We start from the raw sequence: 115343 nt of genomic DNA, 5'->3' as shown, positions 1-115343 counted from the left end.
CGGGCGAGCGCCATGGTCTCGCCGAGGGTGACGACGCGGGTCATGAGCCGTGCCCCGCCCCGCGGCCCGACCCCGCAGCCGCGCCGCAACGGCCGACCACGGAGGTCGCGGCGAAGGCCGGGCCGGCATCCCGACGCGCCGGGGACGCCCCGCTCACGCCGAGACCCCCGCGCACACCGCGACGAACCGCTCGGCCCGTGCGCGTAGCGCGCCCAGGTCGCCCCCGCGGAACGCGTCGCCGAGCAACGGCCCTCCGACGCTGACCGCCACGGCGCCGGCGGCGAGCCATGCGGCCGCGCTGTCGGCATCCACCCCTCCCGAGGGGACGACGGCGATGTCGGGGAAGGGGCCGCGCAGATCCTTGAGGTATCCGGGGCCGACCTGGCCGGCCGGGAACACCTTCACCGCCGAGGCGCCCGCCGACCACGACGCGAACAGCTCGGTGGGGGTGAGCCCGCCCGGGACGATCGGCATGCCCTCGGCGACCGCGCGCTCGACGAGGACGGCCGAGGTGATCGGCGTGACGACGTAGTCGGCGCCGACGGCGATCGCGCGCTCGAGCTGGTCGAGGTTCGTGACCGTGCCGATGCCGAGATCGCCGTCGAACGACGCGCGCAGTTCGGCGAAGGCGTCGAACGTGCCCGGCGTCGTGAGGGTCAGCTCGACGCTCTGCACGCCGGCGTCGGCGAGGGCAGCGAGCACCGGCGCGTAGTCCGAAGCCGCGGACGCACGGGCGACCACGACGAGCTTCGACAAGACGGTGCGGGACGGAAGCTCACCAGTCATGGACGGTCCCATCGAGCAGGCGGTTCACGGGCAGATAGGCCTTGGTGTAGTCGAACGCGCCGGCGGCCTCCTCGTCGAGCTCCACGCCGAGACCGGGCTGGTCGCCGGGGTGGAGGAAGCCCCTGTCGAAGGTGAAGGAGGTCTGGAACACCTCGAGCGTCTGCTCGTTGTGCGGCATGTACTCCTGGATGCCGAAGTTGTGGATCGCGAGGTCGAGGTGGAGAGCTGCGGCCATGCCGACGGGCGAGATGTCGGTGGGCCCGTGGATGCCGGAGCGGATACCGTAGATCGCGGCGAAGTCGAGCAGCTTCTTCATCGCGGTGATTCCACCGGTGTGGGTGACGGCCGATCGCACGTAGTCGATCAGGCGCTCGGTGATGAGCGTCTGATAGTCGTAGACGGTGTTGAACACCTCGCCGATCGCGAGCGGCGTCGTCGAGTGCTGACGGATGAGGCGCAGCGCCGTCTGGTCCTCGCCGGGGGTGGCGTCCTCGAGCCAGAACAGGTCGTAGGGCTCGACGTCCTTCGCGAAGCGCGCCGCCTCGATCGGCGACATGCGGTGGTGACCGTCGTGGAGGATGCGGAGGTCGGTACCGAACTCCTCGCGGATCTTCGAGAAGACCCCGGGCATGTGGTTGAGGTACTGGCGGGTGTCCCAGGTCTCCTCGGCCGGACGGTCGCCGGAGCGCTTCGCGGGCTCGTAGTCGTAGCGCACGCCCGGCCCGGCGGCCGAGACGCCGTAGATCTGGCCGAGGCCGGGCACACCGGTCTGCACGCGCACGGCGGTGAAGCCGAGCTCGCGGTAGCCCGTGATGGCGTTCGCCAGGGCCTCGAAGTCGGTACCCGAGGCGTGGGCGTACACGCGGACGCCGTCGCGGCTCGCGCCTCCGAGCAACTGGTACAGCGGCATCCCGGCCTTCTTGGCCTTGATGTCCCACAGCGCCATGTCGACCGCGGCGATCGCGGCCATGGTCACCGGTCCGCGGCGCCAGTACGCCCCGCGGTAGAGGTACTGCCAGGTGTCCTCGATGCGGTCCTCGTCGCGGCCGATCAGCATCGAGGCGAGGTGGTCGGAGAGGTAGGACGCCACCGACAGCTCGCGGCCGTTGAGGGTGGCATCCCCCCATCCGACGACGCCGTCGCTCGTGGTGATCTTGAGGGTGACGAAGTTGCGTCCGGGGCTGGTGACGATGACGTCGACGGAGGCGATGCTCATGGGGGACTTCCTGGTCGAGAGGTGAAAGGGGCGGCGAACGGGCTCGTGGCCCGGAGTGGGCGGCATCCGGGACCGGGGTCTTCCGACGCGGAGGAGGGATGCCGGGTGAGCCCGCCGCAACGAGCCCACCCGGGTCGCGGGTCGCGCGGTCCGCCGGGTGACGGGGCTCCCCGGAGGAAGCCCCGCCGGATCACATCGCGGGGCGGGGATCCCGCAGGTCGCGACCGGTCCACTCGGGTGCGACGATCGCGGCGACCAGTGCGGACGCCGTGAAGATCCCCATGAGCACCATGATCGGGACGATGCTGCCGGTCGCGGCGGCCACCCACGCGGCGGCGACGACCGGGCCGATGCCCGTGGCGACGATGGCGGCGACCTCGCGGACGACGGCGGTGAGGGTGTAGCGGTTGCGTGCACCGAAGATCTCGGGGATCGAGATGTTCTCCATGGATGCCAGGCCCAGCACCGAGATGTTGTGGATCAGCGCGTAGCCGACGAAGATCCAGCCCACCTCGCGGGAGTTGATCAGCAGCAGGGTCGGGACGATCAGCACCAGCGACAGCGCCGACATCACGATGTACATCCGGCGGCGACCGACCTTGTCGCCGAGGAACCCGACGAGGGGGATCGTGATGAAGCCGATCAGCGACGACACGATGACGATCTCGGGGCCGACCTCTTTCGAGATCGCGAGGGTGATCGTGATGAACGAGATGAGGTAGGTCTGCACGATGCCGGAGTTGCCGGCCTGGCCGAAACGCAGGAAGAACGACACGAGGACGGCCTTGAGCGGCTTCTTCTGCAGCGACTCCAGCGTGCGGACGTCGTTGGTCTCGGTCGCCACGCGCTCCAGCTCGGCGCGGGAGAGCGCCTTGCCGTCGACGACGTCGGTGCGCTCCTCGAAGACCGGGCTCTCTTTGAGGTTGAAGCGCACCCAGAGGGCGAAGAGCATGATCACGGCGCTGCCGATGAAGGGGATGCGCCAGCCCCACGCGATGACGTCGCTCTCCATCATCACGGCGAGCAGGATCGCCCAGATGCCCGAGGCGAAGAGGGTTCCGCAGTTGGTGCCGAGGGCGACCAGCGAGGCGACGACGCCACGACGGTTGTCGGGGGCGTACTCGGCGAGCATGACGCCCGCGCCCGAGATCTCGGCCCCGGCGCCGAAGCCCTGCGCCAGTCGCAGGATCACCAGCAGGATGGGAGCGAGGATGCCGACCTGCTCGTACGTGGGCAGCACGCCGATCAGCGTGGTCGCCGCTCCCATGAGCAGGATCGTGTAGAAGAGCACCTGCTTGCGGCCGATCTTGTCGCCGATGCGGGCGAAGAAGAACGCTCCGACCGGGCGGGCCACATAGCCCACGCCGTAGGTCGCCATGGCGAGGACGACCGCCATGGCGGCATCCCCTCCGGCGAAGAAGATCTGGCTGAAGACGAGGGCGGCGGCCAGCGAGTAGAGCTGGAAGTCCATGAACTCCAGCGCGGTGCCGAGCCAGCCCGAGACGGCGGCGCGGGCGAGGTCGCCGGTCGACCTCTTGGCGACGGGCGGTGACGTCGACGCGTCGACGCCGGGGGCGGAAGAGCTGCTCATCGGATTACTCCTTCGTAGTGATGACGGGTCTGTGACAGCGGGTGTCGGTGGGTTACAGGGAGAGGAGGACCTTCGCGGAGGCCGAGGAGTCGCGCGCGGTGGCGAATGCGCTGACCGCGTCGGTCGCGGGGACGACGTGCGAGACGACCGCGTCGAGGGTGTCGGTGGACGCCAGCATCGCGATGGCGTCGTCGATCTCGGTCGAGAACCGGAACGCCCCGCGCAGTGTGAGCTCTTTCGCGAGCATGGGGGCGAGGTTCACGCCGAGCTCGGCATCGGGGAGCATGCCGACCTGCACGACGGTGCCCGCGCGGCGGGCCGCGCGCACGGCCTGCGTGAGCGCGACGCCCACGCCCGAACACTCGAACACGACGTCGAACGATTCGTTCCCGATCGTGTCGGTGCCGACGAGGAAGGTCTCGGTCGCGCCGAGGGTCCGTGCCCGGTCGAGGGGCTCGGGGCGCACATCGCTCGCGCCCACGGCCGCGGCGCCCGCGTGGACGGCCGCGGCGGCGACGAGCAGGCCGATCGGACCCGCGCCGATGACGAGGGCGCGCCTGCCCGTGAGGTCACCGGCCAGGCTCACCGCGTGGATGGCCACGGCGAGCGGCTCGGCGAGGGCGGCGCGCTCGAGGGGGAGCCCCTCGGGCAGCACGCGCACCATGTGCTCCTCCACGATGAGCAGCTCGGCGGCGCCGCCCTGACGGTGGGGGAATCCGGCGGCGCTGCCGAGGTAGTCCCCGCCCGCGCGCAGGTGCGGGCGGTCTTCGAGACCGGCGACCGAGGGGCCGAATCGTGCCGGGTGCACGGTGACGGGGGTCCCCGGCGCGAGGCGTCCCGAGGGGTCGAGGTCGACCTCGGCGGAGAGCTCGTGCCCGGGGGTGAGGGGCTCGCGCACGGCGTACTCGCCGTTCTTGCCGTGGAAGTAGTAGTGCAGGTCGGACCCGCAGATTCCGACGTAGCGCACGCGCAGGCGCACCTCGCCGTCACCGGGCTCCGGGGTGGGACGGTCTTCCCAGCGGATGTCCTCCGCGCCGTGGATCGCGAGAAGCTTCATCGCGTCTCCTTCGTCTCGTGTGCGCCAGGCAGCGCCGGGTGGTCAGGGGGTGGTGGTCGCCAGGGCTCGGGATGCCGAGAGGGCGTCGGCGACCGCGCTGTCGACGCCGCGCTGCACGATGATGTCGAGCAGGTCGCCGACCCGGTCGACGAAGGCGGTGCGGTGGGCGAGATCCTCACCGAACAGGTGCAGGTCGACGATGGCGCGCGCCGCGAGGTCGCGGCCGCCGCGCACGGCACCCGCGGTGAGGCGTTCGCGCGCGTTGTCGGTCATCGCCGCGGCGTGCGGACCGGGGTCGAATCCGGCGGGCGGCGCGACGCAGGCGAGGTAGGCCGCGACGGTGAGGGCGATGAGGTGCGGGAACTCCCCGCGATCCAGCGCCTGCAGGACGGGGCCGGGGATGCGTTGGCCGAGCTTCACCGACCCGTCGGAGCCGACCTGGTCGGTGCGGTGTCCCAGCGCGCTGTTGCTCCAGCGGGCGAACAGCTCGCGCTCGTATTGCGTGATGTCGACGCCCGCGGGCGCGGTGACCGACGGCTCGTACTCGTGACGCAGGACGGCGGCGGCGGATTGCTCGATCTCGGGGAGGGCGATGGCAGCCGGAATCGTCGCCGCGCCCTTCAGAGCGCCGAGGTAGGCGATGAGCGAGTGCGTGCCGTTGAGCAGACGCACCTTGAGCAGCTCGTAGGCGCCGACCTCGTCGGTGAACACGGCGCCGCCGGCCTCCCACCTCGGTCGTCCCGCCGCGAAGCGGTCTTCGATCGCCCACATCGTGAACGGCTCGGCGGGAACCGGCGCGTCGTCGCGCACGCCGAGCAGGGCGGCGACGCGATCGGCGAACTCCGGCGTCGTCGACGGGACGATGCGGTCGACCATGCTCGAGGGGAAGGTCACGGCGCGGTCGATGTAGGCGAGGACGTCGGCGCCTTCGGCATCCGGAAGTTCGTGCAGGAACGCGCGCACGAGCTTCTCGGTGTGCGAGCCGTTCGACAGCAGGTTGTCGCAGCTGAGGATCGACATCGGCTCGCCGCCGGCCTGGGCGCGACGCTGGAGGCCGCGGGCGAGCTGCCCGATGGTGGAGCGGGGAGCGCCCCCGCGGATGTCGGCGGCGACGATCGGGTCGGCGACGTCGAGCCGCTGACTCGAGGGCGAGTAGTTGTAGCCGTTCTCGGTCACGGTGAGCGTGGCGATGCGGATCCGCGGGTCGGCGAGGTCGGCGACCACGCGCGCCGGGTCGTCGGCGGCGACGTAGGAGTCGGTGTGGACACCGGGGATCTCGAGCGAGGTGCCCTCCGGCGAGATGGTCGCGACGGCGTAGAGGTGGTCCTGCGCGTGCAGGGAGTCGACGATGCGGCGCGACCGCGAGGCGACACCGACGATCCCCCAGTCCCCGCCGTCGGCGCGCAGGGCGGCGGCGGTGTAGACGGCCTGGTGCGCACGGTGGAAGCTGCCCAGGCCCAGGTGCAGGATCCCGGCGCCGGCGGGCGGCGCGGGGACGGTCGCCGTGCCGGACGCGGCGCGGGTCAGGCGGGCGGTCGCAGCGGCTCCGTCGGATGCGGCACGGCTCGCCTCGAGGGGATCGTCGATGATCGGCATGGAAATAGTGTGCGGTTGTTTGTACAAACTTGTCAAGTGTTTACATCACGCGATGAAGGATGATGGACACACGACGACGGGAGGTGGAGATGGCGGCGAACCTCACAGAGGTGGCGCGGCACGCGGGAGTGTCGATCGCCACCGCGTCACGTGCCTTCGGTGAACCCGATCGGTTGGCGCCCGCGACGCTCGAGCGCGTGCGCCGATCCGCCGTCGAACTGGGGTACGCCACGCCCCAGGTGGCTGCGGGAACGCGCACGATCGCGGTGGTGGTCCCGGATGCCGCCAACCCCGTCTACGCGACCCTGCTCAAGGCGATCCAGGGCCAGGCGTGGCACGGTCGCCACCGCATCGTGCTGTTCGACGCCGACGAGGACCTCCGTCGCGAACGCGAATCCATCGAACTCGGATGCCGCACCGACGGTCTGGTGCTCTGCTCTCCGCGTCTTCCCGAAGACGAGGTGCGCGCCCTCGTGCGCGACACCCCGCACGTCGTGATCAACCGCGTCCTCCCCGGTGCGGTGTGCGTGGTGATGGATGCCGAGCGGGGACCGACTCAGGCGGTGGAGCACCTCTCGGCCCTCGGCCACGACCACGTCGCCTACGCGTCCGGGCCGCACGGCTCCTGGGCCGACGAGCAGCGCGCGGGTGCCGTGGCCCGCGCGTGCGAGCGCTTCGGCATACGCCTGACGCGATTGAGCCACTACGCGGCATCCATTCAAGGGGGTCGGGCGGGGGCGGCGGCCGCCGTCGCCAGCGGCGCCACCGCGGTGATCGCCTACAACGACCTCGTCGCGCTGGGGCTCGAGGCGGGCATGGCGGAGCTCGGCCGCGTGTGCCCCGACGACATCAGCATCGTCGGCATCGACGACATCGACCTCGCCGGCGCCGTCACCCCGAGTCTCACGACGGTCCGCATGCCCATCGCGCGCTCCGGCACCCTGGCCGTCGAGCTGCTGCTGCAGGCGATGGTCGGCGGTACGCCGATGGACGCGACCGTGCTGCCCTCCCAGCTCATCGTGCGCAGCTCCACCGCGCCGCCCCGCGCACCCCGCCGCTGACTCGATACCGAAAGGTCACGACCCACGGAGACCGCGACGGTGGGAGAATGAGCACATGGCCGAGCAGCCCGCCCCCGAACGACCGGTGTACGTCCGCGACGATATCGAGACCGCGACCGTGCGCCGCGCGCCGAAGTACGGGGTCTTCCTAGCGGCCGGGGCGTTCCTGGGCATCCTGTTCGCCTTGATCCTGACGGTCGCGATCGACGGATCCGACATCAGCCCCTACACGCAGGTCGTCTACTCCGAACTGCAGGTGTTCGGCTTCACCGCGCTCATCTGCGTCGTGGCGGGCGTCGCGCTCGCCGCCATCGTCGCGCTGATCTTCGAGCGGGTCCTCAGCGGCCGCACTCGCCGCGTCACCGTCGACCACGAGCAGTACGAGGTCTGATCCTCAGGCCAGCTCCGCGATGATCGGGTGGATCGCGGTGTCGAAGGCCACGACGTCGCTGCGCAGACCATCGGTCACCGCCACCGTCAACGAGCCGATCCACCACACGCCCCGCTGCGTCAACGGCAGCACCTGCACGTTCAATTCGAAAGAATGCGCACGCCTGCCCACGCTCCGCTCGTGCGCCGCGATCGCACTGGCATAGGCGCGGTACGACACCCCCGGACGCGCCGCCGACTCCCGCGCGTAGCGATCGTGGGCCAGGCGGGCGAAGTCGAGCGCGTCGTCCGCGTGAGCGGTCACGGCCCGGCGCAACGTGTCGGCGCCGTCGACGGGCAGGGCGATCAGACCGCCGAACCCGTCCACCAGTTCCAGCGGCACGGGTGACGGGTGCGCCTGCGGCTCGACGGTCATCGCCCAGAAGCCCCGCCACTCGCGTTCGAGCTGTGCGTGCGCGGCATCCGTGTCGCTCGTGATCATCGGGGGCGGTACACGGCGCAGAGCCGGGAGCTCCTCGGGGGAGCGGATGCCGAGCACCTGGCGCAGATACAGCGCGACGAGCACCGATTGCGCCGCATCCTCGCGGATCACCCACTCCGGTTGACCGCCCGTCATGGCGACATTTTAGGGACGCTGCGTGTCCGGGGGGTGGGCCTTGCGCCCGGTCGAGGGTGTGGCGGGGGAGAGCGGAGGAGCCGGGGCGGCAGGATGCCGTGAGGGTGTGGGTCCTCCGCTGGTCCCAGGTCCTCCGCCGGTCGCCGCGTCCGTCGGGGCGGGTAGGAGCGACCCGCGCGGAACGCGCGCGCGTCCACCCCGGGTAGTCTGTTGCGGTGGCTTCCGCTCCCCACGAAAACCCCTATTCCGCCGCCGGCGTCGACACTGCCGCCGGAGACCTCGCCGTCGAACTGATGAAGTCGGCCGTGCGTCGTACCCACGGCCCCGAAGTGCTCGGCGGTGTCGGTGGCTTCGCCGGCCTCTTCGACGCCTCGGCGCTGCGCGATTACGCCAAGCCGCTTCTCGCGACCAGCACCGACGGTGTCGGCACGAAGGTCGCCATCGCGCAGGCCATCGACAAGCACGACACCATCGGCGAAGACCTCGTCGGGATGGTCGTCGACGACATCGTCGTCGTCGGTGCCCGCCCGCTCTTCATGACCGACTACATCGCGTGCGGCAAGGTCGTGCCGCAGCGCATCGCCGACATCGTCGCGGGTATCGCGCGCGGCTGCTCGATGACCGGCACCGCGCTCGTCGGTGGCGAGACCGCCGAACACCCCGGGCTGCTCGGCGTCGACGACTACGACGTCGCGGGAGCGGCGACCGGCGTCGTCGAGGCCGATCGCATCCTCGGCGCCGACCGCGTGCGCGGCGACGACGTCGTGCTCGCCCTCGCCTCCAGCGGCTTGCACTCCAACGGCTACTCGCTCGTACGCCACATCATCACCGGCGCGGGCATCGCCTACGGTGCCGCCTCGGCCGACCTCGGGGGCACCTGGGGCGAGGCGCTCCTCGAGCCCACGCGCCTGTACACCTCGCCGCTGCTGCGCCTGCTCGACGACGGTGCGGTGGGCTCCGGCATCCACTCGCTCAGTCATGTCACCGGGGGCGGCATCGCGGCCAACCTCGCGCGTGTGCTGCCGCAGGACACGTGGGTCGACGTGGACCGGTCGACGTGGAGCCCGTCGCCGGTGTTCCGCGTGCTCGCCGACATCGGCGGGCTCGAGCTGACCGCGACCGAGGGCACCTGGAACCTCGGCATCGGCTTCCTCGCCGTCGTCGCACCCGAGATCGCCGATGCCGCGATCGCGGCGCTCACGGCCGAGGGCATCGCCACGTGGCAGGTCGGTGTCGTCCGTGACGACGCGCGTGGCGAAGGCGAGTACGAACAGGGCGCGAAGGGCGTCGACGGGGGCGCCGTGCGCCTGGTCGGCTCCTACGCGGATGCCGGTCACCCGGCGAACGGAGCGGACTGACACCCCATGTGCGGCATCGTCGGCATGGCCGGGCAGGGCCCGGTCAACCAGGAGATCTACGACGCGCTCCTCCTCCTCCAGCACCGCGGACAGGACTCCACGGGCATGGCCACCGCCGAGGCGAGCGGGGTCTTCCACATCCACAAGGCCCGGGGCCAGGTGCGCGAGGCGTTCCGCACCCGCGATATGCGCGCCCTCCTCGGCGACATCGGTCTCGGTCATGTGCGCTACGCCACGAAGGGCACCGCGTCGAACGAAGAAGAGGCGCAGCCCTTCTACGTCAACGCCCCCTACGGCATCGTGCTGGTGCACAACGGCAACCTGACGAACACGCGCGAGCTCACTCGCGAGCTGTTCAGCAAGGACCGCCGTCACCTCAACACCAGCAGCGACACCGAGCTGCTCGTGAACATCCTGGGTTCCGAGCTCCAGTCCGAGATCACCGGACCCGACCTCGACCCCGCGCAGGTCTTCCGCGCGGTCGCCCGCGTGCACGAGCGCGTCGAAGGCTCCTACGCCTCCATCGCCCTCATCGCCGGCTACGGACTGCTCGCCTTCCGCGACCCGTTCGGCATCCGTCCGCTCATCCTCGGCAAGCGCCCTGCCGCAGAGGTGCCGGGCGGCGAGCCGCGCGACGAGTTCATCGTGGCATCCGAGTCGCTCGTGCTCGAGAACGCCGGCTTCGAGGTCGTCCGCGACGTCGAGCCCGGCGAGGCGGTGTTCATCGCCCTCGACGGCACGCTCCACGCCCAGCAGTGCGCGTCGAACGCGACCCTGGCGCCGTGCTCGTTCGAATACGTCTACCTGGCTCGCCCCGACTCCGTGATGAACGGCGTCTCGGTCTACGAGACGCGCCTGCGCATGGGCGAGCGTCTCGCCGACACGGTCGCGAAGTACACCCCCGCGGGGTCCATCGACGTGGTCATGCCGATCCCCGACTCCGCTCGCCCGGCGGCGATGCAGGTGGCCCGCAAGCTCGGTATCGAGTACCGCGAGGGTTTCTACAAGAACCGCTACGTCGGCCGGACCTTCATCATGCCCGGGCAGGCGGTGCGCAAGAAGAGCGTGCGCCAGAAGCTCAACGCCATGTCGACCGAATTCCAGGGCAAGAACGTGCTGCTGGTCGACGACTCGATCGTCCGCGGCACCACCAGCCGCGAGATCATCCAGATGGCACGGGATGCCGGGGCGCTCAGCGTGACGTTCGCGTCGGCCGCGCCGCCCGTGCGATACCCGCACGTGTACGGCATCAACATGCCCTCGCGCCACGAGCTCGTCGCGCACGACCGCACGATCCCCGAGATCGCCGCGGAGCTCGGGTGCGACTACCTGGTGTACCAGGAGGTCGACGACCTGAAGGCCGCGATCATGGAGGGCACCGACCTGGTCGACCTCGACATGAGCTGCTTCGACGGCCGCTACGTCACGGGAACCGTGTCGGAGGAGTACCTCGCCTGGGTCGAGGGCAGCCAGGAGTCTTGACCCGCCGCGCGGCGGGACATGTCGCGCTCGCCGCGGCGGCCGTCGTGCTGCTCGCGTTGACGCTGCGCATCGCGGTGGCGTCGCTCTCGCCCCTGCTGACGGTCATCGGCCGCGACTTCGAGGTGCCCGCCGCGGTCGTCGGGCTGATCGGTATGGCGCCGCCCGTGGCGTTCGCCCTGTCGGGCATGGTCACGCCGGCGATCGAGCGACGTCTCGGGCTGGAGCGCACGGTGCTCGTCGCCGCAGTCGTCGGCGCCGTGATGCTGGCGCTGCGTGCCGCTGCCGTCGACGCGTGGACGCTGCTGGCGGCGACGGCCGGTGTCTTCGCCGCCGTCGGGGTGGCGAACGTGCTGTTGCCCACCGTGGTGAAGAAGTACTTCCCCGAGCGCATCGGGCTCATGACGACGGTGTATTCGACCACGATGGCCGTGGCGACGTTCACGCCCCCGCTCGTGGCCGTGCCCCTCGCCGAGGCGGTCGGCTGGCGGGGGTCGTTCGTGACGTGGGCGGTCGTGGCGGTGGTCGCGGTGGTTCCGTGGGTCGCGATGAGTCTGCGCGCCCGTGCCTCGCGCTCCGACGTGGTCGCCGAGCCCCGGGCGTCGGTGCTGTCGCGGATCGTGCGGGTGCCGCAGACCTGGGCGCTGGTGATCACATTCGGGGTGAACTCCGCCGTCGCGTACGGGATGTTCGCGTGGTTGCCGTTGATCCTCATCGACGACGCCGGGGTGGATGCCGCCGAGGCCGGCGGTCTGCTCGCCCTCTTCGCGTTCATGGGGCTCCCGGTGTCGCTGCTGGTGCCCGTGCTCGTGGCGCGTCTCGGGCGGACGACCCCGTTCTACGCGGTGGCCATCCTCGGCGGACTGACGGGGATCGCCGGTCTTCTCGTGGCGCCCGCGGCGGCGACCCCGCTGTGGGTGGTGCTCATCGGCATCCCGCCCCTGATGTTCCCGCTCGCCCTCGTGCTCTTCGGGCTGCGCACCCGTTCGCACGAGACGGCCGTCGCCGTCAGCGCCTTCGTGCAGAGCGCGGGGTACGGGTTCGCGGCCCTCATGCCCCTCGCGATCGGGGTGACGCACGAGGTGACCGGCGGTTGGACGGCGGGGCTGCTCGTGCTCGGTGCCGCGCTGCTGCTCGTCGTTCCGGCCGCGATCATCATGGCCCGACGGGAATCGGTCGAAGAGGCGTGGGAGAGGCGCACCGGCTCGTCGTGGTGACGACCGTGCGAACTCTCGCGCCGACCACCCCAGGGCGAACGGGCGGAACCGCCCGCGATCCGGCGTCGCACCGGCGTCGGCCCCTGAAGGGATTGCTCGCCGCCGACCGCGCGCCGAAGCGAACCGCCCGCTGACGAACCGCCCGAAAACGGCGGTGACGATGACGGAGCGGCCTCTTCGCGCGTCGACGGATGACGGTGGCGTCCGCCGACGCGGAAGGCGTCAGGCCTTCTCGCCTTCGTACTCGTCGCTGTACTGGTCGGCCCACTTGTCGACGTACGCGTCTTCACCCGGAGCGGGTGCACCCAGTTCGCGCTCGAGAGCGGAGTAGTTCACCGAATAGGTGTCGTACTTCAGCTCACGGGCGATCTTGGTGTTCTTCGCCTTCTGACGGCCACGCCCCATGCGAGACCCCCTCACGATCGACGTCGAGGGCCGCGTTGAGGCCCTGCGTATTGCGGTTCCGGACCGAGCCGGTAAGAGTAACACCCAGGATATCACGGCGCATTCCGGCTGAGCCGTCGGGCGGCGTCTGCCCGGTCCGGCCGGCGAGAGGAAACACTCATGACTGACCAGCCCCACCACGCTCCCACGGGACCGGTGATCGCCGGCGTCGTTCCCGGGCAGTCGGCCCGGGTCGTGCGGGAAGCCGCGCGACAGGCGGCGCTCGCACACGTCGAGCTCGTCGTCGTGCACGTCGACACCACGCGATTCGTCGCTTTCGAAGACCCCGACGGCTACGTGCACTCCTCGACCGGCGACGTCGCTGGAGCGGCGTCCGAGGCGGCGCTGGGCGACGTGCGACGAGCCACCGCCGAGGCCCTCGAGGGTGACGCGGTCGCGTGGAGCGTCCGACAGGAGATCGGTGACCCGGCGCTCGCGCTGATCCGGCTCGCTGAGGAGATCCACGCGTCGGTGCTGGTGGTGGGCACGCGCAAGCGCGGCCTCGGCGAGTCTCTGCGGGAGTTCCTCACCGGATCCGTCGCGGCCCGGCTGAGCCACCGCCAGCGCCGACCGGTGCTCGTCGTCCCGCAGGACGACCCGGTCGGCGCCGACGATCAGCTCCCGTGGGAGTGACGAGTCAGCCGCGCATCGCGCGGGTCACCGCCTCGGACGCCTGACGCAGCGCCGCCTCGATCTCGTCGACTCCGGATGCCGCGAGCTCGCCGCCGCGCGCGACGTGCGATCGAAGTTCCGAGCGCATGCGGCCACGGAACTCGGTGATCGCGGCGTCGGCGCGCGAGAGTTGCTCGCGGCTGCGCGCGCGGGGGTCGTCGGCGGGAGCCGCCTTCGCCTGCTCGCGCTCCTCGCGGGAAGCGGCGGCCAGGTCGGCACGCAGACTCCGCATGGCATCCCGCACGCTTCCGCGCACCTCGTCGGCGATCAGGCGGACGCTGTCGGCCAGGCCCGCCTGGATGCCCTCCAGATCGCCGGTGCGATTCGCCACTTCGGCGCGTCCGGCATCCGTGATCTCGTACACGGTCTTGCGACCGTCGACGGTCTTGGTGACCAGGCCCTCTTCTTCGAGCTTGGAGAGCCGGGGATAGATCGTGCCGGCCGAGGGCGAGTACGTGCCGCCGGTGCGTTCGGTGAGTGCCTGCATCAGGTCGTAACCGTGGCGCGGCGCCTCATCGAGCAGGCTCAGGATGTACAGGCGCAGGTCGCCGTGCGAGAAGACGGGGCTCATCACCACTCCTCCTCTCCGGCGAGTTCCTCGGGGCGCAGGCCCGAGATGCCGCGTCGGAGGACCGTGATCTCGCCAGAGACGGTGTTGGCGCGCACGTCGACGAACGATCCCGCGAGGGCGCCGGTGGAGCCGGTGTAGTTGGTGGGACCCTTGCCCGAGCGCACCTGACCGTCGATCTGCACGCGGCCGCTGACCGAGCGCGAGACGTAGTTGGCCGGGAGCGATCGGTCGAGTCGCACGGTGGCCGTGCCGCTGACGGAGTTGAGGCTGATCGACTGGGTGGTCCCGCTGGAGTCGACGAGCATCGCGCCCGACACCGTGTCGATCGACGCCTTGGTGATGCGGCCCGTGGCCGCGACGTCGCCCGAGACGCTGTTGGCGCTCAGGGCACCGTCGAGCTCGCGCACCTGCACGTCGCCCGACACGGCGTTGAGGTCGACGTCGCCGACGAGGCCGTCGACCATGATGTCGCCCGAGACGGTGTTCAGGCGCACGTCGGTGCGAAGACCCGCGACGAGCGCGCTCGCGCTGACGACGCCGAGGGTCAGGGCGACGGTGCGCGGGACGGCGACGCTGACCTCGGCCTTGGGGCCGCCGGCGCCGAAGTTGCGGAACACCTCGAGGAAGTTGTCCCAGCGCAGCTGCGGGTGGTCGATCTCGAGGCGGCCGTCGACGACCTCGATACGGAGGTCTTTGACGGTGACGCCGTGCACTTCGATGCGTGTGTCGGGCTCATCGTGGGCGATGACGTCGACCTGTCCGCCGACGAGGCCGATCTTGAGCTCACGCACGGCATCGAGGTCGATGACGCGCGTCTCTCCGGGGTGGATGATCCATTTCTCCATGGCTGGGGCTCCTCACTCGCGATATATCGCGTTACGGACAGTTTCGCGATATATCGCGTCTGCGTCAACCCGTCGGAGGTGTGAGGTGGCTGTGTCTGCGAGCGTCGCCTCTGCGCGTTGTCAACCCCGCGCGGGCGTGGTCGTTCCCGCCCGTAGCGTCAGGATTCCCACGGAAGGAGACGGTCATGCCCCAGGGACGTGGATCCGGCAGTTTGAAGGACCCCGCACTCTACGAGGAGCTGCGCGACCAGGGCGACTCGAAAGAGAAGGCGGCTCGCATCTCGAACGCCGCTGCAGCCGAGGGCCGCGACGCGATCGGCGAGAAGGGCGGCCACGCCGAGAACTACGAGGATCGCACCGTCGACGAGCTGAAGATCCGCGCGAAAGAACTCGGTATCACCGGATACTCGGGCAAGAAGAAGGCGGAGCTGATCGACCTGCTCCGACACCACTGACGCGATGCCCCGCCTCATCCGCGTCCGGCCCTATGAAGACCCGGGCTACCGCCGGGTACGGTCGGGCTCGGGTTTCCGCTACGTCGACCACACCGGCGCGGCCGTGCCCGAGCGCGACGCCGAGCGTGCGCGCGGGCTGGTCATCCCGCCGGCGTGGCGCGAGGTGTGGATCGCCACGACGGCCAACGCGCACATCCAGGCGGTCGGCACCGACGAGGCGGGCCGGCGCCAGTACACGTACCACGCCGACTGGTCGAAGCGGCAGGACAAGGGCAAGTTCGCCCGTGCGCTGCAGCTGGCCGAAGCGCTGCCCCGGGCCCGCGCGCGTGTGACGCAGTCGCTGCGTCGCGCCGAGGCCGACCGCGAGCGCGTGCTGGCGGTGTCGTTCCGCTTCCTCGACCTCGTGGCCCCGCGCGTGGGCAACGCGCGCTACTTCGTCACGAACGGCAGCCGCGGGCTCACGACGCTGCAGAGGCGCGACGCGATCGTGGAAGGCGACCTCGTGCGCCTGTCGTTCCCGGCCAAGAGCGGCAAGCGCGCCGAGCTGTCCCTGCACGATGCGGAGTTGGCATCCATCGTCGGGGAGCTCGCCCTCGGGCGCTCGCGTGCCGCGCTGCTGAGTTACAAGCGGGGTCGCCGCCGTGTGCCGCTGACGCCGGGCGACGTCAACGCGTACGTGCGCTCGCTCACGGGCGGGCCGTTCAGCGCGAAGGACTTCCGGACGCTGCGGGGGACGATCCTCGCCGCCGAATCGCTCGCCCGGGTCGGCGCGACCGGGGGCAAGAACGAGCGCAAGAAGGCGGAGGTCGCCGCCGTGCGCGCCACCGCCGAGGCGCTCGGCAACACCCCCGCCGTCGCCCGCGCGAGTTACATCGACCCGCGCGTGTTCGCGCTGTACTGCAAGGGCCGCACGATGGACCTCGGCGGATCCAAGGATGCCGCGATCCGGCGCCTGATCCTGGGGGAGTGACCGGGCGCGGCGTAGGGTGGCGCGGTGAAGATGTTGCGCGACGTCGTGCTCGTCGCCGTGGGAGGCGCGATCGGCACCGCCCTGCGTGCGGGCATCACCCTCGCGCTCGGTGACGATGTGGGGTCCGCTCTCGTGCCGCTCATCAACGTCGTGGGGGCGTTCGCGATCGGCATCCTGTTCGGGTGGAGATCGCGAATGTCGGCGTCGTCGCGCGCGCAGCATGTGCAGCTGTTCGTCGGCACGGGCGTGCTCGGCGGCTTCACGACGTACAGTGCGCTGGCCGTGGAGGCGGCCGAGCCGGGCCTGCTGTGGTGGGGCATCGGTTCGGTGGTGCTCGGCACGGGGGCGGCGTGGGGCGGCCTGGTACTCGGACGCGGCGGGCGGCGGCAGCGATGACCCCCCTCGTCTTCGTCGGCGTGGCCATCGCCGGAGGTGTCGGCGCCGCGTTGCGGTTCCTGCTCGACACCGCGGTGCGGCGCGCGACCGGTGACCGGTTTCCGTGGGGCATCCTCGTCGTCAACATCTCGGGCGCCTTCGTGCTCGGCATCCTGAGCATGCTCCCCGCCGAAGAGGCCTGGCGATGGATCGTCGGCACCGGCCTGCTCGGCGGATACACGACCTTCAGCGCCGTCGCCGTGACCACGGTACTGCTCGCCGAGGAGGGGCGTACGGCGGTGGCGACGACCTACGCGGCGGTGTCGTTCGCGGGGTCGCTGTTCGCGGCCGCGGCGGGATTGGCTCTCGGGTCGATGCTCTGACGGGTTCCGGTTCCTGCGACGGGCTCGGGGGCCGGGGGCGGCGGACCGGTGCCGGGTCCTTCGACGGGCTCGGGGGTCTGCGCGACGACCTCGGCACAGTGCGCCGGGCGGCGCTCGCGCGCCGGTTCGCGCCGCCGGGGGACTGATCCACAGCGACCGTTCTTCCCCGGCCCGCTCGCCGTGGCGCATGGGATACTTGTCCCGATACATCTCTGTATCCAATGCCGACCCCCGAAGGGTGCTCCGTGTCGTATCTGGCCGTGCTGAGCCTGAAGAACCGCGCCCTCATCGCCCTGGTCACGATCGTGGCGGCGATCTTCGGCGGCCTGGCCCTGACGAGTCTCAAGCAAGAGCTCATCCCCTCGATCGAGTTCCCCCAGCTCGCCGTCGTCACCACCTACCCCGGCGCCTCGCCCGAGGTCGTCGAAGCCGACGTGTCCACGCCCATCGAGAACGCCATCCGGGGTGTCGAGGGACTCGAGTCCACGACGGCGACCAGCACGACGAACTCCTCGATCGTGTCGGCCTCCTTCACCTACGGCACCGACCTCGCGGGCGCCCAGCAGAAGATCCTCGCCGCCATCGCGCGCATCGACGACCAGCTTCCCGAGTCGGCCGACACCACCGTCGCCTCCGCCAGCATCGACGACTTCCCCGTCATCCAGCTCGCCGTCACCGGCTTCTCCGACGCGCAGGCCACGCAGTCGGTGTTGCAGACGAGCGTCATCCCCGACCTCGAAGACGTCGCGGGCGTCAACGGCGCCCAGATCGTCGGCGGCACCGGTCAGCGCGTGACCATCACCCCCGACTCCTCGCAGCTCGGCGAGCGGGGCTTCACGCAGCAGGCCATCACCGATGCCCTGGATGCCAACGGCATCCTGTTCCCGGGAGGCTCTCTGACCGAGGGCGACCAGACGCTCACGGTCCAGACCGGCGCCAAGCTCACGAGCGTCGAAGAGATTGCCGCGCTCCCGCTCGTGCCCACCGATCAGGCGCAGTTCCAGGCGGGGCAGACCACGATCGGCGACGTCGCCGCCGTCGCCCTGCAGTCCGACCCCGTCACGACCCTCTCGCGCGTCGACGGGCAGCCGGCGCTGACCATCGCCGTCACCAAGCTTCCCGCCGCCAACACCGTCGACGTCTCGCGCGGCGTGCTCGCGGCGCTGCCCACGCTCGAGTCCGCGCTCGGTGAGGGCGCGACCTTCACCGTCGTGTTCGACCAGGCGCCGTTCGTGCAGCAGTCGATCGACGCCCTCGCGCAAGAGGGTCTGCTCGGTCTCGTCTTCGCGGTCGTGGTGATCCTGGTGTTCCTGATGTCGGTGCGATCGACGCTGGTCACCGCCATCTCGATCCCGACCAGCGTGCTCATCACCTTCGTCGGGCTCCAAGCCTTCGGCTACTCGCTCAACATCCTCACCCTCGGCGCCCTCACCATCGCGATCGGCCGTGTCGTCGACGACTCCATCGTCGTCATCGAGAACATCAAGCGGCACTACGTCGGCGACGCCGAGAAGATCCCCACCATCATCCGCGCGGTGCGCGAAGTGGCGGCCGCCATCACGGCATCCACGATCACCTCGGTCGCGGTGTTCCTGCCGATCGCCTTCGTCGGCGACGTCACCGGCGAGCTGTTCCGCCCCTTCTCGCTGACGGTGACGATCGCGATGGCGGCGTCGCTGCTGGTGTCGCTGACCATCGTGCCCGTGCTCGCGTCGTGGTTCCTGAAACCCGGCAAGGTGATCCGGGATGCCGACGGCAACCCGGCCGACCCCGAAGCCGCCGATGCTCCGCCCACGCGTCTGCAGAAGGCCTACGTCCCGGTGCTGAGCTGGACGCTGAAGCACTCGTGGGTCACCCTGACCCTGGCGGTGCTCGTGCTCGGCGGCACGCTCGCGGCGGTTCCGCTGCTGAAGACCGACTTCCTCGGGGACTCCGGCCAGAACACCTTCACCGTCACGCAGAAGATCGGCGCCGCTCCCAGCCTCGATGCCGAGGATGCGGCCGCCCAGCAGGTCGAGGCCGTGCTGCTCGACACCCCGGGCGTGCAGACGGTGCAGACATCGATCGGATCGAGCGGCTCGGCGCTGCGCGACGCCTTCTCGGGCGGCGGCACGGGCATCACCTACTCGATCACCTCGGAGTCCGGCGCCGACCAGGTGGAGCTGCGCGAACGCGTGCGCACCGAACTCGAGGGCCTCACCGACGCCGGTGAGATCGAGGTGCGCGCGGCCGGCGGCGGGTTCGGCTCGACCGACATCACCGTCGACGTCACCGCGCCCGACTCGCAGTCGTTGCAGCAGGCGAGCGATGCGGTCGTGGCGGGCCTCGAGGGGCAGGACGGCATCGGACAGGTCACCAGCAGCCTGTCGGCATCCCTCCCCTTCGTCTCGGTGCGCGTGGACCGCGACGCCGCCGCCGAGCGCGGCCTGTCGGAACGGGCCGTGGGCGCACTGGTGTCGGGGGCGCAGCAGCCCCGGCAGGCGGGCACGGTCGAGCTCGACGGTCGCGGTGTGACGGTCTACCTCGCCACGGCCAACCCTCCTCAGACGATCGACGACCTCCGTGCGCTGGAGATCCCCAGCGCGCAGGGCACTGTCCGTCTCGACGAGATCGCCACGGTCGACGAGAGTCAGACCCCGCCCTCGATCACGACTGCGCGCGGGCTGCGCACGGCATCCATCACCGTGACACCCACCTCCGACGACCTCGGCAGTTCGTCGGGCACCGTCACCGAGGCGCTCGCGGGATTGTCGCTGCCCGACGGGGCGACGGCGGAGGTCGGGGGTGTGGTCACCGACCAGCAGGACGCGTTCGCGCAGCTCGGGTTGGCGCTGTTGGCGGCCATCCTCATCGTCTACGTGGTGATGGTGGCCACCTTCAAATCGCTGCGTCAGCCGCTCGAACTGCTCGTCTCGGTGCCGTTCGCCGCAACCGGTGCCATCGTGATGCTGCTCATCACGGGGGTTCCACTGGGTGTCGCCGGCATGATCGGCGCGCTGATGCTCGTCGGCATCGTCGTGACCAACGCCATCGTGCTCATCGACCTCGTCAATCAGTACCGCGCCCGCGGGCTGAGCGTGCACGACGCGACGATCGTGGGTGGGGCCCGACGTCTGCGGCCCATCCTGATGACCGCGCTCGCGGCGATCTTCGCGCTGGTGCCGATGGCGCTGGGGATCACCGGGCACGGAGGGTTCATCTCGCAGCCGCTCGCGGTGGTGGTGATCGGCGGGCTGGTCTCGTCGACGTTCCTGACCCTCCTGGTGCTGCCGACCCTCTACAACCTCATCGAAGGGGCGAGCGAGCGGCGTCGGGAGCGCCGGGCCGCGCGCGACGGAGGCGAGGGGCCGCCATCAGGCGCGGGCGACCATCCGGTGACCCGTCGCGCGCTCCGCGGGCAGCACTGACCGGTCCTCGTCGGAGGCCGCGGCGCTGCCGAGGCGCAGACACCCGTGGGGGGACCTCGCCGAGCGGGGATCGGTGACGCGATGCGGGGATGACGGTATGCGGATCCGTCGCTCGGCTGGGCGCGGTGGCGCGAATGCCCGCCCCGCCCGGGACCGTACGCCGGGGGGTGCGCTCGCCGGAGAGGGGCGGTAGACGACGGGCGGCCGGGGCGAGCGGGGTGGGCGAGACCCGCGTCACGCGGGAGGGGCGACGGTGGCCATGGCGCCGAATACCGATCGCCGCGCGGGAGGGCGCGGGGGAGGAGGCGAGCCGACGGCGGCGGGCGATCGACCTCGTGAGGCTCCCGACGGCGAGCCGGACACGCCGACCGGCGGATGGCAGGCGGCGGCGGTGCGGGCCGCACGCGGTGCCGCGACCGGTGGCACCCGGTCGACCCTCGGCGCGGAGCGCGACGGCGCCGAGCGTGTGGGTGAGCATGCCCGACCAGGCGAACATCGCCCCGCACGAGATCGTCTCGAAGAGGGCGAGGTTGATCATGGCGGTGACGAACAGAGTGATCGAGAGGGCGAGCCACACCAGGGCGACGCCGGTGCTGACCGCCATACGCGATCCGAGTCGGCGCAGCATGACCGGAGCGCTCACGAGCAGCACGAGGAAGCCCAGCACCATCATGGCCGCCACCCGGTCGTGGAGGTCCTTGTCGGTGTTCAGGGGCACGCATCCCACCAGGGCGAGGCTGATGCCGACCACGTTCAGGCAGATGCACGCGAGGGTAGCCGATCCGCGGCGGACGGTTCCTCGACCGAGGCGGCGGATATCCCGTCGGACGAAGAGGGCGAACACGACGACCATCAATCCGCTGATCTTGAGTGTCGTATTGAACAATGCACTCGAGAAATCACCGAAGATTCCGAGTTGGCTGAAATGCAGTTGCCACCACAGCGGGTCGCTCGTGGTGGCCATGGAGAGCAGGAGTCCGCCCAGCAGGACGGACAGGACTGCGGCGCCGACGTGCAGCGAGGGCACGGCTGCGAAGCGGCGGGAGAGGCCGCCGAGACGCGGCAGCAGGAGGGTTTCGGGGTCGACGGACGGGAGCGCGGTGCTCATGTGGGGGAGTCTTTCCTCGGGACGGAACGGGACCCCCAGCACGTGGGATCCTCGGCCCCCGTCGGCTTCAAACGGACTTTTGCCGAGAGAGCCGTGGTTCTCGGCCGCCCCGGCCTCGACGAATACCGTCACCGCAAATGGTAGCTTTCGCCCGCGCGAATTGGATCCGCTCGTTCATTCTTTTCCCCCAGGTCAACAAAAGAATCGTTTGTCCCCCAAATGGGGGACAAGCGATTCTTTTCAGGAGAAGCGGACGCCCCACTCCCGCGAGAGGACGGACCCCGGTCGAAGGGTGTCGAGATCGGTCCCCGTGGCGAAGGCGTTCGCCGGTGCCGTCATGGGTTCGATCGCCACGGCGAGCGGGTGCCCCGGGTAGCGGTCGGTCGTGAAGACCTGGACCCACCGGAAGCCCTCGTCCTGCCAGAGCTCCAGACGGCGCCCGTCGGGGGCGGTCAGCGTGTGTCGCGCGCGGCCCTCGGCATCCCTTTCGAGGCCGCGATAGCCGTTGTCGAGCGCGGCGTCGCCCAGCCGCCGGCCCCCGCGCAGGTCGGTCGCGTCGTCGACGGGCACCTCGCCGACGGGGATGTTCCGCTCATCGACCACGAGCGTCGTCGTGCCGGTGGAGTGCACCACGAGATCCTCCGTCGCGACGCCGCCGATCTGGAAGTAGGGGTGCACGCCCAGCGCGACGGGGGCCGGTCTCGCCCCGACGTTCTCGATGTCGTGCATGATGCGCAGCCCGTCGGGCTCGAGCGTGTAGGTGACGCGCGTGCGCAGATGGAAGGGATACCCCGTCTGCGGCACGACGTCGGCGCCGAGCACCAGCCGTTCGTCGGTGTGCTCGATGGGCTGATACGTACCGAATCGCAGCAGACCGTGGCTGGCGTTGCCGAACTTCGGCTCGCTGATCGCGAGCTGCTGATCGTCACCGTCGAAGGTGTACCGGCCGTCGCGGATGCGGTTCGGCCATGGCACGAGAACGACCCCGGATGCCGCGGGCGCGGGCAGGTCGTCGGGATAGCGCGGCACGAGATCGACGCCGTCGACGGTGAGGGCGCGAAGCGCCGCACCCACCTGGGTGACCTCTGCGGACGAGTGGGGTCCGCGCAGGTGGAAACGCTGGCCGGTGGGATCGGCGGTCATGACGAGGCCTTTCTGGAGCGGGGTGGCCGCTGCAGCCACGGCCGCAGCAAACGGGTGACCCACGGGAGCACCGCGTAGGTCATGACGGGGGTGAGCAGGAGGGTCGTCGCCAGCACGCGCAGCACGAGCGGGACCTCGGCGAAACCGGGGATGAAGCCCAGCAACCAGGACGCCGAGAGGTTGGTGGGGAAGAACCCGACCCAGATGGTGACGGCCTGCTTCCACCGAGGGGGCGCGGCCGGCACCGGCTGCTGCACGGGTGAGGTGGTGGCATCCGCCGCGGCGAGCACCGAACCGAACGAGGCGTCGAACCATCCCTCGATGCCGGTGCGCCGCTCGACGCGTTCCTCGCGCGCGAAGGGGCGGCCGGAGTCGAGCCACCACTGCCGTTGCGAGGAGGTCTCCCACCCCTCGAGCGTGGCGATGTCGCGGAACCGGTACAGCATGTACCAGAGGTCGCTGTCTTCCCCGGCGCGCACCCATCCCGAGCCGAGGAAGCCGGGGAAGGCGGTCGCGAGGTCGGTGCCGGCCTGCATCCAGGAGGTCGCTTCGGCGGTGCGCGTCGGATCGATGCGCCGCTCGATCGCCACCGTGATGGGGTGGGCGTCGGTGTCTGCCATGCGTCCATCTTCGTGCAGGTGCGCGGGCGCGCGTCGCGGCGTCCTGCCCCCTCGTCCCACTTCACGCGGAGCGTGGCCCCGTGTGGATCCTCCGGGCGGTCGGGAGTCGCCACACGCGGGACCTCCGTCGCCGGACGGTGCATGGATGCCGTTCCCAGGCGTGGCCTGTAACGTGGTGAGGTCGGCTCTGGACACCGTGCGTGATGCGCGGATGGGTTTGTAGTCCAAGGGGCCGATGGACAGGACGCGATCGCGGCCTCGACCATCACTAGTGAATTGGCCCCCGGCCGACGAGAGTCCGGGTTTCACGCCGCCATGAGCGGCGTCGCTGTTTCGCGCGAACAGAACCCAGGAAGTTTCCTCATGCCCAAGAACAAGAAGCCCGCCGGCGGCCGTCCCGCCAAGAACTTCGAGCCGCGCTACGCCGCTCAGACCTCGTTCCAGGACCGCAAGCGTCGCCCCGGTACGGAAGGCCCCGCCAAGCCCGGCAGCAAGAGCCCGAGCCACCGCGGCTACCGTCCCGAGGCGGAGTCGACCGGTGACAAGGGTCGCTGGAACGCCTCGGATCGCGCCGGCCGCACCGAGGCCCGCAACATCCGCACCTCGGCGCGCGATGACCGCCCTGCCCGTTCGTTCGAGGACCGTCCCGCGCGGTCGTTCGACCGGACCGAGCGTCCGGCGCGTTCGTTCGACCGGACCGATCGCCCCGCGCGTTCTTTCGACCGGACCGACCGTCCGGCTCGTTCGTTCGATCGTGACGAGCGTCCCCGCCGTGATGCCGGTGAGCGTCCGGCGCGTTCGTTCGATCGCACCGATCGCCCCGCGCGTTCGTTCGACCGGACCGACCGCCCCGCGCGTTCTTTCGACCGGACCGACCGTCCGGCTCGTTCGTTCGATCGTGACGAGCGTCCTCGTCGCGATGCCGGTGAGCGTCCGGCGCGTTCGTTCGATCGCACCGATCGCCCCGCGCGCTCTTTCGACCGGACCGACCGTCCGGCTCGTTCGTTCGACGAGCGTCCCGCCCGTTCGTTCGAGCGTCGCGACGACCGTCCCGCTCGCAACGACGACCGTCCGGCTCGTTCGTTCGACCGGACCGACCGCCCGGCGCGTTCATTCGATCGCACCGATCGCCCCGCGCGTTCGTTTGATCGCACCGACCGCCCCGCGCGTTCGTTCGACCGCGATGACCGTCCGGCCCGCTCGTTCGACGACCGCCCCCGGCGCGACGACCGCCCGCGTCGCACCGAGACGCCCAACCGCAGCGATTGGAACGCGACCCCGAAGCGCTCCGCCGAGCACGATCAGCGCGTCGACGTCGTGCACGAGCGCCTGCAGGCGCAGGCGGTGGACGCCGCGACCGAGACCGGTGCCGGCTTCGCCGAGCTCGGCCTCGGCGACAACCTGGTGCGCGCCCTCGCGAGCCTCGGAGCGGCGAGCCCCTTCCCCATCCAGGCCGCCACGGTCAAGCCCATCCTCGACGGCCGCGACGTCCTCGCCCGCGGCCGCACCGGCTCGGGCAAGACGATCGCCTTCGGTGCCCCGCTTGTCGAGCGGATCCTCCGCGCCCAGGCCGGTCAGCGTCGCGAGTTCGGACGCTCGCCCAAGGCGCTCATCCTCGCGCCCACTCGTGAGCTCGCCCTGCAGATCGATGGCACCGTCCAGGTGCTCGCGCGCAGCGTCGGCCTCTTCACCACCCAGATCTACGGTGGCGTGCCCCAGGCGCGTCAGGTCGGCGCGCTGAAGAAGGGCGTCGACATCGTCATCGGCACCCCCGGTCGCATCGAGGACCTCCTCAACCAGGGCAAGCTCGACCTCTCGCAGGTGCAGGTGACCGTGCTCGACGAGGGCGATCACATGTGCGAGCTCGGATTCCTCGAGCCCGTGCAGCGCATTCTGCGCGCGACCGCCGACGGCAGCCAGAAGCTGCTGTTCTCGGCCACGCTCGACCGCGAGGTCGCGGCGCTCGTCGACGAGTTCCTCGTGGAACCCGCCGTTTACGAGGTCGCCGGCGAAGACCAGGACTCGGGCACGATCGAGCACCGCGTGCTCGTGATCGATCACCGCGACAAGGCCGAGATCCTCGGCTCGCTCGTCGACCGCGCGGGGAAGACGCTCGTCTTCGCCCGCACCCGCGCGTACGCCGAGATGCTCGCTGAGCAGTTCGACGATGCCGGTGTCGCCGCCGTCGCCCTGCACGGCGACCTCAACCAGCAGAAGCGCACGCGCAATCTCGAGAAGCTCACCTCGGGACGCGTCAACGTGCTCGTGGCCACGGACGTCGCCGCCCGCGGCATCCACGTCGACGACATCGACCTGGTCATCCAGGCCGACGCGCCCGACGAGTACAAGACGTACCTGCACCGCTCCGGTCGCACCGGTCGTGCCGGTCGCACCGGCACCGTGGTGACCCTCATCACCCGTCAGCGTCAGCGTCGCATGACCGAACTGCTGGACCGAGCCGAGATCCAGGCGCCGTTCGAGCCGGCGCAGCTCGGCGACGACCTGATCGAGGAGATCTCGGGTCGTCAGCTGGCGAACGTCACCGCATAAGCGTGTGTCTCGAAACCCCCGTCGTATTCGCGGCGGGGGTTTCGAGCATCCGGGACCGGATTGCTCGGGGTGTTCAGAACAGCGTGGGCTCGCTCGCGGGCACGACCAGCGGTCGGGAGGATGTCGTCGTGACCCTCGTGCTGCGGATCGGTCCCAGGTCGCTGCTCGCTGTCGGGCGGGCGGCGAGTCCCGGCTGCGGACGACCACGCGGGTGCTCGTCTTCGTCCCAGCCGTCGAGCCGATGCATCCGCAGGAGCGGGCGCATGCGCTTGCCGAGCCACGTGCGGTAGGCCTTCGGCGCGGTCGTGGAGACGCCGGGGTACAGCCCGCGGTATGACGAGACGAGGTGCGGGTGCTCTCGTTCCAGCCACTGCAGGAACCACTGCTTCGCTCCCGGGCGGAGGTGCAAGGCTCCGTAGACGACGCGGGCCGCGCCCGCGGCGCGGATCCGCGCGAGGGCGTCGTCGAGCGCGGCGATGGAGTCGGTGAGGTGCGGCAGGATGGGCATGAGGAAGACCGTCACGCGGAAGCCCGCGGCCGTCGCCGCACGCACCGTGTCGAGGCGTGCCTCTGCGCTGGGCGTGCCGGGCTCGAACGAGTTCTGCAGGGCGTCGTCGAAGACGGCGATCGACATCGCGAGGGTGACTTTCACCTCGCGCGAGGCGTCGGTCAGCAGCGGCAGGTCGCGACGCAGCAGGGTGCCCTTCGTGAGGATCGAGAACGGCGTGCCGTTCTCGGTCAGCGCCCCGACGATGTCGGGCATGAGGCGGTACCGCCCCTCGGCGCGCTGGTAGGGGTCGGTGTTCGTGCCGAGCATGACGGGTTCGCGTGCCCACGACCCGCGACGGAGTTCGGTGCGCAGCACATCGGCGACATTGATCTTCACCACGATCTGCGAATCGAAATCTGCGCCGTAGTCGAGGTCGAGGTATTCGTGCGTCTTCCGAGCGAAGCAATACGTGCACTGATGACCGCAGCCCCGATAGGGGTTCACCGTCCAGTCGAACGGCATCGCCGAGGCGCCGGGCACGCGATTGAGAGCGCTCTTGGCCATCACCTCGTGGAAGGTCATCCCCGCGAACTCGGGTGTGGTCACCGACCGCACCAGACCGTCCATACGCTCCATGCCGGGAAGCGCGGCCGCGTCGTCGACGCCCAATTGCTGACCTTGCCACCTCATCGGCCCAGTCGAACACATGTTCTAATGAAGCGCAAGCGCAACCACTCCTGAGGGGAACAGTGCGCGGGGTTCGGGGCGGGGTCACGCCGCTTTCAGGATCCGGCGAGAGAATGGGTCGAGTGATACCCCCCGATCCCGAGCGTTCTCCCCGCCGCGCCGCGCGCGCGGAGGCCGAGCGACTCGCGACGGCGGCACACGCGATCACGCTCCCGGTCGAGCCGGCGACGCGCCGTCGGCTCCGCGCGGAGAGCGAAGCCCGTCCCGCCCGCACGCAGGTCGGCATCCGGGGCCTCCTCGCCGTTCGAGGCGGCACACTCGCCATGCGCCGCCGTCGCGCGGGTGTTCTCGCGGTCGCGTTGCTGGTCGTGGCGACGGGAGCCGTCGCGATCGGCGCCGCAGCCTCCGCGGGCGGGGGCGAAGAGGCGGCTCGAACCGCGACCGTCGACACGGCGCCGGCGTTCCAGGGCCCGCCGGCCGTCCCCGCAGAGGGCCTCCCGGTCCCGCAGCTCGCGGCCGTCCCGGCGACCGCCACCCCGTGCGACGATCCCGCCTTCACCGCGGCCCTCGCCTCGGGAGACGACGAGGCCGCCATCTCCGCCGCCGGCGGGGGAGACGCCTTCCGCGCCGCGGTGGCATCCGGAATCGCTCCGTGCGTCTCGCTGTCGGATCCGAACCGCGAGTGGGTCGTCGTCAACAAGCAGCGCCCCCTCGACCCGCTCGACTACCGCGCCGGCGATCTCGTCATGCCGCAGAACGTCCGAGCCCTCGAGGAGTCGGCGCTGCGCTCCGCTCCCGCGAGCGCCCTGACCGAGTTGGTGCGGGCCGCATCCGACGCGGGGGCGGGCGAGATCGGATTCCTCAGCGCGTTCCGCTCGTACTCGACGCAGCAGTCGACCTACGCCGGCCGCGTGGATGTGGGCGGGGTCGAGGAGGCCGATCGCGAGAGCGCCCGCGCGGGCTACAGCGAGCATCAGACGGGGCTGGCCGTCGACATCGTTCCGTGCGACGGCTCCTGCGGGACCCTCGACGACATCGCCTCGTCACCGCAGGGGGCGTGGGTGCGGGATCACGCGTGGGAGTACGGCTTCATCACGCGCTACGCCGAGGGCCGTGAGAGCGTCAGCGGATACTTGCCCGAGGCATGGCACCAGCGCTACATCGGTCGCGAGCTCGCCCGCGCCTACCACGAGGGCGGGTACACCACTCTGGAGGAGTTCTTCGGCCTGCCGGCGGCGCCGACGTATTGATCGGGTGGATGCCGGGAGCCCCGGCATCCGCCCGCCCGCATCTGCGGGGGACGCTGAGCCGGCCGCAGCCTCCGTGCGTGCGGATCCGCCGGGGTCAGTTGACGACGCCGGCGCTGCAGGTCTGCTGCGCCGCGCTGGATCCGCTGATCGAGGGCGGCAGGGCGACCGCCCCGGTCGAGGGATCGACGGTGCCCGGCTCGACCTCCTCGGCGGGCGGGGTCTCGCCCGTCGCCGATTCCTCGGGCGACGGTGTCGGATCGGCGACGACGGTGCCGCCGTTGACGGCGACGTCGCCGGTGATCTCGATCGCCTGATTGGCCGCGAGCGCATCCCAGAGCACCTCCGCGGCATCCCAATCGGGCGCGACGCGGTTGGCATCCGAACTGGCCGTCACCGTGGGGTACTGCACGAAGACGATGTCTTCGAAGGGCACGTCCTTGACCGCCTGGGCGACCTGCACGAGCGTCAGGGGATTGGTGAGGCTCTGCGTGGGGGTGACATTGCGCAAGCCCGTGGATGCCAGGCGGAACAGCGTCGCCGGATTCGACAGCACCTCCTCGCTGACGAGCTTGCGGGCGAGCCGCGACATGTACTGCTGCTGGTTGCTCACGCGGGCGAGGTCGCTGCCGCCCACGCCGTAGCGGGTGCGGAGGAACTGCAGAGCTTCCACGCCCTGGATGGTGCGGGGCCCCGCGGCCCAGTCGATGCCCGTGTTCTCGTCGCGCATGTCGCTGGCGAGGCAGATCTCGACGCCGCCGATCGCGTTGGTGATCTCGATCACCCCGCCGAAGGTGACCATCGCGCCGAATTGGATCTGCTGGCCGCTCATATCGGAGATCGCCGTGATCACGCACGACAAGCCGCCGTAGGTGTAAAGCTCGTTGATCTGCAGATACCCGCCGTCGAAGCGGCCGCCGTCCGAGGTGTCGCACGCGGGCGCCTCGAACATCAGGTCGCGCGGGAACGACACCACCGTGACCTTTCGCGGGGCGTCCGAGATGTGCACGAGGATGTTGACGTCGTTGAGGCGCCCCTCGGAGTCGGGCCCCTCGCAGCGCTCGCCGAAGAGGGCGATGAGGTTCTCTTCGCATGCGTCGATGCCCACGACCATCATGTTGACGCCGCCCTCGAGTCGGCCGAGGTCGGGCGGCACCGGAGGCTGGTTCTCGACGGCGACGGCCTCGTCGACGAACTCCGACGTGAGGTCGTACGCGGTGTACGAGGCGACGCCGATCGCCGATACGACGGCGACGACCGCCGCCACGGCGATGAGGGTGGCGAGTTGGCCGAGTGGATGAGGGGAACGCAGGCGGGCGTGCTGCGCGACGGTGCGACGACGCCGGGGCATGGCGGCTCCTCCTCGGGTTTCGTCGCAGTCTAGGGCCGCGGGTCGCCGTCGACGGAGCGACGCGGCCCCGCCTCGGTACCGCGGAGGGCGCGCGATCCCGACGGTTTTCAGACGCCGTCCAAACTGAGCGTTGGTGATCAATCCCCTCTGCGTTATGTTTGTGCAACGCGCGCCAATGATGCCGCGCAATTCGCTCATTCATCCCCCCGTTTGGAGCGCACTATGGGTCGAACCCTGCGTTCGGTCGCGGCCATCACCCTGGCCGGACTGTTCACCGCCACCGGAGCCACAGCCGTACAGGCCGCTGACGTGGGCGCGGGGGTGACACCCCCCACCCCCATCGAGTCGGCCACGGGCCGCTACATCGTCGTGCTCGACGAAGCCCCCGTCGCCACGTACGGCGGCGGAGAAGCCGGCCTGGAAGCCACCAAGTCCGAGGATGCGAAGCTCGACCCGGACTCCCCGGCGGCGCGCGAGTACTCGGCCTTCCTCGAGCAGCGCCAGCAGGACGTCGCCGACGAGGCCGGAGTCCGCCCTGACAACACGTACACGGTCGCGGTCAACGGCTTCAGCGCCTCGATGGATCCCAACCAGGCGGCGAAGCTCGCCGCGACCGAGGGCGTGCAGAAGGTCGTCCCCGACGAGATCCGCCACCCGCACGCCGTTCCCTCCACCGAGTTCCTCGGTCTCGAGGGTGACGACGGCGTCTGGCAGCGCGTCGGCGGCGTCGACGCCGCGGGCGCGGGCACCGTCGTCGGCGTGATCGACACCGGCATCGCCCCGGAGAACCCCGCGTTCGCGGGCGAACCGCTGGGAACCACCGCGGGCGCCGAGCCCTACCTCGACGGCAACGACGTCGTATACCGCAAGGCCGATGGCTCCGACTTCCGTTCGCCCCGAGTCGCTGAGGGCAACGGCTGGTCGCTCTCCGACTACTCCACGAAGCTCGTCGGCGCACGGTACTTCGACCAGGGCGCGGCCGCCACCGGCTTCACGTTCGAGGCCGATTACGTCTCGCCCCGCGACGGCGACACCCACGGCTCGCACACGGCCAGCACCGCGGCCGGCAACACGGGCGTGGACGCGAACGTGGAGGGCGTCGACTTCGGCGCCATCTCCGGCGTCGCCCCCGCGGCCAAGGTCGCCGCCTACAAAGCGTGCTGGGCCGGCCCCGACCCGCTCGTGACGACGGATGACGTCTGCGCCCTGAGCGACCTGCTCGGCGCGATCAACGCCGCCGTCGACGACAACGTCGACGTCATCAACTACTCGATCGGCGGAGGAGCTGCCAGCTCCACCTTCGCCCTCGAGGACCAGGCGTTCTTCAACGCCGCAGCCGCCGGCGTCTTCGTCGCCGTCTCGGCGGGCAACTCCGGCCCCGACGCCTCGACGGCCGACCACGCGTCGCCCTGGTACACCACGGTCGCGGCATCCACGATCCCGACCTACGAGGGCACGGTGACCCTGGGGAACGGCTTCGAGGCCGCCGGTGCCTCCATCTCGGTTCCCGCAGGTCAGACCGTCACGGCTCCCGTGGTCTATGCCGGCGACATCGCGGCATCCGGAATCGATCCGGCGAACGCTACCCTGTGCCTGCTCGGTTCGCTCGACCCCGCGCAAGCCGCGGGAAAGATCGTCGTGTGCGACCGCGGGCAGAACGCGCGTGTCGAGAAGTCGCAGGCCGTCGAGGACGCCGGGGGCGTGGGCATGATCCTCGTCAACGTCACCCCCGCCTCGGTCGACAACGACTTCCACGCCGTGCCGACCGTGCATCTCGACGCCCGGTACCGTGACGCGCTGCTGGCCTACGTGCGGGAGACCCCGGATGCCACGGCCACGCTCATCGGCGAGAACATCACCGACGAGGTGACCCCCACCCCGCAGGTCGCGGGCTTCTCGAGCCGCGGCCCGATGCTGGCCGACGGCAGCGACATCCTCAAGCCCGACATCTCGGCGCCCGGCGTCGCGATCCTCGCGGCGGCCGCCAACGCCCCCGGCGCCGACCCCGCGTTCGAGTTCCTCTCGGGAACCTCGATGTCGTCGCCGCACGTCGCCGGTCTCGCCGCGCTGTACCTCGGGGAGCGACCGCTGGCCACCCCCGCCGAGGTCAAGTCGGCGATGATGACCACCGCGTACGACACCGTCGACGCCGAGGGTGCCCCCGCTGAGGATCCGTTCGCCCAGGGCGCCGGACACGTCGATCCCACGAAGTACTTCGACCCGGGCCTGTTGTACCTGAACGGCTCCGCCGACTGGGCGGCCTTCCTCCAGGGCAAGGGCCTGTACGACTTCGGCGTCGCGCCGATCGACGGCAGCGACCTCAACCTCGCGTCGATCTCGATCGGTTCGCTGGCGAAGCCCCAGACGATCACCCGCACGGTGACCTCGACGCAGGCCGGCTCCTTCTCGGCATCCATCGACGTTCCCGGAGTGGATGCCGTCGTCGAGCCGTCGACGCTGGAGTTCGCCGCGGCGGGCGAGGAGAAGTCGTTCACGGTGACCTTCACCCGCACGACCGCCGCCGCCGAGCAGTGGTCGACGGGCTTCCTCACCTGGACGAGCGGTGACACGCAGGTGCGCTCGCCGATCACGATCCGACCGACGACCGCCGAGGCGCCCGCCGAGGTGTCGGGCACGGGCCTGTCGGGCACCACGAACGTCGAGATCCTGCCCGGTATCAGCGGTGAACTGCCGCTCACCCTGGCGGGCCTGACGGCCGAGACGCTGCTGACCGACCCGGACAACCCCGTCGAGGGACACTCCGGCGACCAGGACTCCGGTGACGCCGACGGTTACGTCCGGTGGGTCGTGGAGGTGCCCGAGGGCACGACGCTCTCGCGCTTCGACCTCGACTCCTCCGACGACGCCGGTAGCGACCTCGACCTCTTCGTCTCGCGTGTCGTCAGCCCCGACGACCTGCGGTACTACGAGCGGTTCACCTCGGCGACGGCCTCGGCCGACGAGCGGGTGTCTCTGTCGAACCCCACGCCGGGTACGTACCTCGTCGAGGCGAACGTGTACTCGTTCACCGCGCCGTTCACGTGGGACATGACGTACGCGAACGTCGCCCCCGGCGGCGAGGGCCAGCTCACGGCGACGCCGAACCCGCTCACCGTGCAGCAGGGCGTCGAGACGACGTACGACCTGTCGTGGCAGGGCCTGGCTCCCCAGACCCGTTACCTCGGCGTGGTGACCTACGGCGAGTCCGCGGTGCAGACCGTCCTCACGGTGGACTCGGGTGAGGCGGCGCCTGTCGTCGTCGAGGCCCCCACCGTGTCGGGCACGGTCGCGATCAACCGGACCCTGCGCGCCACCCCCGGCACGTGGGATCCCGCCGACGTGACCACGACGTACCAGTGGCTCCGTGACGGCGAGCCCATCTCGGGCGCGACGGCGCAGACCTACCGCGTGCAGCGCGCCGATCTCGGTCGTGTGCTGAGCGTGCGGGTGACCGCGACGTCGCCGACCACCGGGCTCTCGGGCACGGCCGACAGCGCGGGTGTGGCATCCGTCGTCAGCTCGCGCACGGAGGTGACGGTGAGCCCCTGGGTCGGGCGCACCACCGACACGTACAAGGTCAACGTGAAGATCCGGCCCGCGGGCGGCCCCGCGGCGACGGGCGACGTGGTCGTGACGGTGGCGGGCAAGGACTATCCCGCCACGCTGCAGAACGGCAGCGCGACGGTCACCCTCGATCCGCAGACGCGCGGCGCCAAGGTGGTCAAGGTCACCTACGGCGGCAGCACCACCGTCCAGCCCTCGAGCGCGAGCAGCGCGTTCATCGTGCTGCGGTAGTCACCGTCGGATCACTGCGGCGCCCGGGCTTCGGCTCGGGCGCCGCAGTGCTGTGCGGGGGAGACGGTGCACGGCACCCGGACGACCTTCGTCCGCGTCGGCTCCTCGTGTTCCGCCGGACCCGCGACCGGTGCCGCGGACATCGACGCGACGACCCGCCGGGCGCTAGATTCGTCTCACTTCTCCGCCCGAACGGATGATCACGTGACCGGTCTGTCCCGCCGCCAGTTCTTGCACGCCGCCGTCGCCGCCGCCGCCTCGACGGGGCTGAGCCTCGACGTGCTCGCGCCCGAGCTGGCCCGCGCCGCAACGCCGGCGCAGGACGCCCCCACGACACTGCTCCAGACGATTCGCCAGGGATCGATCCTCTCGGGGAGGTATCGTGCCCTGACCACCGGTCCGGGCGAGCCGTACGTGCCGCGCCTCGACGTGCTGAGGCGGTCACCGGCGGCCGGGCGCACCGCCTCGCGCCGGTCGCTGCTGTACCTCGGGCACCTCTCCGACCTCCACGTCATCGAGGCGCAGTCTCCCGGCCGCATCGAACCGATGATCGTGCAGGACCACTCCGCGTGGGGTTCGGCCTTCCACCCCCAGGATCCGCTCAGCCCGCACGCGACCGCAGCGATGGTGCAGGCCTTCTCCGACGCTCGCTACAGTCCGCTCACGGGAGCGCCGATGAGCGCGGCGATCGTCACGGGCGACAGCGCCGACATGCATTCGCACCTCGAGCTGCGCTGGTACATCGACCTCATGGACGGCCTTCCGGTCGATCCCGCCACCGGCGGCGCCGAGTGGCAGGGCGTGCAGGCGTGGAGCGAAGCGACGTGGGCGTACCGCCCCGGCGACCCCCGCGGCGGAGCCTTCGGCGACTACGGCTTCCCGCGGCTGCCCGACTTGCTCGCGCAGGCGATCGACGCGAAGGTCGAGTCGGTCGGTCTCCCCGCGCCCTGGTATGCGGTGTACGGCAACCACGACACGCTGTTGCTCGGAACGTTCGACATCAGCCCGCAGCTGCGCTCCCTCGCGGTCGGCGCGCGGAAGTCGTACACCCTGGATGCCACGGCGAGCACGGCGCTGGAGGGGTGGGCTGCGAGCACGAGCGTCCTCTCGCAGGCGCTGGCGGCCCTGGGGCTGGCATCCGGGGGGCCGGGCTTCCGGGACGTCGCCGCCAATCCCGACCGGTATCTGTTCGCGCAGCGCGAGTTCATGGCGGAGCATTTCCGCACCGAGTCGACCCCCGGCCCGGTCGGTCACGGGTTCACCGCTCACAACCTCGCCTCGGGCGAGACGTGGTGGCAGGCCGACCTCAGCCCGCGGGTGCGCGCGTTCGGGCTCGACACGTGCAATGCCGTGGCCGGACCCGACGGTGCGGTGCCCGAGTCGCAGATGCGGTGGCTGCGCGCCCAGCTCGAGATCGCGCAGCGCGACCAGGTGCTGGCACTGATCTTCAGCCACCACAACAGCCTCACGCTCGAGAACCGCGCGAGCCGGCCCGGTGCCGACGAGAAGCTCTACGGCGCCGAGGAGTTCGTGGCGATGCTGCTGGAGTTCCCGGTGGTCGTCGGGTGGCTCAACGGCCATACGCACCTCAATCAGATCCTCGCCCACACCCGCGCCACAGGCGGCTTCTGGGAGATCACGACGGCATCGTGCATCGACTTCCCGCAGCAGCAGCAAGTCGTCGAACTCGTCGACAACCGCGACGGCACGCTCTCGCTGTTCACCACCGTGCTCGACCACGCTTCACCCGCCGTCCCCGGCTCCTCGGGTTCGGTCGCCGACCTCGCGAGCCGCAGCCGTGAGCTCGCCGCCAACGACTGGGCCGAGACCCCGCTCATGCGACGCGGCTCTCCGCTCGATCGCAACACCGAGTTGCTGCTGCCCGCGCCGTTCGATCTCGGGGTCATCACCGACCTGCAGCTCGAGGCCCAGCACGTCGCCGAGCGCGCGCGGATCCTCGCCTACGAGAAGGAGCGGGGGCTGTGAGGCGCCCCCTCGCCGTGCTCCCCCTCGTGGCCGTGCTCGCCGCGGCCGGGTGCTCGCAGGTGGCCGCGATCGCCCCGGTCGGCGGCAATCACCTCGCCGAGGTGCGCTTCGCCACGATCGACGTGCTCCACCAGAAGGGCGTCGACCTCGAGCAGGCGCCCACGTGCACACGCGCGCCCGACGGGGCGATCTCGTGCGCCGGGACGACGACCGCCGGTGACGCCATCGCCGCCACGTCGCCGTCTTCCGACCCCGACAGCTTCACGATCACTGTCGGCTCCGACACGGCGTTCACCGGCAGTGTCAGCGCCGTGATCGATCAGGCCGCGGGGGTCACGCCGTGAAGCGCGCAGCCCTGGTCGGAGCGGTCGTCCTGGCGAACGCGATGGTGCAGGCGCTGTGCGTCGCGCCCGGCGTGACACCCGCGGCATCCCCCGCGTTCCTCGGTCTGCTCGCGGCGTCGGTGGTGGCGCTCGTGGCCGCGGCCACCGCGCTGATCGCGCTCGTCGGCACCATCGGTGGGCGCCGCCCGCGCGTGCTCCGCGCGCTCGCCGCGGTCGTCGTCTCGATCGTCGTGGTGGGTGCTCTGGCGATCGTGTCGCCCGCCACCCTCGTCCCCGCACTGCTCGTCGCGCTCGTGTCGGCCTCGCCGGCGGGGAACGCGCAGGCCACGCCCCTCAGCGGACCGCGCGCGTTCACGCGGCATCCGACGCGTGCCGTACTGCTCGCGGTGCTGACAGTGCTCGCTCTGGTCGTGCTGTCGACCGCCGCCGTTCTCTTCGGCTTCTTCGTCACGGGCTGGACCGGCGCGCTCGCGACGTGGGCATTCGGGGGAGCGATCGCGGCCGTGCTCGTGCACGCGTGGGCACGACTCGCGGCGCGCCCACGCGGGTCGCGCCGCGGCACATCTCAGGACGAGCGGATCAGGCCCGTCGCCGTCGCGCGGTGAGCCGCACCGCCGGCAGCGGCGGCGCCGGGATGCGCTCGGGACCGTGATCGACGACGGAGCCGAAGCGGGCGCTGCGCGCCTCCCACGCCTCTCGGGCCTCGACGATCTCGTCGTGCGAGCGACCGACGAAGTTCCACCACATCACGATGTCGGCTTCGAACGGCTCGCCGCCCAGCAGGAACACGCGTGCGCCCTCGTCGCTGCGAAGTTCGAGGTGGTCTCGGCCCTTGCCGAGGTAGAGCAGACGCGTGTGGTCGACGGATGCCGTCGTGCCCGGCTCCTTCGCCGGTGAGGGGCGGCGCGCGGCGTCGGCGTCCGTGACATCCATTCCGGTCACGGTCTCGGCGGTGCCGACCATGCCGTAGACGGCATACTCCCACTCGGGACGGAGCGGCACACGGGCGACGACGCCGGCCGGCAGACGCACCTCCGCGCCGACGATCGGCGTGTGGACCGTCGCGGGAGATTCCACCGCGCCCAGGGAACCCAGGACGACGACCGCGTCGGCGCCCTCGCCCAGATCGAGTACCGGCAGATCCTCGTGCCGCTCGAAGTCCGCGTCGCCGTGGCGCCGGGCTTCGGGCAGCGCGACCCACAGCTGCAGGGCGTCGAGCGGGATCGGCTGTTCGCCCACCGAGTACTCCGAGTGGGCGATCCCCGCACCGCTCGTCATGAGGTTGAGGGCGCCGGGGCGCACCACGACGTCGCTGCCCACGGCATCCCGATGCCGTACCTCGCCGACGATCGGCCAGGTCACCGTCTGCAGGCCGATGTGCGGGTGCGGTTCGACGCGCATGAGGGTGTCCTGCGGACCGAAGCGGTCGAGGAAGCACCAGGCGCCCACCATGGGCAGCGCCCGGTGCGGGAGGGTGCGGTGCACCTCCATGCCGCGCACGCCGCCGAGCGGCACCTCGCGCGCCTCCACCACGAGCGCCCGCGGCCCGTCGCAGTCGACCGGACCCTCGGATGCCGGGGGCGCGACGTCGAGTCGGGTCACGACGGTTCGCCGGGCCCCGCCGAATCGGCCGCGTCGGCGTCGTTCGGCCACTCGACGACCAGACCGGGCACGTCGTGCTCACGCAGGTAGTGCGCCACGAAGGGGCAGGAGGGGATGACGGTGCCGCCGCGACGCGCGAGGTCGCTCAGCGCTTCGCTCGCCAACGCCGTTCCGAGGCCGCGGCCCTTGAACGCCGGGTCGATCTCCGTGTGGGGGAGGTTGAGGCGGTCCTCGCCCGCGGGGCGGAACGCGAGGAACCCGCCGAGTTCGTCACCCACGTGGATCTCGTAGCGGCGCTCGTCCTCGTTGCGGGTCACGGTCAGTTCATCGGCCATCGGCGTCTCCTGTCGTCGGTGTCCACAGCAACGTACGTCGGGCGTGCGGTGTTCCGCACCCCCTCGACACCGCGGCATCCGTCGTTCTCCCACGAGGGTCGATTCCCGGGCAGGGCGGAACCCGCGGCGGAGGAGATCCCGCGGACGGAGGAGATCCCGCGGACGGAGGACCGATCGCGGCCCCGCAGTCCTCCCGCCCCGGCATCACCTCCCTGGACCACCCCGCCGGCGCCGCCTTGCCTCCGACCGGCGCCGCCCCGCACCCGCCGCTCGTCGCACCGTTCGCGCCGCTCACCGCACGAGGAGCGGATGCCGCTGGCCCGCCGCCGCGGCATCCGCCTAGCCTGCCCGAGTCCGCAGTGCCGCGAGCAGGAGACCCCATGAGCGCTTCCGTCGACGACGACATCGTCACAGATCCGAACCTTCCCCCCGTCGCCGTGGAGCCTGAGAAGCTCCGCAGCAGATGGACCCCCGCGAAGATCGCCCTCTGGATCGGCATCGCCCTGCTGGGCGGTCTCGGCTGGACGATGCTGGCGATCGTGCGCGGCGAGACGGTGAACGCGATCTGGTTCGTGTTCGCCGCCGTCTGCACCTACCTGATCGGCTATCGCTTCTACTCGAAGGTCATCGAGCGCTTCATCGCGCGACCCGACGACCGCCGTGCGACGCCGGCCGAGCGCAAGCAGGACGGCAAGGACTACGTCCCCACCGACCGCCGCGTCCTCTACGGCCACCACTTCGCCGCCATCGCTGGCGCCGGCCCCCTCGTCGGCCCCGTGCTCGCCGCGCAGATGGGCTACCTTCCGGGCACGATCTGGATCATCGTCGGCGTCATCCTCGCGGGTGCCGTGCAGGACTACCTCGTGCTGTTCTTCTCGATGCGCCGAGGCGGCCGCACGATCGGGCAGATGGCGCGCGACGAACTGGGCAGGATCGGTGGCACGGCGGCGATCCTCGCGAGCCTGCTCATCATGCTGATCATCGTCGCGATCCTCGCGCTCGTGGTGGTCAACGCCCTCGGCGAGAGCCCGTGGGGCGTGTTCAGCGTCTCGATGACGATCCCGATCGCGCTGTTCATGGGTCTGTACCTGCGCTTCATCCGCCCGGGCCGCATCACCGAGATCTCGATCATCGGGTTCGTGCTGCTGATCGCGGCGATCGTCGCCGGCGGGTGGGTCGCCTCGACCGAGTGGGGCTACGCAGCCTTCCACCTCGATCGCACCGTCATCGCGTGGGGCATCATCGTCTACGGCTTCGTCGCCGCGGTGCTGCCGGTCTGGCTGCTCCTCGCCCCGCGCGACTACCTCTCCACCTTCATGAAGGTCGGCGTGATCGTCATGCTCGCCGGAGCGATCGTGCTGGTGCGCCCCGAGATCTCGGTGCCCGCGTTCAGCGAGTTCGCCGGCGGCCAGACGGGCCCGGTGTTCAGCGGCCCGATCTTCCCCTTCCTGTTCGTCACGATCGCGTGCGGAGCGCTGAGCGGCTTCCATGCCCTCATCGCCTCGGGCACCACCCCGAAGCTGCTCGAGAAGGAGCGCCAGACGCGCTTCATCGGCTACGGCGGCATGCTCATGGAGTCGTTCGTGGCGATCATGGCGCTGGTCGCCGCGTTGTCGATCGACCGGGGCATCTACTTCGCGATGAACTCGTCGCCCGCGGCCACCCTCGGCACCGTCGAGGGCGCGGTGGCGTTCGTCAACGGACTGGGACTCGCGGGTGTGAACTTGACCCCCGACATGCTGACCTCCACCGCTGCGGCGGTCGGCGAGGAATCGATCGTCTCGCGCACCGGCGGCGCCCCGACCCTGGCGCTCGGTCTCGCGCACATCATGCAGCAAGCCCTCGGAGGGCAGGCCATGATGGCGTTCTGGTACCACTTCGCCATCATGTTCGAGGCCCTCTTCATCCTCACGGCGGTGGATGCCGGAACCCGCGTGGCCCGCTTCATGCTCCAGGACTCGATCGGCACCGTCATCCCGAAGTTCAAGGACCTCTCGTGGCGCCCCGGCGCCTGGATCTGCACGGCGGTCATGGTCGCCGGCTGGGGCTCGATCCTCATCCTGGGTGTGACCGATCCGCTGGGCGGCATCAACACGTTCTTCCCGCTGTTCGGCATCGCCAACCAGCTGCTCGCCGCGATCGCGCTCGCCGTGGTGCTGGCCATCGTCGCCAAGCGGGGCCGCTCGTACTTCCGGTGGTTGTGGATCGTTGCCGTGCCGTTGGCCTTCGCCGCGGTCGTGACCATCACGGCATCCATGTACAAGATCTTCTCGCCGGTGCCGGCGGTGGGGTACTGGGCGAACCACTTCGCATTCCGCGGGGCGCTGGCCGAGGGGAAGACCGAGTTCGGCACCGCCCGGAGCGTCGCGGCGATGGAAGCCGTCGTCCGCAACACGTTCGTGCAGGGCGTGCTGTCGGTGATCTTCGTGACGCTGGCGATCATCGTCATCGTGATGGCCGTGATCGTGACGGTGAAGGCGCTGCGCAACGGCGGCGGTGAGAACCTCGAAGACGCCGTCGTGCCCTCGCGTCGCTTCGCCGCCGCGGGCTTCCTCGCCACCAAGGAGGAGCGCGAGATCGAGAAGCAGTGGGACGCCCTCCCGGCCGACCACCCCGACCGTCCGTCCGTCTCGTCCCACTGATCGCGACCACGATGACCGACATGGATGCCACGGCCCCCGGCCCCCTGCAACGCTTCGGCGCGCAAGTGGTGCGGGCGGGTCGTGGCATCCGCTGGTACGTCACGACCCTCATGGGCGACCGGGCGTACGACGTGTACGTCACGCACCTGCGCGCCCAGCATCCGGATGCGACCCCGCTGACCGAGCGGCAGTTCTGGCGGCAGCGCACGGCCGAGCAGGATCGCAATCCGGGCGCCCGCTGCTGCTGAGTAGGCTTCGACAATGCTCGATGCCCCGCTGCTCGCCGGTGCCGCGGGCGTCGTCGTGGGCGTGGCGATCACCCTCGTGCTGGTCTTCGCCCGTCGGTTCGCGCTCGCCCCGCGCGACCTCGGCAGCGACGCCGAACGGGCGACGCACCGCACCTTGCATGTGGCGGCGGCCGCGGCGGCGGCCCTTCGCGGAGGTCGAGACGAACCGGATGCCGCGCGCGCGGCGAAGCACCTTCGCGTCCTCCTCGCCGCCGACGCGGTGGCGATCGTCGAGTCGGCGGCCGACCGGGTCGCGGTCGACGGTCCCGGGTCGCTCGCCGGTCCCGCGCGACGCGTCGCTGCGCGGGTGTACGAGTCGGGGCGCCGTCAGGTGTTCACCGAGGCCGGCGAGGCCGCCGTGGGAGCGCCGATCGTCGTCGACGGTCGGGTGTGGGGCGCCGTCGTCGCCTTCGCCGCCGACGTCCGCGCGCCGCTCGTGCGGGCCACGGGCGATGTCGCCGACTGGTGTGCCGCGCAGATCGAGCTCGCGGGCCTTGACGCCTCCCGCGCGGCTCTCGCCGAGGCCGAGCTGAGGGCCCTCCGGGCGCAGATCAGCCCGCACTTCATCTACAACGCCCTCACCGCGATCGCGTCGTTCATCTCGACCGACCCGCCCCGCGCGCGCGACCTCGTTCTGGAGTTCGCGGATTTCACGCGCTACTCGTTCCGGCGGCAGGGGGAGTTCACCACGCTGTCGGAGGAGTTGCGCAGCATCCACTCCTACCTCGAACTGGAGCGGGCCCGCTTCGGTGACCGTCTGACCGTGCGGCTCCGCATCGCGCCCGAGACGCTCGCGACCGTCATCCCGTTCCTGTCGGTGCAGCCGCTCGTCGAGAACGCCGTCCGTCACGGGCTGGAGCGCCGCGAACACGGCGGCGTGCTCACGGTGACCTCGATCGACGACGGCACGCACACCGAGGTGATCGTCGACGATGACGGCGTGGGGATGGATCCCGACGAGCTCGCGACCCTGCTCGACCTGGATGCGCCGTCGTCGCACGTGGGCCTGCGCAACGTCGACGCGCGGCTCCGGCAGCTGTACGGGCCGGGGGGCGGGCTCGTCGTCGAGACGAACGTCGGCTCGGGCACCTCGGTGCACCTTCGCGTGCCCAAGTCCCAACCCCGGCACGAGACGGCCCGCACATGAGCGTCGCGGTGCTCGTGGCCGATGACGAAGCGCCCGCGCGTCACGAACTCGCGGCGCTGCTCGCGGCCGATCCCCGGGTGTCGATCGTGCACACCGCGAGCGGCGGTGCCGAGGCGCTGCGGGTGCTGGAGCGGGGCGAGGTGGCGGTGGCGTTCCTCGACATCCACATGCCCGGGATCACGGGGTTCGACCTCGCGCGGGCGCTCGCGGGCCTGCGCACGCGTCCGCCCGTCGTGTTCGTGACCGCCGACGACTCGGGCGCCGTACACGCCTTCGATCTGGAGGCCGTCGACTACGTGCTCAAGCCGGTGCGGGCCGAACGTCTGTACCGAGCGCTCGGCCGGGCTCTCGCCGCCGAGGCGGGTGTCGACGCGGTCGACGACGAGACGATCCCGGTCACGGTCGGTACGTCCACGCGTCTCGTGCGCCGCGCGGACGTGCGCTGGGTGCAGGCGAACGGCGATTACTCGCGGCTGTACACCGCGGCATCCGATCACCTCGTGCGTGTTCCGTTGTCGGAACTGGCCGAGCGATGGGCGGGCGCCGGTTTCGTGCGCGTCCACCGTTCGTACCTCGTGAACCGCGATGCGGTCACCGAGGTGCGCCTGACCGGGTCGGCGCCCACGGTCGCGCTCGCCGAGATCGAGCTGCCGGTCAGCCGTCGCCTCGTACCGACCGTGCGGGACGCTCTGCTGCGCTGACGCCCCATCGACCGCCGGGGCGGTGGATGCCACGATGGGATGCCATGACTCCCGAGCCGCGCCCCCTCCCGCGCGTGCGGGTCACGGCATCCACCGCGGGTCGGGTGTCGCGGCCCGTGACGCGTGGCGTCGCGCTGCCCGGCCGGGTGGCGGACGAAGCCGAGGAGGTGTTCTCGCGCGGGCTGGTGCGCGCGCAGCTGCGTCTCGCGCTCGGCTGCGTCGCGGCCTTCGTCGTCGTGGCCGCAGCCCTCGCCGGCGTGATCGCGGCGCTGCCGACCCTCGGCGATCCGGTGGTGTGGTCGGTGCCGCTGTCGTGGCTGCTGCACGCCTACGGGTTCTACCCGCTGATCCTCGTGTTCGCCCTCATCTACGCCCGGGCCGCCGCCCGCAACGAGCGCCGGTATCGGCAGCTCGCCGAGCCCGAGGATCCCGCGTGAACCCGGTGTTCGACCTTGCCGCGGTGGGGCTGCTCGTGGTGACGACCGCGGTGCTCGGGTTCGCCGGCATCCGTTCGTCTCGGACGCGAAGCGACTTCTTCGTGGCATCCCGGAGCGTCGGAAGCGTCTGGAACGCCTCGGCAATCAGCGGGGAGTACCTGTCGGCCGGTACCTTCCTGGGGCTCGCGGGGCTCGTGCTGCTGTCGGGGGCGGAGGGCTTCTGGTTCCCCATCGGCTACGCCGCGGGCTACCTGCTGGTGCTGCTGTTCGTGGCCGCCCCCCTCCGCCGGAGCGGGGCGTACACGATCCCCGACTTCGTCGAGGCGCGGTTGGAGTCGCGCGCGGTGCGTCGGGTGACCAGCGTGGTCGTTCTCGTGATCGGGTGGTTGTACATCGTGCCCCAGCTGCACGGGGCCTCGCTCGCCCTCGGTGTGGTCGCCGACGTGCCGCGCTGGGCGGGTGGCGTGCTCGTGGCGGTGCTCGTCGCGGGCATCGTCGCGGCGGGCGGCATGCGTGCCATCACGGCGGTGCAGGCGTTCCAGTACTGGCTGAAGCTCACCGCGCTGCTCGTACCGGCGGTGTTCCTGCTCGTGGCGCTGTCGGGCGGTGGCTCCGACATCGACGCCGCGCGCGTGTTCCCCGCCGAGAGCGGGCCGGGCGCGCTCGACGCCTACGCCACCGTCTCGCTGCTGCTGGCCCTGCTGCTGGGCACCATCGGCCTTCCGCACGTGCTCGTGCGGTTCTACACGAGCCCGAACGGGGCGTCAGCGCGGCGGACCACGGTGGTGGTCATCGTGCTCATCGGCGCGTTCTACGCGGTGTCGTCGACGATGGGACTGATCGCGCGCGTCGTCGCCCCCGACCTCGCGGTCTCCGGTGTCGCCGACACGGTCGTTCTCGCCCTCCCGTCGCGGGTGTTCCCGGGCCTGGTGGGGGAGCTGCTCACCTCGCTGCTGGTGGCGGGGGCCTTCGCCGCGTTCCTCGCGACGTCGTCGGGGATCGTCGTCTCGCTCGCCGGGGTCGTGAGTCAGGACCTCTTCGGCGGTGGGGTGCGCTCGTTCCGCCTCTCGGCCGTGTTGTGCACGGCGGTGCCCCTCGCCGTCGCGCTCCTGACCGAACCGGCGGGTCTCGTCGCGAGCGTCGGTCTGGTGTTCGTCTTCGCGGCGTCCACCCTGTCGCCGGTGCTGCTGTTGGGCGTGTGGTGGCCGCGGCTCACCGCGCGCGGCGCGGTCGCGGGCATGGTCGTGGGGGCGGTGTCGTGCGGCGCCGCGCTGCTGGCCGGTGGTGCGCTGCGCGGCATGGGCGGGTGGGCCGTGATCGTCACGCAGCCGGCGGCGTGGAGCATCCCGTTGACGACCGTCGTGATCGTCGGGGTGTCCCTGCTCGACCGCGGTGGAGCGCCCGCGCGCGTGGAGCGGTATCTGGCCCGGCTGCACACGCCGGACGCGTGAGGCGTGCGGGGTGGGCCCGGTCGCGAGAAACGCTGTTCGCGGGGAGAAACGCCTCGGCAACGCGTTTCTTCGGGCGGATGGCGTTTCTCGGCGTGCCGGGACGCCCGACCCGGCCCGTCAGCTGCGCGCGCGGTGCCGCCGGACGGCGGCGCGGTTCGCGCACCGCACCGAGCAGTACCGCTGCCGACCGTTGCGCGTGACGTCGACCACCACGTTCGCGCACGGTTCGGCGGCGCAGCGGCCGAGGCGGTCCATCCCGCGGGTGACCAGGTGCAGAGACGTGCCGACCGAGATGACGGCGGCGAGGACGCGCGGAAGGGCCTCGTCGCTGTCCCGGTAGTGCAGGTGCCATCCCTCGCCATCGTGATCGGTGAGGCGGGGATACGCCGTCACCCCGGCCATCTGCGCGTTCAGCAGGGCAGCGCGCTCGTCGGCGTCCGTCGCATCCACGACTCTCAGCCACTCGTCGATGACGCGCCTCGTCTGTGCGTGATCGTCGGATGCCACGGGGAACCGCATCGTCATCCCCCGCTCGATCGTGCGCGCTTCGATACCCGCGCGATCGGCGGGCCACTCGTTGGCGAGCGAGGCCGCGAGGAGGACGGCGTACTCGCCGTAAGGGTTGAGATGCACAACGGCATTACATCACGCTGGGGTCATGACCACCTCTCGACTGCTTTCCGCCGCCGCTCCCCCCTTCGTTCACGAACATGCGTGGGTCACCGAATCCGTGCACGCGACGAGCGAGGGACGCGTTCGCTACGTCCGCTGCACGGGGTGCGTCGCGCGGCGGGTCGATCTGGACCCGGTGAACCTCGCACCGGCATCCGCGCTCTCGCGGGAGATCGGCGAGCTCCGGCCGCGGCTCGGCGACCGTGATGACACCTCCTCCCCAGCCGGCTGATCAGCGCGATGGATGCCACGTCGAGGTCGGTGTCGGCGGCCGGGGTTACCGTGGAGGGGTGACTCATCCCGGCGCTGCACCCGAGCCGTACGCCGACGCGCCGCCCGAGCCGTACGACGTCCTCGACGATCCGTACGCCGGCGCCGACTGGGACCCCGACCAGTTCGCCCCGCCCGAAGACTTCGACGCCCCGCCGCCCCCCGTCGACCCGTCGTCGCCGTTCGCGCGCGCGGTCGTGGCCACCGGCACGGCGCGTGAACTCCCGGCGGTGCGCGACTTCACCGGCCGCGACCCCCGCGAGGTGCTCCACGAGGTCTACGGCTACGACGTGTTCCGCGGCGATCAGGCCGACATCGTCCAGCACGTCGTCGACGGCGGCGACGCGGTCGTGCTCATGCCCACCGGTGGCGGCAAGAGCGTCACCTATCAGGTGCCCGCGCTCGTGCGCCCGGGCACCGGCCTGGTCGTGAGCCCCCTGATCGCGCTCATGCACGACCAGGTCGAGGCGCTCATCGCCAACGGCGTTCGAGCGGGCTACCTGAACTCCACGCAGTCGCCTGCCGAGCGTCAGGCCGTCGAGCAGGCCTACCTCGCGGGCGAGCTCGACCTGCTCTACGTCGCGCCCGAGCGGCTGAACGGCGCCCAGACCCTCGCCTTCCTGGCGCGGGGGCGGCTCAGCGTCATCGCGATCGACGAGGCGCACTGCGTATCGCAGTGGGGCCACGACTTCCGCCCCGACTACCTGGCCCTCGGCGACCTCGCCGACCGTTTCCCCGGTGTTCCGCGCATGGCGCTCACGGCGACGGCCACCCCCGCGACCGCGCAAGAGATCGTAGAGCGTCTGCGCCTGCGCGACGCACGCGGCTTCGTCGCGAGCTTCGACCGCCCGAACATCCAGTACCGCATCGACGCGAAGGTCGACCCGCGGCGTCAGCTCGTGCAGTTCATCAAGAGTCAGCCCGAGGGATCCGCGGGCATCGTCTACGCGCTCAGCCGCAAGAGCGTCGAGCAGACGGCGGCGTATCTGTGCACGCAGGGCCTGGACGCCCTGCCGTACCACGCGGGCCTCGACGCCTCCGTGCGCGCGGCGAACCAGTCACGTTTCCTTCGCGACGACGGGGTGATCATGGTCGCCACCATCGCGTTCGGCATGGGTATCGACAAGCCCGACGTGCGCTTCGTCGCCCACATCGACCTGCCCAAGTCGGTCGAGGGCTACTACCAAGAGACCGGGCGCGCCGGCCGCGACGGCGACCCCTCGGTGGTGTGGATGGCGTACGGCCTCGGCGACGTCGTGCAGCAGCGCCGCATGATCGACCAGTCGCCCGGCGACCGCTCGTACAAGCTGCGCCTCGGTCAGCACCTCGACGCCATGCTCGCCCTGTGCGAGACGGTCGGATGCCGTCGACAGAACCTCCTCGACTACTTCGGGCAGCGTTCCGAGCCGTGCGGCAACTGCGACACCTGCCTCACCCCTCCTGACACATGGGACGGCCTCGTCGCCGCCCAGAAGCTGCTGTCGACGATCGTGCGGTTGCAGCGCGAGCGCGGGCAGGCCTTCGGCGCTGGCCACCTCATCGACATCCTCCGCGGAGCCAAGACCGAGCGCATCGCGCAGCAGGGTCACGACCGCCTCAGCACGTACGGGCTCGGGGCCGACCTGTCCGATCAGGACTGGCGCAGCGTCATCCGCCAGCTGCTCGCCCGGGGCATCGTCGTCGCGCAGGGCGACTACGGCACGCTCGCGCTCAGCGAGGCGTCGGCGCCGGTCCTCCGTGGTGAGGCTCCGGTGCCGCTCCGCCGTGACGTGCTCGGCCGCACGGGTTCGGGCGGCGGAGGGAGCCGTCAACGCAAATCCAGCGCCGACGACGTGGCCCCCGCCGACCGCGATCTGTTCGAGGCCCTTCGCGCCTGGCGCGCAGAGAAGGCCCGCGAGCAGGGCGTGCCGGCGTACATCGTCTTCGGCGACGCCACCCTGCGTGCCATCGCCGCGGCCCGTCCCGCGTCGGTCGGTGATCTCGACGGCATCACCGGCATCGGCGCGAAGAAGCGCGAGGCCTATGGCGACGGCATCTTGACGGTGGTCGCGGCGAGCTGACGTCTGCACGCGTCGCGGTCCCTTCGACGCGTCCCGCGACCCCGTCCGGCGGTGGCGGAGTCTGTCGAAGCCACCGGTGGCGGCTCTCTTCAGCGCACTCTCGGGAATGTTGACCATCCACAACGACCCCGCCGCTCGCCACCCGGCGTGCTTGTGGTGCATCCACACAATGATTGCCCGGTCGTTGTGGGACACCTACCGTGAATGGCATCCCTGAGCCCCGTCGAGAGGTGCCGACAATGACCGACGCCGCCGTCCGTCCCACCACGCCCGCCACGAGCACGCGTACGCCCGTCGGAGGTGCGCCCACCGCGGCGCACACCGCCGCCGAGGCCGCGGAAGCCCGCATCGATACCGAGCGGGTCACCGATCTGCTGCTCGGAACGTGGGCCGATACGCGCCGCGCGGCGCGCGAGATGATCAAGGACCCCGCGCTGTGGCGCGACGACAGCCTCGGCATGGACGCGCACCGCGAGCGCACCCTCAGCCAGCTGCACCTGCTCGTGCAGAACAAGGCCGTGCACCGGGCGTTCCCGAAGCGCTTCGGCGGCGAGGACGACAACGGTGCCAACATCGCCGGCTTCGAGGAGCTCGTCGCCGCCGACCCCAGCCTGCAGATCAAGTCGGGCGTCCAGTGGGGCCTCTTCGGCTCGGCGGTGCTGCAGCTGGGCACGGCCGAGCACCACGAGAAGTGGCTTCCCGGCATCATGAGCCTCGACATCCCCGGCGCGTTCGCCATGACCGAGACCGGTCACGGCTCCGACGTCTCGGCCATCGGCACGACCGCGACCTACGACCCCGCGACCGAGGAGTTCGTCATCCACACGCCCTTCCGCGGCGCGTGGAAGGACTACCTCGGCAACGCCGCCCTGCACGGCAAGGCGGCGACGGTGTTCGCCCAGCTGATCACCGACGGTGTCAACCACGGCGTGCACTGCTTCTACGTGCCGCTGCGCGACGACGACGGCCACTTCCTCCCCGGCATCGGTGGCGAAGACGACGGTCTCAAGGGCGGCCTGAACGGCATCGACAACGGCCGCCTCCACTTCGATCACGTGCGCGTCCCCCGAACCAACCTGCTGAACCGCTACGGCGACGTCGCCGCCGACGGCACGTACTCCAGCGACATCGCCAGCCCGGGACGCCGGTTCTTCACGATGCTCGGCACCCTCGTGCAGGGTCGGGTCTCGCTCGACGGCGCGGCCGCGTGGGCCTCGGCGATCGGCCTGATCATCGCCATCACCTACGGCAACCAGCGCCGCCAGTTCGACTCCGGCAGCGGCACCCCCGAGGTGACGCTGCTCGACTACGGCAAGCACCAGCGCCGCCTGCTGCCGCGCCTCGCGACGACCTACGCCGAGATCTTCGCCCACGACGAGTTCCTGCAGAAGTTCGACGGCGTCTTCAGCGGCGCCCTCGACACCGATGCCGACCGCGAAGACCTCGAGACCCTCGCCGCCGCCCTGAAGCCCCTGTCGACGTGGCACGCGCTCGACACGCTGCAGGAGGCGCGCGAGGCGTGCGGCGGACAGGGCTTCCTGTTCGAGAACCGCCTCGTCGGGCTCCGCGCCGACCTCGACATCTTCGTGACCTTCGAGGGCGACAACAACATCCTGCTCCAGCTCGTGGGCAAGCGCCTGCTGGCCGATTACGCCCGCCAGTTCAAGGGCAAGGATGCCAAGCAGCTCGCCGCCTTCGCCGTCGGCCAGACCGCGGGCAAGCTCTTCCACGGTGCCGGACTGCGTCAGCTCGGGCAGGCCGTCAGCGACTTCGGGTCCACCGCCCGTTCGGTCGAGAAGGGGCTGCGCGCCGAGCAGCAGCACGACCTGCTGGCCGGTCGCGTGCAGCAGATGATCGCCGACATCGCGGGGCGCCTGCGTCCGGCATCCCGGCTCTCGCGCGACGACGCCGCGGCCCTGTTCAACGAGAACCAGTCGGAGCTCATCGAAGCTGCTCGGGCCCACGGCGAACTGCTGCAGTGGGAGGCGTTCACCGATGCCATCAACCGCATCGACGACCCCGACACGCTCCGCGTGCTCACGTGGCTGCGTGACCTCTTCGGACTGCAGGTGATCGAGAAGCACCTCGCGTGGCATCTCATCAACGGGCGACTGTCGATGCAGCGCGGTTCCGCCGTCTCGAGCTACATCGACCGCCTCTGCGCGCGGCTCCGCCCGCACGCCCAGGACCTCGTGGATGCCTTCGGCTACGGCCCCGAGCACGTCCGGGCGTCCATCGCCTCGGGGGTGGAGGACGACCGCCAGAACGAGGCCGCCGCGTACTACGCCGAGCTCGCGGCATCCGGGAACGCGCCCGTGCCGGAGAAGAAGCCCGCGCGCTGATCCGCCGCCGCACGAAGCCCGCCCCGCGTCCTCTCGACGCGGGGCGGGCTTCGTGCGGGCCCGCGAGGACGGGGGATCGTTCGCGGACGGGTCCGCAGGGGATGAATCGGCCCCGGCCTCGCGGGATCGCCTGTGGCGAAGTGCTCTTCGCGGGGTGTCGGACGTCCGCCCTACCCTGGGGCCATGAGCGATGTGCTGACCGGGGCCGACGGTGTCATCCGCTGCGCGTGGGCGGGCGGCGACGTCGAGTACCAGCGCTACCACGACGAGGAGTGGGGCACGACGCTGCGCGGCGACCGCCCCCTCTTCGAGAAGCTCAGCCTCGAGGGCTTCCAGGCGGGCTTGGCCTGGATCACGATCCTGCGCAAGCGTCCGCGCTTCCGTGAGGTCTTCCACGGCTTCGAGCCGTCGGTCGTGGCGGCTTTCGGCCCCGATGACATCGACAGGTTGCTTCAGGATGCCGGAATCATCCGCCACCGCGGCAAGATCGAGGCCGCGATCGGCAATGCGGGGATCGTCGCAGGCATGGCCGAGGGTGAATTCGACGAGCTGATGTGGTCCTTCGCTCCCGTCCGGCATGCGCCGCCGACGACGTTCGCGGAGGTGCCGGCGGTGACGCCCGAGTCGACCGCGATGAGCAAGGAACTGCGTCGCCGCGGCTTCCGTTTCGTCGGTCCGACCACGATGTACGCCCTGATGCAGTCCTCGGGCATGGTCGACGATCACGTCGCGGGATGCTGGCGCGCGGTTGCCTGACTCGGCCGCGCCGTCGTCCGCGGGTCGACGGTGTGCGCGAGCGCCCGGCCGCGCTCGGCGCCGTGCGGGCGCGAGGGCGCCCGATCAGTCCGACGTCGCGTCCGGGGCGGCGTTCCGCGCGTCGATCGCGCGCAGTCGGCGCAGCTGCGCCCAGGGGTAGAAGGCGATCCAGGCGATGGAGGCGATCGACGCGCCCATGATCATCGATGAGATGTCCATGGTGTCGAGGCTACGAGAGGCTGACATGGCGGCGGATCCTCCGCGCGACGGAGATGCGCCGCTCACCCGGTAGACTGGTGCGTGGAGCTCTCGCTCCCAGCGTCGTCGAACGCACCGGCCCCCTCTTTTGGGGCCTTTGACCTTCACGGCGAACGGATGCGCCACTTGGCGCCTTCGCCCATTGCAGCCGCAGCATCGCGGCATCCCGAACCGCCGTGCGCGCGTGCGCCGCGGCAGGAGTATTCATGACGTCTCAGACTTTCGCCGACCTCGGCGTTCCCACACCCCTCATCGACATTCTCGCCGCACAGGGCAAGAACGAGCCCTTCCCGATCCAGACCGACACGCTGCCCGACACCCTCGCCGGACGCGACGTGCTCGGCCGCGGGAAGACCGGCTCGGGCAAGACCCTCGCCTTCGCGATCCCGCTGGTCGCGCGGCTCGCAGCGAAGACCGACCGCCGTCGCGGACGCAAGCCCCGCGCCCTCGTGCTCGCCCCCACCCGTGAGCTGGCGAACCAGATCGACGAGGTCATCAAGCCCCTCGCCGCGGCCTTCCAGCTCACCACGACCACCGTTTACGGCGGGATCAACCAGAAGCGTCAGGTCGACGCGCTCGCCACCGGCGTCGACATCCTCGTCGCGTGCCCCGGCCGCCTCGAAGACCTCATCAGCCAGGGGTTCGCGAACCTCGGCGACATCGAGATCACCGTGCTCGACGAGGCCGACCACATGGCCGACCTCGGCTTCCTCCCCGGCGTCACGCGACTGCTCGCCCGCACGCCCGCCGACGGTCAGCGTCTGCTGTTCTCGGCCACGCTCGACAACGGCGTGGACAAGCTCGTCAAGCGGTTCCTCCGCAACGAGGTCCTGCACTCCGTCGATGAGGCGCACTCGCACGTCGCCGCGATGACCCACCACGTCTTCGCTCCCGCCGACGCCGACGCCAAGAAGGATCTCGTCCAGACCCTCGCGTCCGGCACCGCACGCCGCATCCTGTTCATGCGCACGAAGCACCAGGCCAAGAAGCTCGCGAAGGCGTTGACCGCCGCCGGCATCCCCTCGGTCGACCTGCACGGCAACCTGTCGCAGCCGCAGCGCGACCGCAACCTCGCCGCCTTCGGCGACGGTCGCGCCAAGGTGCTCGTCGCCACCGACGTCGCCGCGCGCGGTGTGCACGTCGACGGCGTCGAGCTGGTCGTGCACGTCGACCCGCCCGTCGAGCACAAGGCGTACCTGCACCGTTCGGGCCGCACCGCCCGCGCGGGTACCGCCGGTGACGTCGTGACGATCATGCTGCCCGAGCAGCGTCGCGACACCCTCGACATCCTGCGCAAGGCGAAGATCTCGGCCGCGCCGCAGCCGGTGACCCCCACCTCGCCCGAGGTCGTGGCTCTCGTCGGCGAGGTCGCCCCCTACGTCAAGCCCGAGCCGATCGTCGCGCAGCCCCAGGGCGGCGGACGCTCGCAGGGCGCCAACGCCCAGCGCAAGCGCGCCGAGCGCGCACAGGGACAGGATGCCGCATCGGCCGGCGGCGGACGCCGTCGTCGCGGACGCGGTGGCAGCGGCCAGTCGGCCGAGGCTCCCGCCGCAGCCGGTCACGCGCCGCAGGGCGGCCGTGGCCAGGGCCAGCGCTCCGGTGCCGGTCGCGGTCAGGGTGCCGGCGGCACGCAGCGTGCCGGTGCGGGCGCCGGTCGGGCGCAGGGCGCGGGTCGCTCGGCATCCGGCTCTCCGACGACCGGCATGGTCGTGGGCGCGCGCAGCCCCCGCACGAACCGTCGCGCTCAGGGCTGATCATTCCTCCGATGCCCCCGTGGATTCGTCCGCGGGGGCATCGTCATGTCCGGCCGGTTCCCTCGCGCGTGTACGTCGGCGTGAGGGCACGGGCCAGTCGATGCACGCCTGCGTCGCGGATGTCGGTGGTGTCCGCCACACTGGGTGACGATCCCGAGGAGGCACCCGTGACCGACCCCGATGCCCACGACGTCATCCGCGTCCGCGGTGCGCGTGAGAACAACCTGAAGAACGTCGATCTCGACGTGCCCAAGCGCCGCCTGACGGTCTTCACCGGCGTGAGCGGCTCGGGCAAGTCGTCCCTCGTGTTCGGAACGATCGCCGCCGAGTCGCAGCGGCTCATCAACGAGACCTATCCCACGTTCGTGCAGCAGTTCATGGGCGAGCTCTCACGCCCCGACGTCGACGCGCTCGAGAACCTCAGCGCGACGATCCGCGTCGATCAGGAGCGCATGGCGGCGAACGCGCGCTCCACGGTGGGCACCGCCACCGACGTGCACGCCATGCTGCGCGTACTGTTCAGTCGTCTCGGTCAGCCGCACGTGGGCTCCTCGCAGGCGTTCTCGTTCAATGTGCCCTCCATCTCGGGTGCCGGTGCCGTCACTATCGCGACGGGGGCGAAGAAGGGGCAGAAGGAGCGCCGTTCGTTCGAGATCACCGGCGGCATGTGTCCCGAGTGCGAGGGGCTCGGACAGGTGAGCGACATCGACCTCGACCGGCTCGTCGACAAGTCACTCTCGGTGAACGCCGGGGCGATCCTGGTGCCGGGCTACACCCCAGACGGGTGGATGGTGCGCATCTACGCCGAGTCCGGCTTCCTCGACCCCGACAAGCCGGTGCAGGACTTCACCGAGCAGGAGCGCCACGACTTCCTCTACAAAGAGCAGACGAAGGTGCGCATCGCGAACACCAACATGACCTACGAGGGCCTCGTGCCCAAGGTCACCAAGAGCATGCTGCAGAAAGACCGCGACGCGCTGCAGCCGCACGTCCGCGCCTTCGTCGACCGTGCGGTCACCTTCATCGCCTGCCCGGCCTCCGAGGGCACGCGGCTCAATGCGGGGGCGCGATCGTCGCGCATCGGCGATGTCAACATCGCGGATGCCGCGGGCATGCAGATCACCGACCTCGCCGCCTGGGTGCGCACCATCGACGACCCCACGGTCGCGCCGCTCATCCAGGGCCTGCGCGACACCCTCGACGCCTTCGTGCACATAGGCCTCGGCTACCTCTCCCTCGACCGCGCCAGCGGCACGCTGTCGGGCGGTGAGGCGCAGCGCACGAAGATGATCCGGCACCTCGGCTCGAGCCTGAGCGACATCACCTACGTGTTCGACGAGCCCACCGCGGGTCTGCATCCCCACGACATCCAGCGCATGAACGAGACGCTCCTGCAGCTGCGCGACAAGGGCAACACGGTCCTCGTCGTCGAGCACAAGCCCGAGGTGATCGAGATCGCCGATCACGTGGTCGACCTCGGCCCCCGCGCCGGGCGCGACGGCGGCACCGTGCAGTACGAGGGCGACGTCCCCGGGCTCCGCAGCTCCGACACCTTGACCGGCCGCTTCCTCGATCACCGGGCCGAGCTGAAGAGCGCCGTGCGCACCGCGGCGGGGGCCATGCCGATTCGGGGCGCGTCGCAGCACAATCTCCGCGACGTCGATGTCGACGTCCCGCGCGGCGTGCTGACCGTGGTGACGGGCGTCGCCGGCTCCGGCAAGTCGTCGCTCATCCACGGCAACCTGCCCGCGTTCGACGACGTGGTGGTCGTCGACCAGACCGCCATCAAGGGGTCGCGGCGCAGCAGTCCCGCCACGTACACCGGCATCCTCGACGCGGTGCGCGCAGCCTTCGCCAAGGCCAACGGGGTCAAGCCCGCGCTCTTCAGCGCGAACAGCGAGGGCGCCTGCCCCGCGTGCAAGGGCCTCGGGGCCATCGTCACCCAGCTGGGCTTCCAGTCCACGGTCGAAACGGTGTGCGAGCTCTGCGAGGGCACGGGCTTCTCCGACGACGTGCTGGAGTACACCCTCGACGGTAAGAACATCGCCGAGGTGCTGGCCATGTCGGTCGCCGAAGCGGGGGAGTTCCTCGTCAAAGGACCGGCCGTGGCGGTGCTCGGCCGGTTGCGCGACGTCGGACTCGGCTATCTGACGCTCGGGCAGTCGCTCAACACCCTCTCGGGCGGCGAGCGTCAGCGCCTCAAGCTCGCGATATCGATGGCCAAGTCGGGCGCGGTCTACGTGCTCGATGAGCCGACGACGGGTCTGCACCTCGCCGACGTCGACACGCTGCTGCGTCTGCTCGATCAGCTGGTGGATGCCGGCAACACCGTCGTCGTCATCGAGCACCATCAGGCCGTGATGGCGCACGCCGACTGGATCATCGATCTGGGACCCGGTGCAGGACACGACGGCGGCGTCGTCGTGTTCGAGGGCACGCCGGCCGATCTGGTCGCGGCGCGGTCCACCCTCACCGCCGAGCACCTCGCTCGTTACGTTCACCGCGATGACTCCGACGGGCGCGCGAGATGATCCCGTCGATCTTGGATGAGCGTCACCTCGCTGCTTTCGAGAGCAGCGAGGTGGCGGGTGTCCTTGTGCTCTTCAGCCCGTCGGTGAGTCGCAGCACAGCGTCTCCGACACCGCTGAGGTGAGACAGGCGTTCGACGCGCAGAGTACGGCGACCGCCGAGAACTGAGGTCGGGGGCGCTCCGAGGAGGCGCGGGGTCAGCCGTGGGTGCTGAGCGTTGCGTCGTGGAGGTGCCGATCGCCGTGCGGAAGGACCTTCACCATCACTCCGCGCCGACGCAGGTCGGCGATCGCGCGGGTCTCGTCTTCGCGCGTCGCGCCGAGTGCGTGCACGCTCGCGACGACGAGCACGTCACCGCGGGTGAGGGTTCCGAAGAAGCGATCGAGGCGGTTCGCCCAGCCCTCCATCGTCTCGGGTGCGGGGTGACGGAAGCCTTCGATCGGCACCCCGAACCGGGTGAGGTCGTCGCGCTGCTGCACCACGGTCGGCATATCCGGCCGTGAGACGACGAGGCCGACGAGTCGCGAACCCGCGGGACGCGCCCGCCACCAGTCGCGGTCGCTCTGCAGCTCGGTGAAGCACTTCGGACACTCGGCGGCGGCGTGCGCGTGGGGCACGGTGCCGGTCCCGGCGGCATCCACGGATGACGGCATCGTCGGGATCGAATCGCTCATGGAGACCTCCGCCTCCATTGTGCCTCACGCCCCTGCGAACAGGCCTCCGCGTTCGCCGGCCGGCGCCCGCGGCCTCGTGCCGGGGCGCGTGATGTGCACCGGGGCGGACGCCCGACGCCCTGCTGCACATTCCACGCCCCGTCAGGCTCGCGGCCCGCCCTCGAGCGCGTGCCGCCACACGGGCCGGAGGGTGCGCCACGAGGTGTGGCGCGCACCGCTCCACCCGCCCGGGCCACCGCGATGAGCGCCGGGCGTGCGCTCGCCCTACTCGTCTTCGCCGTCGTCGATGCGCAGTTCCAGGCTCAGCTGGTCGGCGTCGAGCTCCGCGAGGGCGTGACGGAGGGCGGCGGTGCTGTAGCGGCCGTCGCGTCCCGCGTCGTGCAGGCGTCGGCGCATCGCCTCGATCGAGGCGAGCCGCAGCTCGAGGAAGTCTCGGACGCGGGTCGAGGCGTCCTCATCGGGCGGTTGCACGATCCGCGCACCGGCGCGCTCCAGGAGCTCAGGGGGAAATGCCGCGCCGTCGCGCCGCCGCAGCGTCCCCGCGCCGAGAGCGTCGCTGGCGGCTTGGCGGAGTTCTGCGTCGAGGGCGCGCTGCTCCTCCCGCGTCGGTCCTTCGCCGCCGGTGCCGGCGAGACCGACCGACCGCACGACGGCCGCGAGCGTGAGCCCCTGCAGCACGAGGCTGAACAGCGCCACCAGGAAGGCGACGAAGATGAGCAGCGGACGCTGGGGGGTGTTCGCCGGCAGAGTCTGTGCAGCCGCGAGCGTGACGACCCCGCGCATGCCCGCCCACACGATGACGGTGCCGTGGCGCGCGCCGAGCGGGGTGTCGCGGTAGTAGTCGAGGTCGGCCATCGTGCGGGCGATGCGGGTCCGCATCCACCCGATCCGTCGCTCCGTGCGAACCGGATCCGCCCCGCGAACCCCGAAGTGCGCCGGCGTCTCGCGGTAGACCGCCTCGAATCGGTCCAGGCGGTCCTGTGCCCCCTCGATCCGGTCCTGGCTGCGCTGGTGGTGACGGCTGCGGCGCCCCTGCACCCAGATCAACCCGGCCACCCACAGGCCGCGCACGATGAGCACGATCCCGAGGGCGCTCAGCGCCAACCACGTGCCGTGCCACAGCCCCTCGTGCTCGCGGAGGTTCGCACCCACGATGTCCTTCAGCTCGAGACCGAAGACGAGGAACACCCCGCCCTCGAGCACGAGCTCGACCGTGCGCCAGTTGAGACGGTCGCTGATGCGCTGTTCGGGGGTGAAGCGGCGCGCGGCCCCCTGGCCGGTCACGATCCCCGCGACCACCGCGGCGACCAGCCCCGATCCGCCCAGGTGCTCGGTGGGGAGGTAGGCGATGAAGGGGATCGTGAAGCTGAGCGCCGTGTTGGCGGCGGGGTTCGCCAGGCGCTCGCGCACGCGCAGGTTCACCCAACCGATCACGGCACCGAGGACCAGCGCGACGGCGACCGCCCACGCGAAGTCGGCCACGGCGTCGCCGAACGCGAATCCGGATGCCACGGCGGCCACCGCCGTGCGCAACAGCACGAGCGCGGTGGCGTCGTTGAGCAGACTCTCGCCCTCCAGCATCGTCACCACGCGCGGCGAGATGCCCAAGCGCTTGGCGATGGAGGTGGCCACGGCATCCGTGGGGCTCAGGATCGCCCCCAGCGCGATCGCGAGAGCGAGGCCGAGACCGGGGATGACGGCCCAGAAGAACAGGCCCAGCAGCACGGAGCTGATGACGACCAGCACGACGGAGAGTCCCGCGATCGGCGCGAAGTCGCGCCGGAACTCGATGGCGGGCAGCTGCACGGCCGCGGAGTACAGCAGCGGCGGCAGCACGCCGACGAGGATGATCTCGGGGTCGACGGCGAATGGCGGTACGAACGGCAGCAGGCTCACCCCCGCGCCGACGGCGAGCAGCACGAGGGGTCCCGCGACGTTGAAGCGCGGCCCGATGGCCGTGGCGAGGGCGACCACCACGACGCCGGCGAGGACGACGAGGAGGGGATCGATCATGCTCCGAGGCTAGTGCGGCATCGGGGCGCTCCGCGCTGCGCCTCGGGCGATCGGCGTCTCGTCGACGCGCCGACCGCCTCAGCTCTCCGCGCGCACCGCGTCGGCGACGGCGTGCAAGCCCGCGAGCGTCTCGGCGAAGCTCGTCGACAGCGGCGACAGACCGATGCGCAGGCCGTGCGGGTCGCGGTAGTCGGGGATGACGTCGCCCTGCCACAGGCGTGCGGTCACGGCTCGCATCGCGGGGTGCGAGAGCGTCACGTGGCCGCCTCGTTCCGCGGCGTCGCGCGGCGAGGCGAGTCGCACGCCCAGCGGGCTCAGGATGCCGTCGGCCACCCGCACCGCGAACTCGGTCAGCGCGACGGACTTCGCCCGTACCGCGTCGATCCCGGCCTCCTCGAGCAGGTCGAGGGAGTCCTGCATCGCGATCATCGCCAGCACCGGCGGGGTGCCGGAGAGGAAGCGGCGCATCCCGTCGGCGGGGCGGTAGACGGGCCCCATCGAAAAGACGTCGGCGGCCCCCATCCACCCCTGCACGGGCTGCGTCAGGGTGTGCTGGTGGCGTGCGGCGACATAGGCGAACGCGGGCGAGCCCGGACCGCCGTTGAGGTACTTGTAGGTGCAGCCGACGGCCAGGTCGGCGCCCCACGCGTCGAGCTCGATCGGCACGGATCCGGCCGAGTGGCAGAGGTCCCACAGCACGAGCGCCCCGGCATCGTGCGCGATCCGTGTGAGACCGGCGCCGTCGGCGAGATACCCCGAGCGGTACGACACGTGGCTCAGCAGCACCACCGCGGTGCGCTCGCCGACCGCGGCGCGGAGGAGTTCGGCATCCACCCCGCGGGAAGTGTCGACGTCGACCCACACGACGCGGGCGCCGCGCTCGGCCGCGATGCCCTCGACGAGGTAGCGGTCGGTGGGGAAGTCGTCGCGGCCCACGACGATCTCCACCCGCTGGGGATCGCGACTCGTCTGCGCGTCGAGGGCCGCCCGCAGCAGCTTGTACAGCAGCACGGTGGTCGAGTCGCCGATGACGGTCTGACCGGATGCCGCGCCGAGCGCGAGCGCCGCGATCCGGTCGCCGATCGCGAAGGGGAGCTGCATCCACTGCTCGTCCCACCCGCGGATGAGGCGGCCGCCCCACTCGTCGGTGACGAAGCGGGCGAGCCGATCGGCCGTCGCACGCGGAGGTCGCCCGAGCGAATTGCCGTCGAAGTAGACCAGCGGTGTGTCGGCACCGACGAACGCCGCGCGGTGGTGCGCCAGCGGGTCGTCGGCGTCGAGGGCCGACGCCTCGGCCTCGAGAGAGGCGCGCGGCACCTGCAGCGCGTCGACGGATCCGAAATCGGGGGTGGGGTCAGTCGACACGCGTCAGCTCCTCGGTGGTGACGACGGTGCCGCGGCTGAGCCAGGTGGGCAGGTCGTCGGGATCGGTGGGCGCCGGACCCGGCACGAAGGTCGAGACCGCGCTCGTGGGCTCGACGTGCGGCCACGCATCGGTCAGCGCGGCCACGAGCGCGTCGCCGCGCACGCCGGCGTCGTGCAGGGCCAGCAGCTCGCGGCGATTCAGCCCGACCGGCAGGCTGCCGTTGCCGAGGTCGGTTCCGTAGAGCACCCGCCCGCCGCGGGCGGCGAAGGCGCGGAGGTTGGTGATCGCCTGCTCGCGGGCGGCTCCGCGGTGGATGTCGAGCGTCGAGATCCACGCCTGGCCCGCCGCGACCGCGCGCGAGAGCGCGCGGCGGGAGAGGGGCGCGTCGAAGGGTGTGTGTGCCAACGCGGCGACCCCCGCCTCGATCGCGCGCTCCACTTGTCCCGCGCCCTGGGCGTGGGCGACGACGGGTAGACCACGTTCGCCGGCGGCCGCCACGATCGCAACGAGGACGTCGTCGGACACCACGGGCCCGGCATCGGCGTGCAGGGCCACCTTGATGACCGACGCCCCGGCGTCCGCCTGCGCGTCGACGGCGGTTCGCGCGCCACCCGTGACCCCCGGATGCCGGGACGCATCGGTGACGGGGCGCACCGTGGCATCCGGAGCCCACGACCGCCCCTGCGGGTACCCGCCGGGTGCGGTCAGGAACGCCCCCGCGTACGACACGCGGGGGAGCCCACGCGCACGCCGGGCGAGGGCCACGGGATCGCCGCCCAGATCGACGACCGCCGCGATGCCGCGAGCGGACAACGTGGAGGCGTCGATCAGGTGCAGGTGCACGTGATGATCGACGAACGCCGGCAGAGCGGTGCCGTACTCGGCGGTGAGTGCACGCCGGACGGGCCAGGCGGCGGAGACGGTCACGCCGACCCGATCAGATCAGCGACAGCTCGCGGAGCTTGGCTTCGACGTCGGCGTTGGAGGGCTCGACGTGGTGGCTGGAGTCGGGGTAGACGACCACGGGGATGCTGGTGCGACCCGAGATCTCTTTCGCCACGTCGGCCGCGGCGGGGTCGGCGACGAGATCGACGTACTCGTAGTCGATACCCAGCTCGTCGAGCTGCTTCTTCGTGCGGATGCAATCGCGGCACCAGTCGGCGCCGAACATACGGATGGATGCGTCGGAGGACATGACTCCAGCGTACGCCGGTGCACCGACACCGGTCGCGGTCGGGCGCACAGGCCGGGAGAGGCAGTCACGCTACGCCGCCGGCCGCCGGCCGCCGGCCGCCGGACGCCGGACGCCGGACGCCGGACGCCGGACGCCGGACGAGGCCGGGACCGCGGGCAGGCACAGCCGGGGACACGCCCCGGGAAGGGCAGGCGCGTCACGGCGCTGCCCGCCGCGTGCGCGTCAGGCGGTGACTTCGTCTTCGAGGGGCTCGATGGCGCGCGCGGCCTTGCCGATGCGACTCTTCTTGGGTGCGTACACGACGAGGGCGTGGAACACGAAGCGCACGACGAAGGCGGCGATGAGGGTGAGCCCCGCGGCGACGACGCTCTGGATGTGCGCCTGACTGACCAGCACCCAGATGACCGGGATGCGCACGATCGCCTCGACGCCGTTGAAGGTGAACGACTTGATGAACCGGTGGCGCATGAGACCGGACTCCGCGCGCATGTCGGCGAAGACCAGGTACTCGAGCGCGAGGAAGTTGGCGACGATGGTGACCACGCTCGCGATCACCGCGGCGATGATGTACTGCACACCGACGGTCTGCAGCCCCCACATGATCGCCAGGTTGGCGACGGCCCCGAGGCCACCGACGAGCGCGAAGGCCGACATGCGGCCGAAACGCAGCATCGTCAACTGCAGCAGGAACCGCATGCCCTGGCTGAACGAGGCCTTCGACTCGCCCGCGAAGCGGGGCGCGAACGAGAACGGCACCTCGGCGATGCGCATCTGCTTGCGCGCGAGGATCTCGAGCAGGATCTTGAACCCCCGCGGCTGCAGCGTCTCGACCTCGAGCGCGCTGCGGTCGACGAGGAAGAAGCCGGTCATCGGGTCGGAGCAGTTGTGGAGCTTCTTGGGGAACATCGACTTGGTGAGAAGGGTCGATGCGCGCGACACCATGGTGCGCACCGCGTTGGCGAGGCCGTCGGAGGTGCCGCCGGCGACATAGCGGGATGCCACGACGACATCGACGTCGCCGAGCTCGGCGCGCGCGAGCAGGTCGGCGATGACCTCGGGCGGGTGCTGCAGGTCGCCGTCCATGACGACACATCGATCGGATGCCGCCGCCTTGATGCCCTCGACCACGGCGCCACCGAGACCGCCCACGGGATCGTCGCGGTGGATCAGGCGCACCGGGATGCTCGCGGCCGCCGCGACCGCCCGGATGATGTCAGGGGTGTCGTCGGTGGAATCGTCGACGAAGATCACCTCGACCGCGCGATCCGCCAGGGCATCCGTCGTGCGGCGCACGAGTTCGGCGACGTTCGGACCCTCGTTGAAGGTCGGAACGATGACGGAAAGATCCATGGGTACTCGCGATTCGTGAAACGTCAGGGGGAGCACAGCGTAATGCGCACGACATGTGCCTCCACAGGATTGTGGCGGACGTACCTGTGAGCTAGCGGATGCTCGCCCGGCGTCGGCGCGCGACGGCGGCGCGGGTGCCGATGGGGCGGGATCAACCGATCTTGGCCTGGAGGTCTTCGACGGTCATGCCGTAGTCGATGCGGACGACGGGCAGGGCCAGCTTATCGGTCCCGATGCGCACGTACCCGGGTTCGATGGTGCGACCGAGTTCGAAACCCGCGCGCCGCACGCCTTCCTTGGTCGAGTCGTTGTAGTGGCCGAAGGGATACGCCACGACCTCTTTGGCACCGAGGATCTTGGCCGACGTCTCGAGGTCGGCGGCGATCGTGTCGGCGTCGTCGTTGACCATGCGGCCCTTGCCGTCGGCGCCGGCGCGGTGCATGTCGTGGGTGTGGGAGCGCTGCATCACGAAGCGGTTCGGGGTGGGTTCGGTGCGCGCGGAGGTGATGACGAACGAGGTGGTGAGCAGGTTGCGCCGGTCGACGATCGGAGCGGCCATCTCGAGCCAGGTGCTGTCGGCGTCGTCGTCGGTGATGACCACCGAGCGCTTCGGCAGGTAGAGCGCGCCGTCGATGAACGCGCTGACCTCGTCCCAGGTGGGCAGGTAGAACTTCCCGTCCTGAATGTGGGCCATCTGCGCGTCGAAGTCGCCGATGTAGGCGTAGTTGCCTCGGAGCCAGTTGTCCTCGCCCTCGGGCTTCTGCGTGAACTGGTGGTACATCAGGATCGGGAGCTCGGTGTCTTCCGACGTGTTCGCCTCGGGTGTCGTCCACCCGGCGTACAGGGTGCGTTGACGCTCCGTGCAGGCGACGAGATCGGCGCCGTTGACGCGCTCGGCGGTGCTCAGGGCACTCGCGTCGGCAGCGGTGGCGTACCACCCGGCGAACACGCGACCGTCGGCCCGGGGAAGGGGGAGTGCGTCGTACCGCACGTCCTCGGACTGCAGCTGCGGGCCGAGCGCGATGCCGTCGCCGGTGAACGACACCGCACACGCCTTCGGATCGGTCGCGCTCGCCAGCAATGCCTCCGCCGGGCTCAGCGGAGTGGGCGTCGGCGTGGGAGTCGGCTCGCTCGACGGCGCCGTCTCGGCGACGGGGGCGGTGGACGGCCCGCGCGTCAGGGCGAACACGGTGACGCCGCCGGCGATCAGGGCGACGGCGGAGGCGGCGACGAGAGTGCGGCGCAGGCGCACGCGTCGCGAGGTGCGGCGTCGGTGCTCGGCTCGGGTGACGGTCATGATGCCTCGGGTCGGCGGGTGGGTCCGCCGAGATCCTATCGGGACGGTTAACGCACTGCGGGGACGCGCCACGCCCCGCCGAGACGACAGGGCAGGATGAGGGGATGATCCGCATCGGCATCGTCGGCACCAGCTCCATCTCCGAACGCTTCGCGGAAGCGGTCGCCGTCGTCGAGGGTGCGAGCGTGTCGCGCGTCGCCTCGCGCGACGCGGAGCGCGCCCGGTCGTTCGCCGATCGCGTGGGAGCCCCCGGGGTCGCCGTCGGGCTCGACGAGCTGCTCGCCGCACCCGATGTCGACGCCGTCTACCTCGCCAGTCCGAACGCGGTGCACGCCACCCAGATCGCGTCGGCGGTGGATGCCGGCATCCCGGTGCTCGTGGAGAAGCCCGCGGTGCTGACGGCGGGCGAGTGGGATGCCGCTGTCGCTCACGCCCGCCGGCGCGGTGTCGTGCTGCTCGAGGCCATGCGCACGGCTTACGACCCCGGGCTTGCCGCCGTCCGCGCGGCTCTCCCCGAACTCGGGACCGTCCGGCGCGTCTCCCTGCGCTACGAGAAGCGGTCGGCGCGCTACGACGAGGTGCTCGCCGGGCGGCAGACGAACATCTTCGACCCCGAGCTGGGCGGGAGCGCGCTCCGTGATCTCGGCGTGTATCCGCTGCATGCGCTCGTGCGTCTCTTCGGCGAGCCCCGTGCCGTGCACGGCGTGCGAGTGGGGATCGCGTCGGGAACGGACGGCGTGGGCAGTGCTCTGGGTGCGTACGACGGCTTCGTGGCCGACGTCGCCTGGTCGAAGATCACCGACACGAGCCTGCCGAGCGAGATCCAGGGCGAAGACGCGTCGCTGCTCATCGATGCGATCGACGCGCCGCGACGGCTCGTTCTCACCCCGCGCGGCGGCATCCCACGCGTGATCAGAGTGTCGGCCGACGACAACCCGATGGCCGGAGAGGTGCGGCGCTTCGTCGACGCCATCGCGGGGGCCGACATCACGAACGATCAGGACTGCACGGCGACCACGCTGCGGCTCGTCGACGCCCTGCTCGACCGCCCCCTCGTCTGAGGGTTCACCCGTTGTTTCCCCCGCGGAGGGAGGATGCCCGGATGCAGACAGCGGCCCGCGCGGGGGAAGTGTTCCTCGCGTTCCTCCGGCTCGGGCTGACCTCATTCGGCGGGCCCATCGCGCATCTGGGGTACTTCCGCGACGACCTCGTCGTACGGCGGAAGTGGATGGACGACCGCGCGTACGCCGACCTCGTCGCGCTGTGCCAGTTCCTGCCGGGACCCGCGTCCAGCCAGGTGGGCTTCGCGATGGGACTCCAGCGTGCGGGGGTGCTCGGTGCGCTCGCCGCCTTCGCGGCCTTCACCCTGCCGTCCGCGGTCGTGCTCGTGGCGTTCGCGAGCGGCGCGGCCGCGATCGGCGGCCCCGTGGGCGAGGGGGTGCTCGACGGACTCAAGGTCGTCGCCGTCGCGATCGTCGCGCACGCCGTGTGGGGCATGGCGAAGACGCTCACCCCCGATGCGCCACGCGCGGGCATCGGGGTCGCGGCCCTCGCCCTCGCACTCCTTCTCCCCGCGGCTCCGGGCCAGCTCGCCGCCCTGGCGGTCGGGGTGGTGGCAGGGCTCGTCCTCCTGCGGGGTAGCGACCCTGCCGCCGCGGCGACGCTGCCGTCGTTCGGCGTGCGCCGGGGTGTCGCCGTCACCTGCCTCGTGGTGTTCGTGGGGGGACTGATCGCTCTGCCGGTGCTCGCGACGCTCGCGGGTCCGGGTGCCGTCTCTCTGGTCGACGCCTTCTACCGCGCGGGGGCGCTGGTGTTCGGCGGCGGGCACGTCGCCCTTCCTCTGCTGCAGGCCGGTGTGGTGGAGACCGGGTGGGTCTCACCCGAGTCGTTCCTGGCGGGCTACGGCGCCGCGCAAGCCGTCCCGGGACCGCTGTTCACCTTCGCGGCGTACCTCGGGGCCGTTTCCACCGTCGGGCCGGGCGGCATCCCGGGTGCGGCCCTCGCCCTCGGGGCGATCTTCCTCCCCGGCTTCCTCATCCTCGTCGGCGTGCTGCCGTTCTGGGATGCCGTGCGCACACGTCCGCGCGTGCGGGCGGCGATGCGCGGCGCGAACGCCGCCGTCGTCGGCATCCTGGGCGCGGCGCTGTACACGCCCGTCTTCACCACGGCGACCACCGGCCCGGGTCCCCTCGTGCTCGCGGCGGTGGGCTTCGTGCTGCTCACCGCGTTCAAGGTTCCCGCGTGGGCGGTCGTGCTCGTGGGCGCCGCGGGTGGGGTCGTACTGGCGTTCGTGTGAGCGGTCGCGTCTTCGCGGTGTGCACGCGCATTCCGTCGGGGTCGCGGCGCGGACGACGCAGAAGACGCAGCGTGCACAACGCAGGAGATCCGGGCGCCACATTCGAGCCGTCCGCGGAATGTCGGAGGCCGCGACAGGCGGCGCCGACGTTCTTCCTGCGTTGTGCACCGCCGCTCCGCGCGACCTGGGCACCCGCGGCATCCTGAGACTCATCCCCACGAAGCGTGACACCGGGTACCGGCGGTGCCAGGATGAGCGCACGGCGACGACGCCGGTGTTTTCGAGGGAGAGAACCGTGTTCCACAGCCCCCACCCGTCCGTCGAGGTGCCCGACCAGAGCATCTACGACTACCTCTTCGACTCCCTCGGCGAGAGCGATCTCGACCGCGTGGCCCTGGTGGATCCGGCCAGCGGCGCGGAGACCACCTACCGGGCCCTCCGAGCGCAGGTCGACGCCTTCGCGGGTGCTCTCGCCGCTCGCGGCGTCGACACCGTCACCGTGATCGCGATGCTCTGCCCGAACGTCCCCGCCTTCGCGACGGTGTTCCACGGCATCCTGAGGCTCGGGGCGGCCATCACCACGATCAACTCCCTCTACACCGCGCACGAGATCGAGAACCAGTTGCGGGATGCCGAGGCCACCTGGCTCGTGACCGTGTCGCCGCTGCTGCCACCGGCGCGGGAGGCCGCGCGGGCGGTCGGCATCCCCGATGAGCGGGTCATCGTGCTCGACGGCGCCGAGGGTCACCCCGACCTGCGCGCTCTGCTGAGCGAGGGGCGGACGCCGCCCGAGGTCGTCATCGATCCGGCCACGCACGTCGCCGTGCTGCCGTACTCGTCGGGCACCACGGGGGTGCCCAAGGGCGTGATGCTCTCGCACCGCAACCTCGTCGCCAACGTCCACCAGTGTCGTCCGGTGATCGAGATCGGCCCCGACGACCGTGTGCTCGCCGTACTGCCGTTCTTCCACATCTACGGCATGACGGTGCTGCTCAACCTCGCACTGCGCCAGCGCGCGACGCTCGTCACGATGCCGCGGTTCGACCTGATGGAGTTCCTGCGTGTCATCCAGGATCACCGGTGCACGTTCCTCTTCATCGCCCCGCCCATCGCGGTCGCGCTCGCCAAGCACCCCGCCGTGGAGCAGTTCGACCTCTCGAGCGTGCACAGCGTGTTCTCGGGCGCGGCTCCCCTCGACGGAGAGACCGCCGAGACCGCGGGCCGGCGCATCGGCGCGCGCTTCTTCCAGGGCTACGGCATGAGCGAGCTGAGCCCGGTGTCGCACGCCATCCCCGCCGAGGGAGGGATGCCGGTGAGCTCGGTCGGCGTGCTCATTCCGAACTGCGACGCGAAGCTCGTCGACCCCGAGACCGGCGCAGAGCTCGAGGAGCACGGCGACGACGGACTGACCGCGCCGGGAGAGATCTGGGTGCGCGGACCGAACGTCATGCTCGGCTACCTCAATCGGCCCGACGCCACGGCCGAGACCCTCGACGCCGACGGATTCCTGCACACCGGCGACATCGGCGTGCACCACGTCGACGGATACTTCACGATCGTCGACCGGCTGAAGGAGCTCATCAAGTACCACGGGTACCAGATCGCCCCGGCCGAGCTCGAGGCCCTGTTGCTCTCGCATCCGAAGATCCAGGATGCCGCGGTCATCGGCGTCCGCGGCGACGACGGCGAGGAGATCCCCAAGGCCTTCGTCGTGGCCGCTGCGGATGCCGGCCTCTCGGCCGACGACGTGATGACGTTCGTGGCCGAGAACGTCGCCCCGCACAAGAAGGTGCGCCGCGTGGAGTTCATCGACGTGGTGCCCAAGTCGACGTCGGGGAAGATCCTGCGCAAGGACCTGCGGGCTCGCGAGGCGGTCTGAGAACGACGAGGGGCGGGGGCGTTCCGACGCCCCCGCCCCTCGGTCGTGTCACGGTGTCCGTGTCACGGTGTCCGTGTCACGGTGTCCGTGTCACGGTGTCCGTGTCACGGGGTGAGCAGAGCGCCCGTCTGAGCGGCGGCCTCTTCGGCGCGCTTCTCTTCATCGTCTTTGCCGCGGCGCTCGTCGGCGGCTTCCTGCAGTGCCGACTTCGCCCGCAGCGGCGGGGTGCGGAAGAACAGCGACAGCACGAAGGCGAGCAGCACGACGCCCATCGCCACCCAGTACACGCTCGTCGCGGAGGAGTTGAATCCGACGAGGAACGGCTTGGTCAGCCGCGCGTCGGCGCCCACGAGGAACGACGTGTCGTCGAGCGTCGACCCTCCGATGGAGGTGTCCTGGTCGCCCGAGGCGAACTGGTCCGTCAGGGTGGTCGCGACGCTGTCGACGAAAGCGGTGCGATCGGCGGCGTTCGAGAAGTCGAGGCTGACCGATCCGTCGGCGCCGATGCGCGCAACGGGCACCTGCTGCTGGATCTGGGCCGTGGCGGCCGAGATCGCCTGAGCGACGGCGGCCTGCGTGACCTGCGCTTGAGCTGCGGCGGGGATCTGTCCCGAGGCCACCTGCTGCGCCACGGCCTGGGTTGCGGCATCCGTCGCCTGCTGCACGCCCTGCTGCACCTGCTGGGTCACGGCATCCGTGGTCTGGGTCACGATCGGGGTGTAGATCGACGACATGATCTTCTCGTTGGCCGGAGCCGACGCCGTCGCCGGGTCGAAGGCGGCGTCCAGCGCGTCGGTGAGGGTCGCGCGGTCGCCGAACGAGCCGATGATGTTCGAGGGCATCAGCGTGAACAGCAGCGACAGCAGCACGGCGGTGCCCAGGGTTCCACCGATCTGGCGGAAGAACGTCGAACCACTGGTGGCCACGCCCATGTCGCGCACGCCCACGGAGTTCTGGCTGGCGATCGTGAGCGTCTGCATGAGCTGGCCCAGGCCGAGGCCGATGACGAGCATCGCGATGGCGACGTGCCAGTAGGGGCTGTCGTACTTCAGGAACGTCAGCAGGAAGAAGCCGACCGACATCAGCAGCGTGCCGAGGATGGGGAACATGCGGTAGCGGCCCGTGCGCGCGATGAGCTGACCGCTCGCGATGGAGGCGATCATGAGTCCGAGGATCATCGGGAGCATCTCGAACCCGCTCTGCGTGGGAGACGAACCCAGCACGAGCTGCAGGTACAGCGGCAGGGTGAGCATCGCGCCGAACATGCCGAAGCCGACGAGCACACCGATGACGGTCGCCATCGAGAAGGTGGGCGAGCGGAAGAGTTTGAGCGGGATGAGCGCGTCATCCTTCATCTTCATCTCGGCGATGACGAAGGCCAGGATGCCGAGGGCTCCCACGACGTAGCAGGCGAGGGCGATCGGCGAGCCCCAGCCCCACTCGCGGCCCTGCTCGGCCACGAGGAGCAGCGGGACGAGCGCGACGATCACGGTCGTGGCGCCCCACCAGTCGATGCGCACCGAGTGGCGGGGCTGCTTCGGGATGTGGAGGAACCGCCACACGATCGCCAGCGCCAGGATGCCGATCGGGACGTTGATGAGGAAGACCCAGCGCCAGCCGGTGATGAACAGGATCTCGTTGGCTCCGGCGAAAAGCCCGCCCACGAGCGGGCCGATGACGCTGGAGATGCCGAACACGGCGAGGAAGTAACCCTGGTACTTCGCACGTTCGCGCGGGGCGAGGATGTCGCCCATGATCGCGAGCGGCATCGACATGAGGCCACCGGCGCCGAGACCCTGAACGGCGCGGAAGGCGGCGAGCTCGACCATGGAGGTCGAGAAGCTGGCGAGCACCGACCCGATGATGAAGATGAGGATGGCGATGAGGAACAGCGGGCGCCGACCGAAGATGTCGGAGAGCTTGCCGTAGATCGGCGTCGAGATGGTCGACACGATCAGGTAGGCCGTGGTGACCCACGCCTGCAGGCTCAAGCCCTGCAGGTCGTCGCCGATCGTGCGGATCGAGGTGCCGACCACGGTCTGGTCGAGGGCGGACAGGAACATGCCGGCCATGAGGCCGAAGATCACGAACATGATCATGCGGTGCGTCATGACCGTGTCGGTGCCGGCCGTATGCGCGCGCCGGTTCTGGGTGATGTCTGACATCGGGTCCTCTTCAGGAGAAGACCTGGCGGACGGCAGGAAGGGCTCGGTCGGGCGCCAGGTGTTTGCTAAAAGTCAAACAAATAGTAGCGCGTCCTCCCGCCCTCGGAAACCGTCTCCCGTGCGCCCGCCGGCAACCCTGCTGCGGGGCGTCCGCTCGCGCGTCGCAGGCGGTCGACGGCACGGCCGGGGAACGCAACGGCCGTGCGGTTCGGCGGGGCCGTGCTCGGCTCGCGAACGAAGCAGGTGCCGCGCGTCGATTCCAGTCCCGCGAAGCGCGGGTGATCTCCCCTGTGTGGACGGCCTGAGGGGGGATTTCACACCCGCGGGTGAATGTGCGGCGGTCTCGAGTCCAATGCGGCTGAGCCGGAGCGCGCTCAGTCCGATACGGCTGACGAGTGCGCGATCATCTCGACGGGGCAGGCGCGTCAGGTTGAATTGCGGGCGGCATGGCGCCGGATGAGTCCGAAGATGATCGTGCCCACGAACAGCACGATTCCGATGATCCCGAGCCACAGAAGGCCCTGGAACGCGAAGCCCACGACGGTCAGGATCGCCCACGCGACGAGGAGGATGATGAGTACGGTCCACATGGTCGTGACTGTACGCCTACGATAAATACGACGGTCGTGTTTTCACATTTCGCTGGCAGCTTTTCTGGCGCCCGATTTTTCCGACCTGGCATTCGCGCAGATTCGCGCGGACCGGCGATACGGAACAGCGAGAATAGTGGCGCGCTTTTGGGAACATTTCTCTCACGTGATGTGGGGCCGCTCGAGCGACCACGAGACTCTGCCGGATGTACGCGATCTGCCGACGCGGAGCGTCGCGGTCCGCGGCACGCAGTATCTGGTGCATGACCGAGAGCGCCACGGATCGGGGACGCGGCTGTACGTTCTGCGGCTGCGCCGACGAGACCACGGGCGCGTCCGCGTCTACTCCGACGGCCGGCTGCTGGGCCGCCTGTCGGAGGAAGTGTCCGACGCGCTGAAGCCCTCGCTCGAACGGGTGGGCGGTGCGGCCGTCGTCAACGGGTCGGGGACGAAGGCGGGCGGCATCCGTCTGTGGGTCGACGTGCCCACGTCGCGCGCGTTCGAGGCGTACGCCGCCACACGGGGCGAAGCGACGCCCGCCGCACCCCTCGGCCGGTAGTCCGCTCGTACCCGGTCTGCGTCAGCGCGAGCGCCCTACACGGATCGGGGACCGTGGCAACCGGGGTGCCGAATCGCGGTCGGCGGGTGTGTGGTCGGAGTCCACAACCGAAGGGCGGCGCCATGTCGGCACGCAACACCATCGTCCGCAGCATGCACGATCTCGGCCTTGCCGCGTGGTTCGGCGGTGCCCTGATGGGAGCCGTCGGCCTCAACGGCGCCGCAGCCCTCGCCCAGGACCCGGCCGAGCGCCTGAGCCTGTCGTCGACGGGGTGGGCGCGGTGGGCCCCGGTGCAGATCGCGGCGATCCTCACGCACGGCATCGGGGGCGTGGGGCTCATCCTGGGCAACAAGACCCGCTTGGCGGGACAGCCCGAGGCGCGGCGCAACACGATCGTGAAGCTGGCCGTCACCGCTCTCGCCGGCGGAGCCAGCGTCTACGCTGGTGCGCTCGGCGCCACGATCTGGGCGCACGCCGACGAGGGCGGCGACGGTGTCACCGAACCCGCCGAGACCGCGTCTCACGTTCTCGCGTCCGCCCAGAAGCAACAGCGCATCGTGCAATGGGTGATCCCGGCACTCACCGGCATCCTGATCGTGCTCGGCGCCCAGCAAGGCGAACAGCAGCGGCCCGCGGCCGGTTTGCTGCGCTCGCTCGGGATTCGCTGAGGTCGGCGGCTGCCCAGCGGCGCCTTTTCGTCGGAGAGGCGCCTGGACGCGAGGACGACCGCTCCGCGGTCGACTCCGCTTACGTGCGCCGCGCATTCCGTCTCGCGGTGATCGTCGAACGACCGGGGCGGTTGCGGACCAGGGGAGCGGTTCGTCGTCTGTCTCTCACCAGGGAAAAGCAAAACCCCCGCCATGTAGAAGCTAGGCGAGGGTTTCTGGGATGACTGTAATGATCATCCGTGTGGCTCCGACGGGCGTCGATCCCGTGACCTCACGATTTTCAGTCGTGCGCTCTACCAACTGAGCTACAGAGCCGAGCGACATGTCTGCCGCTTCCTAGACGAAGGGCCTTCCCGAAAGAAGGCCCGTCGCTATGGAGCGACCCTGACGGGACTTGAACCCGCGACCTCCGCCGTGACAGGGCGGCACGCTAACCAACTGCGCTACAGGGCCATGCGTATTTAGTTGTTCCACCGGAAAGTGACCCCAACGGGATTCGAACCCGTGCTGCCGCCGTGAAAGGGCGGTGTCCTAGGCCGCTAAACGATGGGGCCGGATGAAGCTGAAACCTTGCGTTTTCAACCTCGCTTGCCGACGACCGAGCCTACTTCACATCTTTCGAGATTGCCAATCGGGGGCGTGGCGTCCGCGGCTCGCGCGTGTCGTGGGCACAGAATCGAGAGTCGACTGGGGAACTCGCCCTGTTGTGCCTGTGACTCGTGTTGCTACTGTTGGCCGAGTTGCGACCGGTGAGATGAGGTATTCCCGTGACGCTCGAGCGCCCCGAAACCCCCCAAGACTGCGGCTGCGCGCCTACGGCGAGTGAGCAGCGGCGCCTGTGGCCCGCGTTCGATCGCCGCAGCGCCCTGAAGATCGGAGCCTTCGGTGCCGTCGCACTCGGAGCGTTCGGCTCCGTGGCATCCGGATTCGGCTCACCCGCGATGGCTGCGGACTACCCCTCGTGGGCCGATGTCGAAGCCGCGCGGGCCAACGAGTCGGCGAAAGCGGCCGAGATCACCCGCATCCAGGGGCTCATTCAGGGGTTGCAGTCAGAGGTCGAGCGCACGCAGGCCGAGGTACGCGCCCGCTCCGACGAGTACTTCGCCGCGCAGCAGGCCTATCAAGACGCCGACTACCGCGCCCAGCTGCTGCGTCAGCAGGCCGATGCCGAGGCGAACCGCGCGACCGATGCCGCCAACAAGGCCGGCAAGGTCGCGGCCCAGCTCTACCGTTCCGGCGGCGACGACACCTCGCTCGACCTGTTCTTCTCGGGGTCAGCGGCGTCGGCCGACGACCTGCTGGCCAAGCTCGGCACGATGGACAAGCTCCTCGAGCGCAACCGTTCGGTGTACGCCGCGGCGGTGGCCGCGCGTGACAACGCGAAGAACCTCAGCGCCCAGGCCGACGACGCCACGGCCGAGCGCGAACGCCTGAGGGTGATCGCCGAAGAGAAGATGGCGGCGGCGCAGCAGGCCGCTCAGGCGGCCCAGGAGGCCCTCGCGGCCCAGCAGGCCAACCAGTCCATCCTCGAGGCGCAGCTCGCCGCCCTGCAGGACACCACGGCCAAGACGGTCGCCGACTACCAGGCCGGTGTCGAAGCCGAGCGCAAGGCCCGTGAGGAGCGCGAGCGCCGCGCTCGCGAAGAAGCCGCTGCCCGCGACGCGGAAGAGCGCGCGCGCCGCGAGCGCGAGGCCGCTGAGCGACAGAACAGCGGCGGCGGCGGAAGCAGTGGCGGCGGGGGAAGCAGCAGCGGCGGCGGGGGAGGCGGCGGCGGTGGCGGTGGCGGCGGTGGCGGGAACGTCAGCGGCGGAGGCTGGGCACGACCGTCGTCGGCATACACCTCGTCGGGCTACGGTCCCCGGTCCAGCCAGTGCAACGGCAGCTACTGCGCCAGCTCGTGGCACCTCGGTCTCGACTTCGGAGCCAGCTGCTGGTCGCCCATCTACGCCGCATCCGCTGGTCGCGTGACCTACGCCGGCTACAACGGCGGTTTCGGTAACTACATCCGCATCGCCCACGACGACGGCTCGGGCACCGGCTACGGCCACATCGTCGACGGCGGCATCTACGTCTCGTACGGCCAGCGCGTCGAGGCCGGTCAGCAGATCGCCGCGACCGGGCAGACGGGCAACTCCTTCGGCTGCCACCTGCACTTCGAGGTCTACCCGCCCTGGGGCGGCACCACCGATCCCGCGCCTTGGCTGCGCGATCGCGGCGTCAACGTCTGAGTCGGTACACGAGAGAACCCCCGGTCGATCGACCGGGGGTTCTCTCGTACGGGCCGCGTCAGAGCGTGTTGGGCGCCTCGCCGGAACCCTGCGTCTTCGTCTGGGCGTCGTGCTCGTCGAAGCGCGTGAAGGCCTCGCTCACGAGACGCTCGGCCTCGGTGGCATCCGCCCAGTCGTCGACCTTGACCCACTTGTTGGGCTCGAGATCCTTGTAGTGCTCGAAGAAGTGCGTGATCTCCTTCTTGGTCCACTCGTCGATGTCGGCGACGTCCTGGATGTGGTCCCAGCGCGGGTCCTTCGCCAGCACGGCAACGACCTTGTCGTCGCCGCCGGCCTCGTCGCTCATCTTCAGCACGCCGACGGGGCGCACCTTGGCGAGGATGCCGGGGTGCAGCTCGCGGTCGAGCAGCACGAGCACGTCGAGCGGGTCGCCGTCTTCGCCGAGGGTGTTCTCGAAGAATCCGTAGTTGGCGGGATATCCGAACACGGTGTACAGGATGCGGTCGAGGTAGACACGGCCGGTGCCGTGGTCGACCTCGTACTTCACGCGGCTGCCGCGGGGGATCTCGATGACGGCGTCGTATGCGCCCATACTCGTGCTCCTTCAAGTCTGTGGATTTCCGCGCCCAGCCTATCCGGGAGCCCGCCGCGCCCACGCACGTGCCAAGCGTCGTGACACAACGCAGGAGATCCGGTGGATGTCACCGTGCCCGCGGGTGCGGCAGTGGGGCGGGTGTGCGGATCTCCTGCGTTGTGTCCGGGCCGGGCGGGGCCGGGCTGGGCGGCGCCGGGTGGGGCCGGGCCGAGCGCGGCGGGGCCGGCGGGGACGCCGAGGCCATACGGGCCGGGCCCGGGCGGGAGGGGACGCCGAGACCGTCCGAAGGCACTCGGGCGGGTCCGGGCAGCGGAGGCCGGGGCGGCGCGGTGGTGGCGGGGCGAATACCGTGGAGGCATGGATCACCGCCCCGGACTCGACCCGTCCGTCGCCGAGGTACGCCGCGCCGTGCGGGCCACGCTCGACACCACCGACGGATCCGTCGTCGTCGCCCTCTCGGGCGGCGCTGATTCACTCGCTCTCGCGGCGGCGACCGCCTTCGAGGCCACGAGGCGCGGCATCCACGCCGAGGCCGTCGTCATCGACCACGGACTGCAGGAGGGATCGGATGCCATCGCCGCGGACGCCGCGGCGAAGGCGGTGTCGTTCGGGCTCGCCGCCCGGGTCGTACGGGTCGAGGTCGGCGCGGTCGACGGCCCCGAGGCGGCGGCACGCACGGCTCGCTACGACGGACTCGCCCGCGGAGCGGCCGACGTCGGCGCCGACACGGTCCTGCTCGGACACACGCTCGACGACCAGGCCGAAACGGTGCTGCTGGGCCTCGCCCGCGGATCCGGCGGGCTGAGCCTGGCCGGCATGCCCGCGGAGCGACGGGATGCTACGGGGCCGCGGTGGGTGCGCCCGCTGCTCGGCATCCGCCGACGGACGACCGTGGCGGCGTGCCGTGCGGAGGGGCTCGATCCGTGGTCCGATCCGCACAACGTCGACCCCGCCTACGCCCGCGTGCGCGTGCGCGAGCGGGTGATGCCGGTGCTCGAGAGCGAGCTCGGCCCGGGCGTCGCCGAGGCGCTCGCACGCACGGCGGAGCAACTGCGCGAGGACGCCGAGGCGTTCCAGGACATGATCGACGAGACCATCGAAGACATCGTCGAGCACGCCGAGGCCGGCATCTCGATATCGGTCGCCGCCCTCGCGGCCAACCCGGCGGCGCTGCGCAACCGCATCGTGCGCTACGTGGTCGAGAGCGAGTTCGGCGTCGCCCTGACCCGATCTCAGACGCTCGAGGTCGCGCGGCTCGCCGTCGACTGGCGCGGGCAGGGGCCTATCGACCTGCCGTCGTGCGTGGCCCGTCGCGTGGGCGCTCGGGTGGAGGTCGTCGCGCGCGCGGGCGACTGACCCACCGGGGCTGAGGCGCCGGAGGGATCCGGCGCGAGGCCGCCCCGACGGAGGTGGCCGGCGGCAGCGGACCCTCGTAGGAGATCCGCCCGCGGGACGTCTGGTGCGCCCGGGGCCCGGTTCCACGGCGCGCCCGCTCGCAGCCCGCGCGCGGAGCCGTCGCCGGGATGACACGGCGCCGATGCCCGGTCCGGCACGTTCTGCCGCCGTGCCTTGACGCGTCCGTCGGCCGCTCTTAGACTCCTCGGCATTGCAGTATTCAACTACCGAATGAATATGCAAACGTCCGATTCAGAGTCGAAGGCAGGACACATGGGCGCGTTCTCCGCCATCTCAGACCCCACCGATCTCGACGCCGTGCGTGCGGCGATCGCGGATGCCGAGCGGCCCGGCGCCCTGGTCGCGCTCGGGCTGCGCACCCTCGTCATCGAGCCGGGAGCCGCGTCGCAGGCCCCCGCTCGCGTGCGCGAGCTGCTGGCGCCACGGGGCGACCGCGCGACCGTGGCGCTCCTCGTGGACCGCACCGTCATCCGCTCCGGCGCCGAAGACCTCAAGGCCGACGTGCGTGCGCTTCTGGAGCGCGAGTTCGACGTCGTCGAGACCGCCCTCGGCGAGCCCGGCCACCTGCACGTCGACGACGAGGCCCTGGATGCCGCAACCGCGGCGACCGACGGCGTCGACGCCGTGGTGTCGGTGGGTTCGGGCACGATCTCCGACATCGCGAAGGTCGCCTCCGCGCGTGCGGGCGGGGTCCCCCTCGTGATCGTGCAGACCGCGGCATCCGTCGACGGGTTCACCGACAACGTCTCGGTCGTCCTGCGCGCCGGAGCCAAGCGCACGATCGACTCCCGGTGGCCCGATGTCGTGCTCGCCGACACGACCGTGATCGCCACCGCGCCGGTCGAACTGAACGCGTCGGGTTTCGGTGAACTGCAGTCGCTGTTCACGGCCCCCGCCGACTGGTGGCTCGCGTCGCAGATCGGCACCGACGCCACCTTCCACACCACGCCCCGCGACCTTCTGCTCGAATTCGCCGGCGACCCGTCGGAGTGGGGCGTCGGCCTGGGCCGCGGTGACGCCCGCCCCGTCGAGCAGCTCACCCGCGTGCTCGCGATCCGCGGCATCGGCACCGGCATCTCGGGCTCGACGGCCTGCCTCTCGGGCGTCGAGCACCTCGTGAGCCACATGCTCGACATGTACGCCGTCGCCCGCGGCCACGAGGTGGGTCTGCACGGCGCGCAGGTGGGCGTGGCATCCGTCATCGCCGCGTCCGCGTGGGACCACCTGTTCGAGCTGGCCCGCAGCGGGCGCGCGATCGAACCGTCGAGCGAAGACGACGAGCGGCGCGTGCGTGACGCCTTCGCGGTGTGCGACCCGTCGGGCGCGCTGGGTGGTGAATGCTGGCGCGACTACTCCGCCAAGCGCGATGCCTGGGCCGCCGTCGACGACCCGCTCGCCCTGCTCGCCGACCCCGACACCCTGGAGGCGGGTCTGGGGGCGATGCGACCCGACAGCGAGAAGATCGCTCGGGCGCTCGCCGTCGCCGGGGCGCCTCTCACCCGTGACGACCTCGGCGCCTGGATCACGGCCGACATCTGGCGGTGGGCCGTGGCGAACTGCCTGTTCATGCGCAACCGCGTCACCGTGATCGACCTGCTCCACGCCGCCGGATGGTGGACGGATGCCGACGTCGACGCCGTCCTGGACCGCGCCGCCGCGGCGGTGCGCGCGGCGCGCGAGGCGGCGGGGGTGACCGCGTGAGCGGCCTGGTGCTCGGCATCGACTGCTCGACCACGGGCGCGAAGTGCATCGCCTGGGACCTGCACGGCCGCGCCGTCGCGCAGGGCCGCAGCGACGTCGTCCTGTCGATCCCGCAACCCGGGTGGGGTGAGCAGGACCCGGAGCACTGGTGGGCCGCTGTCGTGCACGCCGTGCGGGACTGCATGCGCACCGTCGACCCGGCGAGCGTGAAGGCGCTGTCGATCACGCACCAGCGCGAGAGCTTCGCCCTGCTCGACGCGCACGACGTCCCCGTGCGCCCGGCGATGCTCTGGCTCGACGCGCGCGCCGGCGATCAGGTCGACCGCGTCGGCACGTCGCGCATCCATGAGCTCACCGGCAAACCCCCCAACCCGACGCCGGCGCTGTACAAGCTCCACTGGCTCGCCGAGCACGAGCCCGAGTCGCTGGCGCTCACCGCCCACATCGTCGATGTGCACGCCTACCTCGTGCACCGTATGACGGGGGAGTGGGTGACCTCGATCGCCAGCGCCGACCCCCTTGGCATCCTGGATCTGTCGGCATCCGACTACTCCGACGAGATCCTCGCGGGCATCGGACTCGACCGCTCGGTGCTGCCACGACTGGTGGAGCCCGGAACACCCATCGCCACTCTGAGCCCCGCCGCCGCGGGTGAGCTGACGCTGCCCGCCGACGTGCTCGTGGTCGCCGGCGCCGGCGACGGGCAGTCGGCCGGACTGGGGGCCGGGGTGTGCGCGGAAGGCGATGCGTACCTCAACCTCGGGACGGGGCTCGTCTCGGGCTGTTTCGGATCGAGCTTCCGTCCGCACCCGTCGTACCGCGCGATGTCGGGCGCGATCCCCGGGACGGTCAGCAACGAGCTGTTCGTGGGGGCGGGGACCTTCATGGTGACGTGGTTCCTGCAGGAGATCGCCGCGGGAGAGCCCGCGGGCGTCGTGCGCGAGGACTGGTGGGAGCGCCAGGCGTCGACCGTGCCGGAGGGCGCCGAGGGCCTGTTCGTCGTGCCCTACTGGAACGGTCAGCTCACGCCCTTCTGGGACCACCGGGCACGCGGGGCCATGGTCGGCTTCGGGGGCGTGCACACCCGCGCGCACATCTACCGGGCGGTGCTGGAGGGGATCGCGTTCGAGCTGCGCTGGTGCCTCGACCAGGCCGAGGCGAACTTCCCCGCCCCGGTCGCCGACTTCGTGGCGATGGGCGGCGGGGCGCGGAGCGACCTGTGGTGTCACATCTTCGCCGACGTGCTGCGGCGACCCGTCGTCCTCGCGGGCCACGACGAGGCGACGGCGCTGGGTGTCGGCATTCTCGCCGCCGTGGGGGCGGGGCTTCATCCCGGCATCCCGGAAGCGGTCGCCGCCATGACCCGGCGCGGTCGGCGTTACGAGCCCGACCCGGCACGCGCGGCGCGCTACGACGAGCTCTTCGGCGCCTACCGGGAGATCTACCCGGCGCTGCGCCCCGTCTACCCCACCATCGCGGAGGTGGCACATGTCTGACGCATCCCCCGACACGTGGTTCGACGCCTACCTCTTCGATCTCGACGGCACCGTGTATCTCGGCGACGAGCTGCTGCCCGGCGCGCGCGAGATGCTCGCCGATCTGCGGGCGCGCGGCGCGCGCACGGTGTTCCTCTCGAACAACCCGACGCGCGATCCCGACATGTACGTCACGAAGCTCGAACGCCTCGGCATCCCGGTCGATCGCAGCGAGATCGTCAACACCGTGGTCAGTACCGTGGCGTGGCTGCGGGCCGAGCATCCCGGGGCGACGGTCTTCCCGATCGCGGAGCCGCCGCTCGTGCGCGCGCTGGAGGAAGCGGGGGTGCGTATCAGCGACGATCCGGCGGAGATCGACATCGTCATCGCCAGCTACGACCGCGGTTTCGACTACCGCAAGCTCCAGATCGCGTTCGACGCCCTGTGGCAGCACCGGCGGGCGATGCTCGTCACGACCAACCCGGATCGGTACTGCCCGTTCCCGGGCGGCCGCGGCGAGCCGGATGCCGCGGGCATCGTCGCCGCTCTCGAGGCGACGACGGGGGTGCGCTGCGCCGCGAACATGGGCAAGCCAGACCGCATCATGATCGACGCCGTCATGTCGATGCTCGGGCCGGATGTGCGCAGCGCCGTCATGGTGGGGGACCGCCTCGAAACCGACGTGCGCATGGCCGTCAACGCCGGCATCTCCTCCGCGCTCGTGCTGACCGGGGATGCGACGCGCGCCGACGTCGAGCGCTGCGAACCGCACCTGCGGCCGAGCTTCGTGATCGAGGGCATCGGCGATCTTCGTCCGCGGCAGACGCTTGCGTCCCCGGCACGCACTGTTTAGAATAGTCACGCGTACACAGAATAGATATTCCCAACGGGACAGAGAGGTCATCGATGGACGAGGAATTCCTCCTGGAGATGCAGCGGCGAATGCTGCGCATCCGGGCCTTCGACGAGCGGGCATCGAAGATGGTCAAGCGCGGCCACATCCCCGGCACCGTGCACACCTCGATCGGGCAGGAAGCGCAGGTCGTCGGAGCGACGATGGCGCTGCGCGACGGCGACTTCATGACGGGCAACCACCGCAGCCACGGTCACCCGATCGGCAAGGGGAGCCCCCTCGGGCCGCTCATGGCCGAGCTGCAGGGCAAGTCCGGCGGCGTGTGCAAGGGCAAGGGCGGGTCGCTCCACCTCGCCGACTTCGCCGTGGGCAGCCTCGGTGAATCGGGCATCGTGGGCTCCTCGATCCCCATCGCGATGGGCGCCGCCCTGTCGTCGCAGGTGCTCGGGCGCGACAGCGTGGCGCTCGCCTTCTTCGGCGACGGCGCGGCCAACCAGGGCGTGCTGTACGAATCGATGAACATGTCGGGCGTCTGGAACCTGCCCGTGATCTTCCTCTGCGAGAACAACCAGTACGCGCTGTCGACCCCGGCTCACACCGTCACGAGCGGCGTCATCGCCGAGCGTGCCGCGGGCTTCGGCATCCCGGGCGTGCGCGTGGAGGAGGGGCAGGACGTGCTCGCGGTGCACGACGCGGTGAGCGCCGCCGTCGACCGCGCCCGCGCCGGCGAGGGCCCGACCCTCATCGAGGTGGTGACCTACCGCTACAACGAGCACTCCGAGGGTCTGCGCCTGGGCACCGACTACCGCCCCGTCGACGAGCGCGAGGCCTGGCTGAAGAAGGACCCGCTCGTGCTCTTCCGCGAGCGCCTGATCGCCGAGCACGGCCTCACCGCCGAGCGCATGGACGCCCTCGAGCAGGAGATCGTCGACGAGGTCGACGCCGCCGTCGCCTACGCCGAGAACAGCCCCTTCCCCGACCCCTCGGTCGCCTTCGACGACCTCTACACCGACTCGGAGTACGCAGCATGAGCGTCATGAGCTTCCTCGGCGCGATCGGCGCCGCCCAGCGCGAGGCGATGGACGCCGACGAGCGCGTCATCATCATCGGCGAAGACGTCGAGGCCAACGTCTACGGCACCACCGGCGGTGGCAAGACCCGCGCCCAGACCGGCGACTTCGTGCAGATGTACGGCCGGAACCGCATCCGCAACACCCCCATCTCCGAGGAGGGCATCGTCGGCGCCGCCGCGGGGGCGGCGATGACCGGACTCCGCCCGCTCGTGGATCTGTCGTACTCGAGCTTCCTCTACATGGCGATGGACCAGCTGGTGAACCAGGTGGCCAAGAACCGCTACATGTTCGGCGGTCAGGCCTCGATGCCGGTCGTGTTCCGTTCCGCGATGTTCTACGGGCTCAACACCGGCGCCCACCACTCGGACCGTCCGTACCCGATGTTCATGAACGTGCCGGGACTGAAGATCATGGTGCCGTCCAGCCCCTCGGATGCCAAGGGGCTCCTTCGCACCGCGATCGACATGGACGACCCGGTGCTCACCTTCGAGGCCTGCCTGTTGTGGGGTTCGAAGGGCGAGGTCCAGGACGAGCCCTTCTGGGTGCCGTTCGGCGTCGCGCGTACCGTGCGCGAGGGCACGGACGTCACGATCGTCGCCGTGTCGAGTTCGGTGCCCGAGGCGGTGGCCGCGGCCGCCGAGCTCGAGGTCGAGGGCGTCTCGGTCGAGGTGATCGATCCGCGCACGCTCGTGCCGCTCGACCGTGATGCCATCTTCCGCTCCGTGGCCAAGACCGGACGCCTGGTGATCGCCGAGCCCGCGCACCGCACGTGCGGGGCGGCGGCCGAGATCAGCGCGCTCGTGAGCGAGGAAGTCTTCGACGCCCTCAAGGCCCCCATCGTGCGCCTCACCGCGCCCGACATGCAGATCCCCTTCAGCCCCTCGCTGGAGAAGCAGATGTACCCGAACAAGGACGGAATCGCCGCCGCCGTGCGGCGCGTGACCGGACTGACCGCCCCCGCGCTGGCATCCGTCGGCGCCGAGTGATCGACCAGACAAGGAGAACGACGTGGCACGTGTAGAGGTTCTGCTCCCGCAGTGGGGCATGGGGATGAGCGAGGGCGCGATCGTCCAGTGGCACAAGAAGGTGGGCGACCAGGTCGCCGAAGACGAGCCCCTGGCCGACGTCGAGGCCGAGAAGGTCGAAGAGACGCTCGAATCCCCCGCGACGGGCACGCTCGTCGAACTGCTCGTCGACGAAGGTGACGCCGTCGAGGTGCGCACCGTCGTCGCCATCATCGAGACGGACTAGCGCCCGCCGCACCGCGTCCGGGCAACGGAGCCCGGAAGAAAGAAAGGCAGATCATGACCGGAGTCGACCCGCTGGGTCTCGTCACCGCCGCACGTGCGGGCGGCTACGCCGTCGGTGCGTTCAACATGCACAATCCCGAGACCACTCAGGCGCTCATCCAGGCCGCGCAACGCGCCGACGCCCCCGTGTTCCTCCAGGTGGGGCGAGCCATCGTCCCGCACATGGGACTGCGCGCCGCCTACGAGATGACGCGCCGCGAGCTCGACGAGTCGGGGCTGGCCGCGCCCATCCACCTCGACCACGGCACGTACGACGAAGTGTTCGACGCCATCAAGCTCGGCTTCGACTCGATCATGTTCGACGGCGCGCACCTCGACTTCGAGGAGAACATCCGCGTCACGGCCGAGGTCGTCAAGGTCGCGCACGCGTTCGGCATCCCCGTCGAGGCGGAGCTGGGGCGCATCCCGGACGCCTCCGAGAGCATCCCGTGGGAGGAGTACTACACCAAGGTCGACGAGGCCGAGCGCTTCGTCGCCGAGACGGGCGTGGACCTGCTGGCGATCTCGGCCGGTGTCATGCACGGCGTCACCGGCATCGAGCCGCAACCGCTGGACATCGAGCGGATCCGGCAGATTCGGGATGCCGTCGGCATTCCGCTCGTACTGCACGGGGCGTCGGGCGTTCCGGCCGATCAGCTGCACGCGGCGATCGAGGCGGGCGTGCACAAGCTCAATGCCGACACCGACCTGCGCCACGCGTTCCGCCGGGGCATCGAAGACGTCTGGTCGCGGGGCGACCGGCAGTTCGAGGAGGCGATGGCGGAAGGGCGCGAGCGGATGATCGAGGCGACCGTTCAGAAGATGCGCGAGTACGGCTGCGCCGGGCGCGCCGGACGCGCGGCCCCCGCGCCCGACGAGGCGGTACTCGTATGAGCACGCCGGTTATCGAAGACGGTGTCGTCGAGCCGCTGACGGGGCTCCGGCGCACCGCCGCTCGGCGGATGGTGCAGGCGTGGGCCGCGCCGGTGTTCCATGTCACGGTCGAGGTCGACATGACGGCGGCCCTTCGGACGAAGCAGATCGAGTCGACGGCGACCGTGACGGATGCCATCCTGCGCGCGAGCGCCCGCGCCCTGGTCGAGGTGCCGCAGGTGAACGCGCACGTCGGGGACGAGAGCGTGACGCGTTTCGAGAGGGCGAACGTCGGGGTGGCCGTCGACAGCCCGAAAGGCCTGGTCGTGCCCGTCGTGCACGACATCGGCGCGGCCGGTCTCGCGGAGATCTCGCGGGCGAGGGCCGACGTCGTCGGCCGGGCCCGTGCGGGAGCTCTGACCCGCGACGACGTCACCGGCGGTACTTTCACCGTCTCCAACCTCGGGATGATGGGTGTGACGCGCTTCGACGCGATCCTCAACGTGCCCCAGGCGGCGATCCTCGCCGTCGGCGCGACCGTGCAGCGCTTCGTGCACCGCGAGGATGCGGGCCTGTGGGCTCCGATCGCCGAGTTCACGCTGACGGCCGACCACCGCGCCCTCGACGGGGCCACCGCGGCGCGCTTCGTCGGGGTGCTCCGGCGCGAGCTCGAGAGCCCGTCCCCGTGAACGACGGCGCCCGCACGGCCCGCTCGACGGCGGATCGTGCGGGCGCCGCACCGCGATCCGACGTGCCGATCGAGGCAGGGCCCGGCTCCTCCGCGTTTCCCGCGGCGGTGTCGGGCCCTTCCGGGGTTCGAGAGGTTCCGCCCGGCGGCAGGGTCCTCATCGAGGCGGTCCGCGCACCGGGTGCCCCCCGCACGCCCGTCGACGAGGTGCTGTCGAGTCTGGTGCTGCTGCAGCGGGTCGCGGCGGGCGAGGCGACCGATGCCGTGCGCCTCTTCTCCCCGGCGCCCACCGTGGCCTTCAGTCGCCGAGAGAGCCTGCATCCCCGTTTCGCCCGGGCTGCCGACGCGGCGCGCGCGGCGGGCTATCTCCCGGTCGTCCGTCCCGCCGGCGGGCGCGCGGTCGTGCTCGACGAGGACTGGCTCGTCATCGACCTCGTCTCCTCCGAAACGGCGCGCCGCGACGACGGCGAGGTCTTCCGCGAGCGCGGACGCGACTTCGCCGATCTCGCCCGCGGGTGGGGCGTCGACGCGCGCCTGGGGGGTGTGGCGGGGGAGTACTGCCCCGGCGAATGGTCGGTCAACGCGCGCGGCGCGGTCAAGCTCGTCGGCACGGCGCAGCGCGTCGTGCGCGGAGCGCGCCTGTTCACCGCGAGCATCCCGCTGCGCCTGAGCGAACGCGCGCACGGCCTGCTGGTCGAGGTCAACGGCATCCTGGATCTGGCGTGGGATCCCGCGACCGTGGGGTCGCTCGCCGAGGAGGCCACCGTGGTCGACGACGTGGTGCGCCGCGACGTCGCTGAGCTGTTCGCCGGGCCCGACGCCCCGCGCCGCCGGCTTCCCGAGCTCGTTCCCGACCTTGCGACGGCCCTGTCGCAGCTCGCCGGCGACCGCGTGGTCTCCTCGCCGGAATCGACCGTTGACACGGGGCCGGAGGGGGCTTAGCGTATAGCCAATCGCACGGTGAATAGTTACCACTCCACCGCCACAGACCGAGAACGAGGAGGTTCACGGTGGCTCACGACCACGACGTCCGGCCCTTCCGGATCGAGATCCCGCAGGCCGATCTCGACGACATGATGGACCGCCTGAAGCGCACCCGCTTCGCCGAGGACTTCGCCAACGACGACTGGCGCTACGGCTATAACACCGCCTACCACCGCACGCTCGTCGACTACTGGATCAACGAGTACGACTGGCGCGATGTCGAGCGTCGCATGAACGAGCTGCCGCACTACAAGGTCGACCTCATGGGCGTTCCGCTGCACTTCATCCACGTGAAGGGCAAGGGGCCGAACCCCATGCCCTTGCTGCTGCACCACGGCTGGCCCTGGACCTTCTGGGACGTGCGCAAGGTCATCGAGCCGCTCACCGACCCGGCCAAGTTCGGCGGCGACCCCGCCGACAGCTTCGACGTCGTGCTGATCTCCCTCCCCGGCTACGGCTTCTCGTCGCCGTTGCGCGAGACCGGCTGGAACTTCTGGCGAACCGCCGATCTCGAGAACACCCTGATGAAGGACGTGCTCGGCTACGAGCGCTACGCCACCGCCGGCGGGGACTGGGGTGCACTGATCGCCCAGCAGCACGGCCACAAGTACGAGGACGACGTCATCGGCGTCTACACCCACTTCCCCGCGCAGTTGTCGCACTACCTCCCCGAGCACCCCGACCAGCCCGCTCACATCGAGTACGACCCCGCTCTGGGCCTTCCCGCCGAGAGCGAGTACGGCCAGGGCGAAGAGGGGTGGTTCGAACGCGGCAAGCTGTTCGTCGAGAGCGAGAGCGGATACGGCGAGATCCAGCTCACCAAGCCCCAGACCCTCGCCGCCCTCGTCGTGGACTCCCCGGCGGCCCAACTGGCCTGGATCACCGAGAAGCGCTATTTCTGGGGCCTCGCCGAGCGCGGCGAGGGCACCGAGGCCTTCGAGCGCGTGTGGCCCAAGGAAGACCTGGTCACCACCGCCGCGGTGTACTTCCTCACCGGTACCGGCGGTACGTCGTCGCGGTACTACTGGGAATGCCGGGGCAACCCGTGGACCCCGTCGCACGACCGCACCCCGGTTGTGGGGGTCCCCACCGCCGTTTCCATCTTCCCGGGGGAGATCTACAAGCCCCCGCGCACCTGGACCGACGCCTACTTCAACCTCCAGCAGTACCGCGTCCACGACGACGGCGGTCACTTCGCCCCCCTCGAGGTCCCCGACGTGTACGTCGACGACGTGCGCACGTTCTTCCGGACGCTGCGTCCCGCGGGCTGATCCCCGCACGACCCGGCCGGCCTCGTGGCATCCCTCTCCCCGGGGATGCCGCACACCCCTTACCCGATCGCCCCGGCGATCCGTTCGACGAAGGAGTCGAGATGTCATTCACCCGTTCCCCCAAGCGCCTCGCCCGCGGCCTGGCGCTCGCCGCCGCCGCGGCGCTCGTCCTCTCCGGGTGCACCAGCACCGCAGGGGCGACCGGCGGCGCCGCCCAGCCGGTCGCGAAGGAGGACCTCGTGCTGGTCGCCTCGGTGATCAACACGACCAACCCGTACATGGCCTCCAACATCGCCGGTGCCGAGGCGCTGTCGAAGAAGCTCGACATCCCGCTCGAGATCGTCGACTCCAACGGGTCGTCGCAGACGGAGATCTCCAAGATCCAGGCGATCCTCGCCAAGGGCAAGAAGGTGGTGCTGTTCGTCAACACCGTCGCCAGCTCCGACGCCCCCACGATCGTCAACGCGGTCAAGCAAGCCGGCGGCTTCGTCACCATCTGGTGGAACAAGCCCGACAACCTCGACCCCGCCCAGGTCGGCGACAACTTCGTCGCGTTCCAGAAGATCCCGGGCGTCGAATCCGGCAAGTGCAACGCGGACGCGCTCGGCGAGGCGCTGGGCGGAACCGGCAACGTCGTCATGCTCCCCGGCGTGCAGGACAGCACGACGAGCCAGACCCGCGTGGCCGGATTCAAGGCGCAGATGGCGGAGAAGTACCCCGGCATCACGATCCTCGAGGAACGCCCCTCGAACTGGGACCCGCAGCTCGGCTACAAGAACTCGCAGGACCTCATCGCCAAGTACGGCGACACGATCGACGGCGTGTGGAGCGCCGACGACGCGATGCAGACCGGCTCGATGAAGGCCTTCAAGGACGCCGGTCTGCTCGACACCACCAAGTTCGCCTCGGACGGCCTCTACCCCGACACGATCGCGTCGATGGAGTCCGGCGAGGGGAACAACGCCATCGTCGGCGAGACCTTCCACCGCGGCTACATGGCCTCGGCGGTCGGCCTCTACACGGCCTACCTCGCGGCCACGGGCGAGATCACGCCCTCCGAACTGCCGCAGGAGAAGCGCGACAGCCTGTTCGCGCTCAGCTGCGTCACGCCCGACACGCTCGGGGACTTCAGCGGATACGACGCGGAGGACGGACCCGAGAAGTTCGTCGACTCCCTCATCGAGAACGGCCCCTGGGACACCGACCCGATGAAGCTCATCGGCGGCGGCCCCGAGGTGCTCCCCGGCAGCTGACGCCTCTCCCTCCCGGCCGCACCGCGGCCGGGAGGGACCCTTCTTCCCTCCCCACGACGACGGAGTCGAACATGACCGACACCACCACACGGCCCCCCGCGGCCGACACCACCACGATCCGCACGAGAGAACACCAGATCGCGCGACGCACGCGCTTCGCCGGATGGGGCGAGCCCGTCGCCCTGGTGGCGGCGATGGTCGTGCTGGTCGTCGTCTTCTCGCTGCTGAACCCGCGCTTCGCCACCTTCGGCAACCTGCAGAACATCCTCGATCAGGCCACCGTGCCCCTCATCGTGGGCGTCGGTGCCACTCTCGTCATCCTCCTCGGATCCATCGACCTGTCCGTCGAAGGCGTCATGGGCGCCTCGGGAATGGCGTGGATCCTGTTGTCGGCCAATTCCCGCGGCGGTCTCGACCTGGGCCCGTGGGCCTGGGTGGTCGCCCTCGCCGTGGGTGCGGCGCTCGGGTGGGTGAGCGGGCTCATCTTCACCCGACTCAAGGTGCCGTCCTTCATCGTCACGCTCGGTATCTGGTACGTCGGCTTGGGCGTGGCCACGATCCTCTTCGGCACCTCCGCTATCCCGACCCTCACCGACGACTCCCTCTCCACCTTGTCGTCGCAGACGGCGCTCGGCCTGCCCAACGGATTCCTCCTCGCGGTGGGCGTCGTGGTGCTGGGTGTGCTGCTGCTGCGCTACACCCGCTTCGGCCGGCTGACCCTCGCGATCGGTGACAACGAGGCGATCGCCCGGTCAGCGGGCATGCCCGTCGCCCGTATCAAGACCGCGGTGTTCATCGTCGCGGGTGTGCTGAGCGGGCTCGCCGGCATCATCGCCACCATGAAACTCGGGGCGGGCTCGGCCACGGTCGGCACGGGGACCCTGTTCCTCGTCATCCCGGCGGTCGTCATCGGCGGAACCTCCCTCGGCGGAGGCCGCGGGGGCATTTTGCGCACCGTCCTCGGCGTGTTCCTGCTGACCGTGCTGAGCAACGGCCTCATCCTCTCGGGCGTCAGCCCGAGCTTCCAGTCCGCCGTGTCGGGGGCCATCCTCGTCGCGGCCATCGTCGCCGCTGCCTGGTCGCAGCGCAACCGTCTGAGGATCGCGAAATGACCGAGCAGACCCCCGTCATCGCCCTGAAGGACATCCGCATCTCATTCGGCGCCGTGGCCGCGGTCAAGGGCGTCTCGCTCGAGATCGCCCCCGGTCAGGTCGTCGGCCTGATCGGCGAGAACGGCGCCGGCAAATCCACGCTGCTGAAGATCATCACCGGCATCCATCAGCCCGACGGGGGCACCATCGAGGTCAACGGCGCCCCCGTGCGTTTCCGCGGGCCGCGCGACGCGATCGCGGCCGGTGTCGGCGTGGTGCACCAGGAGCAGTCGCTGTTCACCAACCTCTCGGTCGCCGAGAACGTGGAGATGAACACCAAGCCGGGCAAGGGCGGCGTGGGTCGGGCCGGCTTCTACCGCTGGGGCCGTCTGAACAGGGATGCCGCTGAGACCCTGGCCAAGATCGGCTCGAAGCTCGACCCCCGCACCAAGGTGGGCGACCTGTCGTTCGTCGACCGGCAGATGGTCGAGATCGCTCGGGCCATCCGCGTGCAGACCCGAGACGGGGGCCAGCCCCTCGTCATCCTCGACGAACCCACCTCGGTGCTCGAGCGCACCGAGACCGCGATCCTCGAGCGCGAGATCGGCAAGCTGCGCGAGGTGGGTTCGGTGATCTTCGTCTCGCACCGCCTCGACGAGGTCATGCGCATCTGCGATCGGGTCCTCGTGATGCGCGACGGCGAACTGATCGCAGATCGTCCCGTGCAGGACGTCACCGAGGCCGAGCTGTTCCGCCTCATGGTCGGCCGCGAGGCCCGCGCCGAGTCGCGTGAGCGTCACGCCCCCGCAGCCGACGAGCGCCCCGTGCTCGAGGTGCGCGGTCTCAGCCGCCGCGGCGAGTACGACGACGTGTCGTTCCGCGTGTTCGCGGGCCGGCTGACGGCCGTGGTCGGCACGAGCGGTTCGGGGCGCGAGGCGCTGTCGCGGGCCCTGTTCGGAGCCGAGCCCTTCGACCGCGGACAGATCCTCCTCGACGGCGCCGCCGTGAGCGACTGGTCCATCCCCAAGGCGGTGAAGGCGGGCGTCGGCTACGTGCCGGCAGAGCGCCGCGTCGAGGGGATGGTCGGCGGCCTCACCGCGGCGGAGAACCTCACCCTCACGCACCCGGGCGCCTCGTCGGCCGGCGGCGTGCTGCGCCCGGGTCGCCGCAACAAGACGACCCAGGAGTGGTTCGACGCGCTGCAGGTGCGTCCGAACGACATCTCGCTCGAGCTCGAGCGCTTCTCCGGTGGCAACCAGCAGAAGGTCGTGCTGGCCAAGTGGCTCACCTCGCAGAACCTGCGGCTGCTCGTGCTCGACCACCCGCTGCGCGGCCTCGACCCGGGCGCCTCGCAGATCGTCAACGCGCAGATCCGCCGCGCGTGCGACAACGGCACCGCCGTGGTGCTGCTGGCGGACACCCTCGAAGAGGCGTTGGAGATGGGCGACGACATCATCGTGATGCGCGACGGCGAGGCCGCGGCGCACTACGACCTGGTCGCTGAGAACCCCTCCACGCTCGACCTGCTGGAAAGGATGCTGTGACCGTGAACGCCTTCGCCGCGGTCGAGGACCGCACCACCGTCGCCGACGACCCGAGCCGGGTCGCGAAGCGCTCCCGCCCCCGCGCCCACCGCGTCTGGCAGACGGTCGGACCGCCCGTCATCTTCGTGGTCATGCTGATCGTCGTCGCGGCGCTCACCCCCGCCTTCCTCGGCGGAGGCGGGCTGACCATCATCGCCGCGTCGGCCGCGCCCATCCTGCTCGTGGCCCTCGGTCAGGCCCTCGTGCTGCACATCGGCTCGATCGACTTGTCGAACGCGGCCATCGCCCTGCTCGGCGCGATCCTGTTGGCGCTCACCCTGTCGTCGATCGGCCCGGTGGCGCCCCTCGTGATCCTGGCGATCGTGACGGTGTGCGGAGCCCTCAACGGTCTGCTCGTGGCCTTCGCGCAGGTGCCGTCGTTCGCCCTGACGCTGGGCACTCTCGGTATCTACTCCGCGGCGGCGCTCGTGACCAGCGGCGCCACGACGGTCTACGTCGCCTCGGGCGGAGAGGCGGTCGCCGCCCTCTACGCCACCGGCATCGTCGGCATCCCGCTCACTTTCTGGCTGGGAGTCGTCGTCGCGGTGTTGCTGTGGGCCATGCTGCGCTTCACGCGCCTGGGTCTCGGGATGACCGCGGTCGGGCGCAACGAGTCGGGCGCGATCTTCTCCGCCGTGCGCACGCGGTGGATCAAGGTCATCGCGTTCAGCCTGTCGGGGTTCACCGCGGGCCTGGCCGCGATCACGATCATCGCCCAAGCCGGCTCCGCATCGCCGACCGGTCTGGGAAGCGACCTGCTGCTTCCCGCGATCGCCGCGGCGATCGTGGGCGGAACCTCGATCTCGGGCGGAGCCACCAACCCCATCAACGTCGTCTTCGGCGCCCTCACCGTCGCGCTCGTGCCCATCGCGACCGCCGCCCTCGGTATCGACGCGCAGGCGCAGAGCCTCGTGTACGGCGTCGTCATCATCGCCGTCGTGGCCCTGACGATGACCCGCACCCGCGGGTCTATCGTCAAATGACCGCGCGGCTCGCCCCCGGAACCCACCCATTGTTCTCAGAGAGGAGAACCATGTCCGACACTCTCTCCGCACCGTCCGTTCATGGAGTGCTCGACGACCTCCAGCCCCGCGAGGTGCTCCGGTGGTTCGAGGCGCTCGCCGGCATTCCCCGCGGCTCCGGCAACGAGTCCGCCGTCGCGGACTGGGTCGTGGAGTTCGCCCGCTCGCGCGGCCTCGACGCCTCCAAGGACGAGGTCAGTTGCGTGCTGGTGCGCAAGCCCGGTCAGGGCGGACTCGAGGATGCCGCTCCCCTCATCCTGCACGGGCACCTCGACATGGTCTGCGAGAAGGAGGAGGGCGTCGAGTTCGACTTCGCCACCGAACCCATCCGCCTCCTCGTCGACGGCGACTTCATCACCGCCGACGGCACCTCGCTCGGCGCCGACAACGGCATCGGGGTGTCGTACATCCTGGCCCTGCTCGCCGACGAGGAGCTCCCGCACCCTCCGCTGGAGGCCGTGCTCACGGCGATGGAGGAGAAGGGCAAGGTCGGCGCCGGCCAGTTCGACACGAGCCGGCTGAAGGGCCGGCGCATGATCGACTTCAACTGGATCACCGATCGTGAGATCCTCGCCGGCTGCAGCGGTGACGTCACCTTCACCGTCGACATCCCCGGCGAGTTCGAGGCCGTGCCCGAGACGCACTCGACAGCGCTCACCCTCCAGGTGCGAGGTCTTCGCGGCGGTCACTGCGAGTTCGACATCCACCTCGAGCGCGCCAACGCGCTGCAGATCCTCGCCCGCGCCCTGCAGGCGGTCCAGGACGGCCGTGACGTGCGCGTCTCCTCGCCCTTCGGCGGTGCCCAGAACAACGCCATCCCGGCCGACGCCGAGGCGGTGCTGAGCCTGCGCCCCGACGACGTCGAGGCCGTCCGCGACGCCGTCGCCACCCTGCAGGCCGAGCTGTCGGTCGAGTACGACCTCGCCGACCCCGACGTGCGGGTCGAACTGGTGGATGCCGAGACCCCGGACCGCGTGCTGTCGAGCGCGGCCGCGCAGCGTCTGGCAGCGATCACGCTGCTGATCCCGCACGGGGTCGTGCGCTGGAACCTGCACGTGCACGACCGCGTCGAGACCTCCAACAACCTCGGCACGATCCGCCCCACGGACGACGGGGTGCGGCTGATGTCGACCATCACCTCGGCCCTCACCTCGCGCAAGCACGAGCTCTACGACCGGGTGGCGGCGCTGGTCGCGCTCGCCGGGGGAGGGGCGCGCATCGAGATGTACGGTCTCGACGCCCCCGAGTTCCCCTATCGCCCCGACTCGGAGCTGCTCGCGGTGGCCTCCGAGGCCTTCCGCGAACTGCGGGGGGAGGAGCCGCAGGTCGAGGTGTCGCAGTGCTCGCTCGAGCTGGGCATGTTCAGCAGCCGCGTGCCGGTCGCCGACATCATCTCGATCGGCACCGAGCTGCACGCCCTGCACTCGCCGGCCGAGAAGGTCAACCACCGGTCGGTCGAACGTACCTGGCCGCTGGTGAAGAGCGTCGTGTCGCGGCTCAGCTGACACGGCCCCCGAACGGATGCCGCGGCCTCGGGGTCGCGGCATCCGTTCATCCGCGCGTTTCACGCCTGCGCCGGTGCCGGTCGCGTCCTCTTCTCGACCACCGACATCCGATTCAGGCCCGCGCCGGTGCCGGGCGCTGCCTCTTCTCGACCACCGACATCGTCGTGATCGACACCAGCGCGATGACCGCGAGCCCGATCGTGAGCAGGGCGAGTCCGTCGAAGAGGAGCCATTCGGCGAACACGCCGCCGAGCACGTTGCCCAGCAGATATCCGGCGCCGACCACCACCGAATAGGCGCCCATGATCAGACCGCGGTCGCCGCGGAACTCCGCCGAGATGTCGCTGAGATGGGTGAGGGCGGCGGGCGTGAACCCGGCCTCGAGGAACACCCCCACCATCACCAGCGGCACGGCGACCGCGAGGGGTGCTCCGCGGTTGGCGAGCATCAGACCGACGGAGGCGATCAGCGCACCCGCCACCGTCACGAGCAGGACCGGAATGGTCGGCAGGCGGCCGATGAAGAACGCCCAGGCGACGATGCACAGGCTGAAGAACAACACGTAGACGCCCAGGACGATCGACAAGCCCGCCTCGTCGCCACGGAACGCTCCGGGGAACGACTGGCCGTCCGCCCGCGCATCGCCGGCGAGGACGAAGGTGATCTGCGACGTGACCCATGTGCCCAGGATCGCGTTGACCGCGATCCACGCCGGGAGGAACGCCAGCAGGCGCGGGTGGGCGAGGACGCGCAGGCGATCCCCCAGAGATGCGCGCATCCGAGGAGGAGGGGACGCCGTTCCCGGCCGCAGGAACACCAGTACCAGCACAGACGCGACGACGTACACCGCGGCGAGAACCGCGAACGTCCCGAGCCCGAGCGCGCCGTACAGCAGCGGACCCGCGACCGCGCCGAGGGCGATCCCGCCGGACGACGACAGTTCGTACAGGCTCGTCACCCGCCCGCGGCGTCGCGGGTCGCCGTCGCTCGCGTCGGCGAGGAGCCCGAGTGTCGTGGGCGCCGAGATCGCCGCCCCCGCGCCGTCGAGCAACCGCGCGGTGCCGACGGTGACGACGACCAGTGCGATCGCGGGTGCCGTCGCGATCAGCGACGCCCCCGGCGTGAGCAGGACGCCGACCGCCGCGAGCAGAGGGGCCGCCACGAGGAAGACGCGGCGACCGCGGCGGTCGCTGGCCGACCCCGCGATCGGAGCGAGCACCAGTTCGGCGAGGAATCCGATGCCGGACAGGATGCCGAGCAGCAGCGGCCCCACCGACGCCCCCTGTCGGGAGAGGTCGACGAAGTAGGACCCGAGCGCGAGGGCGCCGGCGGCCGACGCGGTGCGCAGCAGAAGCTGCGAGAGGATGACGGCGCCGGTACCCCGGATCCGCCGGGTCGACGGGGGAGGGTCGATCAACGGCGTCTCCTCACGCTCGGTGGGGCGCGGCATCCCGGGTCAGCGCTTCGCGGGGCCCTGCTCGAGCAGGTACTGCGCGGACTCCTCGTCGGTCACGAGCACGTTGATCCAGCCGCCGCGCACGGCCGCCAGGAGCGCCTCGTGCTTGTCGGCGCCGCCCGAGACCCCGATGCGCCGCTCCGCGCGACTGAGCTGCTCGAGGCTCACCCCGATGACCAGGTCGTCGAGCTCACTGGGAACGGGGTTGCCGTCGGCATCCATGAAGTTGAGGTTGATCTCACCCACGGCGCCCTTCGCGCGTACGGCGTCGAACTGCTCCTGCGTGAAGAAGTTCTCCCCGCCCACCAAGGGCGGAACGATCGTGGCGTTGCCGATGCCGACGAGGGCGATATCGAGGTCGTCCATCGCGGCGAGGGCCCGTCGGGCGTGCGGGTCGTTCGAGAGGATGGCCTCGCGCACCTCGGGGGTGGAGACGACGCCGGGTACGCGCAGGAACAGCGGCTCGGCGTCGGTGAGCGACGCGAGGCGCTCGGTGGCGTTGGTGGCCTGGTGTTGGATGGTCGGCTGGCCGACGCCGCCCAGCAGCTCGATCACCGTTCGGGCCGACGAGTGCGGGAAGCTCGTGAGGTTCTCGACGAAGCGCCGCATCGACCGGCTCCACGAGGTGAAGCCGATGGCCTTGTCTCCGACCGGCAGCACCTGGAACACCCCCGCCAGAGCGATACCGAGCGTCTCCGTGCGCTGTTCACCGGTCTCACCCGAGGCGTCGACGACGTGCACCTCCCGCATGCCGAACATCTTCTCGACACCCTCTTCGAGGTCGGCATTCAGCCCCACCGGCGGCACGACGATGGTGCGGACGATGTTGGCCTCCTCGGCCGCGGACAGGAGTCGAGAGACGCGGGCCTGGGAGATGCCGAGCGTGCGGGCGATCTCCGTCTGCACGATCCCACGCGTGTGATAGAGGTGCGAGACCTTGGTCATCATGCGCAGATGCTCGAGCTCTTTGGGGTCGCGCGCCATCGTCTGCCTCCCGTAGCCGGACGGTTCCTGGAGGTCTACTCTGCCAGGCCGCCGGTGCGGGGCGGACACGCGAGAGCGGGACGGCGTGATCGCCGCCCCGCTCCTGATCGTCGTCATTCCGGCCCGATCAGCGTTCGCCCGATTGCGCTTTACGCGCCTGGCGATCCGTGAGCACCGCGGCGACGATCACCGCGCCGAGCACGACGGGCTGCAGGTTGGGGGAGACCCCGAGCAGCGAGAGGCCGTTGTTGAGCACGCCGATGATGAGCAGGCCGACGAACGTCCCGAGCAGCGACCCGGTGCCGCCGGCGAGACTGGCACCGCCGATGACGACGACGGCGATGACGTTCAACAGGTCGGCGGCGCCGGCCGTGGGCTGCGCCGAGTCCAGGCGCGAAGTGACGAGCAGTCCGCCGAGGGCGGCGAGCAGGCCTGCGAGCGTGTACACGACCAGCTTGGTGCGGCGTACCGGGATGCCGGAGAGGCGGGCGACCTCTTCGTTGCCGCCGATCGCGTACAGGGCGCGTCCGCCGGGTCGCAGACGCAGCCAGAAGGCGGCGAGCAGGAAGACCGCGAGCAGGATGAGGCCTTGCACCGGGATGCCGGCGATGCTCAGGCGCGTGAGCGAGACGAACCACTCGGGGAAGCCGTTGACGGTGTTGCCGCCGGTGATGAACACCGCGAGACCCGTCGCCGCGGACATCGTCGCCAGGGTCGCGATGAAGGGCTGGAGCCTTCCGACGGTGACCAGGATGCCGTTGAGCAGGCCGATCAGCGCACCCACGGCCAGACCCAGCACGAGGGCGAGTTCGAACGGCATTCCGGAGTACGAGAAGAGGTACCCCATCACCATCGAGCTGAGGGCGAGGGTGGCGCCCACCGACAGGTCGATGCCGCCGATGATGATGACCATCAGCGCGCCGACCGACATGATCCCCACGGCGGAGATCTGCGTGACGATGTTCAACAGGTTGCGCGACGTCAGGAAGTACGGCGACAGGATCGACAGCAGCACGAAGATGACGACGAGGCCGACGAGCGGGCCGGGGACGCGCCCCGCCCATTTCTTCCACGCGCGGGGTTCGCGGCGGTCGGCGGGCACTGTGCGCGCGGCGATGGTGGCGGGGCTCGCGGCGGTCGCTCCCGCGGCGGTGGTGGACGGGTCGGAAACGGTCATCGTCTCTGCTCCTCGGGTCAGATGTGCGTGGCGTCCGCGTGCTGCGGAAGGGCGAGGCGCATGACGGCCTCGGGGGTGGCGTCGGCCCGGTCGAGGATGCCCTGGGGGCGCCCCTCGGCCATGACCAGGACGCGATGGGAGAGTCCGAGCACTTCTTCGAGCTCGGAGGAGACGACGATGACGGCCACGCCGTCCTCGGCCAGCCGCCGGATGGCGGCGTAGATCGTCATCTTGGCGCCGACGTCCACGCCGCGCGTGGGCTCGTCGAGGATCAAGACCTTCGGCTGGTGGACGAGCCATTTGGCGAGCAGCACCTTCTGCTGGTTGCCGCCGGAGAGGTGGGCGACGGCCACGTCGGCCTGCCCGCGGATGTCGAGCTCCTCGCGGAAGCGGCGATAGGTCGCCGTCAGCGCGGAGCGGGTGACGATGCCCCGGCGCGACAGGTGGCGCTGCCAGGGGAGCGTCATGTTGTCCATGCTGTCGCGGGCCAGGAGAAGCCCCTGCGACTTGCGGTCTTCGGGGACCATCGCGATCCCGGCGCGGATCGCGTCCTGGGGAGATCGGATGACGGTGTCCTCGCCGTCGACGACGATGCGCCCCTCGGTCGCGCGATCGGCACCGGCGAGCGTGCGGACGACCTCGGTGCGGCCGGCGCCCACGAGCCCCGCGACGCCGAGGATCTCGCCCGCGCGCACCGCGAAGTCGATGCCTTCGAAGGCCCCGGTGCGGCCGAGCCCCGACACCTCGATGACCGTGCGGTTGCCCGCCTCGGGCGGGGTGCCGTGACCATAGGTGAAGTCGCGGCCGACCATGGCGCGCACGATCGCCTCCCGCGAGACGTCGCCGGTGTCCCATCGGGCGGCGAGATGTCCGTCGCGCAGGCACACGATGGCATCCGAGAGTCGGGTGATCTCCTCGATGCGGTGGGAGATGTAGACGATGCCGGCACCGCCCGCCTTCAGCGCCTCGATCTGATCGAACACGCGGGCGGTCTCGCTCTTGCCGAGCGATGCGGAGGGTTCGTCGAAGATGACGAACCGTGGCTTCCGGCTGAGCGCTCGGGCGATCTCGATCTCCTGCTGGGCGGCGATCGACAGCTCGTCGATGCGTTGCCGGGGATCGACGCGCGAGCCGAGACGCGCGAGCACGTCTGCGGCCTCTTCGTTCATGCGTGCGCGGTCCACACGTCCGCCGCGCATCGGGAGGCGTCCGATGAAGATGTTCTCGGCCACCGTGAGCTCGCGCACCATGCGGATCTCCTGGTGGATGAGCACCACGCCGGCCTTGAGCGCGTCGCCGGGCGAACGCGGCTCGTACGGGTCGCCGTCGATCGTCATGGAACCGCGGTCGGGCTGGACGAGGCCCGCGATCATGCCCGACGTCGTGGACTTGCCGGCACCGTTCTCGCCGACGAGGCCGACGACGCGACCCGGTACGAGGGCGATGTCGATGTCGTTGACGACGGTGACGCCGCCGTACTGCTTGGTGAGACCGGTGCAGACGAGGCCCGCGCCGGTGCGGGGTGATGCGGCCATGGTGCTCCCTGTGGTCGGGGCGGTGCAGCCGCGGCCGCACCGCCCCTCGGCGTGGTCAGTTGCGGGCGGCCTCGGGGCCGTAGAACTTGGTCGGGTCGTTCTCGGCCACGTTGTCGCCGGTGACGAGCACCGCGTCCTGGTACTGGTCCTGGGGCAGGTCGGCCCCGCCCTCGAGCAGCTGGATGGCGTTCTCGACCGCGAGCTTGCCCATCATGTAGGGCTGCTGCGCCATCGTCGCCTGGGTCAGTCCGTCGCTGATGGCGGTGAACATCGTGGGGAAGCCGTCGATGCCCGCGAAGACCATGCCCGTGCGACCGGCCTGTTGCGCGGCCTTCGCGGCGCCCAGGGCCATCGCGTCGCTCTCACCGAACACGGCCTTCAGCTCGGGGTGGGCGGTGAGGATGTTCTGCGTGGTGTCGAAGGCCTGGGTCTCGTCCCACCCGGCGCTCTCCCACTGCACGGCGTTGATGCCGGGGTTCTCGGCGAGCGCCTTCTTGCAGCCCTCGGTGCGCTGCAGCTCGGCGGTGGCGCCCAAGGGACCCTGGAGCACCGCGATGTCGCCCTCCCCGCCCATCTGCTCGAACATCCAGGTGCAGACGTCGTACGCGGCCTTGACGCTGTCGGTGGCGATGAAGGTGGAGATCTCGACGTCGTCGGTCTCGGGCTTCTGGTCGAGCGCGACGACCGGGACGCCCGCGTCGTTCGCCAAGCGCACGCCGGCGCCGGCGGCCGTGGCGTCCTGCGGGGTGTAGATGAGCACGCCCACCTGCTGGGTCAGCAGGTTCTGCACCTGGTTGACCTGACGGGTGGCGTCGTTGTCGGCCGACTCGAGGACGAGGGTGTACCCCGCTTCCTCGGCGGCAGCCTTCATGCCGTCGGCTGCAGCGATGTAGAACAGCGACTTCTGATCGGCGATCGAGACGCCGATGGTCTTGGACCCCGTCGGAGCGCCGCCGGCGTCGGTGGTGCTGCAGCCGGCGAGGCCGAGGGCGGCGACGGCGCCCGCGAGAAGCAGGACGGACGCGCGGCGGATGCGGGAGCTGTGCATGTGTTTCCCCTTTGAAACGAGTGCAGATCAATATTCGCCTACTGAATGGTGATGCACTCCGATGCTAGGAATGCCGGAGGTGGGTGTCAACCCCGTTCGGTCCGCAGGCGACGAGGTGTCGCGCGGTCGTCTCGTCGGTGACTAGCACGTCGATCCACCCGCCGCGCACGGCGGCGAGCACCGCCGCGTGCTTGCGGCGCCCGCCCGCGACGGCGATGCGCCGCTTCGCGCGGCGCAGTTGCGAGAGTTCCATTCCCAGCACGAGGTCCCCGAGCTCGACGGCCACGGGTTCGCCGGCGGCATCCAGGAACCTCAGACCGATCTCGCCGACGGCTCCCTGGGCGCGGGCCGAAGCGAACTGCGCGTCGGTGAAGAAGTTCTCGCCCGGGGTGAGCGGTTCCGACGCGCGCACCTCGCCGATGCCCACGAGCGCCAGGTCGAGGTCGTCCATCGCCCGCAGCGCGCGGCGTGCATGAGGGTCGCCCTCGAGGAGGGCGGCGCGCATGTCCGGCGTCGAGACGACGCCCGGCGCGCGCAGGAACACCGGATCGCCCCCGGTGGCGCGGGCGAACCGTTCGGTCGTCAGCGCGGCGCGGTGCTGCAGCGACGGTCGCCCCACATCTCCGAGCAGCTCGACGATGTGCCCGGCGTTGGCGCGGGGCAGGTCGGGGAGCGCGTCGACGGCGGCCTGAAGGGCACGCGACCATGACGTCAGCCCGATGGTGCGGCCGTCGATGGGCGCCAGTTGCAGCACCGGCACGAGAGCGCGCGCGAGCGCGGGGACGAGGTCGTCGCCGGAGCCGGCCTCCGTTTCGATGACGTGGACCTCGCGCAGGCCGAACGTCTCCTCGACCGCTTGCTCGAGGTCGTTGTGGAAGCCCGATGGGGGGACGACCACCGTGCGGGCGATGCCCTGTTCGCTCGCCGCGGTCAGCAGGCGCGATACTCCGGCCTGCGACAGTCCCAGCTCCTCCGCGATCTCGGTCTGCACCAGGCCACGCCGGTAGTAGAGGTGCGCCACCTTCGTCATCGCGCGGAGGGAGCCGGTGTCTTTGATCGTGGATGGCATGAGAGACCTCTCTCGTTCTGTCCGTCACTGCGCTCGCGCAGGCCGACGGCGTCGTTCCCGTCCTGTCCGCGGTCTGTCAGAATCGGCGTTCTCGGGTCCCGAAGCCCGATACCCGCTTCCCGTGTCGACGGCTGCGCGCTACGATAATGGAATCAGATTCAATGTGCGACTGAATATTCAGAGCACACCACGGTCAAGGGAGACATACGTGGACAACGCCGACCAGCCCACCTTCGACGTCGTCGTGATCGGCGCCGGCATCAACGGTCTCGGCATCGCCCGAGACGCCGCCGAGCGAGGCCTCTCCGTCGCGCTCGTCGAGCAGGAGGACGTCTGCGCGGGGGTCTCCGCCTGGTCGGGACGACTCGTCCACGGCGGCCTGCGCTACCTCGAACGCGGCGACGTGCGGCTCGTGCGCGAATCGCTGCGCGAACGCGAACTGCTGTTCAAGGTGGCCCCGCACCTGGTGAAGCCCGTGCGCCTGATCATGCCGTTCTACGCCCGCAACACCCGCCCGTCATGGATGATCCGACTGGGGATGCTGGCCTACGACGTGCTCTCGGTCGACAAGTCGGTCTCGTGGCACCGCATCCTCTCGACCACGGCCGTCCGACGACGCTTCACCGGCATGTCTCGCGAGGGCCTCAGCGGCGCCGCGCTGTTCACCGACGGCCAGGTCGAATACGCCGAGCGCCTGTGCGTCGAACTCGCCGTCGCCGCCGTCGACGCCGGTGCGCGGCTGTTCCTCCACACCCGCGCGGTCGGGGTGCTGGGCTCCGGCAAAGAGATCACCGGTGTGCGTGTGCGCCACGCCGACGGCACCATGCGCGACATCTCCGCCACCCTCACGATCAACGCGGGAGGTCCCTGGGTGGATGCCGTCCTGCGCGGCGAGTCGGCGACATCCACCCTCCCGTCCATCCCGTCGCCACGTCTCATCGGCGGCGCGAAGGGCAGCCACATCATCGTCGACGCCTTCCCCGGCGCGCCCGATGACGTCGTCTACTACGAGTCGCAGACCGACGGTCGCCTCGTGCTGGTGATCCCGTGGATGGGGCGCTACCTCATCGGGTGCACCGACACGAAGTTCGAACTCGACCCCGACGAGGCCCGCGCCGAGTCCGACGAGATCGACTACCTGCTGACCGAGACCAACGCGCTCGTGCCCGGGGCCGACCTCACCGTCGACGATGTCCTCTACACCTACAGCGGCGTACGCCCCCTGCCCTACGCACCCGACATCCCCGAGTGGAAGGTGCCGCGCAGTCACATCGTGCGCGACCACGTCAAGGACGGCTACCCCGGTCTGCTCTCCATCGTCGGCGGCAAGCTCACCACGTACCGCCAGCTCGCCGAGGACGCCGTCGACAGGGCCGTCAAGATCCTCGGCGCGGGCCTGAAGCATCCCGTGAGCAAGTTCCAGCCGTTCCCGGGTGCCCGGACGGCCGACATGGTGGACTTCGAGGCGAGTGTCCTGTCGACGACCCTCGTGCGCCGCGACACCGCCGAACGGCTGTGGGACCTCTACGGCACGCGCGCCGAGCGGGTGCTCGACCTCGTGCGAGAACGTCCCGAGCTCGCTGAGCGCTTCGACCCCGAGTCGCCCGCGATCGCGGCCGAGTTGATCTTCGCCATGCGTCACGAGTTCGCCGAGACGATCACCGACGTGTTCGCCCGGCGGCTGCTGCTCGCATTCGAACCGACCCACGGCATCCGCGGCGTCGAGCGCGCCGCCGACATCCTCGCCGACCTCGGGGGCTGGGATGCCGGTCGACGCGATGCCGAGATCTCCGGCTACCGGCGCTGGCTCGACCACCTGCGGGTGCCCGCGCGCACCGCGCAGCCCGCGTGAGGAGCCGGAGCATGACGTCGTCCGGATACGTGCTCGCCCTCGACGAGGGCTCGAGCAGCGCCCGCGCCGTGCTCATCGATACCCAGGGCACGATCGTCGGGGAGGCGTCGGCGAGCATCGAGGCGTCCTTCCCGCACGAGGGGTGGGTCGAGCTCGACCCCCTCGACCTGTGGGAGGCGCCGCGCTCGGCGATCATCGCCGCCCTCGCCCGCGCCCGGATCGACGGATCGCAGATCGTCGCGGTGGGGGTCACCTCGCACCGCGAGACGATCGTCATGTGGGACCGGCGCACCGGTCTCCCCGTCTACAACGCGATCATGTGGATGTCGAAGCAGACCGACGGCATCGTGCAGGAGTGGTCGGATCGGGGACTCGACGGCGAATTCCGCACCCGCACGGGCGTGCGCAACGATTCCTTCTTCTCCGCCGCCAAGGTGGCGTGGCTGTTGCGTCACGTGGACGGCGTGCGAGAACGCGCGGATCGCGGCGAGCTGGCGATCGGCACGCCCGAGACGTGGCTGCTGTGGAACCTCACGGGAGGCGCGGTGCACCGCACCGAGCCGGGCGCCGCATCGCGCACGGGATTGATGTCGCTGGAGCGTGCGACCTGGGACGAGGAGTTCTGCGCCATCCTCGACATCCCGACGAGCCTGCTGCCCGAGATCGTGCCGTCGGCGGGATGGTTCGGCGACGTCGCGCCGGGGGTCATCCCCGGCGCCGAGGGGCGCACGATCCCCATCCTCGCCGTGCTCGGCGATCAGCAGGCGGGGCTCTTCGGAGAAGCCTGTCTCGAGACCGGCGGCGCGAAGAACACCTTCGGAACCGCGGGTGTGCTCACCGTCAACGTCGGCGGGGCGCCCCGGACGCTCCCGGGCATGTGCAGCAGCGTCGCCTGGCAGTTCGGCGACACCCTCACGTACGAGGCCGAGGGCGTCGTCTTCCACAGCGGACAGACCATCCAGTGGCTCCGCGACCGTCTCGGCATCCTCCCGGGCGCCGCGGCGAGCGAGCGCCTGGCCGAGAGCGTGCCCGACAGCGGCGGCGTGTACCTGGTCCCCGCTTTCGCGGGGTTGTTCGACCCGCACTGGGACCGCAACGCCCGCGGTGGGATCGTCGGCCTGACCCTGGAATCCACGGCGGCGCACGTCGTCCGTGCGGGTCTCGAGGCCATGGCGTTCCAGACCCGCGACAACGTCGACAATCTGCGTCGCAACGGCGTGTCGATCCCTCTGCTCAAGGTCGACGGCGGGGCGACGCGCAACAACCTGCTGTGTCAGTTCCAGGCCGACATCCTCGGCATCCCGGTGGCACGTCCGAAGGGACTGGAACGTACCGCGCTCGGGATCGGGCATCTGGCCGGCTCCGCGGCCGGTCTGTGGCGACGCGACGAGATCATCGATCGGTGGCACCTCGAGCGCGTGTTCGAGCCCCGGATGCCGCACGACGAGCGCGAGGAGCGCTACCAGGGGTGGATGGATGCCATCGCCTCGGTGCGCAGCCTCCCGCCCCGCCGTCCGGGCGGGTACGCCTCGGCCGCGCCGCGCAGCGGAGCGGGGGCGCCCCCTCCGCCCGCGGCGACGACCGGTGCCACGGTACCTGCGGCCCCTCCCCGGACGCCGCCCGTCGCGGTTTCTGCCTCCGTCCCCGGCGAGGCCGCCTTCTCGGCTGCGTAGACTCGTCGAATGCGCGCGGCCGACATCTCCGACGACATCAGCGAAGTCCTCCTCACCGAGGAGCAGATCCACGAGAAGCTCGCCGAACTGGCGACACAAGTGGTCACCGATTACGAGGGCCGCGAGGTCGTGCTCGTGGGCGTGCTCAAGGGCGCCGTCATGGTCATGGCCGACTTCGCGCGGCACCTCCCCGTGCACGTGTCGATGGACTGGATGGCGGTGTCGTCGTACGGCGCGAGCACCCGCTCCAGCGGCGTGGTGCAGATCCGCAAAGATCTCGACACCGACATCACCGGTAAGCACGTGCTCATCGTGGAAGACATCATCGACTCCGGTCTGACCCTCAGCTGGCTGCTGGAGAACTTCGCCTCCCGCGGTGCGGCGTCGGTCGAGGTGCTGGCACTGCTGCGCAAGCCGGATGCCATGAAGGTGCATGTCGACTGCCGGTACGTGGGCTTCGACATCCCCAACGACTTCGTGATCGGCTACGGGCTCGACTACGCCGAGCGTTACCGCAACCTCCGCGACGTCGCGGTGCTCGCGCCCCACGTCTACTCCTGACCCCGCGGTCTCTGCGTGACGCGGATGCCGCGGCATCCGCGTCCTGTACGCCCAAAACGAACGCACAGGCTCGGCATAGTCGCCGCACGTTAGCCTGATGCGACCGCATTTCTGCGGAGGATCACGAAAGGGCCGGGATCGCCCACCATGAATTTCAAGAAGATCACGCGCAATCCGATCATCTACGTTCTGTTGGTCGTTCTGCTTCTGATCATCGGTTTCTCCCTCATCTCCAACCTCACCGGTGCCCGTCAGGTATCGACGAAGGAGGGTCTGGAGCTGCTCAAGGGCAGCACCGTGACCAAGGTGGTGACGAACGATCCTGATCAGCGCGTCGATCTGACGTTGTCGGAGCCCTTCGAGGGCGCGGACGCGGTGCAGTTCTACTACGGTCAGGCCCGCGCCACGGAGGTCGCCGACGCCATCGACGCCGCGGCCCCGGCCGACGGTTTCAACGACGTCGTGCCCCGCGCCAGCTGGTTCGACGGCTTCCTCGGACTCATGCTTCCGCTCGTGCTCCTCGGCCTGCTGTTCTGGTGGCTGCTCTCCAGCGCCCAGGGCGGGGGCAGCAAGGTGATGCAGTTCGGAAAATCGCGGGCCAAGCTCGTCACCAAAGAGACGCCGACCGTCACCTTCCAAGACGTCGCCGGCTCCGACGAGGCCATCGAAGAGCTCGAAGAGATCAAAGAGTTCCTCAAGGACCCGAAGAAGTTCGAAGAGGTCGGCGCCCGCATCCCGAAGGGCGTGCTGCTGTACGGCCCTCCCGGAACCGGTAAGACCCTGCTCGCCCGCGCCGTCGCGGGTGAGGCTGGCGTGCCGTTCTATTCCATCTCGGGTTCGGACTTCGTGGAGATGTTCGTCGGTGTCGGTGCGAGCCGCGTGCGCGACCTCTTCAACCAGGCCAAAGAGAGCTCCCCGGCCATCATCTTCATCGACGAGATCGATGCCGTCGGTCGCCACCGCGGCGCCGGAATGGGCGGCGGTCACGACGAGCGCGAGCAGACGCTGAACCAGATGCTCGTCGAGATGGACGGCTTCGACCCCAAGGTCAACGTCATCGTCATCGCCGCGACCAACCGTCCCGACATCCTCGACCCCGCACTCCTGCGCCCGGGTCGTTTCGACCGCCAGATCGGCGTCGACGCCCCCGACCTGAAGGGTCGCCAGCGCATCCTCGAGGTGCACGGTCGCGGCAAGCCGCTGTCGGACTCCGTCGACCTCGAGGTCGTCGCCCGCAAGACCCCCGGCTTCACCGGTGCCGATCTCGCCAACGTGCTGAACGAGGCGGCGCTGCTCACCGCGCGCTCGAACGCGCAGCTCATCGACAACCGCGCCCTCGACGAGGCCATCGACCGCGTCATCGCCGGTCCCCAGCGGCGGACGCGCGTGATGAAAGACAAAGAGAAGCTCATCACGGCGTACCACGAGGGCGGACACGCGCTCGCGGCGGCGGCGATGAACCACACCGACCCCGTCACGAAGGTCACGATCCTCCCGCGCGGCAAGGCGCTGGGGTACACGATGGTGCTGCCGCTCGACGACAAGTACTCCATCACCCGCAACGAACTGCAGGACCAGCTGACGTACGCCATGGGCGGCCGTGTGGCGGAGGAGATCGTCTTCCACGACCCCACCACCGGTGCCTCGAACGACATCGAGAAGGCGACGAGCATCGCCCGCAAGATGGTCACCGAGTACGGCATGACGAACGAGGTCGGCCCGGTCAAGCTCGGTTCCTCCTCGGGCGAGGTCTTCATGGGCCGCGACATGGGCCACGGCCGCGACTTCTCGGAGCGCATCGCCGAGCGCGTCGACGCGCAGGTGCGCGCGCTCATCGAGCAGGCGCACAACGAGGCCTACCAGGTCATCAACGACAACCGCGAGGTGCTCGACCGGCTCGCGCTGGCACTGCTCGAGAAAGAGACGCTCGATCACAACGAGCTCGCCGAGATCTTCACCGACGTCAAGCGCCTCACCCCGCGCCCGCAGTGGCTGTCGTCGGGCGATCGTCCCGTCTCGACCCAGCCGCCGGTGAACGTCCCCCGCCGGGGGACGGCCGGAATCGCCGCATCCACCGAAGCCGAGGCGCAGACGCAGACGCAGGCGCAGCCCCGTCCGAGCGGACAGACGCGCCCGGCCACCGCCTGAGGCGCCGTGGCCGTCGATCGAGAACGGGTCGCAGCGCTCGTCCGCGAGCTGCTGGAGGCGATCGGGGAGAACCCCGATCGCCCCGGTCTGCGTCAGACCCCGACCCGCGTCGCAGACTCCTGGGCCGAGTTCTTCGGGGGAGTGGGCGAGGATGCCGGAGCGCCGCTGCGACACACCATCTCGGTGTCGCGGGGACCGGCGCCCGACACCTTGCCCTCCGGGGCCGTCATGGTGCGCGACATCGCCTTCCGCTCGATGTGCGAACACCACCTCCTGCCCTTCCGGGGACGCGCGCACGTCGCGTACCTCCCCGGCGAGGAGGTCGTCGGTCTCGGAGCGCTGCCGCGCGTCATCGACGTGCTCGCCGCCCGCCCGCAGGTGCAGGAGCGGCTCGGTGAGCAGATCGCGGATGCCATCGATACGGCCCTGGATGCCCGCGGGGTGCTCGTCGTGCTCGACGCCGCGCACGAGTGCGTGACCATGCGCGGCGGTCGGCAGCCCGATGCCTCGACGGTGACGATCGCGGCTCGCGGTGCTTACATGGAACCCGCCGCGCGCGCCGAGCTCATCGCCCTCATCGGGGCGCACGCGTGACCCTCGTCATGGGGATCGTCAACGTCACCCCCGACTCCTTCAGCGACGGCGGCCGCTACCTCGACCCCGACGTCGCGATCGCCCACGCGCGCTTCCTCCGCGACCAGGGCGCCGACCTGCTCGACGTCGGCGGCGAGTCCACGCGGCCCGGAGCCGATCGGGTGGCAGCCCGCGTCGAACAGCAGCGGGTGCTGCCCGTCGTCGAGGCGCTGGCATCCGAGGGGTCGTTCGTCAGCATCGACACCATGAACGCGACCACCGCCGTCGCCGCCGTCCGCGCCGGTGCGCGGCTGGTGAACGACGTCTCGGGCGGTCTCGCCGACCCCGACATGCTCGCCGCCGTCGCCGAGACCGAGGCTGACATCGCTCTCGGCCACTGGCGCGGACCGTCGATCGAGATGTACGCGCACGCCGATTACCTCGACGTGGGGCGCGAGGTCGCCACCGAGCTCGAGGCCCGCGCGGTCGCCGCCGTCGCCGCGGGGATCGACCCCTCGCGCATCGTCGTCGACCCCGGCATCGGGTTCGGCAAGCGCGGGGCGCAGAACTGGCAGACGCTCCGCGCGCTCCCCGAGCTCGGCGGGCTGGGGTACCGCGTGCTGGTGGGGACGAGTCGTAAGCGGTTCCTCGCCGATCCCCTGGGCGACGACCCTGATCTTGCCCGCCGCGACCTCGCCACCGCCGTCACCAGCGCCCTCGCCGCCCGGTCCGGCGCCTGGGCCGTGCGCGTGCACGACGTCGCGACCACCCGCGACGCGCTCGCCGTCGCCCGCGCCTGGGAGGCCTGATGGATGCCGTCGACCACATCACCCTGACGGGGGTGCGCGCCTTCGGGTACCACGGCGTGTACGCCGACGAGAAGCGCGAGGGCCAGGAGTTCGTCGTCGACGCGGTGCTCGCCCTGTCGTTGCGGCGTGCGGCCGAGACCGACGACGTGGTCGACACCGTGCACTACGGCGAGCTCGCCGAACGCCTCGTCGCCGTCGTTGCGGGGGAGCCCGTCGATCTGCTCGAGACGCTCGCCCAGCGCCTCGCCGACGACGTCCTGCGCGATGGCCGCGTCGACCGGGTGACCATCACCGTGCACAAGCCGCAGGCGCCCATCACCGTGCCGTTCGGCGACGTCGCCGTTACCATCACGCGAGGCCGTTCATGAGCGTGCGGCTGGCCCACGGCATGGGCGAGGCGCCACGGGCGATGCCGGTGGAGGCGGTCGTCGCGCTGGGCGCCAACCTCGGCCGGCGGGCCGAGACGCTGGCCGCGGCCGTCGACGAGCTGACCCGTTTGACCCTGACGAGCGACGTGCGCGTGTCGGAGCCGATCGAGACCGTCGCGGTGACCGTCGACGGCGAGGACGAAGACGCGCCGCGTTATCTCAACGCCGTCGCGGTCCTTCGGACGCGCCTCGCCCCCGCCGAACTGCTCGCGTCGTTGCACCGCATCGAGGCGCGGCACGGACGCGAGAGGCGCGAGCGCTGGGGTGATCGCACCCTCGATCTCGACCTCATCACCTACGGCGATGAGAGGATCGACCGCGACGACCTCGTCGTGCCGCACCCCCGGGCCCACGAGCGCGAGTTCGTGCTCGCGCCGTGGGCGCAGCTCGATCCGGATGCCGAGATCCCCGGGCGCGGACGCGTCACCGACCTGCTGGAAAGGCTCCGACGATGAGACGCACGGGAGTCGGCATCCTCACCATCGCCGTCGTCATCGGCGGGGCGGTCGGCTTCATCCTCGACACGATGCTGACCGCGATGGGACGTGCGACGTTCTCTCCGGCGGCGAGCCTGCCGACGATCCTGGCGCTGCTCGGTGCCGTGATCGTCGCCCTGGCGGTGCCGGTGTGGCGCGCGACCCGCAGCCGCGGCACTCGGCGCGTCAACCCCTTCCAGGCCCTGCGCATCGCGATGCTGGCGAAAGCGTCGTCGTTGCTGGGTGCCGTGTCGTTCGGATTCTCGCTCGGTCTGATCGTGTTCTTGACGACGAGACCCGTGACGCCGTCGCTAGGCTCGATGGGAACGATCGTCGCGACGCTCGTGTGCGCAGTCGTCCTCGTCGTCGCGGGACTCGTTGCCGAGCAGCTGTGCACCATCCGGAAGGACGACGATGACGACACCGCCGGAAACACCCCGACCGGACCCGTCCAGGCCTGACGGCCCGGCCCGGCCCCTCGACGAGGGTGCGGGGCCGATCCCGTCGGAGCCCGTCGAGGGCGCGCGGTTCACCGCGCCAGAGCCCGTCGAGGGCGCGGGGTTGATCCCGTCGGAGCCCGTCGAGCGCGTGCGCCCGGCTGAGGGTGAGCGTCTTCCCGCACCACCGGTGAGCGGAGGGTTGCGTCGCGATCGCGCGCCTCGTGGGCCGGAGACGGGCATGCCGTCGGAGGAGCAGGCTCGGATCGAGCCCGGGCGCGAGTTCGGGGACGAGACGACGGTCGACACCGGCGCCCGCGACGGCGACTCGCCCGACGTCTCGGGTCCGCTCGCTCCGCCGCGCGCGCACGACAGCGGGGCGACGAGCGAACCGAGCGTTCATGACGAGAGCGCCGTCCTGAGCGCACGCACGTACGACCGCATCCTCGAGCCGCGTTCGCAGCGCCGTCTGCCCCTCGGCGACGGGACGTGGTACCAGCTCGCCCGCGCCTACGTGCGTGTCCAGCTCATCTCCCAGGGCGTCTTCTTCCTGCTGGTGGCCGCCGTCGCCGTCGCGGTGCAGGTGATCACCGGGGTGCAGTGGCAGTGGATCCCCGCGGGGATCATCCTCGCCGTGACCCTGTTCGGGCTCGTCATCACGCCGCGGCAGGCCCGGTCGTTCGGATACCAGTTGCGGCGCGACGACCTCGTATTCCGCCGCGGCATCCTGTGGCAGCGGGTCGTGGCCGTCCCTTACGGGCGCATGCAGCTCGTCGACATCACCCACGGCCCCCTGGACCGCGGTTTCGGCATCGCCCAGCTCAAGCTCGTCACCGCGGCCGCCTCCACCGGGGTCACCATCCCGGGCCTCACGCAGGAGGCTGCGGAGCACCTGCGCGACACGCTCGTCGCGGTGGCCGAGACGCGGCGGACGGGTCTGTGAGCGACGCGGACACGTCCGGCGGTGCGCGGGCGGCGGACCCGGCTGGCCGTGGGCCGGAGCCAGATGCCGATCGCGTTCCCGAGGCGAGCCGTGCCGCGCCGACCGCCCGTCCGGCGGTGCGGTCGCCGTACAGCGACGGAGAATGGCATCGGCTGCATCCGCTCACCCCCTTGCTGCGCGGAGGCTTGACGCTCCTCGTCATCATCGGTGTGATCGTGGCGAACCTCCGCGAGCGACTGGTCGAGCTGCTGTTCCCCGTCTTCACCGACCTTCCGCCGGGCGAACTGCCGCCGGATCCGGTCGACTTCCTGTTCGCGAACAACCTGATCCTCATCGCCGGCGGCGCGACGCTGGCGCTGCTCATCGTGCTGCTGGTGCTCTTCCGGCTGTCGTGGCGGTTCCACACCCTGCGGATCGGTGACGACGACGTCGAGGTGCGCTCGGGGGTGTTGTTCCGCACCCACCGCCGCGCACCCCTCGACCGCGTCCAGGGTGTCAACCTGACGCGCCCCATGATCGCCCGGCTCCTGGGCCTCGCGAAGCTGGAGGTCGTCGGCGCTGGTCTGGATGCCAACGTCAAGCTCGAGTACCTGTCGGGAAAGGATGCCGACGCCATCCGCGGCGACATCCTCCGCCTCGCGTCGGGGCGCCGCCTCGCCGCCGGGCAGGTGCCCGAGAACGAGCGGTCATCGCTTGCGCGCCAGGCCGCGTCGGCGGTGGGCTCGGGCCTGCAGGGTCTCGTCGACGGGGAGGACTTCTCCGACTCCGAACCCGAGAGCATCGTGCGCATCCCGGTCGGCCGGCTCGTCGCATCCCGGGTGCTGAGCGGTTCGACGGTGTTCCTCATCGCCCTCGTCGTCGGCATCGTCGTGGCGGCATCGCTGTCGACGCTGTGGCTGCTGTTCACGGTCGTTCCCATGTTCCTCGCGTTCGGTGCCTACTACGTTCGATCCGTCGCGCGCGGTCTGCGGTACTCGATCGCGCCGACGCCCGACGGCGTCCGAGTCACTTTCGGGCTGTTCACCACCGTCTCCGAGATCGTGCCGCCCGGTCGCGTGCACGCCATCGAGGTGCGACAACCCCTGATGTGGCGGCCCTTCGGGTGGTGGACCGTGTCGGTGAACCGCCTATCGGGCCGGTCGTCGACCGACTCGAGCACCGATCAGTTGGCCGCCGTGCTGCCCATCGGCACGCGCGACGATGTCGAGCGCGTGCTGGAGATCCTCGCACCGGCCCTCACGGGCGCCGAGTGGACGAGCGTCTTCCGCGACGGCATCCTGGGTCCCGTGGAGGACGACCCCTACGTGACGACCCCGGCGCGCGCACGCTGGCTGCGGCCCCTGTCGTGGCGGCGCAACGGCGTGCTGCTGACCGACGACGCCCTCCTCATGCGGCGGGGGTGGGTGTGGCGGTCGCTGAGCATCCTGCCGCTGGCACGCCTCCAGTCGATCGGCCTGGAGCAGGGTCCGCTGGCGCGGGCGTTCGGCGCGGCGACGCTCACGGGCCACGTGATCGCCGGCGCGGTGCAGACGTCGGTCGGCGCCCTCGACCGTGACGATGCGGTGCGCATGTTCGAGCGCACGGCGCACGGGAGCGTCGCGGCGGCAGCGATCGACCGCAGTCACCGGTGGGCCGGATGAGCGGCCGCGACGGACGCCTCGGCGTGGGAGTCATCGGCGCCGGGCGCGTGGGTCCCGTCCTCGCCGCCGCGCTCGCCGGTGCCGGGCACGCCCTCACCGGCATCACCTCCGGTTCCGACGACGACCGGGTCGAGGCGATCCTCCCCGGCCTGCCCGTCCTCACCGCGGACGAAGTCGTGCGACGCAGCGAGCTGGTCGTGATCGCCGTGCCGCACGACCAACTGTCGGCGCTCGTCACGGGCCTCGCCGGGGTGGGCGCCTGGCAGCCGGGCCAGCTCGTGCTGCACACCGACGCCGCATACGGCGCCCGCGTCCTCGACCCGGCCGCGCGGCTCGGTGCCATCCCCCTCGCGATCCACCCCGCGATCGCTTTCACCGGGACATCGTCGATCGACCTTCGGCAGTTGGCGCAGGCGTACGCCGCGGTCACGGCCCCGGCGCCCGTCCTGCCCATCGCGCAGGCGCTGGCCGTCGAACTCGGATGCGAACCGGTGGTGGTCGCCGAAGACGATCGCGCGGCGTACGCGGAGGCGATCGCCACCGCGACGGAGTTCTCGCGATCCATCGTGCGCCAGTCCTCGGAGATGCTCGCGCGCGTCGGGGTCGACAACCCCGGCGGGTACCTGTCGGCGCTCGTGCGGTCGAGCGTCGACCAGGCACTCGTCGAGGGCTCGGGACATCGCACCCTCGACGACGACGCTACGATCGACGGATGATCCGCACCCTCGAGGATCTGCGCACCCGACTCGGCGACGTCCGAGGCGCAGATCGGTCGTCCGGCGGCCCCCGTGTCGCACTCGTTTCGACCCTGGGAGCCCTGCACGACGGCCACGTCGACCTCATCCATGAAGCCCGCCGGCGCGCCGACGTCGTGGTGGTGTCGACCTTCGTCAACCCGCTGCGCTTCCGCACCGCCGACGAGACGGCCTCCTACCCGCGGTCGCCCGAGGCCGACGAGCGGGTCCTCCGCGACCTGGGTGTCGACGTCGTGTTCGCGCCCTCCGTGGAGGAGTTCCTGCCCGCCGGCACCGCGACGACCCGCGTGTCCGCGGGAGACGTCGGGCTGCGATACGAGGGCCGGGTGCGCCCGTTCTACTTCGACGGTGTGCTGACCGTCGAGGCGAAGTTGTTCAACCTGATCCGCCCCGACGTCGCCGTCTACGGCGAGCGCGACCTTCAGCGCGCGTTCCTGGTGCAGCGCATGGTGCGCGACCTCGACTTCGGCCTCGAGATCGCGACGGTGCCCACGGTCCGCACCGATGACGGGCTGCCGGTGTCCAGCCGTATCGCCCTCCTGGAGGCTGCGGATCGTCGCGCTGCGGCGAAGCTGCCCCGCGCGCTGGAGGCAGCGGCGTCCAACTCCGACCTGGGGGTCGACGCGTGCATCGCCGCCGCCCAGTCGGCGCTGATGGGCGAACAGCGCATCGCCCTGGAGTACCTCAGCGTGGTCGACCCCGCCACCTTCCTGCCCGTCGACGAGGGGCACCGTGGTCGCGCCCTGGCACTCATCGCCGCGACGGTGGGTGGGCACCGCTTCATCGACAACGCCGAGATCTCGCTGCGCTGACACGGCCGCCCAGGGCGTTCGTGGGTGCGACGGCCGTTCGCGAGGAGTGGGCAGCGGCCCGCTTCCTCCCGCGTCGGCCGGCCGCCGCGTGCGGAGTTCCCCCCGAGGGCGGTGCCCGACGTCGATCTGAGGCTCGCGATCACGGCGAATAGACTGGGGACGACCCCGAGGAGCCTCCCGATGACCGACGCGCCCGCGAACGACGCCGCCGAACCCACCGAAGACGAGGTCTTCGAGCAGAAGGCGGTGCGCCTGGCCAAACGCGAGCGCCTGCTCGCCGAGCGCACCGACGCCGCGGGCGGGCCGTACCCGGTCGCCGTGCCCGTCACCACGACCATCCCGGCACTGCGCGGCCGCTTCGGCGATCTCGAGGCGGGCGCCGAGACCGGCGAGACCGCCGGTGTCGCGGGGCGCGTGGTATTCAGCCGCAACACCGGCAAACTGTGCTTCGCATCGCTGCAGGCCGGCGACGGGAGCCGCGTCCAGGCCATGGTCTCGCTGGCGAGTGTCGGCGACGATTCTCTGCAGGCGTGGAAGGAGCTCGTCGACCTGGGCGACCACGTCTACGTCTCGGGCGAGGTGATCTCCAGCCGCCGCGGCGAGCTGTCGATCATGGTGGCCGAGTGGAGCATCGCGTCGAAGGCCGTGCTTCCCCTCCCCAATCTCCACGGCGATCTGAGCGAGGAGAGCCGCGTCCGCAGCCGCTTCCTCGACCTCATCGTGCGCGACCGTGCCCGCGAGACCGTCCTGGCGCGCGCGAAGGTCAACCAGAGCCTGCGCCGCACGTTCACCGAGCGCGAGTTCGTCGAGGTCGAAACGCCGATGCTGCAGGTGCAGCACGGCGGCGCGAGCGCGCGCCCCTTCACCACCCACTCCAACGCGTTCGACACCGAGCTGTACCTGCGCATCGCGCCCGAACTGTTCCTGAAGCGCGCGGTCGTGGGCGGCATCGACCGGGTGTACGAGATCAACCGCAACTTCCGCAACGAGGGCGCCGACTCCACGCACAGCCCCGAGTTCGCGATGCTCGAGGCTTATCAGGCCTACACCGACTACAACGGCATCGCCGATCTCACGCAGACCCTGATCCAGGATGCCGCGATCGCCGTCGCCGGCTCCACCACGGTCACGTGGGCCGACGGAACCGAGTACGACCTCGGGGGTGAGTGGGACCGCATCTCGATGTACGACTCGCTGTCGGCCGCGGCGGGCCGCTCGATCACGCCCGAGACGACGCTCGACGCGTTGCGCTCGCTGGGTGCCGAGCACGAGGTGGACGCCCCGCCGCACGAGACCCACGGCAAATGGGTCGAAGAGCTGTGGGAGCACTTCGTCAAGCCGAGTCTGACCCGGCCCACCTTCGTGATGGACTTCCCCCTCGACACCAGCCCGCTCGTGCGCGAGCACCGTTCGATCGCCGGTGTCGTGGAGAAGTGGGATCTGTACGTGCGCGGGTTCGAGCTGGCGACCGGCTACTCGGAGCTCGTCGACCCGGTGATCCAGCGTCATCGTTTCACCGAGCAGGCCAAGCTCGCCGCCCGCGGCGACGACGAGGCCATGCCCATCGACGAGGAGTTCCTGCGTGCCCTCGAGCACGGCATGCCCCCCACCGGTGGCATGGGAATGGGCATCGATCGGCTGCTCATGGCGATCACCGGACTCGGGATCCGCGAGACGATCCTCTTCCCGCTGGTGAAGTAGACCGCTCGAACACCCACTCGGGCAGGCGGCCGGCGTCGAGCATGGTACGCATGATCTCGCTGAGCCCGTGCGTCCCATCGATCGCGAGGGCCGCATCCGCGTAGAACGCGGCGTGCGTGGATCGCCCGGACGCCCACGCGAGCCACGCGCATGCCGCGAGCGCTCCGGGTCGGCGTTCGGGGCCGACCAGGGAGGCGACGCGCCGGCACAGCTCGAGCCCCGCGCGCAGCCGAGCCGGATCGGGCTTCGCGCCCTCGCCCCACAGCGGGCGGGCGAGGTCTTCGGGCATCGGCTCGCCGCCCCGGAAAGCGGTCTGCGCGCGGAACACCGCGTCGCCGGTCGCCAGGTCGCCGGTCCACTGCATCAGGGCGACGTCGCGCAGTGCGGGCCGCTCCAGACAGAACGCGAGGGCCGCGATCCGCGTCATGTCCACCTGCTCCGTCGGTCGCGCGATGGTGCTCTCGAACAATCCGGGCGGGTCGGCGATCTCCGCCGCCACGGCGTCGGCCGCGGTGCGCCGCGCGGGCGAGAGGCGGCGCCGGTCGCGCGATCGTCTCAACGCGTGCTCCACGTCGACCAGGAGCTGTTCGAGGAGCCGCGAGTCGTCCGCGGACACGGCGGGCAGGCGGGCGGCGGCGAGGTGGTCGCCGCTGACGTCGTGATCGAGCCCCTCGAAGGCGGCATCCCGGATCTCGGTGAGCGGACGCGGCCCCGCCGACGGCTCGAGGTAGCTCGCCCAGCCGTCTGAGCCCACGACGAGCGCGTCGACAATGCGAAGGCCGCAGATGTCGGCGCGGGCGCGCACGGCGTCCACGAGCCCGGTGTGCGGTGCGCCGGCCCCGCTCGTCACGGGGCTGTCGGTGTACACCGCGATCGCGACGGCGTCGGTGCGGGTCACCTTGCAGGCCATGCCGACGACGGTCGAGGCGACCCCCTCTTCGGTGGGGTCATCGCCCTGCGGGGGCAGATCGACGCGCATCGCGCCGAGCGAACGCCCGCCATCGAAGGGGACGACGACGAGGCTGCGACGCGGGGTGCATTCGAGCAGGTGCGGGACGAGGGCGAGGAAGGCGGGCGACGAAGTGGCTCGCAGGACGGTGGTGGTCATGCGTCGAGGGTGGCTGTCGCGGGCCGTCTCGTTCCGAGCGGATTCGCTCGATCGTGGATCATTCCGTGCATCCGTCACGTGGGGAGGAGGCGCGGGCGGGCGTTCGCCCAGCCGCCGCGGGTATTCTCGGAGCATGGACGAGACCTGGACCGC

The 115343-nt window shown here is 70.7% G+C and carries 100 protein-coding genes, 3 tRNA genes and 1 pseudogene (2 of these 104 cut by a window edge); 65 read left to right on the top strand and 39 right to left on the bottom strand.

Going from position 1 to position 115343, the window contains the following annotated elements; translation table 11 throughout:
• From FHS07_RS04760 to FHS07_RS04735, 6 genes are all read right to left on the bottom strand, one after another.
• Positions 1 to 44, bottom strand: the beginning of a protein-coding gene (locus FHS07_RS04760; protein ID WP_183418707.1) for a sugar kinase. 889 nt of this gene lie to the left of the window's left edge; 44 of the gene's 933 nt are visible here — the first part of the coding sequence; it begins with the start codon at positions 42 to 44; its stop codon lies beyond the left edge, outside the window.
• A gap of 109 nt (positions 45 to 153) precedes the next feature.
• Positions 154 to 786: a bifunctional 4-hydroxy-2-oxoglutarate aldolase/2-dehydro-3-deoxy-phosphogluconate aldolase gene (locus FHS07_RS04755; RefSeq protein WP_183418706.1), complete on the bottom strand. Its 633-nt coding sequence runs from the start codon at positions 784 to 786 to the stop codon at positions 154 to 156.
• Positions 776 to 2002 (bottom strand): D-mannonate dehydratase ManD, encoded by a 1227-nt coding sequence (gene manD / locus FHS07_RS04750; RefSeq protein ID WP_183418705.1) that lies wholly within the window; start codon positions 2000 to 2002, stop codon positions 776 to 778. The genes FHS07_RS04755 and manD overlap by 11 nt, the downstream gene beginning before the upstream one ends.
• Positions 2003 to 2192: 190 nt before the next feature.
• On the bottom strand, positions 2193 to 3593 hold the full coding sequence (locus FHS07_RS04745) for an MFS transporter (protein ID WP_183418704.1): 1401 nt from the start codon (positions 3591 to 3593) through the stop codon (positions 2193 to 2195).
• 52 nt (positions 3594 to 3645) lie between these two features.
• Entirely contained in the window at positions 3646 to 4650 is a 1005-nt protein-coding gene (locus tag FHS07_RS04740; protein ID WP_183418703.1) for an L-idonate 5-dehydrogenase, read from the bottom strand.
• A gap of 42 nt (positions 4651 to 4692) precedes the next feature.
• Entirely contained in the window at positions 4693 to 6246 is a 1554-nt protein-coding gene (locus tag FHS07_RS04735) for a mannitol dehydrogenase family protein (RefSeq protein WP_183418702.1), read from the bottom strand.
• Between the two features lie 62 nt (positions 6247 to 6308).
• Between FHS07_RS04735 and FHS07_RS04730 the strand changes: the two genes are divergently transcribed.
• The gene (locus FHS07_RS04730) at positions 6309 to 7307 is read left to right on the top strand and encodes a LacI family DNA-binding transcriptional regulator (RefSeq protein ID WP_246383108.1); all 999 of its coding nucleotides are present in this window, start codon (positions 6309 to 6311) and stop codon (positions 7305 to 7307) included.
• A 55-nt stretch (positions 7308 to 7362) separates the two neighbouring features.
• Positions 7363 to 7698, top strand: a complete 336-nt coding sequence (locus tag FHS07_RS04725; protein ID WP_183418701.1) for a potassium transporter Trk — start codon at positions 7363 to 7365, stop codon at positions 7696 to 7698.
• 3 nt (positions 7699 to 7701) lie between these two features.
• Here FHS07_RS04725 and FHS07_RS04720 read toward each other — a convergent pair whose 3' ends face one another.
• Entirely contained in the window at positions 7702 to 8313 is a 612-nt protein-coding gene (locus FHS07_RS04720) for a zinc-binding alcohol dehydrogenase (RefSeq protein WP_183418700.1), read from the bottom strand.
• Positions 8314 to 8528: 215 nt separating this feature from the next.
• On the opposite strand from FHS07_RS04720, the gene purM reads away from it, so the two are divergent.
• Genes purM through FHS07_RS04705 form a run of 3 tightly spaced genes read left to right on the top strand, consistent with a single transcriptional unit; the run spans position 8529 to position 12367 of the window.
• Entirely contained in the window at positions 8529 to 9671 is a 1143-nt protein-coding gene (purM, locus tag FHS07_RS04715; protein ID WP_183418699.1) for a phosphoribosylformylglycinamidine cyclo-ligase, read from the top strand.
• Positions 9672 to 9677: 6 nt separating this feature from the next.
• Positions 9678 to 11153 carry an amidophosphoribosyltransferase gene (gene purF, locus FHS07_RS04710; protein WP_183418698.1) on the top strand — a complete coding sequence of 492 codons (1476 nt, stop codon included), beginning with the start codon at positions 9678 to 9680 and terminating at the stop codon, positions 11151 to 11153.
• Entirely contained in the window at positions 11150 to 12367 is a 1218-nt protein-coding gene (locus FHS07_RS04705; RefSeq protein WP_183418697.1) for an MFS transporter, read from the top strand. Before purF ends, FHS07_RS04705 begins: the two co-directional genes overlap by 4 nt.
• Positions 12368 to 12589: 222 nt before the next feature.
• Here the strand turns inward: FHS07_RS04705 and FHS07_RS04700 are convergent, their stop codons facing one another.
• Positions 12590 to 12772 (bottom strand): DUF3073 domain-containing protein, encoded by a 183-nt coding sequence (locus FHS07_RS04700; RefSeq protein WP_183418696.1) that lies wholly within the window; start codon positions 12770 to 12772, stop codon positions 12590 to 12592.
• A gap of 159 nt (positions 12773 to 12931) precedes the next feature.
• Between FHS07_RS04700 and FHS07_RS04695 the strand changes: the two genes are divergently transcribed.
• On the top strand, positions 12932 to 13444 hold the full coding sequence (locus FHS07_RS04695; protein WP_183418695.1) for a universal stress protein: 513 nt from the start codon (positions 12932 to 12934) through the stop codon (positions 13442 to 13444).
• A 4-nt stretch (positions 13445 to 13448) separates the two neighbouring features.
• Here the strand turns inward: FHS07_RS04695 and FHS07_RS04690 are convergent, their stop codons facing one another.
• Positions 13449 to 14054 carry a PadR family transcriptional regulator gene (locus FHS07_RS04690; protein WP_183418694.1) on the bottom strand — a complete coding sequence of 202 codons (606 nt, stop codon included), beginning with the start codon at positions 14052 to 14054 and terminating at the stop codon, positions 13449 to 13451.
• The gene (locus FHS07_RS04685; RefSeq protein WP_183418693.1) at positions 14054 to 14899 is read right to left on the bottom strand and encodes a DUF4097 family beta strand repeat-containing protein; all 846 of its coding nucleotides are present in this window, start codon (positions 14897 to 14899) and stop codon (positions 14054 to 14056) included. Before FHS07_RS04685 ends, FHS07_RS04690 begins: the two co-directional genes overlap by 1 nt.
• 185 nt (positions 14900 to 15084) lie before the next feature.
• On the opposite strand from FHS07_RS04685, the gene FHS07_RS04680 reads away from it, so the two are divergent.
• The 5 genes from FHS07_RS04680 to FHS07_RS04660 all read left to right on the top strand — a co-directional run bounded on the left by FHS07_RS04680 (position 15085) and on the right by FHS07_RS04660 (position 20489).
• Positions 15085 to 15354: a DUF7218 family protein gene (locus FHS07_RS04680; RefSeq protein WP_183418692.1), complete on the top strand. Its 270-nt coding sequence runs from the start codon at positions 15085 to 15087 to the stop codon at positions 15352 to 15354.
• Between the two features lie 4 nt (positions 15355 to 15358).
• On the top strand, positions 15359 to 16324 hold the full coding sequence (locus FHS07_RS04675; RefSeq protein WP_183418691.1) for a DNA topoisomerase IB: 966 nt from the start codon (positions 15359 to 15361) through the stop codon (positions 16322 to 16324).
• A 30-nt stretch (positions 16325 to 16354) separates the two neighbouring features.
• Positions 16355 to 16720, top strand: a complete 366-nt coding sequence (locus tag FHS07_RS04670; RefSeq protein WP_183419402.1) for a fluoride efflux transporter FluC — start codon at positions 16355 to 16357, stop codon at positions 16718 to 16720.
• Positions 16717 to 17082 carry a fluoride efflux transporter FluC gene (locus tag FHS07_RS04665; RefSeq protein WP_183418690.1) on the top strand — a complete coding sequence of 122 codons (366 nt, stop codon included), beginning with the start codon at positions 16717 to 16719 and terminating at the stop codon, positions 17080 to 17082. The genes FHS07_RS04670 and FHS07_RS04665 overlap by 4 nt, the downstream gene beginning before the upstream one ends.
• 245 nt (positions 17083 to 17327) lie before the next feature.
• Positions 17328 to 20489: an efflux RND transporter permease subunit gene (locus FHS07_RS04660; protein ID WP_183418689.1), complete on the top strand. Its 3162-nt coding sequence runs from the start codon at positions 17328 to 17330 to the stop codon at positions 20487 to 20489.
• Between the two features lie 481 nt (positions 20490 to 20970).
• Here FHS07_RS04660 and FHS07_RS16415 read toward each other — a convergent pair.
• The 3 genes and pseudogenes from FHS07_RS16415 to FHS07_RS04650 form a co-directional block, all read right to left on the bottom strand.
• Positions 20971 to 21453: pseudogene (locus FHS07_RS16415) on the bottom strand (DUF998 domain-containing protein); the annotation flags it as partial.
• Positions 21454 to 21837: 384 nt separating this feature from the next.
• A complete protein-coding gene (locus FHS07_RS04655) occupies positions 21838 to 22740 on the bottom strand; it encodes an aldose 1-epimerase family protein (RefSeq protein ID WP_183418688.1) in 903 nt (300 codons plus the stop codon).
• Positions 22737 to 23360 carry an antibiotic biosynthesis monooxygenase gene (locus FHS07_RS04650; RefSeq protein WP_183418687.1) on the bottom strand — a complete coding sequence of 208 codons (624 nt, stop codon included), beginning with the start codon at positions 23358 to 23360 and terminating at the stop codon, positions 22737 to 22739. Before FHS07_RS04650 ends, FHS07_RS04655 begins: the two co-directional genes overlap by 4 nt.
• Before the next feature lie 363 nt (positions 23361 to 23723).
• Here FHS07_RS04650 and FHS07_RS04645 point away from each other — a divergent pair, with 363 nt between their 5' ends.
• On the top strand, positions 23724 to 25910 hold the full coding sequence (locus tag FHS07_RS04645) for a DEAD/DEAH box helicase (protein ID WP_183418686.1): 2187 nt from the start codon (positions 23724 to 23726) through the stop codon (positions 25908 to 25910).
• A 73-nt stretch (positions 25911 to 25983) separates the two neighbouring features.
• Here the strand turns inward: FHS07_RS04645 and FHS07_RS04640 are convergent, their stop codons facing one another.
• Entirely contained in the window at positions 25984 to 27090 is a 1107-nt protein-coding gene (locus FHS07_RS04640; protein ID WP_183418685.1) for an Rv2578c family radical SAM protein, read from the bottom strand.
• 119 nt (positions 27091 to 27209) lie between these two features.
• Between FHS07_RS04640 and FHS07_RS16795 the strand changes: the two genes are divergently transcribed.
• A complete protein-coding gene (locus tag FHS07_RS16795) occupies positions 27210 to 28337 on the top strand; it encodes a D-alanyl-D-alanine carboxypeptidase family protein (RefSeq protein ID WP_183418684.1) in 1128 nt (375 codons plus the stop codon).
• Between the two features lie 94 nt (positions 28338 to 28431).
• Here the strand turns inward: FHS07_RS16795 and FHS07_RS04630 are convergent, their stop codons facing one another.
• Positions 28432 to 29685 (bottom strand): LCP family protein, encoded by a 1254-nt coding sequence (locus FHS07_RS04630; RefSeq protein ID WP_183418683.1) that lies wholly within the window; start codon positions 29683 to 29685, stop codon positions 28432 to 28434.
• A 222-nt stretch (positions 29686 to 29907) separates the two neighbouring features.
• Here FHS07_RS04630 and FHS07_RS04625 point away from each other — a divergent pair, with 222 nt between their 5' ends.
• The 4 genes from FHS07_RS04625 (at position 29908) to FHS07_RS04610 (ending at position 36415) form a co-directional block, all read left to right on the top strand.
• The gene (locus FHS07_RS04625) at positions 29908 to 33480 is read left to right on the top strand and encodes a S8 family serine peptidase (RefSeq protein ID WP_183418682.1); all 3573 of its coding nucleotides are present in this window, start codon (positions 29908 to 29910) and stop codon (positions 33478 to 33480) included.
• A 204-nt stretch (positions 33481 to 33684) separates the two neighbouring features.
• Positions 33685 to 35466, top strand: a complete 1782-nt coding sequence (locus tag FHS07_RS04620) for a TIGR03767 family metallophosphoesterase (RefSeq protein ID WP_183418681.1) — start codon at positions 33685 to 33687, stop codon at positions 35464 to 35466.
• Entirely contained in the window at positions 35463 to 35810 is a 348-nt protein-coding gene (locus FHS07_RS04615; protein WP_183418680.1) for a hypothetical protein, read from the top strand. Before FHS07_RS04620 ends, FHS07_RS04615 begins: the two co-directional genes overlap by 4 nt.
• The gene (locus tag FHS07_RS04610; protein WP_183418679.1) at positions 35807 to 36415 is read left to right on the top strand and encodes a hypothetical protein; all 609 of its coding nucleotides are present in this window, start codon (positions 35807 to 35809) and stop codon (positions 36413 to 36415) included. Before FHS07_RS04615 ends, FHS07_RS04610 begins: the two co-directional genes overlap by 4 nt.
• Here the strand turns inward: FHS07_RS04610 and FHS07_RS04605 are convergent.
• The gene (locus tag FHS07_RS04605) at positions 36390 to 37412 is read right to left on the bottom strand and encodes a pirin family protein (protein WP_183418678.1); all 1023 of its coding nucleotides are present in this window, start codon (positions 37410 to 37412) and stop codon (positions 36390 to 36392) included. The genes FHS07_RS04610 and FHS07_RS04605 overlap by 26 nt on opposite strands.
• Positions 37409 to 37747 (bottom strand): GNAT family N-acetyltransferase, encoded by a 339-nt coding sequence (locus FHS07_RS04600; protein ID WP_183418677.1) that lies wholly within the window; start codon positions 37745 to 37747, stop codon positions 37409 to 37411. Before FHS07_RS04600 ends, FHS07_RS04605 begins: the two co-directional genes overlap by 4 nt.
• A 380-nt stretch (positions 37748 to 38127) precedes the next feature.
• Between FHS07_RS04600 and FHS07_RS04595 the strand changes: the two genes are divergently transcribed.
• Genes FHS07_RS04595 through FHS07_RS04570 form a run of 6 tightly spaced genes read left to right on the top strand, consistent with a single transcriptional unit; the run spans position 38128 to position 44412 of the window.
• Positions 38128 to 40389, top strand: coding sequence for a carbon starvation CstA family protein (locus tag FHS07_RS04595; RefSeq protein ID WP_183418676.1), 2262 nt, complete (start codon positions 38128 to 38130; stop codon positions 40387 to 40389).
• A gap of 20 nt (positions 40390 to 40409) precedes the next feature.
• The gene (locus FHS07_RS04590) at positions 40410 to 40637 is read left to right on the top strand and encodes a YbdD/YjiX family protein (RefSeq protein ID WP_183418675.1); all 228 of its coding nucleotides are present in this window, start codon (positions 40410 to 40412) and stop codon (positions 40635 to 40637) included.
• Between the two features lie 13 nt (positions 40638 to 40650).
• Positions 40651 to 41823 carry a sensor histidine kinase gene (locus FHS07_RS04585; RefSeq protein ID WP_183418674.1) on the top strand — a complete coding sequence of 391 codons (1173 nt, stop codon included), beginning with the start codon at positions 40651 to 40653 and terminating at the stop codon, positions 41821 to 41823.
• Entirely contained in the window at positions 41820 to 42524 is a 705-nt protein-coding gene (locus FHS07_RS04580; protein WP_183418673.1) for a LytR/AlgR family response regulator transcription factor, read from the top strand. Before FHS07_RS04585 ends, FHS07_RS04580 begins: the two co-directional genes overlap by 4 nt.
• A gap of 44 nt (positions 42525 to 42568) precedes the next feature.
• Positions 42569 to 42961: a heavy metal transporter gene (locus tag FHS07_RS04575; protein ID WP_183418672.1), complete on the top strand. Its 393-nt coding sequence runs from the start codon at positions 42569 to 42571 to the stop codon at positions 42959 to 42961.
• On the top strand, positions 42958 to 44412 hold the full coding sequence (locus FHS07_RS04570; protein ID WP_183418671.1) for a sodium:solute symporter family transporter: 1455 nt from the start codon (positions 42958 to 42960) through the stop codon (positions 44410 to 44412). Before FHS07_RS04575 ends, FHS07_RS04570 begins: the two co-directional genes overlap by 4 nt.
• 117 nt (positions 44413 to 44529) lie before the next feature.
• Here FHS07_RS04570 and FHS07_RS04565 read toward each other — a convergent pair whose 3' ends face one another.
• Complete coding sequence (locus FHS07_RS04565) at positions 44530 to 45045, bottom strand: CGNR zinc finger domain-containing protein (protein WP_183418670.1); 516 nt, start codon at positions 45043 to 45045, stop codon at positions 44530 to 44532.
• 329 nt (positions 45046 to 45374) lie between these two features.
• Here FHS07_RS04565 and recQ point away from each other — a divergent pair, with 329 nt between their 5' ends.
• From recQ to FHS07_RS04550, 3 genes are all read left to right on the top strand, one after another.
• Positions 45375 to 47414, top strand: a complete 2040-nt coding sequence (recQ, locus tag FHS07_RS04560) for a DNA helicase RecQ (RefSeq protein ID WP_183418669.1) — start codon at positions 45375 to 45377, stop codon at positions 47412 to 47414.
• A gap of 239 nt (positions 47415 to 47653) precedes the next feature.
• The gene (locus FHS07_RS04555; RefSeq protein WP_183418668.1) at positions 47654 to 49756 is read left to right on the top strand and encodes an acyl-CoA dehydrogenase family protein; all 2103 of its coding nucleotides are present in this window, start codon (positions 47654 to 47656) and stop codon (positions 49754 to 49756) included.
• Between the two features lie 183 nt (positions 49757 to 49939).
• Entirely contained in the window at positions 49940 to 50512 is a 573-nt protein-coding gene (locus FHS07_RS04550) for a DNA-3-methyladenine glycosylase I (protein ID WP_183418667.1), read from the top strand.
• An 84-nt stretch (positions 50513 to 50596) separates the two neighbouring features.
• On the opposite strand, the gene FHS07_RS04545 is transcribed toward FHS07_RS04550, so the two are convergent.
• A complete protein-coding gene (locus FHS07_RS04545; protein WP_183418666.1) occupies positions 50597 to 50758 on the bottom strand; it encodes a hypothetical protein in 162 nt (53 codons plus the stop codon).
• 218 nt (positions 50759 to 50976) lie between these two features.
• Between FHS07_RS04545 and FHS07_RS04540 the strand changes: the two genes are divergently transcribed.
• Positions 50977 to 52524, top strand: a complete 1548-nt coding sequence (locus FHS07_RS04540) for a DEAD/DEAH box helicase (protein ID WP_183418665.1) — start codon at positions 50977 to 50979, stop codon at positions 52522 to 52524.
• A gap of 119 nt (positions 52525 to 52643) precedes the next feature.
• The gene (locus FHS07_RS04535; protein ID WP_183418664.1) at positions 52644 to 55055 is read left to right on the top strand and encodes an ATP-binding cassette domain-containing protein; all 2412 of its coding nucleotides are present in this window, start codon (positions 52644 to 52646) and stop codon (positions 55053 to 55055) included.
• Positions 55056 to 55250: 195 nt separating this feature from the next.
• Here FHS07_RS04535 and FHS07_RS04530 read toward each other — a convergent pair whose 3' ends face one another.
• The 7 genes from FHS07_RS04530 to FHS07_RS04500 all read right to left on the bottom strand — a co-directional run bounded on the left by FHS07_RS04530 (position 55251) and on the right by FHS07_RS04500 (position 62948).
• A complete protein-coding gene (locus FHS07_RS04530) occupies positions 55251 to 55727 on the bottom strand; it encodes a dehydrogenase (RefSeq protein ID WP_183418663.1) in 477 nt (158 codons plus the stop codon).
• 264 nt (positions 55728 to 55991) lie between these two features.
• Positions 55992 to 57740 (bottom strand): cation:proton antiporter, encoded by a 1749-nt coding sequence (locus FHS07_RS04525; protein ID WP_183418662.1) that lies wholly within the window; start codon positions 57738 to 57740, stop codon positions 55992 to 55994.
• A gap of 78 nt (positions 57741 to 57818) precedes the next feature.
• On the bottom strand, positions 57819 to 59063 hold the full coding sequence (locus tag FHS07_RS04520; RefSeq protein WP_183419401.1) for a kynureninase: 1245 nt from the start codon (positions 59061 to 59063) through the stop codon (positions 57819 to 57821).
• Positions 59064 to 59094: 31 nt separating this feature from the next.
• Positions 59095 to 60033, bottom strand: coding sequence for an amidohydrolase family protein (locus tag FHS07_RS04515; RefSeq protein ID WP_183418661.1), 939 nt, complete (start codon positions 60031 to 60033; stop codon positions 59095 to 59097).
• A 10-nt stretch (positions 60034 to 60043) separates the two neighbouring features.
• Positions 60044 to 60301 carry a glutaredoxin family protein gene (locus FHS07_RS04510; RefSeq protein ID WP_055959528.1) on the bottom strand — a complete coding sequence of 86 codons (258 nt, stop codon included), beginning with the start codon at positions 60299 to 60301 and terminating at the stop codon, positions 60044 to 60046.
• 222 nt (positions 60302 to 60523) lie between these two features.
• The gene (locus FHS07_RS04505) at positions 60524 to 61651 is read right to left on the bottom strand and encodes a glycosyltransferase (protein WP_183418660.1); all 1128 of its coding nucleotides are present in this window, start codon (positions 61649 to 61651) and stop codon (positions 60524 to 60526) included.
• Positions 61652 to 61802: 151 nt separating this feature from the next.
• Complete coding sequence (locus FHS07_RS04500) at positions 61803 to 62948, bottom strand: polysaccharide deacetylase family protein (protein ID WP_183418659.1); 1146 nt, start codon at positions 62946 to 62948, stop codon at positions 61803 to 61805.
• Between the two features lie 104 nt (positions 62949 to 63052).
• On the opposite strand from FHS07_RS04500, the gene FHS07_RS04495 reads away from it, so the two are divergent.
• From FHS07_RS04495 to FHS07_RS04485, 3 genes are all read left to right on the top strand, one after another.
• Positions 63053 to 64009 carry a Gfo/Idh/MocA family protein gene (locus FHS07_RS04495; RefSeq protein WP_183418658.1) on the top strand — a complete coding sequence of 319 codons (957 nt, stop codon included), beginning with the start codon at positions 63053 to 63055 and terminating at the stop codon, positions 64007 to 64009.
• Positions 64010 to 64050: 41 nt separating this feature from the next.
• Positions 64051 to 65244, top strand: a complete 1194-nt coding sequence (gene chrA / locus FHS07_RS04490) for a chromate efflux transporter (protein ID WP_183418657.1) — start codon at positions 64051 to 64053, stop codon at positions 65242 to 65244.
• Between the two features lie 295 nt (positions 65245 to 65539).
• Entirely contained in the window at positions 65540 to 67123 is a 1584-nt protein-coding gene (locus FHS07_RS04485) for an AMP-binding protein (protein ID WP_183418656.1), read from the top strand.
• A gap of 104 nt (positions 67124 to 67227) precedes the next feature.
• On the opposite strand, the gene FHS07_RS04480 is transcribed toward FHS07_RS04485, so the two are convergent.
• Positions 67228 to 69288, bottom strand: a complete 2061-nt coding sequence (locus FHS07_RS04480) for an MDR family MFS transporter (RefSeq protein ID WP_183418655.1) — start codon at positions 69286 to 69288, stop codon at positions 67228 to 67230.
• A gap of 425 nt (positions 69289 to 69713) precedes the next feature.
• Positions 69714 to 69878: a hypothetical protein gene (locus FHS07_RS04475; protein ID WP_183418654.1), complete on the bottom strand. Its 165-nt coding sequence runs from the start codon at positions 69876 to 69878 to the stop codon at positions 69714 to 69716.
• A gap of 169 nt (positions 69879 to 70047) precedes the next feature.
• Here FHS07_RS04475 and FHS07_RS04470 point away from each other — a divergent pair, with 169 nt between their 5' ends.
• Positions 70048 to 70437 carry a hypothetical protein gene (locus FHS07_RS04470; RefSeq protein WP_183418653.1) on the top strand — a complete coding sequence of 130 codons (390 nt, stop codon included), beginning with the start codon at positions 70048 to 70050 and terminating at the stop codon, positions 70435 to 70437.
• Between the two features lie 122 nt (positions 70438 to 70559).
• Positions 70560 to 71105, top strand: coding sequence for a hypothetical protein (locus FHS07_RS04465; protein ID WP_183418652.1), 546 nt, complete (start codon positions 70560 to 70562; stop codon positions 71103 to 71105).
• A 242-nt stretch (positions 71106 to 71347) separates the two neighbouring features.
• Here the strand turns inward: FHS07_RS04465 and FHS07_RS04460 are convergent.
• The 3 genes from FHS07_RS04460 to FHS07_RS04450 form a co-directional block, all read right to left on the bottom strand.
• Positions 71348 to 71420: transfer RNA gene (locus FHS07_RS04460), tRNA-Phe, on the bottom strand.
• 64 nt (positions 71421 to 71484) lie between these two features.
• A tRNA-Asp gene (locus tag FHS07_RS04455) sits at positions 71485 to 71558 on the bottom strand.
• Positions 71559 to 71586: 28 nt separating this feature from the next.
• A tRNA-Glu gene (locus tag FHS07_RS04450) sits at positions 71587 to 71659 on the bottom strand.
• Positions 71660 to 71872: 213 nt separating this feature from the next.
• On the opposite strand from FHS07_RS04450, the gene FHS07_RS04445 reads away from it, so the two are divergent.
• Entirely contained in the window at positions 71873 to 73333 is a 1461-nt protein-coding gene (locus FHS07_RS04445) for a peptidoglycan DD-metalloendopeptidase family protein (protein ID WP_183418651.1), read from the top strand.
• A 58-nt stretch (positions 73334 to 73391) separates the two neighbouring features.
• Here FHS07_RS04445 and FHS07_RS04440 read toward each other — a convergent pair whose 3' ends face one another.
• Positions 73392 to 73925 carry an inorganic diphosphatase gene (locus FHS07_RS04440; RefSeq protein ID WP_183418650.1) on the bottom strand — a complete coding sequence of 178 codons (534 nt, stop codon included), beginning with the start codon at positions 73923 to 73925 and terminating at the stop codon, positions 73392 to 73394.
• A gap of 360 nt (positions 73926 to 74285) precedes the next feature.
• On the opposite strand from FHS07_RS04440, the gene tilS reads away from it, so the two are divergent.
• From tilS to pepD, 16 genes are all read left to right on the top strand, one after another.
• On the top strand, positions 74286 to 75284 hold the full coding sequence (gene tilS, locus FHS07_RS04435; RefSeq protein ID WP_183418649.1) for a tRNA lysidine(34) synthetase TilS: 999 nt from the start codon (positions 74286 to 74288) through the stop codon (positions 75282 to 75284).
• Between the two features lie 312 nt (positions 75285 to 75596).
• Entirely contained in the window at positions 75597 to 77045 is a 1449-nt protein-coding gene (locus FHS07_RS04430) for an iron-containing alcohol dehydrogenase (RefSeq protein ID WP_183418648.1), read from the top strand.
• The gene (locus FHS07_RS04425; protein WP_221189114.1) at positions 77042 to 78541 is read left to right on the top strand and encodes an FGGY family carbohydrate kinase; all 1500 of its coding nucleotides are present in this window, start codon (positions 77042 to 77044) and stop codon (positions 78539 to 78541) included. The genes FHS07_RS04430 and FHS07_RS04425 overlap by 4 nt, the downstream gene beginning before the upstream one ends.
• Positions 78534 to 79373, top strand: a complete 840-nt coding sequence (locus FHS07_RS04420; protein ID WP_183418646.1) for an HAD-IIA family hydrolase — start codon at positions 78534 to 78536, stop codon at positions 79371 to 79373. The genes FHS07_RS04425 and FHS07_RS04420 overlap by 8 nt, the downstream gene beginning before the upstream one ends.
• Positions 79374 to 79426: 53 nt before the next feature.
• On the top strand, positions 79427 to 80404 hold the full coding sequence (locus FHS07_RS04415; RefSeq protein WP_221189113.1) for a thiamine pyrophosphate-dependent dehydrogenase E1 component subunit alpha: 978 nt from the start codon (positions 79427 to 79429) through the stop codon (positions 80402 to 80404).
• Positions 80401 to 81432, top strand: coding sequence for an alpha-ketoacid dehydrogenase subunit beta (locus tag FHS07_RS04410; protein WP_183418645.1), 1032 nt, complete (start codon positions 80401 to 80403; stop codon positions 81430 to 81432). Before FHS07_RS04415 ends, FHS07_RS04410 begins: the two co-directional genes overlap by 4 nt.
• Before the next feature lie 22 nt (positions 81433 to 81454).
• Positions 81455 to 81697: a biotin/lipoyl-containing protein gene (locus FHS07_RS04405; protein WP_183418644.1), complete on the top strand. Its 243-nt coding sequence runs from the start codon at positions 81455 to 81457 to the stop codon at positions 81695 to 81697.
• 53 nt (positions 81698 to 81750) lie between these two features.
• Positions 81751 to 82629, top strand: a complete 879-nt coding sequence (locus FHS07_RS04400) for a class II fructose-bisphosphate aldolase (protein ID WP_183418643.1) — start codon at positions 81751 to 81753, stop codon at positions 82627 to 82629.
• The gene (locus tag FHS07_RS04395) at positions 82626 to 83297 is read left to right on the top strand and encodes a 2-oxo acid dehydrogenase subunit E2 (protein ID WP_183418642.1); all 672 of its coding nucleotides are present in this window, start codon (positions 82626 to 82628) and stop codon (positions 83295 to 83297) included. The genes FHS07_RS04400 and FHS07_RS04395 overlap by 4 nt, the downstream gene beginning before the upstream one ends.
• Positions 83294 to 84238, top strand: coding sequence for a lipoyl protein ligase domain-containing protein (locus tag FHS07_RS04390; RefSeq protein WP_183418641.1), 945 nt, complete (start codon positions 83294 to 83296; stop codon positions 84236 to 84238). Before FHS07_RS04395 ends, FHS07_RS04390 begins: the two co-directional genes overlap by 4 nt.
• Positions 84239 to 84306: 68 nt before the next feature.
• On the top strand, positions 84307 to 85551 hold the full coding sequence (locus FHS07_RS04385; RefSeq protein WP_221189112.1) for an alpha/beta fold hydrolase: 1245 nt from the start codon (positions 84307 to 84309) through the stop codon (positions 85549 to 85551).
• A 101-nt stretch (positions 85552 to 85652) separates the two neighbouring features.
• Entirely contained in the window at positions 85653 to 86804 is a 1152-nt protein-coding gene (locus tag FHS07_RS04380; protein WP_183418640.1) for a sugar ABC transporter substrate-binding protein, read from the top strand.
• Between the two features lie 71 nt (positions 86805 to 86875).
• Positions 86876 to 87916, top strand: coding sequence for an ABC transporter permease (locus FHS07_RS04375; RefSeq protein WP_183418639.1), 1041 nt, complete (start codon positions 86876 to 86878; stop codon positions 87914 to 87916).
• Entirely contained in the window at positions 87913 to 89439 is a 1527-nt protein-coding gene (locus tag FHS07_RS04370; RefSeq protein WP_183418638.1) for a sugar ABC transporter ATP-binding protein, read from the top strand. Before FHS07_RS04375 ends, FHS07_RS04370 begins: the two co-directional genes overlap by 4 nt.
• Positions 89436 to 90461, top strand: a complete 1026-nt coding sequence (locus FHS07_RS04365; RefSeq protein ID WP_183418637.1) for an ABC transporter permease subunit — start codon at positions 89436 to 89438, stop codon at positions 90459 to 90461. The genes FHS07_RS04370 and FHS07_RS04365 overlap by 4 nt, the downstream gene beginning before the upstream one ends.
• 50 nt (positions 90462 to 90511) lie before the next feature.
• Positions 90512 to 92005 carry a beta-Ala-His dipeptidase gene (gene pepD, locus FHS07_RS04360; protein WP_183418636.1) on the top strand — a complete coding sequence of 498 codons (1494 nt, stop codon included), beginning with the start codon at positions 90512 to 90514 and terminating at the stop codon, positions 92003 to 92005.
• A 112-nt stretch (positions 92006 to 92117) separates the two neighbouring features.
• On the opposite strand, the gene FHS07_RS04355 is transcribed toward pepD, so the two are convergent.
• The 6 genes from FHS07_RS04355 to FHS07_RS04330 all read right to left on the bottom strand — a co-directional run bounded on the left by FHS07_RS04355 (position 92118) and on the right by FHS07_RS04330 (position 99274).
• Entirely contained in the window at positions 92118 to 93422 is a 1305-nt protein-coding gene (locus FHS07_RS04355) for an MFS transporter (protein WP_183418635.1), read from the bottom strand.
• 39 nt (positions 93423 to 93461) lie between these two features.
• The gene (locus FHS07_RS04350) at positions 93462 to 94445 is read right to left on the bottom strand and encodes a sugar-binding transcriptional regulator (RefSeq protein WP_183418634.1); all 984 of its coding nucleotides are present in this window, start codon (positions 94443 to 94445) and stop codon (positions 93462 to 93464) included.
• Between the two features lie 127 nt (positions 94446 to 94572).
• Complete coding sequence (locus FHS07_RS04345) at positions 94573 to 95622, bottom strand: ABC transporter permease (RefSeq protein ID WP_183418633.1); 1050 nt, start codon at positions 95620 to 95622, stop codon at positions 94573 to 94575.
• A 17-nt stretch (positions 95623 to 95639) separates the two neighbouring features.
• Positions 95640 to 97157, bottom strand: coding sequence for a sugar ABC transporter ATP-binding protein (locus tag FHS07_RS04340; protein WP_183418632.1), 1518 nt, complete (start codon positions 97155 to 97157; stop codon positions 95640 to 95642).
• Between the two features lie 55 nt (positions 97158 to 97212).
• Complete coding sequence (locus tag FHS07_RS04335) at positions 97213 to 98205, bottom strand: substrate-binding domain-containing protein (RefSeq protein WP_183418631.1); 993 nt, start codon at positions 98203 to 98205, stop codon at positions 97213 to 97215.
• 64 nt (positions 98206 to 98269) lie between these two features.
• Positions 98270 to 99274: a sugar-binding transcriptional regulator gene (locus tag FHS07_RS04330; RefSeq protein WP_183418630.1), complete on the bottom strand. Its 1005-nt coding sequence runs from the start codon at positions 99272 to 99274 to the stop codon at positions 98270 to 98272.
• Between the two features lie 208 nt (positions 99275 to 99482).
• On the opposite strand from FHS07_RS04330, the gene FHS07_RS04325 reads away from it, so the two are divergent.
• From FHS07_RS04325 to lysS, 14 genes are all read left to right on the top strand, one after another.
• Positions 99483 to 101126 carry an FAD-dependent oxidoreductase gene (locus FHS07_RS04325; RefSeq protein WP_221189111.1) on the top strand — a complete coding sequence of 548 codons (1644 nt, stop codon included), beginning with the start codon at positions 99483 to 99485 and terminating at the stop codon, positions 101124 to 101126.
• Positions 101127 to 101137: 11 nt separating this feature from the next.
• Positions 101138 to 102799 (top strand): FGGY family carbohydrate kinase, encoded by a 1662-nt coding sequence (locus tag FHS07_RS04320; RefSeq protein ID WP_183418628.1) that lies wholly within the window; start codon positions 101138 to 101140, stop codon positions 102797 to 102799.
• A gap of 9 nt (positions 102800 to 102808) precedes the next feature.
• The gene (hpt, locus tag FHS07_RS04315; protein ID WP_183418627.1) at positions 102809 to 103360 is read left to right on the top strand and encodes a hypoxanthine phosphoribosyltransferase; all 552 of its coding nucleotides are present in this window, start codon (positions 102809 to 102811) and stop codon (positions 103358 to 103360) included.
• 147 nt (positions 103361 to 103507) lie between these two features.
• Positions 103508 to 105508 carry an ATP-dependent zinc metalloprotease FtsH gene (gene ftsH, locus FHS07_RS04310; protein ID WP_183418626.1) on the top strand — a complete coding sequence of 667 codons (2001 nt, stop codon included), beginning with the start codon at positions 103508 to 103510 and terminating at the stop codon, positions 105506 to 105508.
• 6 nt (positions 105509 to 105514) lie between these two features.
• Complete coding sequence (gene folE, locus FHS07_RS04305) at positions 105515 to 106102, top strand: GTP cyclohydrolase I FolE (protein ID WP_183418625.1); 588 nt, start codon at positions 105515 to 105517, stop codon at positions 106100 to 106102.
• The gene (folP, locus tag FHS07_RS04300) at positions 106099 to 106890 is read left to right on the top strand and encodes a dihydropteroate synthase (RefSeq protein WP_183418624.1); all 792 of its coding nucleotides are present in this window, start codon (positions 106099 to 106101) and stop codon (positions 106888 to 106890) included. The genes folE and folP overlap by 4 nt, the downstream gene beginning before the upstream one ends.
• Positions 106890 to 107258 (top strand): dihydroneopterin aldolase, encoded by a 369-nt coding sequence (gene folB / locus FHS07_RS04295; RefSeq protein ID WP_183418623.1) that lies wholly within the window; start codon positions 106890 to 106892, stop codon positions 107256 to 107258. Before folP ends, folB begins: the two co-directional genes overlap by 1 nt.
• A complete protein-coding gene (folK, locus tag FHS07_RS04290; RefSeq protein ID WP_183418622.1) occupies positions 107255 to 107773 on the top strand; it encodes a 2-amino-4-hydroxy-6-hydroxymethyldihydropteridine diphosphokinase in 519 nt (172 codons plus the stop codon). Before folB ends, folK begins: the two co-directional genes overlap by 4 nt.
• Positions 107770 to 108255, top strand: coding sequence for a DUF3180 domain-containing protein (locus FHS07_RS04285; RefSeq protein WP_183418621.1), 486 nt, complete (start codon positions 107770 to 107772; stop codon positions 108253 to 108255). The genes folK and FHS07_RS04285 overlap by 4 nt, the downstream gene beginning before the upstream one ends.
• A gap of 394 nt (positions 108256 to 108649) precedes the next feature.
• Positions 108650 to 109174 carry a PH domain-containing protein gene (locus FHS07_RS04280; RefSeq protein WP_183419398.1) on the top strand — a complete coding sequence of 175 codons (525 nt, stop codon included), beginning with the start codon at positions 108650 to 108652 and terminating at the stop codon, positions 109172 to 109174.
• A 170-nt stretch (positions 109175 to 109344) separates the two neighbouring features.
• Positions 109345 to 110814: a PH domain-containing protein gene (locus FHS07_RS04275; RefSeq protein WP_246383106.1), complete on the top strand. Its 1470-nt coding sequence runs from the start codon at positions 109345 to 109347 to the stop codon at positions 110812 to 110814.
• Positions 110811 to 111530, top strand: a complete 720-nt coding sequence (locus FHS07_RS04270; RefSeq protein ID WP_183418619.1) for a DUF2520 domain-containing protein — start codon at positions 110811 to 110813, stop codon at positions 111528 to 111530. Before FHS07_RS04275 ends, FHS07_RS04270 begins: the two co-directional genes overlap by 4 nt.
• Positions 111527 to 112381, top strand: a complete 855-nt coding sequence (gene panC, locus FHS07_RS04265; RefSeq protein WP_183418618.1) for a pantoate--beta-alanine ligase — start codon at positions 111527 to 111529, stop codon at positions 112379 to 112381. Before FHS07_RS04270 ends, panC begins: the two co-directional genes overlap by 4 nt.
• 180 nt (positions 112382 to 112561) lie before the next feature.
• Positions 112562 to 114082, top strand: coding sequence for a lysine--tRNA ligase (gene lysS / locus FHS07_RS04260; RefSeq protein WP_183418617.1), 1521 nt, complete (start codon positions 112562 to 112564; stop codon positions 114080 to 114082).
• Here lysS and FHS07_RS04255 read toward each other — a convergent pair.
• Complete coding sequence (locus FHS07_RS04255) at positions 114033 to 115190, bottom strand: DUF4192 family protein (RefSeq protein ID WP_183418616.1); 1158 nt, start codon at positions 115188 to 115190, stop codon at positions 114033 to 114035. The two genes, lysS and FHS07_RS04255, sit on opposite strands and share 50 nt — an antisense overlap.
• A gap of 133 nt (positions 115191 to 115323) precedes the next feature.
• On the opposite strand from FHS07_RS04255, the gene FHS07_RS04250 reads away from it, so the two are divergent.
• A protein-coding gene (locus tag FHS07_RS04250) for a hypothetical protein (RefSeq protein WP_183418615.1) crosses the window boundary here: on the top strand, positions 115324 to 115343 show its 5' end (the start). Its footprint extends 178 nt past the window's final position; 20 of the gene's 198 nt are visible here — the first part of the coding sequence; it begins with the start codon at positions 115324 to 115326; the stop codon falls past the right edge of the window.

The sequence above is a fragment of the Microbacterium proteolyticum genome, from assembly GCF_014192415.1.
Lineage (GTDB): Bacteria > Actinomycetota > Actinomycetes > Actinomycetales > Microbacteriaceae > Microbacterium > Microbacterium proteolyticum.
The sequence above is the reverse complement of the archived record's forward strand: the minus strand, read 5'-3'. Positions and strand labels throughout refer to the sequence as shown.

What these genes read in the sequence shown, in the direction of transcription:
- FHS07_RS04755 (WP_183418706.1), bottom strand. Translation starts at nt 786, where the DNA reads ATGACTGGTGAGCTTCCGTCCCGCACCGTCTTGTCGAAGCTCGTCGTG.
- manD (WP_183418705.1), bottom strand. Translation starts at nt 2,002, where the DNA reads ATGAGCATCGCCTCCGTCGACGTCATCGTCACCAGCCCCGGACGCAAC.
- FHS07_RS04745 (WP_183418704.1), bottom strand. Translation starts at nt 3,593, where the DNA reads ATGAGCAGCTCTTCCGCCCCCGGCGTCGACGCGTCGACGTCACCGCCC.
- FHS07_RS04740 (WP_183418703.1), bottom strand. Translation starts at nt 4,650, where the DNA reads ATGAAGCTTCTCGCGATCCACGGCGCGGAGGACATCCGCTGGGAAGAC.
- FHS07_RS04735 (WP_183418702.1), bottom strand. Translation starts at nt 6,246, where the DNA reads ATGCCGATCATCGACGATCCCCTCGAGGCGAGCCGTGCCGCATCCGAC.
- FHS07_RS04730 (WP_246383108.1), top strand. Translation starts at nt 6,309, where the DNA reads ATGGACACACGACGACGGGAGGTGGAGATGGCGGCGAACCTCACAGAG.
- FHS07_RS04725 (WP_183418701.1), top strand. Translation starts at nt 7,363, where the DNA reads ATGGCCGAGCAGCCCGCCCCCGAACGACCGGTGTACGTCCGCGACGAT.
- FHS07_RS04720 (WP_183418700.1), bottom strand. Translation starts at nt 8,313, where the DNA reads ATGACGGGCGGTCAACCGGAGTGGGTGATCCGCGAGGATGCGGCGCAA.
- purF (WP_183418698.1), top strand. Translation starts at nt 9,678, where the DNA reads ATGTGCGGCATCGTCGGCATGGCCGGGCAGGGCCCGGTCAACCAGGAG.
- FHS07_RS04700 (WP_183418696.1), bottom strand. Translation starts at nt 12,772, where the DNA reads ATGGGGCGTGGCCGTCAGAAGGCGAAGAACACCAAGATCGCCCGTGAG.
- FHS07_RS04695 (WP_183418695.1), top strand. Translation starts at nt 12,932, where the DNA reads ATGACTGACCAGCCCCACCACGCTCCCACGGGACCGGTGATCGCCGGC.
- FHS07_RS04690 (WP_183418694.1), bottom strand. Translation starts at nt 14,054, where the DNA reads ATGAGCCCCGTCTTCTCGCACGGCGACCTGCGCCTGTACATCCTGAGC.
- FHS07_RS04685 (WP_183418693.1), bottom strand. Translation starts at nt 14,899, where the DNA reads ATGGAGAAATGGATCATCCACCCCGGAGAGACGCGCGTCATCGACCTC.
- FHS07_RS04680 (WP_183418692.1), top strand. Translation starts at nt 15,085, where the DNA reads ATGCCCCAGGGACGTGGATCCGGCAGTTTGAAGGACCCCGCACTCTAC.
- FHS07_RS04675 (WP_183418691.1), top strand. Translation starts at nt 15,359, where the DNA reads ATGCCCCGCCTCATCCGCGTCCGGCCCTATGAAGACCCGGGCTACCGC.
- FHS07_RS04670 (WP_183419402.1), top strand. Translation starts at nt 16,355, where the DNA reads ATGTTGCGCGACGTCGTGCTCGTCGCCGTGGGAGGCGCGATCGGCACC.
- FHS07_RS04665 (WP_183418690.1), top strand. Translation starts at nt 16,717, where the DNA reads ATGACCCCCCTCGTCTTCGTCGGCGTGGCCATCGCCGGAGGTGTCGGC.
- FHS07_RS04655 (WP_183418688.1), bottom strand. Translation starts at nt 22,740, where the DNA reads ATGACCGCCGATCCCACCGGCCAGCGTTTCCACCTGCGCGGACCCCAC.
- FHS07_RS04650 (WP_183418687.1), bottom strand. Translation starts at nt 23,360, where the DNA reads ATGGCAGACACCGACGCCCACCCCATCACGGTGGCGATCGAGCGGCGC.
- FHS07_RS04645 (WP_183418686.1), top strand. Translation starts at nt 23,724, where the DNA reads ATGCCCAAGAACAAGAAGCCCGCCGGCGGCCGTCCCGCCAAGAACTTC.
- FHS07_RS04640 (WP_183418685.1), bottom strand. Translation starts at nt 27,090, where the DNA reads ATGAGGTGGCAAGGTCAGCAATTGGGCGTCGACGACGCGGCCGCGCTT.
- FHS07_RS04630 (WP_183418683.1), bottom strand. Translation starts at nt 29,685, where the DNA reads ATGCCCCGGCGTCGTCGCACCGTCGCGCAGCACGCCCGCCTGCGTTCC.
- FHS07_RS04625 (WP_183418682.1), top strand. Translation starts at nt 29,908, where the DNA reads ATGGGTCGAACCCTGCGTTCGGTCGCGGCCATCACCCTGGCCGGACTG.
- FHS07_RS04600 (WP_183418677.1), bottom strand. Translation starts at nt 37,747, where the DNA reads ATGGCCGATGAACTGACCGTGACCCGCAACGAGGACGAGCGCCGCTAC.
- FHS07_RS04595 (WP_183418676.1), top strand. Translation starts at nt 38,128, where the DNA reads ATGAGCGCTTCCGTCGACGACGACATCGTCACAGATCCGAACCTTCCC.
- FHS07_RS04590 (WP_183418675.1), top strand. Translation starts at nt 40,410, where the DNA reads ATGGATGCCACGGCCCCCGGCCCCCTGCAACGCTTCGGCGCGCAAGTG.
- FHS07_RS04585 (WP_183418674.1), top strand. Translation starts at nt 40,651, where the DNA reads ATGCTCGATGCCCCGCTGCTCGCCGGTGCCGCGGGCGTCGTCGTGGGC.
- FHS07_RS04580 (WP_183418673.1), top strand. Translation starts at nt 41,820, where the DNA reads ATGAGCGTCGCGGTGCTCGTGGCCGATGACGAAGCGCCCGCGCGTCAC.
- FHS07_RS04575 (WP_183418672.1), top strand. Translation starts at nt 42,569, where the DNA reads ATGACTCCCGAGCCGCGCCCCCTCCCGCGCGTGCGGGTCACGGCATCC.
- FHS07_RS04555 (WP_183418668.1), top strand. Translation starts at nt 47,654, where the DNA reads ATGACCGACGCCGCCGTCCGTCCCACCACGCCCGCCACGAGCACGCGT.
- FHS07_RS04550 (WP_183418667.1), top strand. Translation starts at nt 49,940, where the DNA reads ATGAGCGATGTGCTGACCGGGGCCGACGGTGTCATCCGCTGCGCGTGG.
- FHS07_RS04545 (WP_183418666.1), bottom strand. Translation starts at nt 50,758, where the DNA reads ATGTCAGCCTCTCGTAGCCTCGACACCATGGACATCTCATCGATGATC.
- FHS07_RS04540 (WP_183418665.1), top strand. Translation starts at nt 50,977, where the DNA reads ATGACGTCTCAGACTTTCGCCGACCTCGGCGTTCCCACACCCCTCATC.
- FHS07_RS04535 (WP_183418664.1), top strand. Translation starts at nt 52,644, where the DNA reads ATGTCGGTGGTGTCCGCCACACTGGGTGACGATCCCGAGGAGGCACCC.
- FHS07_RS04530 (WP_183418663.1), bottom strand. Translation starts at nt 55,727, where the DNA reads ATGAGCGATTCGATCCCGACGATGCCGTCATCCGTGGATGCCGCCGGG.
- FHS07_RS04525 (WP_183418662.1), bottom strand. Translation starts at nt 57,740, where the DNA reads ATGATCGATCCCCTCCTCGTCGTCCTCGCCGGCGTCGTGGTGGTCGCC.
- FHS07_RS04510 (WP_055959528.1), bottom strand. Translation starts at nt 60,301, where the DNA reads ATGTCCTCCGACGCATCCATCCGTATGTTCGGCGCCGACTGGTGCCGC.
- FHS07_RS04505 (WP_183418660.1), bottom strand. Translation starts at nt 61,651, where the DNA reads ATGGATCTTTCCGTCATCGTTCCGACCTTCAACGAGGGTCCGAACGTC.
- FHS07_RS04500 (WP_183418659.1), bottom strand. Translation starts at nt 62,948, where the DNA reads ATGACCGTCACCCGAGCCGAGCACCGACGCCGCACCTCGCGACGCGTG.
- FHS07_RS04495 (WP_183418658.1), top strand. Translation starts at nt 63,053, where the DNA reads ATGATCCGCATCGGCATCGTCGGCACCAGCTCCATCTCCGAACGCTTC.
- chrA (WP_183418657.1), top strand. Translation starts at nt 64,051, where the DNA reads ATGCAGACAGCGGCCCGCGCGGGGGAAGTGTTCCTCGCGTTCCTCCGG.
- FHS07_RS04480 (WP_183418655.1), bottom strand. Translation starts at nt 69,288, where the DNA reads ATGTCAGACATCACCCAGAACCGGCGCGCGCATACGGCCGGCACCGAC.
- FHS07_RS04475 (WP_183418654.1), bottom strand. Translation starts at nt 69,878, where the DNA reads ATGTGGACCGTACTCATCATCCTCCTCGTCGCGTGGGCGATCCTGACC.
- FHS07_RS04470 (WP_183418653.1), top strand. Translation starts at nt 70,048, where the DNA reads ATGTGGGGCCGCTCGAGCGACCACGAGACTCTGCCGGATGTACGCGAT.
- FHS07_RS04465 (WP_183418652.1), top strand. Translation starts at nt 70,560, where the DNA reads ATGTCGGCACGCAACACCATCGTCCGCAGCATGCACGATCTCGGCCTT.
- FHS07_RS04440 (WP_183418650.1), bottom strand. Translation starts at nt 73,925, where the DNA reads ATGGGCGCATACGACGCCGTCATCGAGATCCCCCGCGGCAGCCGCGTG.
- tilS (WP_183418649.1), top strand. Translation starts at nt 74,286, where the DNA reads ATGGATCACCGCCCCGGACTCGACCCGTCCGTCGCCGAGGTACGCCGC.
- FHS07_RS04430 (WP_183418648.1), top strand. Translation starts at nt 75,597, where the DNA reads ATGGGCGCGTTCTCCGCCATCTCAGACCCCACCGATCTCGACGCCGTG.
- FHS07_RS04420 (WP_183418646.1), top strand. Translation starts at nt 78,534, where the DNA reads ATGTCTGACGCATCCCCCGACACGTGGTTCGACGCCTACCTCTTCGAT.
- FHS07_RS04415 (WP_221189113.1), top strand. Translation starts at nt 79,427, where the DNA reads ATGGACGAGGAATTCCTCCTGGAGATGCAGCGGCGAATGCTGCGCATC.
- FHS07_RS04410 (WP_183418645.1), top strand. Translation starts at nt 80,401, where the DNA reads ATGAGCGTCATGAGCTTCCTCGGCGCGATCGGCGCCGCCCAGCGCGAG.
- FHS07_RS04400 (WP_183418643.1), top strand. Translation starts at nt 81,751, where the DNA reads ATGACCGGAGTCGACCCGCTGGGTCTCGTCACCGCCGCACGTGCGGGC.
- FHS07_RS04395 (WP_183418642.1), top strand. Translation starts at nt 82,626, where the DNA reads ATGAGCACGCCGGTTATCGAAGACGGTGTCGTCGAGCCGCTGACGGGG.
- FHS07_RS04380 (WP_183418640.1), top strand. Translation starts at nt 85,653, where the DNA reads ATGTCATTCACCCGTTCCCCCAAGCGCCTCGCCCGCGGCCTGGCGCTC.
- FHS07_RS04375 (WP_183418639.1), top strand. Translation starts at nt 86,876, where the DNA reads ATGACCGACACCACCACACGGCCCCCCGCGGCCGACACCACCACGATC.
- FHS07_RS04370 (WP_183418638.1), top strand. Translation starts at nt 87,913, where the DNA reads ATGACCGAGCAGACCCCCGTCATCGCCCTGAAGGACATCCGCATCTCA.
- pepD (WP_183418636.1), top strand. Translation starts at nt 90,512, where the DNA reads ATGTCCGACACTCTCTCCGCACCGTCCGTTCATGGAGTGCTCGACGAC.
- FHS07_RS04350 (WP_183418634.1), bottom strand. Translation starts at nt 94,445, where the DNA reads ATGGCGCGCGACCCCAAAGAGCTCGAGCATCTGCGCATGATGACCAAG.
- FHS07_RS04345 (WP_183418633.1), bottom strand. Translation starts at nt 95,622, where the DNA reads ATGACCGTTTCCGACCCGTCCACCACCGCCGCGGGAGCGACCGCCGCG.
- FHS07_RS04340 (WP_183418632.1), bottom strand. Translation starts at nt 97,157, where the DNA reads ATGGCCGCATCACCCCGCACCGGCGCGGGCCTCGTCTGCACCGGTCTC.
- FHS07_RS04335 (WP_183418631.1), bottom strand. Translation starts at nt 98,205, where the DNA reads ATGCACAGCTCCCGCATCCGCCGCGCGTCCGTCCTGCTTCTCGCGGGC.
- FHS07_RS04330 (WP_183418630.1), bottom strand. Translation starts at nt 99,274, where the DNA reads ATGCCATCCACGATCAAAGACACCGGCTCCCTCCGCGCGATGACGAAG.
- FHS07_RS04320 (WP_183418628.1), top strand. Translation starts at nt 101,138, where the DNA reads ATGACGTCGTCCGGATACGTGCTCGCCCTCGACGAGGGCTCGAGCAGC.
- hpt (WP_183418627.1), top strand. Translation starts at nt 102,809, where the DNA reads ATGCGCGCGGCCGACATCTCCGACGACATCAGCGAAGTCCTCCTCACC.
- ftsH (WP_183418626.1), top strand. Translation starts at nt 103,508, where the DNA reads ATGAATTTCAAGAAGATCACGCGCAATCCGATCATCTACGTTCTGTTG.
- folB (WP_183418623.1), top strand. Translation starts at nt 106,890, where the DNA reads ATGGATGCCGTCGACCACATCACCCTGACGGGGGTGCGCGCCTTCGGG.
- folK (WP_183418622.1), top strand. Translation starts at nt 107,255, where the DNA reads ATGAGCGTGCGGCTGGCCCACGGCATGGGCGAGGCGCCACGGGCGATG.
- FHS07_RS04285 (WP_183418621.1), top strand. Translation starts at nt 107,770, where the DNA reads ATGAGACGCACGGGAGTCGGCATCCTCACCATCGCCGTCGTCATCGGC.
- FHS07_RS04270 (WP_183418619.1), top strand. Translation starts at nt 110,811, where the DNA reads ATGAGCGGCCGCGACGGACGCCTCGGCGTGGGAGTCATCGGCGCCGGG.
- panC (WP_183418618.1), top strand. Translation starts at nt 111,527, where the DNA reads ATGATCCGCACCCTCGAGGATCTGCGCACCCGACTCGGCGACGTCCGA.
- lysS (WP_183418617.1), top strand. Translation starts at nt 112,562, where the DNA reads ATGACCGACGCGCCCGCGAACGACGCCGCCGAACCCACCGAAGACGAG.
- FHS07_RS04255 (WP_183418616.1), bottom strand. Translation starts at nt 115,190, where the DNA reads ATGACCACCACCGTCCTGCGAGCCACTTCGTCGCCCGCCTTCCTCGCC.